This is a genomic window from Snodgrassella alvi, from assembly GCF_002777745.1.
GTDB classification, from domain to species: Bacteria; Pseudomonadota; Gammaproteobacteria; order Burkholderiales; family Neisseriaceae; genus Snodgrassella; species Snodgrassella alvi_D.
Genome location: NZ_MEIO01000026.1, coordinates 57,672 through 158,394, shown reverse-complemented (window position 1 = coordinate 158,394; position 100,723 = coordinate 57,672). Strand labels below are relative to the sequence as shown.

General features: G+C 42.2%; 101 protein-coding genes, 1 tRNA gene and 2 pseudogenes (1 of these 104 running past the window's edge). 38 read left to right on the top strand and 66 right to left on the bottom strand.

The genetic code is table 11. The annotated features are described in order from the left end of the window. The 18 genes from BHC51_RS02920 to BHC51_RS02830 form a co-directional block, all read right to left on the bottom strand. Positions 1-452, bottom strand: a 452-nt coding sequence (locus tag BHC51_RS02920) for a hypothetical protein (RefSeq protein WP_143558743.1), incomplete at its 3' end; no start/stop codon positions are given. 3 nt (positions 453-455) lie between these two features. Next, entirely contained in the window at positions 456-1,016 is a 561-nt protein-coding gene (locus BHC51_RS02915; protein ID WP_100153269.1) for a hypothetical protein, read from the bottom strand. Between the two features lie 9 nt (positions 1,017-1,025). After that, on the bottom strand, positions 1,026-2,516 hold the full coding sequence (locus BHC51_RS02910; protein ID WP_100153268.1) for a hypothetical protein: 1,491 nt from the start codon (positions 2,514-2,516) through the stop codon (positions 1,026-1,028). Between the two features lie 9 nt (positions 2,517-2,525). Then, positions 2,526-4,676: a hypothetical protein gene (locus tag BHC51_RS02905; protein ID WP_100153267.1), complete on the bottom strand. Its 2,151-nt coding sequence runs from the start codon at positions 4,674-4,676 to the stop codon at positions 2,526-2,528. Between the two features lie 12 nt (positions 4,677-4,688). Beyond that, complete coding sequence (locus BHC51_RS02900) at positions 4,689-5,267, bottom strand: hypothetical protein (protein WP_100153266.1); 579 nt, start codon at positions 5,265-5,267, stop codon at positions 4,689-4,691. 39 nt (positions 5,268-5,306) lie between these two features. Further along, complete coding sequence (locus BHC51_RS02895; protein ID WP_100153265.1) at positions 5,307-8,540, bottom strand: tape measure protein; 3,234 nt, start codon at positions 8,538-8,540, stop codon at positions 5,307-5,309. 583 nt (positions 8,541-9,123) lie between these two features. Then, a complete protein-coding gene (locus tag BHC51_RS02885) occupies positions 9,124-9,513 on the bottom strand; it encodes a hypothetical protein (protein WP_100100118.1) in 390 nt (129 codons plus the stop codon). 1 nt (position 9,514) lies between these two features. Next, positions 9,515-10,195: a phage tail tube protein gene (locus tag BHC51_RS02880; protein WP_100115319.1), complete on the bottom strand. Its 681-nt coding sequence runs from the start codon at positions 10,193-10,195 to the stop codon at positions 9,515-9,517. A gap of 55 nt (positions 10,196-10,250) precedes the next feature. Continuing rightward, entirely contained in the window at positions 10,251-10,610 is a 360-nt protein-coding gene (locus BHC51_RS02875) for a DUF3168 domain-containing protein (protein ID WP_100123185.1), read from the bottom strand. Beyond that, a complete protein-coding gene (locus tag BHC51_RS02870; protein ID WP_100153263.1) occupies positions 10,598-11,080 on the bottom strand; it encodes an HK97-gp10 family putative phage morphogenesis protein in 483 nt (160 codons plus the stop codon). The genes BHC51_RS02875 and BHC51_RS02870 overlap by 13 nt, the downstream gene beginning before the upstream one ends. A 2-nt stretch (positions 11,081-11,082) precedes the next feature. Then, positions 11,083-11,424 carry a phage head closure protein gene (locus tag BHC51_RS02865; protein ID WP_180296410.1) on the bottom strand — a complete coding sequence of 114 codons (342 nt, stop codon included), beginning with the start codon at positions 11,422-11,424 and terminating at the stop codon, positions 11,083-11,085. After that, entirely contained in the window at positions 11,421-11,735 is a 315-nt protein-coding gene (locus BHC51_RS02860; RefSeq protein ID WP_100153261.1) for a head-tail connector protein, read from the bottom strand. The genes BHC51_RS02865 and BHC51_RS02860 overlap by 4 nt, the downstream gene beginning before the upstream one ends. Positions 11,736-11,774: 39 nt before the next feature. Beyond that, complete coding sequence (locus BHC51_RS02855) at positions 11,775-13,043, bottom strand: phage major capsid protein (protein WP_218966365.1); 1,269 nt, start codon at positions 13,041-13,043, stop codon at positions 11,775-11,777. Then, positions 13,044-13,691: an HK97 family phage prohead protease gene (locus tag BHC51_RS02850; RefSeq protein WP_100153260.1), complete on the bottom strand. Its 648-nt coding sequence runs from the start codon at positions 13,689-13,691 to the stop codon at positions 13,044-13,046. Further along, the gene (locus tag BHC51_RS02845; protein ID WP_100153259.1) at positions 13,691-14,941 is read right to left on the bottom strand and encodes a phage portal protein; all 1,251 of its coding nucleotides are present in this window, start codon (positions 14,939-14,941) and stop codon (positions 13,691-13,693) included. Before BHC51_RS02845 ends, BHC51_RS02850 begins: the two co-directional genes overlap by 1 nt. A 4-nt stretch (positions 14,942-14,945) precedes the next feature. Further along, positions 14,946-16,667 (bottom strand): terminase large subunit, encoded by a 1,722-nt coding sequence (locus tag BHC51_RS02840; RefSeq protein ID WP_100153258.1) that lies wholly within the window; start codon positions 16,665-16,667, stop codon positions 14,946-14,948. After that, positions 16,668-17,153, bottom strand: a complete 486-nt coding sequence (locus BHC51_RS02835) for a terminase small subunit (protein WP_100153257.1) — start codon at positions 17,151-17,153, stop codon at positions 16,668-16,670. A gap of 165 nt (positions 17,154-17,318) precedes the next feature. Then, positions 17,319-17,633, bottom strand: a complete 315-nt coding sequence (locus tag BHC51_RS02830) for an HNH endonuclease (protein WP_100123885.1) — start codon at positions 17,631-17,633, stop codon at positions 17,319-17,321. A 326-nt stretch (positions 17,634-17,959) separates the two neighbouring features. Here BHC51_RS02830 and BHC51_RS02825 point away from each other — a divergent pair, with 326 nt between their 5' ends. The 3 genes from BHC51_RS02825 (at position 17,960) to BHC51_RS02815 (ending at position 19,161) form a co-directional block, all read left to right on the top strand. After that, entirely contained in the window at positions 17,960-18,133 is a 174-nt protein-coding gene (locus BHC51_RS02825; protein WP_100099473.1) for a type II toxin-antitoxin system HicA family toxin, read from the top strand. 75 nt (positions 18,134-18,208) lie between these two features. After that, the gene (locus BHC51_RS02820; RefSeq protein WP_100099472.1) at positions 18,209-18,622 is read left to right on the top strand and encodes a type II toxin-antitoxin system HicB family antitoxin; all 414 of its coding nucleotides are present in this window, start codon (positions 18,209-18,211) and stop codon (positions 18,620-18,622) included. A 182-nt stretch (positions 18,623-18,804) separates the two neighbouring features. Further along, positions 18,805-19,161, top strand: coding sequence for a helix-turn-helix domain-containing protein (locus BHC51_RS02815; protein WP_257384758.1), 357 nt, complete (start codon positions 18,805-18,807; stop codon positions 19,159-19,161). 214 nt (positions 19,162-19,375) lie between these two features. Here the strand turns inward: BHC51_RS02815 and BHC51_RS02810 are convergent, their stop codons facing one another. The 6 genes from BHC51_RS02810 to BHC51_RS02785 all read right to left on the bottom strand — a co-directional run bounded on the left by BHC51_RS02810 (position 19,376) and on the right by BHC51_RS02785 (position 23,661). Continuing rightward, complete coding sequence (locus BHC51_RS02810) at positions 19,376-19,801, bottom strand: hypothetical protein (RefSeq protein WP_143558740.1); 426 nt, start codon at positions 19,799-19,801, stop codon at positions 19,376-19,378. A 44-nt stretch (positions 19,802-19,845) separates the two neighbouring features. Beyond that, positions 19,846-21,687, bottom strand: coding sequence for a DnaB-like helicase C-terminal domain-containing protein (locus tag BHC51_RS02805; RefSeq protein ID WP_180296409.1), 1,842 nt, complete (start codon positions 21,685-21,687; stop codon positions 19,846-19,848). After that, the gene (locus BHC51_RS02800) at positions 21,677-22,834 is read right to left on the bottom strand and encodes a hypothetical protein (protein ID WP_100153253.1); all 1,158 of its coding nucleotides are present in this window, start codon (positions 22,832-22,834) and stop codon (positions 21,677-21,679) included. The genes BHC51_RS02805 and BHC51_RS02800 overlap by 11 nt, the downstream gene beginning before the upstream one ends. 101 nt (positions 22,835-22,935) lie before the next feature. Beyond that, positions 22,936-23,145 (bottom strand): hypothetical protein, encoded by a 210-nt coding sequence (locus BHC51_RS02795; RefSeq protein ID WP_100135738.1) that lies wholly within the window; start codon positions 23,143-23,145, stop codon positions 22,936-22,938. Continuing rightward, on the bottom strand, positions 23,135-23,473 hold the full coding sequence (locus tag BHC51_RS02790; protein WP_100153252.1) for a hypothetical protein: 339 nt from the start codon (positions 23,471-23,473) through the stop codon (positions 23,135-23,137). The genes BHC51_RS02795 and BHC51_RS02790 overlap by 11 nt, the downstream gene beginning before the upstream one ends. Further along, positions 23,473-23,661, bottom strand: a complete 189-nt coding sequence (locus tag BHC51_RS02785; RefSeq protein ID WP_100135736.1) for a Cro/CI family transcriptional regulator — start codon at positions 23,659-23,661, stop codon at positions 23,473-23,475. Before BHC51_RS02785 ends, BHC51_RS02790 begins: the two co-directional genes overlap by 1 nt. 117 nt (positions 23,662-23,778) lie before the next feature. Here BHC51_RS02785 and BHC51_RS02780 point away from each other — a divergent pair, with 117 nt between their 5' ends. Beyond that, positions 23,779-24,501 (top strand): LexA family transcriptional regulator, encoded by a 723-nt coding sequence (locus BHC51_RS02780; RefSeq protein WP_100135735.1) that lies wholly within the window; start codon positions 23,779-23,781, stop codon positions 24,499-24,501. Between the two features lie 140 nt (positions 24,502-24,641). Here BHC51_RS02780 and BHC51_RS02775 read toward each other — a convergent pair whose 3' ends face one another. Next, positions 24,642-25,391: a S24 family peptidase gene (locus BHC51_RS02775; RefSeq protein ID WP_180296408.1), complete on the bottom strand. Its 750-nt coding sequence runs from the start codon at positions 25,389-25,391 to the stop codon at positions 24,642-24,644. Between the two features lie 442 nt (positions 25,392-25,833). Here BHC51_RS02775 and BHC51_RS02770 point away from each other — a divergent pair, with 442 nt between their 5' ends. The 6 genes from BHC51_RS02770 to BHC51_RS02745 all read left to right on the top strand — a co-directional run bounded on the left by BHC51_RS02770 (position 25,834) and on the right by BHC51_RS02745 (position 29,905). After that, a complete protein-coding gene (locus BHC51_RS02770; protein WP_100153251.1) occupies positions 25,834-26,601 on the top strand; it encodes a hypothetical protein in 768 nt (255 codons plus the stop codon). A 61-nt stretch (positions 26,602-26,662) separates the two neighbouring features. Continuing rightward, complete coding sequence (locus BHC51_RS02765) at positions 26,663-26,947, top strand: hypothetical protein (RefSeq protein ID WP_100153250.1); 285 nt, start codon at positions 26,663-26,665, stop codon at positions 26,945-26,947. Between the two features lie 81 nt (positions 26,948-27,028). Further along, complete coding sequence (locus BHC51_RS02760; protein ID WP_100153249.1) at positions 27,029-27,412, top strand: hypothetical protein; 384 nt, start codon at positions 27,029-27,031, stop codon at positions 27,410-27,412. Between the two features lie 352 nt (positions 27,413-27,764). After that, the gene (locus BHC51_RS02755; protein WP_100123874.1) at positions 27,765-28,532 is read left to right on the top strand and encodes a BRO-N domain-containing protein; all 768 of its coding nucleotides are present in this window, start codon (positions 27,765-27,767) and stop codon (positions 28,530-28,532) included. Positions 28,533-28,541: 9 nt separating this feature from the next. Further along, positions 28,542-28,985 (top strand): excisionase family DNA-binding protein, encoded by a 444-nt coding sequence (locus tag BHC51_RS13255; protein ID WP_100153248.1) that lies wholly within the window; start codon positions 28,542-28,544, stop codon positions 28,983-28,985. Beyond that, positions 28,871-29,905 carry a tyrosine-type recombinase/integrase gene (locus tag BHC51_RS02745; protein ID WP_373885655.1) on the top strand — a complete coding sequence of 345 codons (1,035 nt, stop codon included), beginning with the start codon at positions 28,871-28,873 and terminating at the stop codon, positions 29,903-29,905. Before BHC51_RS13255 ends, BHC51_RS02745 begins: the two co-directional genes overlap by 115 nt. Before the next feature lie 7 nt (positions 29,906-29,912). Here the strand turns inward: BHC51_RS02745 and BHC51_RS02740 are convergent. The 14 genes from BHC51_RS02740 to gatC all read right to left on the bottom strand — a co-directional run bounded on the left by BHC51_RS02740 (position 29,913) and on the right by gatC (position 42,607). After that, a tRNA-Lys gene (locus tag BHC51_RS02740) sits at positions 29,913-29,988 on the bottom strand. 131 nt (positions 29,989-30,119) lie between these two features. Then, complete coding sequence (gene serS / locus BHC51_RS02735) at positions 30,120-31,409, bottom strand: serine--tRNA ligase (RefSeq protein ID WP_100153247.1); 1,290 nt, start codon at positions 31,407-31,409, stop codon at positions 30,120-30,122. A 127-nt stretch (positions 31,410-31,536) separates the two neighbouring features. After that, the gene (gene trpD, locus BHC51_RS02730; RefSeq protein WP_100123870.1) at positions 31,537-32,571 is read right to left on the bottom strand and encodes an anthranilate phosphoribosyltransferase; all 1,035 of its coding nucleotides are present in this window, start codon (positions 32,569-32,571) and stop codon (positions 31,537-31,539) included. Between the two features lie 51 nt (positions 32,572-32,622). Continuing rightward, the gene (locus tag BHC51_RS02725) at positions 32,623-33,195 is read right to left on the bottom strand and encodes an aminodeoxychorismate/anthranilate synthase component II (RefSeq protein ID WP_100153246.1); all 573 of its coding nucleotides are present in this window, start codon (positions 33,193-33,195) and stop codon (positions 32,623-32,625) included. A 56-nt stretch (positions 33,196-33,251) separates the two neighbouring features. After that, complete coding sequence (locus tag BHC51_RS02720; RefSeq protein ID WP_100153245.1) at positions 33,252-34,880, bottom strand: phospholipase D family protein; 1,629 nt, start codon at positions 34,878-34,880, stop codon at positions 33,252-33,254. Positions 34,881-34,942: 62 nt separating this feature from the next. Continuing rightward, entirely contained in the window at positions 34,943-36,421 is a 1,479-nt protein-coding gene (gene ubiD / locus BHC51_RS02715) for a 4-hydroxy-3-polyprenylbenzoate decarboxylase (RefSeq protein ID WP_100099448.1), read from the bottom strand. Between the two features lie 17 nt (positions 36,422-36,438). Further along, a complete protein-coding gene (pth, locus tag BHC51_RS02710) occupies positions 36,439-37,014 on the bottom strand; it encodes an aminoacyl-tRNA hydrolase (RefSeq protein ID WP_100153244.1) in 576 nt (191 codons plus the stop codon). Between the two features lie 50 nt (positions 37,015-37,064). Next, the gene (locus BHC51_RS02705) at positions 37,065-37,352 is read right to left on the bottom strand and encodes an RnfH family protein (protein WP_100153243.1); all 288 of its coding nucleotides are present in this window, start codon (positions 37,350-37,352) and stop codon (positions 37,065-37,067) included. After that, positions 37,345-37,779 carry a type II toxin-antitoxin system RatA family toxin gene (locus BHC51_RS02700; protein ID WP_100099445.1) on the bottom strand — a complete coding sequence of 145 codons (435 nt, stop codon included), beginning with the start codon at positions 37,777-37,779 and terminating at the stop codon, positions 37,345-37,347. The genes BHC51_RS02705 and BHC51_RS02700 overlap by 8 nt, the downstream gene beginning before the upstream one ends. Positions 37,780-37,825: 46 nt before the next feature. Then, positions 37,826-38,809 (bottom strand): DNA polymerase III subunit delta, encoded by a 984-nt coding sequence (gene holA, locus BHC51_RS02695; RefSeq protein ID WP_100153242.1) that lies wholly within the window; start codon positions 38,807-38,809, stop codon positions 37,826-37,828. Continuing rightward, positions 38,806-39,291: an LPS-assembly lipoprotein LptE gene (locus BHC51_RS02690; RefSeq protein ID WP_100153241.1), complete on the bottom strand. Its 486-nt coding sequence runs from the start codon at positions 39,289-39,291 to the stop codon at positions 38,806-38,808. The genes holA and BHC51_RS02690 overlap by 4 nt, the downstream gene beginning before the upstream one ends. 18 nt (positions 39,292-39,309) lie before the next feature. Next, positions 39,310-40,752, bottom strand: coding sequence for an Asp-tRNA(Asn)/Glu-tRNA(Gln) amidotransferase subunit GatB (gene gatB, locus BHC51_RS02685; protein WP_257384757.1), 1,443 nt, complete (start codon positions 40,750-40,752; stop codon positions 39,310-39,312). Between the two features lie 15 nt (positions 40,753-40,767). Beyond that, a complete protein-coding gene (gatA, locus tag BHC51_RS02680) occupies positions 40,768-42,225 on the bottom strand; it encodes an Asp-tRNA(Asn)/Glu-tRNA(Gln) amidotransferase subunit GatA (protein WP_100153274.1) in 1,458 nt (485 codons plus the stop codon). Positions 42,226-42,319: 94 nt separating this feature from the next. Then, positions 42,320-42,607, bottom strand: a complete 288-nt coding sequence (gene gatC / locus BHC51_RS02675; RefSeq protein ID WP_100153240.1) for an Asp-tRNA(Asn)/Glu-tRNA(Gln) amidotransferase subunit GatC — start codon at positions 42,605-42,607, stop codon at positions 42,320-42,322. A gap of 190 nt (positions 42,608-42,797) precedes the next feature. On the opposite strand from gatC, the gene BHC51_RS02670 reads away from it, so the two are divergent. Genes BHC51_RS02670 through rodA form a run of 5 tightly spaced genes read left to right on the top strand, consistent with a single transcriptional unit; the run spans position 42,798 to position 48,398 of the window. Then, on the top strand, positions 42,798-43,835 hold the full coding sequence (locus BHC51_RS02670) for a rod shape-determining protein (protein ID WP_037405504.1): 1,038 nt from the start codon (positions 42,798-42,800) through the stop codon (positions 43,833-43,835). A gap of 31 nt (positions 43,836-43,866) precedes the next feature. After that, complete coding sequence (mreC, locus tag BHC51_RS02665) at positions 43,867-44,757, top strand: rod shape-determining protein MreC (protein ID WP_100135334.1); 891 nt, start codon at positions 43,867-43,869, stop codon at positions 44,755-44,757. Continuing rightward, positions 44,750-45,247, top strand: a complete 498-nt coding sequence (gene mreD / locus BHC51_RS02660; protein WP_100153239.1) for a rod shape-determining protein MreD — start codon at positions 44,750-44,752, stop codon at positions 45,245-45,247. Before mreC ends, mreD begins: the two co-directional genes overlap by 8 nt. Further along, the gene (gene mrdA / locus BHC51_RS02655) at positions 45,244-47,292 is read left to right on the top strand and encodes a penicillin-binding protein 2 (RefSeq protein ID WP_100099438.1); all 2,049 of its coding nucleotides are present in this window, start codon (positions 45,244-45,246) and stop codon (positions 47,290-47,292) included. The genes mreD and mrdA overlap by 4 nt, the downstream gene beginning before the upstream one ends. Beyond that, positions 47,292-48,398: a rod shape-determining protein RodA gene (gene rodA / locus BHC51_RS02650; RefSeq protein ID WP_100099437.1), complete on the top strand. Its 1,107-nt coding sequence runs from the start codon at positions 47,292-47,294 to the stop codon at positions 48,396-48,398. Before mrdA ends, rodA begins: the two co-directional genes overlap by 1 nt. 114 nt (positions 48,399-48,512) lie before the next feature. Here rodA and clpP read toward each other — a convergent pair whose 3' ends face one another. From clpP to BHC51_RS02630, 4 genes are all read right to left on the bottom strand, one after another. Continuing rightward, positions 48,513-49,124 (bottom strand): ATP-dependent Clp endopeptidase proteolytic subunit ClpP, encoded by a 612-nt coding sequence (gene clpP / locus BHC51_RS02645; protein WP_100089530.1) that lies wholly within the window; start codon positions 49,122-49,124, stop codon positions 48,513-48,515. Between the two features lie 84 nt (positions 49,125-49,208). After that, complete coding sequence (gene tig, locus BHC51_RS02640; protein WP_100099436.1) at positions 49,209-50,528, bottom strand: trigger factor; 1,320 nt, start codon at positions 50,526-50,528, stop codon at positions 49,209-49,211. 173 nt (positions 50,529-50,701) lie between these two features. Then, positions 50,702-51,565: a DUF1853 family protein gene (locus BHC51_RS02635; protein WP_100123859.1), complete on the bottom strand. Its 864-nt coding sequence runs from the start codon at positions 51,563-51,565 to the stop codon at positions 50,702-50,704. 42 nt (positions 51,566-51,607) lie between these two features. Next, positions 51,608-52,417, bottom strand: coding sequence for an RNA methyltransferase (locus BHC51_RS02630; RefSeq protein WP_100153238.1), 810 nt, complete (start codon positions 52,415-52,417; stop codon positions 51,608-51,610). 247 nt (positions 52,418-52,664) lie between these two features. Between BHC51_RS02630 and BHC51_RS02625 the strand changes: the two genes are divergently transcribed. The 7 genes from BHC51_RS02625 to BHC51_RS02595 all read left to right on the top strand — a co-directional run bounded on the left by BHC51_RS02625 (position 52,665) and on the right by BHC51_RS02595 (position 60,711). Next, positions 52,665-53,456 (top strand): inositol monophosphatase family protein, encoded by a 792-nt coding sequence (locus BHC51_RS02625; protein WP_100099433.1) that lies wholly within the window; start codon positions 52,665-52,667, stop codon positions 53,454-53,456. An 82-nt stretch (positions 53,457-53,538) separates the two neighbouring features. Further along, the gene (locus tag BHC51_RS02620) at positions 53,539-54,012 is read left to right on the top strand and encodes a copper chaperone PCu(A)C (protein ID WP_100153237.1); all 474 of its coding nucleotides are present in this window, start codon (positions 53,539-53,541) and stop codon (positions 54,010-54,012) included. 278 nt (positions 54,013-54,290) lie between these two features. Further along, positions 54,291-56,411, top strand: a complete 2,121-nt coding sequence (locus BHC51_RS02615) for an AsmA family protein (protein ID WP_180296407.1) — start codon at positions 54,291-54,293, stop codon at positions 56,409-56,411. Then, positions 56,408-57,967 (top strand): FAD-dependent 5-carboxymethylaminomethyl-2-thiouridine(34) oxidoreductase MnmC, encoded by a 1,560-nt coding sequence (gene mnmC, locus BHC51_RS02610; RefSeq protein ID WP_100153236.1) that lies wholly within the window; start codon positions 56,408-56,410, stop codon positions 57,965-57,967. Before BHC51_RS02615 ends, mnmC begins: the two co-directional genes overlap by 4 nt. A gap of 206 nt (positions 57,968-58,173) precedes the next feature. Next, a complete protein-coding gene (locus BHC51_RS02605) occupies positions 58,174-58,902 on the top strand; it encodes a metal ABC transporter ATP-binding protein (protein WP_100153273.1) in 729 nt (242 codons plus the stop codon). Between the two features lie 4 nt (positions 58,903-58,906). Continuing rightward, entirely contained in the window at positions 58,907-59,782 is an 876-nt protein-coding gene (locus BHC51_RS02600; RefSeq protein WP_100099475.1) for a metal ABC transporter permease, read from the top strand. Positions 59,783-59,823: 41 nt separating this feature from the next. Then, positions 59,824-60,711 carry a metal ABC transporter substrate-binding protein gene (locus BHC51_RS02595; protein ID WP_100153235.1) on the top strand — a complete coding sequence of 296 codons (888 nt, stop codon included), beginning with the start codon at positions 59,824-59,826 and terminating at the stop codon, positions 60,709-60,711. Between the two features lie 46 nt (positions 60,712-60,757). On the opposite strand, the gene BHC51_RS02590 is transcribed toward BHC51_RS02595, so the two are convergent. Then, complete coding sequence (locus BHC51_RS02590; protein ID WP_373885678.1) at positions 60,758-61,609, bottom strand: ferritin-like domain-containing protein; 852 nt, start codon at positions 61,607-61,609, stop codon at positions 60,758-60,760. Positions 61,610-61,931: 322 nt separating this feature from the next. On the opposite strand from BHC51_RS02590, the gene BHC51_RS02585 reads away from it, so the two are divergent. The 5 genes and pseudogenes from BHC51_RS02585 (at position 61,932) to lolA (ending at position 64,429) form a co-directional block, all read left to right on the top strand. After that, positions 61,932-62,084, top strand: a complete 153-nt coding sequence (locus BHC51_RS02585) for a transposase (RefSeq protein WP_100099427.1) — start codon at positions 61,932-61,934, stop codon at positions 62,082-62,084. Between the two features lie 359 nt (positions 62,085-62,443). Next, positions 62,444-62,638 (top strand): annotated as a pseudogene (locus BHC51_RS13250) (hypothetical protein); the annotation flags it as partial. A gap of 40 nt (positions 62,639-62,678) precedes the next feature. Continuing rightward, positions 62,679-62,774: pseudogene (locus BHC51_RS13245) on the top strand (integrase core domain-containing protein); the annotation flags it as partial. 217 nt (positions 62,775-62,991) lie between these two features. Further along, positions 62,992-63,405: a DUF1090 domain-containing protein gene (locus BHC51_RS02570; RefSeq protein WP_100100077.1), complete on the top strand. Its 414-nt coding sequence runs from the start codon at positions 62,992-62,994 to the stop codon at positions 63,403-63,405. A gap of 445 nt (positions 63,406-63,850) precedes the next feature. Further along, a complete protein-coding gene (lolA, locus tag BHC51_RS02565) occupies positions 63,851-64,429 on the top strand; it encodes an outer membrane lipoprotein chaperone LolA (protein WP_257384760.1) in 579 nt (192 codons plus the stop codon). Positions 64,430-64,491: 62 nt separating this feature from the next. On the opposite strand, the gene BHC51_RS02560 is transcribed toward lolA, so the two are convergent. Both BHC51_RS02560 and BHC51_RS02555 read right to left on the bottom strand, forming a co-directional pair. Beyond that, positions 64,492-64,920, bottom strand: coding sequence for a hypothetical protein (locus BHC51_RS02560; protein ID WP_100100075.1), 429 nt, complete (start codon positions 64,918-64,920; stop codon positions 64,492-64,494). A 78-nt stretch (positions 64,921-64,998) separates the two neighbouring features. After that, positions 64,999-67,263, bottom strand: a complete 2,265-nt coding sequence (locus BHC51_RS02555) for a DNA internalization-related competence protein ComEC/Rec2 (RefSeq protein ID WP_100153233.1) — start codon at positions 67,261-67,263, stop codon at positions 64,999-65,001. Positions 67,264-67,892: 629 nt separating this feature from the next. Here BHC51_RS02555 and BHC51_RS02550 point away from each other — a divergent pair. Both BHC51_RS02550 and aspS read left to right on the top strand, forming a co-directional pair. After that, complete coding sequence (locus tag BHC51_RS02550; protein WP_100153232.1) at positions 67,893-68,609, top strand: DUF502 domain-containing protein; 717 nt, start codon at positions 67,893-67,895, stop codon at positions 68,607-68,609. 70 nt (positions 68,610-68,679) lie between these two features. After that, positions 68,680-70,488, top strand: a complete 1,809-nt coding sequence (aspS, locus tag BHC51_RS02545) for an aspartate--tRNA ligase (RefSeq protein WP_100100072.1) — start codon at positions 68,680-68,682, stop codon at positions 70,486-70,488. A 172-nt stretch (positions 70,489-70,660) separates the two neighbouring features. Here aspS and trmA read toward each other — a convergent pair whose 3' ends face one another. Both trmA and BHC51_RS02535 read right to left on the bottom strand, forming a co-directional pair. Further along, positions 70,661-71,752: a tRNA (uridine(54)-C5)-methyltransferase TrmA gene (gene trmA, locus BHC51_RS02540; RefSeq protein WP_100153231.1), complete on the bottom strand. Its 1,092-nt coding sequence runs from the start codon at positions 71,750-71,752 to the stop codon at positions 70,661-70,663. 48 nt (positions 71,753-71,800) lie between these two features. After that, positions 71,801-72,517 (bottom strand): SDR family NAD(P)-dependent oxidoreductase, encoded by a 717-nt coding sequence (locus tag BHC51_RS02535; RefSeq protein ID WP_100100070.1) that lies wholly within the window; start codon positions 72,515-72,517, stop codon positions 71,801-71,803. A 429-nt stretch (positions 72,518-72,946) separates the two neighbouring features. Between BHC51_RS02535 and bioB the strand changes: the two genes are divergently transcribed. After that, on the top strand, positions 72,947-73,996 hold the full coding sequence (gene bioB, locus BHC51_RS02530; protein ID WP_100123845.1) for a biotin synthase BioB: 1,050 nt from the start codon (positions 72,947-72,949) through the stop codon (positions 73,994-73,996). A 106-nt stretch (positions 73,997-74,102) separates the two neighbouring features. On the opposite strand, the gene clbS is transcribed toward bioB, so the two are convergent. Continuing rightward, the gene (gene clbS / locus BHC51_RS02525) at positions 74,103-74,615 is read right to left on the bottom strand and encodes a colibactin self-protection protein ClbS (protein WP_100153272.1); all 513 of its coding nucleotides are present in this window, start codon (positions 74,613-74,615) and stop codon (positions 74,103-74,105) included. 585 nt (positions 74,616-75,200) lie between these two features. On the opposite strand from clbS, the gene tadA reads away from it, so the two are divergent. Continuing rightward, positions 75,201-75,968, top strand: a complete 768-nt coding sequence (gene tadA / locus BHC51_RS02520; RefSeq protein WP_100123844.1) for a tRNA adenosine(34) deaminase TadA — start codon at positions 75,201-75,203, stop codon at positions 75,966-75,968. 44 nt (positions 75,969-76,012) lie between these two features. On the opposite strand, the gene BHC51_RS02515 is transcribed toward tadA, so the two are convergent. From BHC51_RS02515 to lpxK, 6 genes are all read right to left on the bottom strand, one after another. Continuing rightward, complete coding sequence (locus tag BHC51_RS02515) at positions 76,013-76,801, bottom strand: sulfite exporter TauE/SafE family protein (protein WP_257384756.1); 789 nt, start codon at positions 76,799-76,801, stop codon at positions 76,013-76,015. Positions 76,802-76,813: 12 nt separating this feature from the next. Further along, complete coding sequence (locus BHC51_RS02510; RefSeq protein WP_100153230.1) at positions 76,814-77,344, bottom strand: CNP1-like family protein; 531 nt, start codon at positions 77,342-77,344, stop codon at positions 76,814-76,816. 97 nt (positions 77,345-77,441) lie between these two features. Beyond that, a complete protein-coding gene (gene adk, locus BHC51_RS02505; protein WP_100123842.1) occupies positions 77,442-78,089 on the bottom strand; it encodes an adenylate kinase in 648 nt (215 codons plus the stop codon). A gap of 53 nt (positions 78,090-78,142) precedes the next feature. Further along, a complete protein-coding gene (gene kdsB / locus BHC51_RS02500) occupies positions 78,143-78,910 on the bottom strand; it encodes a 3-deoxy-manno-octulosonate cytidylyltransferase (protein ID WP_100123841.1) in 768 nt (255 codons plus the stop codon). After that, complete coding sequence (locus BHC51_RS02495) at positions 78,907-79,095, bottom strand: Trm112 family protein (RefSeq protein WP_100100064.1); 189 nt, start codon at positions 79,093-79,095, stop codon at positions 78,907-78,909. Before BHC51_RS02495 ends, kdsB begins: the two co-directional genes overlap by 4 nt. 287 nt (positions 79,096-79,382) lie before the next feature. Further along, complete coding sequence (lpxK, locus tag BHC51_RS02490; RefSeq protein ID WP_100153271.1) at positions 79,383-80,432, bottom strand: tetraacyldisaccharide 4'-kinase; 1,050 nt, start codon at positions 80,430-80,432, stop codon at positions 79,383-79,385. A gap of 123 nt (positions 80,433-80,555) precedes the next feature. Between lpxK and xseA the strand changes: the two genes are divergently transcribed. Further along, positions 80,556-81,908, top strand: a complete 1,353-nt coding sequence (gene xseA, locus BHC51_RS02485) for an exodeoxyribonuclease VII large subunit (protein ID WP_100153270.1) — start codon at positions 80,556-80,558, stop codon at positions 81,906-81,908. A gap of 612 nt (positions 81,909-82,520) precedes the next feature. Next, on the top strand, positions 82,521-82,880 hold the full coding sequence (locus BHC51_RS02480) for a hypothetical protein (protein WP_100100062.1): 360 nt from the start codon (positions 82,521-82,523) through the stop codon (positions 82,878-82,880). A gap of 52 nt (positions 82,881-82,932) precedes the next feature. Here BHC51_RS02480 and BHC51_RS02475 read toward each other — a convergent pair whose 3' ends face one another. From BHC51_RS02475 to lepA, 8 genes are all read right to left on the bottom strand, one after another. After that, complete coding sequence (locus tag BHC51_RS02475) at positions 82,933-83,796, bottom strand: ATP-binding protein (protein WP_100135352.1); 864 nt, start codon at positions 83,794-83,796, stop codon at positions 82,933-82,935. 31 nt (positions 83,797-83,827) lie between these two features. After that, on the bottom strand, positions 83,828-84,388 hold the full coding sequence (locus BHC51_RS02470) for a class I SAM-dependent methyltransferase (protein WP_100100060.1): 561 nt from the start codon (positions 84,386-84,388) through the stop codon (positions 83,828-83,830). An 85-nt stretch (positions 84,389-84,473) separates the two neighbouring features. Next, complete coding sequence (era, locus tag BHC51_RS02465; RefSeq protein WP_100100059.1) at positions 84,474-85,397, bottom strand: GTPase Era; 924 nt, start codon at positions 85,395-85,397, stop codon at positions 84,474-84,476. A gap of 309 nt (positions 85,398-85,706) precedes the next feature. Then, a complete protein-coding gene (locus BHC51_RS02460; RefSeq protein ID WP_100153229.1) occupies positions 85,707-86,228 on the bottom strand; it encodes a DUF2867 domain-containing protein in 522 nt (173 codons plus the stop codon). Positions 86,229-86,416: 188 nt separating this feature from the next. Beyond that, complete coding sequence (locus BHC51_RS02455) at positions 86,417-87,286, bottom strand: hypothetical protein (RefSeq protein ID WP_100100057.1); 870 nt, start codon at positions 87,284-87,286, stop codon at positions 86,417-86,419. 28 nt (positions 87,287-87,314) lie between these two features. Next, complete coding sequence (gene rnc, locus BHC51_RS02450; RefSeq protein WP_100100056.1) at positions 87,315-88,040, bottom strand: ribonuclease III; 726 nt, start codon at positions 88,038-88,040, stop codon at positions 87,315-87,317. 131 nt (positions 88,041-88,171) lie between these two features. Further along, entirely contained in the window at positions 88,172-89,161 is a 990-nt protein-coding gene (gene lepB, locus BHC51_RS02445) for a signal peptidase I (protein WP_100153228.1), read from the bottom strand. Between the two features lie 3 nt (positions 89,162-89,164). After that, a complete protein-coding gene (lepA, locus tag BHC51_RS02440; RefSeq protein ID WP_100100054.1) occupies positions 89,165-90,955 on the bottom strand; it encodes a translation elongation factor 4 in 1,791 nt (596 codons plus the stop codon). Between the two features lie 298 nt (positions 90,956-91,253). Between lepA and BHC51_RS02435 the strand changes: the two genes are divergently transcribed. From BHC51_RS02435 to icd, 5 genes are all read left to right on the top strand, one after another. After that, the gene (locus BHC51_RS02435) at positions 91,254-91,919 is read left to right on the top strand and encodes a SanA/YdcF family protein (RefSeq protein WP_100153227.1); all 666 of its coding nucleotides are present in this window, start codon (positions 91,254-91,256) and stop codon (positions 91,917-91,919) included. A gap of 149 nt (positions 91,920-92,068) precedes the next feature. Next, on the top strand, positions 92,069-93,199 hold the full coding sequence (locus BHC51_RS02430; protein ID WP_100100052.1) for a M14 family metallopeptidase: 1,131 nt from the start codon (positions 92,069-92,071) through the stop codon (positions 93,197-93,199). 155 nt (positions 93,200-93,354) lie between these two features. After that, entirely contained in the window at positions 93,355-94,419 is a 1,065-nt protein-coding gene (locus tag BHC51_RS02425) for a lysozyme inhibitor LprI family protein (protein ID WP_100153226.1), read from the top strand. A gap of 654 nt (positions 94,420-95,073) precedes the next feature. Then, entirely contained in the window at positions 95,074-96,144 is a 1,071-nt protein-coding gene (dinB, locus tag BHC51_RS02420) for a DNA polymerase IV (RefSeq protein WP_100123836.1), read from the top strand. 177 nt (positions 96,145-96,321) lie between these two features. Then, a complete protein-coding gene (gene icd, locus BHC51_RS02415; protein WP_100153225.1) occupies positions 96,322-97,560 on the top strand; it encodes an NADP-dependent isocitrate dehydrogenase in 1,239 nt (412 codons plus the stop codon). A gap of 506 nt (positions 97,561-98,066) precedes the next feature. Here the strand turns inward: icd and BHC51_RS02405 are convergent. The 3 genes from BHC51_RS02405 to BHC51_RS02395 form a co-directional block, all read right to left on the bottom strand. After that, on the bottom strand, positions 98,067-98,864 hold the full coding sequence (locus BHC51_RS02405; RefSeq protein ID WP_143558738.1) for a toxin-antitoxin system YwqK family antitoxin: 798 nt from the start codon (positions 98,862-98,864) through the stop codon (positions 98,067-98,069). A gap of 78 nt (positions 98,865-98,942) precedes the next feature. Continuing rightward, positions 98,943-100,292: an aldehyde dehydrogenase family protein gene (locus tag BHC51_RS02400; protein ID WP_100153222.1), complete on the bottom strand. Its 1,350-nt coding sequence runs from the start codon at positions 100,290-100,292 to the stop codon at positions 98,943-98,945. Between the two features lie 110 nt (positions 100,293-100,402). Beyond that, positions 100,403-100,723, bottom strand: the final stretch of a protein-coding gene (locus BHC51_RS02395) for a peptidylprolyl isomerase (protein WP_100153221.1). Its footprint extends 1,215 nt past the window's final position; 321 of the gene's 1,536 nt are visible here — the last part of the coding sequence; its start codon lies off the right edge, out of view; the stop codon is at positions 100,403-100,405.

The window sequence follows — 100,723 nt, the reverse complement described above, 5'->3', positions numbered from 1 at the left end:
CGCTTACGATAGTATGTGACAATCTGTAAATCCTGTACGGCCACAATCAGCAATTCATCGTTACCATTGTCTCCTTTCTCACCGTACAGCACGCATAAAATCAATGGGAAGCCGGCAAATTGCCCCGGCTTGATGCGGATAGTCAGCGCATTCCCATACAGAATTGATTCTTGAGAACTGGTTCGTGCGAGGCTGCCTGGCTTGTTTGTAGCTGTTTTATAGCTATTCACTAATAAGCCCTCATCGCTGCCATGTATTGGGTTAAATGTCTCTCTCATTTCTGTATTTGTTGGCATGACATAGCGGCCGGTAATTTTGTCTTGCCATGCTGTACTATTCTGGTACTGGGCACGCCCAAAAGGAAAAGATGCAACCGGATGGGGTGAGATGTTGCCCAGTGACCGGACATAACACCAGCCGTTATGCTTATAAACTTTTAATAACATACCCATCTTTCAGCCTTTCAATAGCGTTGCGTTTATAAAAGCGGGCAATTGGTCTGCGCTGTCAATGCCTCTTAATTCCAGTAACATTTCATCGCCATCATGCATATGTGTGAAAACGACGGGGTACCATTCCTTTGTTTCACCGTCCACATCATCTATTGGTAGTAATATCTGTGTCTTACCGTTACGTGCGTCTATAATCAGGGTATTCCTGTTAGCAATCTCGAATCTGTCGTTGATATAGGTTATTTGGCTGTTATGAAAGCTCTGCGCTGTAGGTGCGCATAAAATGCGCGTCCCTGCCGGCCATGAGGCTGGCGGCGTCTCTTCCATGCCAGCACGGCAGATTATCAGGTCTTCCCCATACCGGTTATAGACATCTATCAGTTCGTATTCAGCCGCATCGGCACTTTGCAGCGTCAGCCGCATGTAATGCTGGCCACGGCTCTTCGGTATGCTCTGTAAAAGTAATTCTGTGGATTTTTCATCAAGGATTAGTTTGGTATCTTTTTTATTTACTGCCAGTTCTTCAAGCAGACTGGTACTAAAGTTGTTTTTATAGTATCTCATTTTGCTACCTTATTTTTTATCAGGCAGGCCATAATCTCCGTGTTCAATTTTCCACGTTCTACCTGCTGCTGCGCTATGCAATAAAAAACCGCCGTCGGTTAAGGCGATGCTGTAGAGGTTTTCGTTTTCATCCTTCAGGCTTAATCCGCTTAAACCGTTTAGCTCATCTGGGATTAGGTCTGTGCTTAGGGGATGGGACGGTATAAAGGTGCTTGTTTTAGGGTCAAATCTCAGGTCAATAATGGCGCTGTCCGGAAAGATGTCGACGCTCCATAATCGGGTCACGCCTTTGTCGGATAACGTTACGAAAGGTATATTTTTATCTTCGCCTCTTTCGTTTCCATCTTCATCGTATTTGTTCCGATAATAAAAGGTTACATCCTGATTAAAGTACTGTTTAGCACCGGTTTCCTCATAGTCAAATGAGTGTATGAAGTGGTCACCATATTTCATATTGGCGACATTGCCTGTATCCAGTTCCTCATCGGCGGCCACACCTGCGTTTTGCAGTGCATAATCTTTAATCAGGCTGGCACCGCACACTAAATCATCGGCAAATTTCCAACGGGATTCGTACAATTTGAAGTTATCCGCAGGCAAGCCCCAGTAAGCCTTTTTTGCCTCTAATGACCAATTCTCAACGGAAGCGTATATAAACGGTTTTGTCGGTGTTTTCCATGTATAAACCATTTCTCCATCTTTGGGAATTTGTTTGCCGGCGTATTTTTCGGCAGCGTAAACCAGATTCTTCAGTTTAGTAAAATTCCTATCTTCAACTACCAGGCTGTTTGTTTGCTGATATGCAGCGTATAAAGCCAGCCATGTGTAACGATTGTATTTACTGCTTTCGTTGACATAGGTACATACGAAATCAAAAATCTGTTTAACTGCTTTTTTGTACTCATCACGGTCCGCTGTTAGCAGGTCTTCTTTTATCGGTATGGTTGTAAAAAATGCTTTGGCATTTAATGGTTTTGTTTTCAGTATTTTATAAACCACATCCTTAAGTGTATCGACGCCTATCCGTTTGGGGTTAATTTGCATAACATCCCCAGATGTATGCCGTATATCTAACACATCCAGCACCACCCACCATACTACTGGATCAAAATTTAGATCCCCTGGGAGCCCTGTACCCATCAAGACAGCTTCATGGTTGTTTTTAAGCTGTAGCTTGTACCATATGTAATCACTGAAACGTTTTACATCGCTATCCTCACAAATTACTGCACTGGGGTCGAGAAATACGCGCACCTGCCGGCCGGTTTCTACTTCGAATAAGCCCTCAATTGCGCGTGCACTGGAAATTGAGGGCTGGCCTTTGTCGTTAAAGTGCAATAGGGCGTACGTATCCAGACATACGTTATCTTTTGGCTTGTCGCCGCCGTAAGGTATTTTGGTCATGCCGGCGCTGCCAAGCAGGCGGGGACGGTTTGGGGTGCGCTCGTAGCCCGGGCGGCGTTTACCAAACAGTTTGCGGAAATCTTCTTCAAGACTCATGTTTAACACTCATTTTTTATGACAGGTTAACTGCGGAAATGGCTCATTGTGTGGTATGGCCAGATTAAACACCTGCGCTGCAACATCGACATCCAGTGTGTCTGTGCTCTCTTCTTCTATGTCTGGAGTTTCTACTCTGAATGCTATGCCGCGCTTCATTTTGGTGCCTTTAAAGGTGTAACCGGTTTCTTTTCTTACATAGCCATTACATTCATAGAGTTTGAATTTTGGCTTGCCAATAGTGATGGAATTACCTTTGTCCTTTTCTTCCTCTTCTTCTTTTTCGTCCTCATCTTTATCCGCATTGGGGTCTTGTTCAATTACTTCAACGCCATAAGGTACGACATAATCATTTAATATGAAATCCTGCTGAAATGTGTTGCAGTGTAATTGCGGCCGTTTGGTTGGCGGCTCTACTTTGCTGAATGCCTGCTCGCCGCTGACCGGATTCATGAAGAATTTACCGGTTAAGGTGGTTTTGCCGCGCTTGCTGGTGAAATCCCAGCTATGGCTGTATGCCGATATTTTGACGTTTGCATCAAAGCGTTCTGTTGCTACATGCACGGTATGAGTCAGGCAGGCAAACGGTAAAAACTTGCAATCCATCTCTATGCTGTTCTGCCGGTGGCTTTCCAGCATTCTGGTATAGCCTATCTGCATAGCAACCCGACAGCCGTTAATGAATTCTCCGGGGATAACGTTGTCGATATTGGTTGTATAGTCGCCATTTAACTGCTTTACCCCTTTTGGCCTTTTGTAATGCTTTTCACTCCCCCAGTTTCTGGCCACCTTATCGTCGTCACTTTCGTGTTTGATGCTGTAGGTAACCTTTTCCTTTTTCTCGCCGTGTATGGTGATTGATTCTGGGTTCTGTAAAACAATGGTGTATTTTTCGTCAATTGCCTGTTTCCAGCGGCGCATTGCTTTCCATGATGCCGCCAGTGCATATAAGTTGCTGTCGCTGCCAATCGGTATCTGTACTACATTGACGATGTCGTGACCGTTTTCATCCTTTTCACCGGTTGGCTCGTAATCATATTTGTACTCCGCAGCTTTCCACCTGATGCCGTTGTAAACGCCCGGCTGCGGTGTGCCTTTAACCCACCATTCTCCGGTTGTCCACCCGCCGCCATTGGCTGCGCCCTGTACTTCCGCCAGCTTTGGCGCGGGACCCTCTGCGGCAACTCTGACGATATAGTCGTAATCGCTCATAAAGTTAAGATAGCGGTAATTAAAGCTGATTTCGCGATGTATCAGGCGGTCGAACTGGTGATGCAATTCAATCTCAACACGATTGACAATGGAAACGGCGCTCCCCATCTCTAAGGACATGTTAGCCGCGTATACGTCACAGTTACCCAGTGTCCAGTCAGCGCGCTGTCTGGGGAGCCACGAGGTTATGTGCGCCTGCCCCTGTGCGTCAAAATCAAATGAAGCAGGTATGGTGCTTAAACGGTCGGTCAGTTGTGCGTTTTTGGTTTCGTAACCCTCCTCTTCGCCAAAAATTGAAGATGACCAGTAACCAATGCTGTGTATAGTGTCGATATTCAGTTCCTCAACCGATTTGCTGCGGTCTTTAGTGGCGTTGAGTACGCGCAGACGGTCTGAATAGTCTATTTTGGGCATATCAATGATGCCGGAAAATACTTGGTACAGGTATTTATCTGTCTGCGCGTAAATATCTATCTGCCGGTTATAGTACCGGTATAAGTCAATCGCGCCGCACGGCTCCCGCAGGTACAGGCTGGCCTTGGCGGATTCTCCCTCGGCAAAATGCACTTCACAGGTGCGCACTACATTGCACAGCTCAACACCAGCCACAAATATCCTGATAGCGTATTTCTCACCATCAAAGCCTTTTGCAAATCTGGCGCGCATAAAGCGGTTTGGTGCCGGATTAAATGCATGTTGACTAACCTGCAATAATTCTCTGTCACATACTGGATTGGCCACCTGCGCGATGTGCAGTAAATCTCCCCCGCTTTCTGTTCTCTGGTAAACATTACAGGTAATGGCGATTAAATCCCCACTTTGTTCTACTATGGCTCGTACAGTGCAACCAATGCGGATTAATTCGGTGCTGCGATTGGTTTCTGCCTGTACTGCCTCGCCGGTATCGGTGGCTAGCAGGGTTGTGTTGAGTGGTGACGTGCCAAGCATGGTACTTCCTGTTTAGGCGGTTGTTTCGGTGATGGTGGCATTCAGCATAATGCTGATGCACGGGTCGGAGCGGTCACTGCGCACGCTGTTGCTCGGATTGGTTACGCGGATAAAAATCGGGATGGCTCTGCCTCCCTGTAACTGCGTCCCTAGTTCTAGCGCGACCCCTGCGCCGGCTGTTTCTAGTCCGGCCTGTGTCAGGGATAGCTGGACGTTGGCCGGCTGGAATTTTTCCCCTAAATTTATAAATATTGTGCTGCCCGAACTGCATTTGCTGCCGCGCTCTCTTCCCCATGCAGGTTCGTTGTTTCCGGTCTGGGCGTTATCCAGACACTGATACATGTAGCCATTAGAGACAACCGGTTCTACGATATTGCCAAAACTATACACGCGGTTTGGCTCCCATTTTTTCAGGCGGCTGGCCGGCACCAGCATAATCTGCTGGTCGGTTTTTGGTTTCAGGGTTTCGTTTGGGTGTGGACTGCCAAAAAATAGTTGAAAGTCGTTTTTACCTGCGCCGTTAAAGTTCAGTTGATAGGGGCTTACCGCTTCCATGGTCATTTGTGCATCTGTGTACAAAATAAAAGGCATGTTTAAAACCTCATAAAAAAACCGGCCATCCGGCCGGTGTTATCTCAAATCGTTAGCAACGCTGTGCAATGCGTTTTTCCATATCTGCACGAATTCATTGGCACCGTTGGGTGCATCAAAAAGTGCTTTGAATGTCACGTTTTTATCACCATTGGTTATATCTACCTTGATTACTTCGGTTACCTTGACCATGTCATCGATACCCTTGCCGGTATCTTTGCCTGAACCAAATCCCGATGGCGGCATTGGTATGGAGGCTGTTCGTGGCAGTTCGGATGCGGCAGGCTTGGCTCCGGTGAAGTAGGAGGCACCACCTACCTGTGATTCTTCCTGCCGCTTCTGCTTCCAGTAGGCTTCTTCCCTGGCGCGATACTCTTTGCTGAAGATACTAAGCGGCTTTTGCTCATCTTTTATTTCACTACCGCCTTTTAACTCTGCGGCTGCATCAGCTAAATCCCTTGCTGCCGCTTTGGTATCTTTTTGCGCCTCATCGAATGATTTAATCTGCCTGAGCATCGCCTCGGCATAACGTAACTGCTCCGGTGTTGCTCCATCCTTGCGCATACTGTATAGCTGGCGCTGGATGGAATCCATGCCCAGCGTCTCAACCTGTTCTTTTAAGCTCTCTAATGTAGATAAAACAGATTTTTGTCGCTGTATTTGCTCAGTTAAGGCGTTGACCGCCTGCGCCTGCCGTATCTGTTCAGCAGTGGCGTTTCTTAACCCCATCTGGAATGCAATCAGTCCGTTTTTACCGCCGATTAATTCCGCCTTTGCTTCCTGTGCCTGCTGCACCATGTCTTTCAGGGTCTGCTGGTTCTGTAACTGCTCCCTGTACAGCTTGCTTTGTGCCATGTATTGCTTGGCTTGTTCAAGCTGCGCGCTGGTGGCGTTTTTGGTGGATAGCTGAAACAGGGCTAAACCCTCTTTACCACCTTGTAGCTCTGCTTTAGCTGCATCAGCACTTTCACCTAGGGACCGCAGGGTATCAGATACCGATTTAATGTTGTCGATCTGCTTTTGCAGGCTTTCGTTAGCTGATAAATACTGAGTATATTCTTTTAACTGCCCATCTTTACCCTTTAACGTACCGGTACTCGCTTTGGCTACCTCCGCGGCAACCTTTTCCGACATGCCGCCAGCCATTAACTCCCGTTGCTTTTTTAGCAGCTCATTGCTCTGTTCTTGCGAAGTTATTAAATCTTTAAAGGCTTGATTTACAGCCTCCACAGCCTTGGCCGCAGCGCGTTCTTTATCCGCCGCTGTTTCCTCAATGGGTATGTTAAGGCCGTAGGCATTCGCTTCTTTAGCCAAGTCAACAGCCTGCCTGCGAAACTGTTCAAACTTGTAGAGACGCTCTTCAATAGCCTTGGCGGATTTGGAATCGGGCTTTAAATGCAGAAGTGTAATTACAGCTTTGCCTGCCTGTTCTGCTGCTAATTTACCGCTTTTTAAAGCTTCCTCTATCTTCTTAATTTCAGGCGTTGCTGCAAGCAATTGCCAATCTGTTACATCTCCTTTACTAAACAGGCCGTTCTTAACGTCTACTGATTCCCTAACCAGCCCGTCGGCTAGTTTGTTTTTTTGCTCAATAGCCTCGTGATAGTTTTTTTCCACCTCATTTTTCAGATGCGTTTTTTCTGTTGCATCCGCGGCGGCGTATTTTTCTTTTAGCTCTTCTATGGTTCCTATTTGTGTCCGGAGGGAGCTGGTGGCCACATCGGTAGCTTTACTGATTTCGTAATATGTAAATACTGCCGTGGCCAAACTGGCAACCAAACCAACCCAGCCACCGGCAACATTGCCGATTGCGCGGGCTCCTGCTGCTCCAGCCATACCTGCCGCACTGGCTGTACCACTGGCTGCACTGCCCGCTTTGGCTGTCGCCAGCAATTTAGCGGCCGCCGCCTCTTTCAGCATGGCCGCGGTGGATTTTTCCGATGCGGCAATTTCAGCATATTTGCGGATAATCACCGCCGCAATAGATGCGGCATATTTACCGGTATAGACAGCCGCCACAGTACCAACGGCAGCAGCAACCAGCCCCAGATGATTACCTAACCATTCCAGTACTGCACCGGCTTTCCGGCTGGCTCCTGTGGTTTCATCCAGTGCTCCAACAAAAGACATCACTTTGTTTTTAAGGCTGGTGCTGGCTTGACCAATAGTCTTATTCATCTTGGCAAACCGCGCATCAACTTCAGGTGCCTGTTTCAGGATGGCATTGGCTATTACTTCAGATGTCAGTTTACCGGCAGCAGCCAGTGAACGTAATTGTCCTACTGTTACCCCCATGCCTTTAGCAATGACCATCGCCAGCCCGGGCGCCTGTTCCAGTACGGAATTTAATTCTTGCCCACGTAATGTGCCGGAAACGAACGCCTGTGACAACTGCACCAGTGCCGCCGCCTGTGATTCGGCCGAGCCCCCGCCGATTAACATGGATTTATTGATGGTATCGGTTAGTTTCAGCAGCTTGCTGCCACTGATTCCGGTCTGGTTCTGCGACATGGCCAGTTTGTTATACAGCTCTGCCACGGTGCCTAATGCCTGGCCGGTTTTGTTGGCACTGGCTATTAACTGGCTGCGCACCTGTGCCAGTTCGGCGGTAGAATCAATCACCAGCTTTAAGCGGTTGTTGACGGTTGTCCACTCATCGGACATTGCTGATATTTGCTTAACACTGCCAATACCCAGCATGGCCACGGTCAGGTTTCTTACCTTGACGGCAGCAGTATCAAGTTTGGTATTAAATTCAGTCAGGCTTCTTACATCAATAACCCCGCTTTTATCTGCAACCAAGGTTTCCTGCTTTGGCTTTACTGGTGCTGTCGGTTTGGTCGCCTCTGCTGCCGGCAGCACTCTTCTTTGAGCGGCAAGGGCTGCTTCTTCCGCTTTTAATTCCCGTGTCCTGATTGCCGCCAGCGATAAGAGTTCATTTTGTTTGCCGAATTTAATCAGATAGGCGTTCAGGCGTGCTGAGTCGTTTTCATATTCATTACCAACCTTTTTTAATTCTTCCTTGTATGCACGTACTGAAACCGCGGTCTGTTTGAAAGCATTCACCTGTTCCATGGTGACGCCCAGATTTAACAAAGTTTGGGCTCTGGTGGCAATTAGTGCATCCGACAGGCCATTAACGCTGCGTGCAGAGGACTGATAGGCACGTGTTAATGCCTGTGCGGCTTTTTTTGCCTGCTCTTCGGTGCTGCGCACGCCGGAAATAAACCCGCGCGCATCAAGTCCAAAACCTATGGTTAAATCTTCAGACATATCTATACCTTTATCATCACCATTTATCTAATGGGCACTGTAACCCCCAAATTTTCGCTTTGGGTTTGATAAAACAACCACACTTGGAACACCGGTCAAACATGTGTATCGGTGCTCCAGGCGGTGTTCCTGATACCCAGCGGTTAATTTCCGTGCAGGTGGCACAGATGGCCTTTTTGCGCTCATAGTTACTGCTGCTGTCGCGCTGCGCCTGTACTTCTTGATTACAATCACATCCCATACCAACGCCCTATAAAAAACAGCGGCACTTAGCCGCTGTGTTAGTCAAACGTATCCAGAAACGCGTCAATCTCATCTATATTGTCTTCGTGGTTGCCCGAATCTGCATCGGTTTGGTTCACCGTTTCACCATCCGCTATATCTGGCAATAACAGGTCTTGTAATTGAATCTCATCATTGCCTGCCGCCCGTGCTGTGACTAGGGTGTTATAGGCCAGATACTGCTCAATACGCCATTGCGGAAAACCAAAGCGGTTATAGTAATTCAGATAACGGTTAAGCTCGTTTACCGGCCAGTTATCTATTTCACTGGCCGGAATATGCAGCAGAAAAGACAGCTCAATTATGAACTTTTCGCGCCTTGTGATTGCTTTTTTAGTCCTTCGTCCCCGTTGATCAGGAAGAAATGATCCTGTACGGCCGCCAGTACTTTGCTGGGCAGTTCAGCCAGAAACTCCAAATCTTCACGGCTATCCGGGTAAAACATGGGCTTACCATTCTGGTCGACAATCATCAGCGCTTTTTCCCGTACGCTGTTTAAACCATCATCGTAGCTGCTTTCAAATTCACTGCAACGCTGAAAGAAATCAGTCATTTCACGCACACTGAACATCTTGACATGCAGATGGCCACCGTACGGGGCAATATCCGGTACGGCACTGATTACTGCCTTGCTCATATACTGGCGGGCAGCATTGACAAAGGCTTCTTTTGTGTTTGTTGTGTTAGTCATGTTATTTTGCTCCGGTTGTCATATCAAGTTTACGGCCACGGCCGTTAATCTTTAGTTCCATGGCAAACTGCCACTTGTCTTCGCTTTTACCGTCCCAGTCGTAACTGGTAATTTTTACCTGATAGCCACGCATACGCTTGCTGCCTTTCGGCTTCATAGTGAAAAATATGGTTTCCTTTTCTTCAGCCATATCCTCCAGAAAACTCTGCACAGCCTTATCTGGTTCCCACAAGCCGGACAGGCTGATGGTGCCCGGTTCTGTTTCCAGTTCTACCACGCTGTCTTCATCGCAGATGGTGGTTACGTTTATTTCCTTAGTCTTAAAGGCGGATATCTTTACGCTGGTAGCATCACAAAAGCTATAACGCTTAGGAGTGGTAAACTTCGCATCGGTAATCGTGCCTATATCTTCGCCATCCAGAATCATCAAAGCAAAGGTATCCTCGTTGCTCACGTCTACAAGGTAATAGCCATTAATCGCGCCGTTTTCTTCACTTTCCAACCAAACTACATCGCCGGTTTTCAGGCCGTGCCCTACTGAAGTAGCAATAGCCGGTTTAGTGTTGGTTAAGGCGCTAATTTCCTTAGTTGGTACGTCCGGCAAATCATAAAAATAGGTACTGCTCTTAAAGCTCATACCGCGCTTTGTACTGCGACGGTTCCGAACTGGGGCTTTTGCCATAACAAAACTCCATAAAAAAAGCCACGAATAACCGTGGCTGGTAAAAAAATGATTGTCAGATAATCATATAGTCAAATGTGGCTTGGTATTTCTGCCTGTCAATATCGTAAGAATAGACTGGCGCTGTTTTCAGCAGGCAGTCAATTTCTTCATTTTCTTGTTGTATAGTCTCCATCACCTGCTGCACATACTGTGCACGTTCCTGCGGCGTATGTGCATAAATGTCAATCTGCACGCGCGGGTTAAAACTTTGGTAGCAATTCGTTGATTCCACCCGTCCGGAAACAACTAAGTAACGTATAGCCGGCCACATGGCGGGGTCTGTTGCCTTGTTTTGCACCGGTATTATGTCGGGATAAACTCGCCCGCCGCATAAGTCCTTTATGAGGCTGTAAAAAATAGCTACCTCTTCCATGCTTTTTTCACCTCTTTCATCAATACCTTAGTAGCTTCCTTTTTGGCTTCTCCGCCCTTATTGTCGTAAGCTGGACGCATAAATGGGTGCGGTTGTGGCATGTTAATGCCGTACTCTACAAAGGTGGCAATCTGTCTTGCTCCTTTAGGTATTTCTTTTGAGTTGGAAACAGTGACGATATGCTTGGAAGCCAGCCCCCGCCGCTCTGATGCCGGGATACGTTTCATAATCACGCTGCGACCCACATGGCCGGGCTGTACTACTGTGCAGGTTTTACCTCCTTTACCGTCCTTGTTGTAAACCTTATAAGGTTTTGGCGCTTTGTAGGCATTATCCCTTGCCTCATCCCGAATGATGGCTGCACCTTTGCCGGTGGCTTTTTTGGCTATATCATCCCAAACGCTGTCACCAAGTCGCCTTAATTTCTTCTGCAAACGTTCCAGCCCTGTAATTTTGACACTGAATCCCATTGCTAGCCCTCATTTAAACCGGTTGTACAAGGCAGATTAATTACCTCGGTGTGAATTGAATCTGGTAGCACCGCCTGAATATTGAAAATACGACCTTTATGGATAATTCGATACTCAGAGGTGAGGTCGGCTGTAAGTTTGCTTGCACGTATCTGTATTGACACGGTACAGCTTGCTGAATCCAGCCCGTTTTTAACAAATTCATGTCCGGACAGATAGGATATGTTTGCCCATACTAATCCAACATCAACCCATTTTTTTTCAATACCTCCCAGACTATCCTTGCTGATTTCCGGACGCTGCAACAACACCCGTTTACTAAGCTTTCCTGCTGCTATACTCATGAATCCCCCCACATAATCTGATACGGCTGCAATAGATACGCCCAACCAAAGGGTAACCATGTTGAATTCAAAGCCGAAACCGCCTCACGGTTTTTATACCAGTGGGCAGTTAGCAACAACATTGCCATATCAACTGCGCGGTTGTACAACATGCCGGTTGGGTCTGTATCTGGCACTTCATTTTCGTACCAGTTGCGTCCGGTGAACTGTTTTACTGCGTCCTGCGCCGCTGCTAGATAAATTCTAAGCAAGTCATCTTCGCTATCGTCATCAATCCGGCAATTATTACGAATATCTTCAATGCTAATCATAATCGCCCTCAGCCGCCCCTTGAGGGGCGGAATAGCTGGTTATTTTGTTTTACTACCCTCTGCCTCCTGAGCTGCTTTTTGTGCTGCTTTTTGAGGCTCAGCACTCACACCCTGCAATGTACCTGTCACAAATGCCTCTTTCCGGTAAATAGCCAGTGCCAGCCGCTCCTCACACAATATGGTTACCATATTGCGAACAAAATCATCATCGTTATTAAAGGCGATATTAATACTCATATCCCACCGGTCGAAGATTTGTGCCCCCATTTTGAAAGCACCAGTCAGAAACTCACCTTGTTTCATAGATGGCGTGGCAACAACCGGCTGCCCCCATAATGTCGGGATTGCCTGCCCCTGCGGATTACCGATAACATAGCGGCCAATGTCATCCTTAGCCATTTCAATTTCTGCCCATTGCACTGGATTAAGTACATGGCCGGTAGCACTGTAGCCAGACAATACCACCTGCAACATGGCCAGACGTAACTGGTCAATAATGGTATAAGTCTTGATGTTACTTTCATTTTTAAACTTGGTAGCGTTAGGTATCAGGCCAGTTAGCTGCACGCCATTGCCGGTGCCATTTAAGAGCTGCTGCTCTTCCTTGAATTTCAGGCCGTATCGTAGGCGGCCGTCAATCATAGACTGCAAACCGGAAGCGTCACTTAATATCTGTCTGGTTGCTTTAAGCCAGTGGGCAATCGTTACAACCGCCACCGTTTCCTGCGTAAAGCCTAAATTTGATTCTGGCTTATACTGTCCCTCAGGCGTCACATCAGCGCTATTTACAAAAGTATTTTCTCTGGGTACGATTATCATGTTGCTATCGGTATTGCCCAGCGTAAGCAAATCACGCACCATTAATCTCTGCTCCGGCAAAGACACCAAACCAGTAACATGCGGTTGAACTAACGCACCCGCGCTGTAACTCATACTATCTGAACTGCCCAACTCTTTAACATTAATAGGAATGTGCAGCCTGTCGCCTTGTGATATGTTGGCGCAGCTTTTAAACTGGTCTGATTTAACCACCATACTCCCCAAAGTCTTTGCACCTTCAGGGGTGACAGGATTGCGCGCTTGCGCCTGTTCCATATCATGCACTTGCGACTTCAGGCCGTTAACTTCGGTCAGCAGTTTGTCAACATCGTTTTTAAGTTCTTCGGTAACTTTGTCACCTTTCGCAAGCTTGCCTTTAAGCTCCTCGCCAATTCCCTTGACTTCGTCAACTGCCTTATTAACCGCTTCCTGCTTTTCTTTCAGCATTTTAGCCAGTTCAACTGCTTTGGTTTCATTTACATCAGGCATTTAGTTAGCTCCTAAAATTCGTATAACTTCGTCTATTTCAGACACGTGGTTGATTGGTGTTGCCTTTTGTGACAACGAAAAAAAACCGCTGTCGTGAATGACAGCGGCCTGTTTTGCATTAAATCCGTTTTGCGTTAACAGCGCTTTGAACTGTTCGGATGAGGGTAAGCCATAATCATGCTTGACATAGTCCACCCTGGCTTCCGGATTAGCTGGAAAAATAACAACGGATATTTCATATAGTTTTACTTCTATCAATTTATTGATATCTGCTTCCCGGTCGTATTCCTGCCGTATGATGCTATAACCAATAGACAGGCCATCAATCGCCTTGGCCTGCAATAATGCATGCATTTCCCGCGCTTTTTCTATCTGGTCGATTAGCAATTTACCCTCGACATACAGCCCTCGTTCATCTTCAACCAGTTTGGTATAGCAGCCAATAGGCGTATTCCAGTCATGATTGAATAACACTGGCGGCATTCGGTCGCGGGCTTTCCATTCCGCCAGCGACTTTGCGAACGCCCCCGGCACTACTACATCGCCATAAGAATCTATATTGCCATTTATCGAGCCATAACCTGAAAAAAAACCGTCTTCTTTGACGGATTTAATTTCAAGCGGCATATCAAGACGTTTTGTCTGCATTATTCCTGCCTCTTTAATGTTTCATTTGCTGCATGATTCAACGTACCCATATTAAGCTGTACGGTTAATTCATCACCACCATCAACCGCCGGCAAATCTTCAAGATCGCGAACATAATTACGTGAATAAATCCCGTTTTGCACCATTGATGTATAAAAGCTAGCGCGATTAGCCGGAGAAGCGCGCAGCAGCCCCTCGGCGTTAAATTTAGGCTCATAAATTCTGCGCTCCGCTGGGCTGAGTAATTTACGTGTTATCGTTTGCTCAATGCGCTGCAATTTCGGCACTATTGTGAATGCCTGAAAACTGAGTACAGTATTTTCATAGCTGGACGCCCAACTGGATGATTTACTGGTATGTCCGATTAGTTGAGGCGGTACTGAAAAACAGCGGCAAATTTCTTCAATACCAAATTGGCGCGACTCAAGCAGTTGCGCATCAATTGGACTTAAGGATGGAGCCCTGTTCACAATATCAAAACCTCCTTCCAATATCGGAGTCTTCCCCGCTTCACTTGCAGCCGAAAACTCTTGCAGAAATTTGCGGGTTTTTTTACGCTGTTCTTCAGTCAATACCGGCGCCCCACCTTGTCCCGTACCCCTATATACGATCACATCACGTCCTTTAAAGCGGTTTTTGTAATCGTGTGCTGTAGTATCGTTAGCATGGATTTGCAGCCCCAGTGTTTCTACGCCATAAGTAAGCGGCGAAAGCCCTGTTATGCCGTCCAGCGTAAAATCTTTCAGGTGAAAAATATTTCTGTCCGGCAACTTGCGCGTTCCATCTCCCTCATCGTATTCATACACCACCTCACCCCCTTGCAGGCGGGTTATTTTCATTCTGGTGGCGTCAAGGACTTCCAGCGATATAATCCGCTCCCCTTTACGTTTAATTTCCGCAAACGCATTACCTTGCAGGTCTATTGAGGTCATCAACGCCTGCCAGAAATCACTGGGATTCATATTGGCATTGGGTGCATAGCGGAAAATGTCATATAAAGGGTGCTCAGTGGCAATCTTTTTATCTGCTGTTCTCAATGCAAAAGGCAAGGTAGATACCAGCCCAGAGCGCAAATTAATACATGCCCATACCGCCGAAAGCTTTAACGCTTTTTCGGGCGTCACCAGAACACCACTGACAGATGACGCGCTGTCATTCAGCGAAATACTCTCGCCTTTGCCTAGCCTTAACTGAGACCTGAAAGCATTTACAATACGGCGGAAAAAGCCTACATCCTGCAAATTAGCCATTTATCTAACCTATTATGAAATTATCCAAAAAAGAATCGATTCCGCCGCTGTATCGCGATGCCGGATTAGTCGCCATTACCGCCACCGCATCAAATAGCGCCATCAGGCTGTCAATCTTGGCAAAGCCAGCATACTGTTTAGTTACCTGAATACCGTTACCTGATTGAATAACACGTGCATTCCCGACATTCCAATTCATCAGAGGCTGATTGGCGTGCCACATCTCTTTACTGGCCAGAGCCCGCTCTGTGGCCTTGATAGTGCCAGTCATTTTGAAGCCCTGCGATATCGCTTTAAACAAGCCATCCGGAGGGAAAGCATAGCCATTGTCAATAAATTTATTATGAATGGTTTGTAATACCGGCTCCATGCCATAGCGGTCTACCGCTATAGAGTGCAGCAAACCAGTCTGACCAACCTTTAAACATATTTCGGCCACTTCTTTCAGATCATCACCCACGTTCTGGCAAAAGGTCATATCCCCGTCTTTAACAAAGCCTTCCAGTTGTGGCAGGATATCCTTGCGATTGTTCAGCACCGGCGGGTTAGCCCACGCATAGCACCAAGTTAACCACCGTTGAGTGCCTTTTTCCCTGCCAACCACGGCCAAACCAAATAAATCATCATTACCACCACCATCAAGCCCTATCACTACCACCTCGCTGCGGCTCAGCAATGTATCCAGCGTCAACGTATCGTCCGACTGTGCCAGCCAGTAATCCGCACCGCTCCAACGGTCTGAGCGTAAATTTAGCCCAACCTCCTTGTTTAAATGCTTAGCCTCAAACTCAATCAGCGTCTGCTCGCCTTTTAGCTCGGCCTGCCGGTACTCACTAATCAAAAAAGCCTCGTCTACCGAGTAGCCAAGGCTTGGATTGGTTATATAGAAGTTTTCAGGCTTTTTGTATGCTCCCGATTTAATGAGCGAAGCCGGAAACTCATACAAAACCGGTAAATAGGTTTTATCAACCAGTTCTTTGCCATCTGCCGTACTACCATCTCTTACTGATCGGGCGTATTCCAGTTCTGTTTTAAATACACCTGCGGGTGGTTCTTTGGATTGCGTTGATAAAATAATCAAAAAACCATCAGGCTTTGACATTAACCCGCCAGTAGCCTCTTTAATGACTGATTCCGCATTGGCCATCGCACCGAATAAATGCATTTCATCAATCAGAACAAAGGCAGCTTTCAACCCGCCTGCTGTTTTATCGTCCGCTGCCACGACTTTTAAAGTGGACTTAGTAGCTAAATGCGTTATTGTCCTTGTATGCTTGGATATGTTGTATTTATCCCTCATTTGAGGGTCAAACTCAATCATACCAGCAGCGGGTTTAAACGAATTATCAGCCACCTCTTTCGTTGGAGCCAGAATAATAGCCTCAGCTAAATTACGCTCATTCAGCTCAAGCGCAGTTATCATAATTCCTGCGGCAATAGTTGATTTAGCGTTCTTCTTGCTAATCAATAAAAAGAACTTTTTAATTAATCTCCGCTGCGCATACGGGTCAAGCGCGCCAAAAATAGAACCGACAAAATCAAGCACCCAAGGCGGCATAACCTCGCGCATTCTTGGCAACCCAGTCATATCAGGAACTATTAAATCTCCAAATACTTCAATAGCAATCTCTGCCACTTCGGGAAACAGCGGAGTACATGGAATTAGTGACCTCCGGTTAACAATCCGCTCTTCCCAGTCAGGGCAGGCTGTTACCCAATCAGCCATTTATTTCACCTTTTTCAAACCTCTTTGCTCTAAACGTGCCGATAATCCGCCCGCGCGTGATTTCTCAATCGCAAAATCCATTGCCGCTTCTTTCTTGCCGGTCTCACCAATACGCCCATGCTTATAAGGCATCAATGCTTTAGCGGCATCAACCCTTAACTTTGGCGGTAAATCTTCATCATTCATTACCTTTAACAAAAACTGCAAAGGATCATCACTGGGTGGTGATACAGACTTAACAGCATTAACAGAATTAACATCCGTATTAACATCATTGTTAACAATTTTGTTAATATTTTTGTTAAGTCCATTTTGCTGCTTTTTCAGCTCCTCAATGCGCGCTAAAACGGCCTGATTTTTCATTAACCGACATGCAGCAGCAGCTGCACCATTCCTGCTGTAGCCCGCATTAATACAGGCTTCCGTCTGATTCAGCCCCGCCGCGACACTAAGCGCGAACAATTCCTGTTTATCATTAAGCGACATAGCAATTTGCCTATTTTTTGAGCAGATTTTGTTAATTAACAGGTGTTTTCAGGCCATTTTTTTTATAAATGAGGGGACGCGCGGTGTCGGCGGCCGTAGTAACCCAACTTTACTACCACCCCCGGATATAGAACAAATAGCAAACGTTTGCAGCAGCGAATAACATCACCAAGCACGCTTGTAACGCTGCCGCAGTTCTTTAGTGGTTTTATGCTTATGACAATCCGCGCATAGCACTTGCAAATTACTATCATCATTACTGCCACCTAACTCCAGCGGAATAATGTGGTCAACCTGTAAGCTGCCACCAATGCAACCGCAGGATCGGCATCGAAAACTATCCCGTGCCAGCACCCGCTTCTTTATCCCCTGCCATTGATAGCCTCGTATGCGTTTTGTAGCCCCCGGTTTATCCCTGAGTACCGTGGCAGATGAACTGTTAAACTCAGGCAGGCTACTTTTAAGCGTTGGTATCTTCATAGCTTCATGTCAGTAGGTAGTGAATCTTATGGGCTGCGCTATAGCTTTGCAGTACTTCGGCAAGCGTTGCTTCAAGGCCATTGTAATACGCCTGTGCAAAATCTATAGGGTTACTCATATCCCAACTCCAATAAAAAAGCCCACGCGTATGCGTGAGGGAGATGAAAGGCGACTGTTACAACCTGCGGGAGTCAGTCTGCCAGCTTTAGCTGTTAACTTCATATTACTAGTTCACTTATCCAAATAAACAAAAATGTTTATAAAAGCACTTGCAATCATAAACATTTTTGTTTATGATTAATCCATGTTAAATTAATATTAAGGAAATGAAACAAAGCGAATTTTTACGCTGGTTGATAGCTCAAGGAGTGCAAGTTAAAGATGGGACCAAACATTTAAAACTTTATTACGCTAATAAGCAATCAACATTACCCAGACATCCTAGTAAAGAAATCCCTACGGGTCTGGTTAAAGCAATAAAAAAACAATTGGGATTGTAGTAACAGCCCTCTTTATGAGGGCTTATATCTCAAGCTTTGCTTCATTCTTTAATAATCGTTATGGTGAATATAATTATGCAATATCCTGTTTTAATAACGCGCGACGATAATAGCTATACTGTAACCTTTCGTGATATCCCCGAAGCGTTAACCTGCGGCGACACTCTTGAAGATGCTCGTGATATGGCCGCTGATGCGCTATTAACTGCCATGGAGTTCTATTTTGAAAACCATCGCCAAATCCCACTACCATCAAAAAAACAAAAAGGTGAGGAATTAATTTCCTTACCTCTAAGCGTTACTGCAAAGGCTCTTCTACTTAATGAAATGCTAAAACAAAATGTTTCTAATGCAGAATTAGCTAGACGTTTACTTACACGACCTCAAGACGTGCAGCGACTAACAAACCTTAATCACTCAACCAAAATCGATACAATTAACGCCGCGTTAAACCAATTAGGCAAACACCTTGAAATTAGTATCGCCTAATACCGATTACTAGAACATAAAAGCCAGCAGTTAAGCTGGCTTAATCTATATTAGAACCCCAATAAAAAGCCCATCGCATGCGTGAGCTTGTCTTAATCCAATATTGGATTGGTTATCGTCGCAACCATCAATCATATCTATCCCTTACTTGTATAATATTCCCGTGGAGGAGGTTAAAAAACGTGACGAACGCGCATATTAATACTAACTATCAAATCATCAACGATAAACAAGGTATGCCTCAGTTTGTTGTTATCCCCTATGAAGATTTTAGACAGCTAACCAATCAATCTGTTATTAACCTTAAAAATGCCATTCCTAGTGAAGTGGTAGATTTATTGTTCGACAAACAATACTCACCTGCTCGGGCATGGCGCGAGTACTTGCAACTTACACAAGAAGAATGTGCTAAAAAATTAGGCATAACTCAACCAGCTTATTCACAACTGGAATCATCAAAAAAACCACGTAAAGCCACAAGAATTAAATTGGCTACCGCATTGGGTATTCATGAGGGTCAACTAGACTTACTTGCATGATCAAAGCCCGTCAAAGCGATATTTGGTATCGAGGTTAATATTGATCATCCAGATACCCAATAAAAAAAACCCGCCAGGGAGATGGCGGGCGTAGTAGTAAAGTTTATCAACTAAAAGGAGAATACAATGTTAATATCTTTTTTTGGGTGCAGCAAAGCTGCCACCGGCATTAAAAAGAAAAAAACAGAGTAGTGATTAGAAATATACTAAATATTCACGTCATGTACAAGGGTGAATTAAAAAAATATTTATCAAAATTTTCACAATGTTGCATATACGCCCAAAACAGTACTAACGCCCTTTCTACTTGTTCAGCCCATGCGCTCCTGTTAACCATAGCACGATGGCGTGCAGTGATTGAACGGCGCTTAAAATAAGGGCTTTTACGTCCATACTCAATACTAAGCACATTAAACGCCTCACGATTGTTTTGTGCCAATAACGACAACGCACTTTTTACCAATGCAAACACCTCAGGTTTATAGTGCACACCATCAAAAGCATATTCCCTGATAACTTTCTCTTTCCCGTAGCGCCATTCAGCACTCAGACAATGCCCTTGCCTCTTCCGGTCAGCCATAGTTCGCTCATACGCAGCCAGCACATCTGCAGCAGTGTCTATTTCAATCTTACTAATCATCAAACATACCCTTAAATCTTCACTTTTTCCCAAATTTGACAGCATCATCGCCCATGCTGTGGCTTAAAATCCCGCCGAACTCTTTCACCTGTAATCATGCTAATAGCCTCCCTTCCACGCTCATGGTACTGGCAGCTTTCATGGTCAAAAAACAGATTAACCATCGGCTGATAACCCGAATCGCGTTGTTTTTGACAAATAAGCTTGGCATCCGGGTCTGTCCCGTAACCTGTAGCATCACTATTCCTCCATACAACCAAAACATTATCAGCAAGATCAGTAATCCCTGCCGACCCCCTGACATCATGCTTGTTAGGAGGCTTAGATTCATCGCCGTTATCAGGCTTGCGAGGGTGTGCAACAAGGTGAATATGTATATTGTTTTGAGATTTAAAATCCCGCAGCATTTCCGCTATCTTTTTCTGCCTGTCCACATCACTTTCAGCCACCCCCAGCATCATCAAACTATCAATAACAAAATGACGGCAGTTATATCGTTGCTTAGCATATTTAAATACATTGAGCATCCTTTCCAGACTGGCAGCACCATTAATGTCATATATCCATAGCCCGCCAGATTCATTGCCATTTTCTTCCGTGCAACGCTCACCACTGATATTCATGCCCCCAGATAGCAAATTTAATGCCTCTGTTAAATCCGCAGTATCAGGGCGCTGCTTTCCACATACCTGCCTAACCATTCGATTTAATACCTTGTAGGGCTTCATCTCCCCGGAAAACAAACAAATGCGTTCTTTCTGCCTCAGTATCATTTCACACATACAATACCCCAATAGCTGGCTTTTGCCGTGCCCACTGTAACCAGTCCATACCGTCAACTGATCCATGCCAAACTTAAAATCCTTCATCCCAGCAAATGGCGTAGTATTACCTGCGGCAGCTTCAAGTAATCCATTAAAATCCTGAAACAAAATGTCCGCGTACTCAATAGCGTTTTTTAAATCTTCCGGTTTGGTGTAATTGGCATTGACGATTGCATCCAGTACAGCAGCTTCACCAGCCCTACACAGGCACTCATTAGCATCCTTAAAATCGCCCCAATCAACCAACTTGCACCGGTGCTCACCAAGCCGTTTCAAAACCTCCCTCGTGGCCAACTGTCCCGGATCATCATTATCCAAGGCCAGATAAATCACCCTAAACTGCTGCAACCGCTCCCAGTCGTATTCAATCCACTCCAGATTTTTAGCACCGCTAGGCATAGACAGTGCCTTTACCCCAGACTGGAAAACACTCAAGGCATCAATTTCACCCTCAGTAATCACAACCTTGTCATCATCAGGCGAGATTACCTGCCACCCAAACAAACATGGCTCACAGTTTGATTCTTGTCGCCAGCGGTTTTTCTCCTCACCCTTTCGCCGTGGTGTCAGGTACTTGATGTTATAAATAACCCCCTCAACCATTAACGGAAAAGCAATCTCCCTATCATGATTGGCCACACAGTAAGCCTTAAGCGTACAGCCATTAATGCGCCGCCTGTCAAAATAACCATCCTCTTTTGGCTGAATCACCTCCCCCAAGCGTACAGATGGGCGCGTAAATGATTTTTTACCGGCAACTGAGAACTTGGGAGAAAACTCAACCCCCAGCCACTTACAGGCATCCTTAAGCGCATCAACAAAGCTCAATCCCCTACAGGCTGCCCACAAATCCAGCAAATCACCACCTTTGTCCTGATCACTGAAATCTTTCCAGACACCAGCCTTACTGCCAGATAAATGCACCTTTAGCGATTGACCCTCCTCGCCATTAATCGAGCCACAGCACCACTCATTGCCATTTTTCTTGCCATTGGGAAGCAGATATTCAGACACGCTTAACGCCTTATCTGCCAGCAATTGAGATACCTCCTTAGCGTCCATAATCAGCCTCATTCCACAGACGCAAAGTTTCCATAAACAACTCATCAGCACTTGAGCTATAGCCTACATCTTCCCATCTCGGCGCGTTCCATTCCCCAGCTTGCCCAAGAACAGAAACAAACACCTTGCGTCCGCCAACATCTACCCCATACACCCGCAGATTCGGCCTTACCTCCACATAGCGCGCATTAGTACAATCCCATTCATTCCGGCGTTTATTGGCACCCATCCTGCCAGAACCATACTCCAGCCACTTTAAAACCCAGTTGCGCCATGTAGCTTCCCAATTGCGTTTATTAGGGGCTTTAGCATCACCAGATAGCCAGTAATTCACAAACTTCTCAATCTCAATATCCAGCGCAGTCCCAACAAGCCCCTTAGCTGCCGCATAATCCAGATATTTATCCGGCATTACCCAGTTTTCACCCCAGCCACATTTCTTATGCAACCCTATCGGCGCATACACCACACCGTCATCATCAGCATTACCATCATTCGATTCTGACTGTTCACCATCTGGAGTTAACTCAAAATCCTCAGAATCACGAGCGCGCTCTATCTCTGAATAATTCTCTGAATAATTCTTTGTATAAATCTCTTCTTTATACGAACTGTCACATGTCGCAACTCCCGAGTGTTGACATGTCGTCACTCCCGAGTTGTCACATGTCAACACTCCCGAACTGCGACATGTCGTCATTCGGGAAATGTCATATTTTGCACCTCGGCTAATACGACCAAGCACACCAGTAAATACACGATATCTAGGCTTGTCTGCTTTATCAGCATCAAGACACTCAGCCGCCTTTTTAATCGCAGCCTCATCAATCAGATAATAAGTTTTATGCTCAAGCTTCTTAACCTTGCGACGGATATAGCCAAGGCTTTCCAGCATCTTGATGGATTTCCTTACCGCATATTCACTTAAATCCAGCTCATGAGCCAATTCCTTAACAGACTTATAAAAACCCTTTGCCATACTGGTACAGTACTGCCACCAATAGTGCAACTGGTTTAAAACCAGCCCAGCCTTAATATCGCCCTTACATATACGTTTCAGACGCGGATTGTAGGCGCATGTAATATCACCGATAATATCGCCTATTTTTAAAGAGTTATCATTGACAAGATTTACTACTGAAGTCATAATTACACCTGTAGTTTTCTGTAGTTATTTAAAGAATTGAACGACTGCCAAATCAGCCGTTCCCCGAAAGCCCAGTTTCATGGGCTTTTTTTTATTGTTCTTCATCTCAGCCCCATCTCCTCTTCCAACGCCTCAACAACCTCAGTCGGGCGGTTTCGGTATATTTCATTTAGCACATCCAATAACTGATGCGCCTCGTCTGTCCTGCCCGCGCGTATCAGCTCTTTAAGCTGGCACCATTCATCATTAAATTTAAAATCAACCTCAGATTGACCATCTTGCAGATAGATTTGAGTTGCTTTAGTTGTCATCGTGGGTATCCTCCAGTTCTGGCCAGTGTTTCGTCCTCAGTGCGGCAAAAAAGGGCTTAAGATGAAGAAAGGGGAAAAAAACGACTTTTCTCGGCTCACAGGCTTGCTGTGCGATAAATGCGGGCACGTCTTCACTAGAAACGATCTCGATAAAATCAAAAGCCAAATTAAAGAACTCGCTATCGCTGAATTGAAAGCCAGCATTAAGAAAATGCGCTTGTAATCTTTTCGCTTGATATCGAATAGCAGCAAGGTTAATCACAACCTCTGCTGCTTCTGTATCTTGATTATTCAAAATCTGGTTTGCTTGGGCTGTTTTAGTCATCATTAATTAGCCCCTCCATGAAATATGTATAGATAGATTTCTTCATGCAGTATTCTTAAATAGTTGAGTTGGGCTTTAGGAATCCCTCGTTGCCTCCATTGAGAAACGGCTCCCCGCGTTATCCCACAAATTTTTGCAACTTTTGTAACGCCTCCTAATGCATCAATGAATTCATTGTCTTTTGCGTGCATAGCTTACGCCTCAAGAATTAAACTTAAATTAGTATAGTTTTCTATACCTCAAGAAGTCAAGCATACTATACGTCTTTTTGTTTAGACTACTGAACAAAATAAAAGGGATTGTTTGACATGAGTACACTAAGAGAACGTTTACAGGAATTAATGTCAGAACATGGGCTTGTTACGCAACAAGAGTTAGCAGATTTTGCAAAGGTTTCTAAAGGGCTAGTTAATCAATGGTTCAAAGGTGATACTGGGCTAGGTAAAAAACCATTATTAGAATTTGATAAGAAAACAAATTTTTCTTCTCAATGGCTAGCAGAAGGTTCTGGAAGTAAATATAAAACAGTTAGAGATAATGACATAGTCACCACAACTACCTTGTCAAATATAACTGTATCTACACAAAGCAATACAACCATATTGAGACTATATGATATGCGCGCATCCTGCGGTTTCGGGTCTTGTAATCCAGATTTTCCCGAACTTTTAAGAACAATAGAAATTCCTAATAATGCTCTTGTTGAACTACTTGGAACACAAAATCTAAATGGTGTTGAGTTAATGCCACCAGATGGCGACAGTATGGAACCAACCATCCCAAGACGCTCAATTACTTTAATTAAAACTGATATAGATAAATTCCAAGATAGCGGTGTTTATTTAATTACCTTTGATGGTTATACATATATTAAACGCCTAGCAAGAGGTAAATCTGGAGTTATTAAAGTAATATCTGATAATGAGTTATATAAGGATACTGACTTTGAGATTACTCCAGATGAACTTGACCGTTTAATTGTTCATGGGAAATTTTGGAAAGCATTGCCACTTGATTTTATAGATATTTAATCCTATCTATCCTCCATCTTACATGTTTGCTTATAATTAGTTTTTCTATCTTTCTAATAACTTCTATGATCTGTTATGTTGAAATCATATAAAAGGGAGATAATATTTCAATGAAACAAACAAATTAATATGCGTTAACTTCAAATAAAAACAGACCACCAGAATATACGCCCTATAATACTTACATCTTCTATACCAACCTCTTCATTAGGGTATAATGCTGTATTATAACTTTGAATCAATATTTTACTACTAGGAAGTTTGCGTAAAATTCTAATGCACAAAAGCCCATCATAATTTATTGCGTATAACTTATCATTCCGAAGAATCTTATCTTCTGTATTTATACCAACTATTGCTCCGTCTGGTATCCCAGGTTCCATGCTACTTCCGTCCACAGTTATGCATACAGCATAATTAGGTTTAACATTATAACGACGCAACATATTGGTTGAAAATCTTAATTTTAAATTATTATAGTCTTGAATATCAGCCGAAAATCCATTGCCGGCTGATAGGCGTATATCAGTATAAAGTGGGATATCAACCCCCCAATCCAGAAAATCATTTGACTCATCGAAAGCCTCAACAAACCCTACTCTCAACAAGCCTGCTTCTCTGCCTAATACTTTGTTGTCTGTTTTATTGGGCTTTGAAAGACTGTTATCGCCGTCAATTGGCTCATCAAACCACCCTATTACTAGTCCTAATGTCCGCTCAATATATAAGGCTAAAGCATCTCCAAGATTCTTACCGCCTTTGACCTCTCCGCCTTTAACCAATGCATTAACTTGGGTAGTATTGCGCTTAATTGCTTTTGCAAATTCAGTTTGACTACCTCCAAAATATCGCTCAATTAAATAACGCAGCCTCAGTGTTCGGTTGTTCATATGTATGTTCCTAGTTAAAAATAATAAATTATACATGTTTACCAATGAAAAATATTACAGAGGTTGGAGCTTCTCTGGTATAGTTTTGTATACATTTTTATAATTAAAAATCAAATATATATAATAAATTTAAGGAAATAATGTATATTTTTTTAAATTTATTATTGACCTTGCTTGTTTAGTTTTCTATACTTATTGCGTCGAACAAACATAGACACCGATGACCTCAGTATGAAAAAGAACTGGGGGAACGCAGCAAAATGAAGTACAGGCTAGGTTGCCACGCTGCATAAGTTGATAGCGACAATGGATTGTTCATTGTTCTTTAAATAAGATGCCGAAAAATCTGAGAAAAGTAATAAACGAGTTTAAAAATCGCAGCGCATTTGCTTAGCAAGTGCGCTTTAGTTTTTGAGCTTGATAACAAATGGAGGTAATACGCATGGATAACAGGGAACAAACGGCGCAACACTTAAAATTTTCGATTGCCTATTCATTTTGGTATGAAAAATTTATGTATAAGTTTTTCGGTCGACTAGATAAGTTGGCTGCGCTTATTTTGATGCTCGTGGCTATTTGCACGGTAGCTGGATTGTGTAGCGCAATAATATCCGGCCTCATAATTACTATCGTTGTGTTTTTTCAATTAACCATCAAAGCCGGAGTCAAATCTCAATCAGCAAAAGCAATTTATCATAAGTATAAATCGCTATATTTGCATTTTGATGATTATGATATTGAGGAGATTAAGGATAAATTTTCAGAACTAGATTTAAAGGACACTGATGAAGTAGGTGCTTTAGCCTACCCAGCTCAGCTAGCTGCCTTAGCGATGTTAGGGATGACACCAGCAAACGGTTATGCAGAAGTATCAAGGAATCTAAGCGTAAAAGAACAGTTAATCCTATTGTTTATAGGAGAAAGAATAGAGTATGAATTTTCAGAAATGCTTAGAGGTCAAATAAGATCAGCGTCATTGGACATGGTTAAGGATAACAATGCAATGGATAATTTTCTCAACTGGAAAAGCGTTGAAAAAGATGGATTGCCAGATAGAAAAGACTTTTATCTTACCTGTGGAGAGGGTATACACGGGGTTGATTTAGCTTACTATCAACCCGGGATAAAAATATGGGAGGATTACGAGGGTGATCCGAATATTCATGTTACCCACTATATGCTTCTATCCGAAATTCCTAGACCTAAATAGCCAAGCCCGCCAACCAGCGGGCTTTAGTTTTTAAATTTAAATAAAACTAAAGGAGTTAATCATGAAACCTAAAATACATCTGCATGAACTAAAGAATCATCCTTATGGCAACCGTATTTGCTGGCAGCATAGACCAACAGGCGCACTGGTCGTTAGATATGGCATATTACTGTATGAGGTAATCATTCCCACCCAATCACTCTTAAGAAATACCGAGAAACATTACGGCGTGGGACATCTAAGAAATGCCCGAACCATTATCAGACGCCACTGGCTGGAATGTATATCAAAACGCAATACACCCCAGCAAAAAAACAAAGGATTTAATAGCAATAGTATCAAATGATTGCTTTATTTATTGGATTGCACAATCCAATTGATACCATAACCATCAAACCTAATCTATTGATAACAGGAGTAAATAGCAATGCAAGTAGAAAACAAATTTCGCGTCCGCTACCATGATGCAATAGCCAGTTTAATAGATAACGCCGAGTTGCTTGCCATCATACAGGATATTGATGAGAGTCCAGATGAAACACTAGAACGGATAAGCAGAAAAGATTTAGGATATCTTAGTGAATATTGTTTTCATGTGTTAGATACAACAACGTTTATTATGGAAACATTATCTAAATTAGTTGACAGCTATAGAGATAATAATATCACTAAGGCGCTAAGCCAGGAGGACTTTTTGAGATTTACCAGCACACTAACAGCACTATTAGGCGGGATTAATGGCTGTATTGGTTATATGCACCCGACGATAATGGAACTGATAGGAATTAACCGTGACAGCACCTCAAGCTAAGTTAAATTTGGCATTTTTTGAAAATCAAGCGGGGGAATAAACTTCCCCCTTTTTTAAATACAAATATCATCATGAAAAAATTGCACTGCTGGCCACTTATGTGGCTTTTTTATTAGGAGTTGAAAACGATGATTAAAGCGGTTATTATAACCTTAAGTGCTGAACACACTTATAAACTAGCGGTAACCGCACCCGATAGCTAAGCGGATTTTTTTGTCTCCGGTTTTATGTCGGGTGGCGTGTAACTATACAATACCGTAAGGGAAAGTTACAGGCTGTTCTAGTTTGCAGTGTTCAAGCACCCGACACCCCATGCTGAACACATGGATTTAAAACAAACTAGGAGACTAAAATGTCTAATCTAATTGCATATCAGTTCAAGAATTCCAACATACGCATCGAACTTAAAAACAATGAGCCGTTATTTTGCTTGGCTGATGTTGCTGATGCTTTGAATATTAAAAATCATAGAGATTTAGCCAGTAAACAACTAAACCCCAAGGGAGTAGAAAAAATCTACACCCTCACTAATGGTGGTAAACAGGAGCTGACTTTTATTGATGAAGCTAACTTATATAGGGTTATCTTTCGTAGCAATAAAAAAGAAGCTGTAGATTTTCAGAATTGGGTATTTGAACAAGTTCTACCATCCATCCGCAAAACTGGCAGCTACTCTCTTACTCTTACTACAGAACAGCAGTACCAAATTAAAGAAGCTGTTCATGCTAATGCAGCTAAAACACATAGAAGATTTTTCGCTGTATATAAAAGCCTTTATGCCAAGTTCAACGTACCGCGTTATCAGGACATTCTGGCTAAAGATTTTGATGATGCGATGCTTTTTCTGGAAGCTTCGGATAAACAACCAGCATTGCCAAATCTGAATCAGAATGGACGCTGGTTAGTAATAGTTAAAAACAACACTGTTACCCATGTTGAAAATATAAATGGTTACAACTGTATCAATGCGGATGTGTTTAAAAAACTACGGATGCAAACAAAGCAACAAGCTGAATATTTACTGGAATTAGCAAAACGTATGAGAGTAATAGACGGTGAGTGCAGCAATTCAAGATTAGATGCACCCATTGAAGAGTTACATTCTAAGTTTATTATTTGATTCTGTAACATGTTTAAGCCAGCATTAGCTGGCTTTTTTATTAACACCAATGTCACAACCCATGCCGGCAACCGGTTTTTATATGAGCAAAATCAGATGGAAGAAACATTCACATGCGAAACGGCCGCCAAATACTGCAAATGCGGAGTGCAAACCATCAGGGATGCTATCCAAAATGGAGAACTGGCAGCAGCCAAAATTGGCAAAGGCTATGTTATTAGAAGAGCACGCCTTGACGAATACATTAGCAATAAAGAAGAATTGACCGCGCAGGCGGTTCGGAATGATAGGAACCAAACATGTTGTTTAAGCACCCCAATGGCGTCTGGTACATTGATATCCAAACAGAAAGTGGAAAAAGAATTAGACGCTCGACTAAAACCAAAAATGAAAAACTTGCGGAGGAATACCACGATAAATTCAAGCACGAACTATGGCGACAAGAACGGCTAGGCGATAAGCCCAAGTATTTATGGGACGATGCTGCGCTTAGATGGCTAGATGAAAAGGAGGGAGTAAAGAAGAGTATTGACACTGATATAAGTCGGCTGAGGAATTTACAGCAACTACGCGGAGTATATTTACATGAAATAAACAGAAACATGATTATGTCGATAATCAATGAAAAAGATTGTTCTAAAAGCACTAAAAACAGGTATTTGTCGTTGATCAGAGCGATTTTAAATGCCTGTGTACGTGAATGGGACATGTTAGATGAACAAGTTTATTTTAAGCAATTCAAGGAAGCGAAGAAGCGTGTTCGCTGGCTAAGGCCGGAAGAAGCTACCAGATTATTGAATTGCTTGCCGCCTTACATGGCACTGATGGCAAGATTCAATTTAGCGACGGGGCTCAGGCAGCACAATATATTTAGTTTGAAATGGGATCAGATAGATTTTCTCAGACGAACGTGCCAATACTACCCGGACGAGATGAAGTCGGGGGAGCCGTTTGATTTAGCATTGAACGATACGGCGATGGGGGTATTAGTACATCAGTTAGGAAAGCATCCGAAATATGTTTTTTTAAACACCAAACACAAACCTGTATTAAGGCTGAATTACAAATTATGGTACAAAGCTTTAGACAAAGCGCAGATTACTGACTTCCGCTGGCATGATTTACGCCATACATGGGCTAGCTGGTTGGTACAGAATGGGGTATCGCTATATGAACTAAAAGAAATGGGAGGCTGGCAATCGTTAGAAATGGTGCAAAAGTACGCTCATCTGGACAATGAAAATTTGCACATGCAAGCAGCAAAGATTGACAACCTCATGACAGACACATGTCAAAAAAATGTCAAAACCGGCGAACCGATGGACTATTCATTAACATCAAAAGGGTTAGATAAGGTATTGAATATAATGTGATAATCAGTGGTGGGTCGTCAGGGGATCGAACCCTGGACAAATGGATTAAGAGTCCACTGCTCTGCCAACTGAGCTAACGACCCAACTTTAATAGCTGTGATTGTACGCGTCTTTACATTGAAGGGCAATATCTATTACTGTGATTTAGATAAATTGCCCTTCTCTGCCTTTTAAAGATTTATTAAAGTTCAATTTTTATGTTCTGGAGCACATTTTATGCTCGTAATATGCTTTGTCCACCCAGATAAGGCTGTAAAGCTGCAGGAATGTTGATGCTTCCATCCTCGTTCTGATGATTTTCCAATACTGCAACCAATGCTCTGCCAACTGCCAAACCAGAACCATTTAATGTATGTACCAGCTGGTTTTTACCATCGCTGTCTTTGAAGCGTGCCTGCATGCGGCGTGCCTGAAAATCTTCACAGTTTGAACAGCTTGAAATTTCGCGATAGGTATTTTGTGCTGGTATCCATACTTCCAGATCATAAGTTTTGGCCGCACTGAATCCCATATCACCTGTACATAATACGATTACGCGATAGGGTAATTCCAGCAATTGAAGAATTTTCTCTGCATGGCCAACCATTTCTTCCAGTGCCTCATATGAATGTTCTGGACGCTGAATCTGTACCATTTCTACTTTATCAAACTGGTGCTGCCGTATCAGTCCACGTGTATCTTTACCATATGAACCGGCTTCGGAGCGAAAGCATGGTGAATGTGCAGTTAATTTTTTTGGCAATTCATCTTTGCTGAGGATACGTTCACGTACGGTATTGGTGAGTGTGATTTCTGCGGTTGATATCAGATACTGTTCTTGTGTATTTTCTTCTCCGCAGTTCACTTTATACATATCTGCGGCAAATTTTGGTAATTGCCCTGTACCGACTAGGATTTCTGGATTAACAATATACGGGGTGTAATACTCTGTATAGCCATGTTGTTGTGTATGGGTATCAAGCATAAATTGAGCCAATGCCCGATGTAATCGTGCTATTGGGCCTCGCATTAATGCAAACCGAGCACCAGACAGTTCTGATGCAGTTTTGAAGTCTAATCCCAGTGGTTCACCCAAATCGACATGATCTTTGGCTTGAAAATCGAAATGCCGTGGTGTACCTACGCGACGGATTTCAACGTTGTCATTTTCATCTTTACCTATGGGAGCATCGCTATGTGGCAAATTGGGAATGGTGAGAACTAAGCTGTCAATCTGATTCTGTATGCTCTGGTAATTTTGGTCGGTATGTTCAAGCTCTGTTTTAATCCGGGCAACTTCAGCCATTACTTCGTTGGCTTCATCATGTTTGCCCTGCCCTTTTAACGCGCCAATCTGTTTGGACAGGTTATTACGTTTAGCTTGTAATTCTTCTGTGCGCATTTGCAATTGTTTGCGTTGTTGTTCCAACTGGGAAAAGGCGGTGATATCCAAGCTGTAACCACGGGTCTGTAATCTCTGAGCAATATTGGTGATATCTTGACGGAGTAATTGAATGTCTAGCATGATAATAATGTGTTTAGTGACAGGTTATAGCCATTATTGTAAACGATTAGTGGCTGTAATGGAGAGTTCCAATTAATCTGGCCTATCTAGATTAATTGTAAGTACCAATTCTTTGGCTTAAAATATTTTATTGCATAGCAAATTGTTGTGTTTTCTGGATAAATTCGGTCTGTTTGGCTTTAGCCTTGCCTGAATCAATGGCTTTTATGGCTAAATCTACACCCTCTTCCAATGAAGATGCAATGTCTGCAGCGTAAATTGCTGCCGCTGCATTAAGTATAACTATATTGCGGCAAGGACCCTTTTCACCTCCTAATACAGCATTCATAATATGTAGCGATTCTTCACTGTTGGCGACTTTTATGGGTTTCAAATCATCAATAACAGGCATATCAAATTGTGCTGGATGAATATCATATTCCATTATGGTACCATTTTTTAGTTCAGCAACACGGGTTGTACCAGTGAGCGTAATTTCATCCAGACCGTCACTGCCATGTACTACTAAAACATGTTTGCTTCCAAGCTGTTTTAATACCCGTGATAAAATTCCTACTAAATCGATATGAAATACACCTAATACCTGATTGGAAGCTACTGCCGGATTGGTGAGTGGTCCAAGTATATTAAATACAGTACGTACACCTAATGCTCTGCGTACTGGAGCTACGTAGCGCATGCTGTTGTGGTGATTTGGTGCGTACATGAATCCAACTCCTAATTCATCAATACACTTGCCTACTTGTTCTGGAGTTAGTTCAAGTGCTGCGCCCATCGCCTCAATTATGTCAGCGGAACCACTGGATGAAGATACTGAACGTCCGCCATGTTTTGCTACTTTGGCTCCCGCAGCGGCCACCACAAACATGCTGGTAGTGGAGATATTAAATGTATGTGCATTGTCACCACCGGTGCCAACAATATCAACCAGATGTTCACGCTTCAGCACCGGAACTTTTGTTGAAAACTCGCGCATTACTGTAGCTGCTGCTGCAATTTCCGATACACTTTCTACTTTGATACGCAAACCGATAAGAATGGCGGCAATTACTTCCGGCGCCACTTCTCCATTCATTATCTGGCGCATTAAATCAGTCATTTCATCATAGAATAATTCGTTGTTGTCCAGAAGACGGTTAAGTGCCTGCTGCGGCGTAATCATATTGATTCTTTCTAAAAGTAACTAGTATGTTAAACGGCTTTATTACTGCTCTCACTTTTGGTATTGTTGCAGAAAATTATGCAACATCTTGTAGCCGTTTTCGGTGAGTAATCCTTCAGGATGAAACTGAACTCCTTCAATGGGCAGAGCTTTGTGTCTGATTCCCATGATTTCATTATCATCAGTCCATGCGGTAATTTCGAGACACTCAGGTAATGTTTCTTTTTCGATAACCAGACTATGGTATCTGGTACAATTTACGGGATTAGGTAAGTTGGAGAACAGAGAGTTATTATGATGGTAAACAGGAGAAATTTTACCATGCATAACATTTTTAGCGCGTACTATATTGCCACTGAAAGCATACCCAATACTCTGATGCCCCAGACAAATTCCTAAAATAGGTATTTTGCCACCAAAATGGTTAATGGTGGCTACTGAGATACCTGCTTCTTTGGGGGTGCAAGGACCGGGACCGATTACAATGCTTTCTGGTGCCAGAACAGTTATATCTTCCAAGGTAATTTCATCATTGTTTTTAACGGTTATCTCTTCGCCTAACTGGCCAAGGTATTGTACTATGTTGTAGGTGAAACTATCGTAATTATCAATGAATAGCAGCATTAGCTGTACCTTTTAAGGTGGTATGATTTTGTGATAGAAGCAGTTCGCTTACTGTTTTAAAGTAAGCTTTCCAAAGGTAGCCACGAGAGCACTTTAACCCATATGCGCTGCCAGAGGTTGGTGTCTGGTTCATGATGATAAACCTTGGTTTGATTTTTGTCGTTAGTTTTCAACCATTCGAGTTTACCTTGTGCTGAAAGTTTTACCTGATAGGTAACATCTGGCAATGCTTCATTGATGGCCTGATTCATAAATTGTGCCATCTCGGGTGATTGGATAACTACACCCATTTCTGTATTTAGTCGGGCTGAACGCGGGTCAAAATTAAGGGAACCAATGTAAAGTTGCTGTCCGTCTATGGTAAAGGTTTTTGCATGCAGGCTTGACTCAGAATTACCGGTAAAAGCCCGATCGCGAGGCCCTTTTAAGAATCCTTGATTTTTAAGCTCATAAATTTCAACACCCTCTTTTAATAAGGGAGTGCGATAGTGCACATAACCAGAATGTACGGCAGGTACATCTGTTGCAGCCAGAGAATTGGTGAGGATACGTATTTTTACTCCTTCTTCTCTGAGTTTATATAAATATTCTAATCCTGTTTGTGTTGGTACAAAATATGGTGTGATAATTAGTAAATCTTTTTGTGGTTCTACAACAGAAGCAGCAAGTGCATTCAGGGTTAAACTCGCCTTTTCATATTTTATTACTGGTAATTGGGCTGTATCTGGTGCAACTAAAAGACTATCGGCTGGCTGGTTAGTATTTGATTTATTTTTAGGCAAAGCTTTGTTCGGATTGTCGCTTACGAGAATCAGATGTGCCCACTGGTAATTGAGAGAACCATCCAGTAAGTGGTTGATGAAGTTGTCACGATTATAGGCATTACCGTAGCTATCTGCTCGCAAATGGTTGAAACTGCGACGCTTAAATACTGGCATACTAGCCTGTAGTTTGTTTCGACGATGAACGATGCTACTGAAATTATAGGCTGAAGCGCTGTTCCAGTAGCGATCAAAATTATCGGACACCTGATTGACGATAGACCCTATGGTAAGAATATCCAGATCAACAAAAAGTGTGCCTTTGCCCATATCAAAATATTCATCACCGATATTACGTCCACCGAGTATCGTTACCTGATTATCTGCTGTAATTGATTTATTGTGCATGCGCCGGTTTAAACGGGCAAAATCTGTTATGTAACTTAGTGCTCTCCAGTGGCGGTGCATAAAGGGATTGAATAAACGTATTTCGATATTAGGTTCTTGGTTAAGGGCAGTTAATACTTTATCCAAACCAACGGTATTGTTATCGTCCAGTAGTAAACGTACGTGTACACCACGCTGAGCGGCTAAAACAAGCTCATGAAAAAGTAGCTGACCGGATGTGTCATTGCGCCAGATGTAATACTGTACGTCTAAGCTATGTTCTGCGGCGCGAATCAGAGCCATCCGTGCCGCAAATGCTTCATGGCCATCGTCTAACGGATAAAGGCCAGATAATCCCGGATGCTGTGCAACCAAAGAAGCGTTGGAGTAAGCTAAGGAAGAAGGAACATCGGCAGCTATGTGTATTTCGATACTGCGCTCTTGCAGTGAAGGTAGGCTTTGACATGCATTTAGCATGCAGAGTATGCATAGATTCAGGCATAAGGTATAGACATGATTAATATATTTGCTATTCATGTGTGTACCGTATGTGGGTTATTAATCTGAAAAACTGAAAGCTGCATATTGCCTAAATGAATTTATAAACCTAAATCTTGCCATAAGGCATCAACTTTGGCTATGGTTGCTGCATCTTTGTGGATTACTTTACCCCACTCGCGGCTTGTTTCTCCCAACCATTTGTTAGTTGCATCCAGTCCCATTTTGCCGCCAAGCCCGCTAATAGGGCTGGCAAAATCCAGATAATCAATTGGGGTATGGTCGATTAAGGTTGTATCTCGAACTGGATCCATACGGGTGGTAATAGCCCAGATAACTTCTTTCCAATCCCGTATATCGATATCATCATCTACAACAATGATGTATTTGGTATACATGAATTGACGCAGATAGCTCCAACAACCCATCATTATTCTTTTTGCATGGCCTGCATATTGTTTTTTCATACTCACAATAGCCATGCGATAGGAGCATCCTTCTGGTGGCAGATAAAAATCAACAATTTCAGGAAATTGTTTTTGCAGCAGTGGAATAAATACTTCGTTTAATGCTACTCCCAATATTGCTGGTTCATCTGGTGGCTTACCAGTATAGGTACTGTGGTAGATAGCGTTTTCACGCATGGTAATGCGTTCTACTGTGAATACAGGAAAATAATCCTGCTCATTATAATAACCGGTATGATCACCATACGGACCTTCAAGCGCAATTTCTTCAGGTTTGATAACTCCTTCCAGTACGATTTCTGCTCTGGCCGGAACATGCAAATCATTGCCAATACATTTAACCAGTTCGGTACGTGCGCCACGTAATAAGCCGGCAAACTGATATTCACTCAGACTATCTGGCACAGGGGTAACTGCCCCCAGTATAGTTGCTGGATCACACCCCAGTACTACCGATACTGGGTAAGGTTTGTTGGGGTATTTCTGTTTAAATGTCTGAAAATCCAGTGCGCCACCACGATGAGCCAGCCAGCGCATAATGAGTTTATTTTTACCCAGTAATTGCTGTCGGTAAATACCCAGATTTTGGCGTTTTTTCTCCGGTCCGCGTGTAACGGTCAATCCCCACGTAATTAGTGGCGCTGCATCTTCTGGCCAGCATTTCTGAATAGGTAACTGTGTTAAATCAACAGCATCACCTTCAATAATAATTTCATGACACGGCGCCTTTTTTACTATATGGGGCGCCATGCTCCATAAATCTTTGAGTAATGGCAGTTTGGAAAATGCATCTTTGATACCTTTGGGTGGCTCCGGTTCTTTCAGGTAAGCCAGTGTTTGGCCTATCTCCCGTAACTGGCTGGTACTATCTGCACCCATACCCATTGCTACACGTTCAGGGGTGCCAAACAGATTAGCTAAAACTGGAAAGCAATATGGTTTTCCAGTTTTACTGACAGGCTGCTCAAATAGTAATGCCGGTCCTTGCTTGTGTAATACCCGGTCAGCAATTTCGGTTATCTCCAAATGTGGAGATACCGGTACGTGAATTCGTTTTAATTGTTGTCGCTGCTCAAGAACGCTAATGAATTCACGTAAATCACGATATTTCATAACATGATCTTTCATATTTATTTGCTATGCAATTGCTGCTGTACACTGCTATATTCACCTTTTAGCAGCAAGGGCATGATAGCCACAGACTTTTGCATGGCTTCTGTTATTAATGCCTGTTCATGTGCTTGAGGCTTATGCAGTACATAATGGACAACTAGGTTTCGGTGTCCAGGATGGCCGATTCCTAATCGCAGCCGATAAAAATCTGGCGTACTTAACCAGGCCTGAATATCTTTCAAACCATTATGGCCACCATTACTTCCACCTTTTTTAAATCTTACCTGTCCACAGGGAATATCCAGCTCATCATGTATAATTAATATTTCTTCGGGTGATATTTTGTAAAATTTAGCCAGCGCCTGTACTGCAGTGCCTGATTTATTCATGTATGTTGTTGGCTTGAGCAACCAGATTTCACCTTCAGCCAGATTAACCCGCGCTACTTGTCCAAAAAATTTCTTTTCTGCTTTTAAGCTGGTTTTCCATAATTTGGCCAGTTCGTCGATAAAGTCGAAACCTACGTTATGTCGTGTATGTTCATATTCTGTGCCCGGATTACCCAGACCAACTATGAGCCGGATATGAGACATATATCATCCTCAGTGTATGTAATAAGCTGAATGAGTTTAAAAGAAAGAAACTAGTCTTTCTGTTGCGCCCTTCGCCGCCGGTTTTCTTTAGGATCAATAAGTAATGGTCGATAAACTTCGATGCGATCCCAATTGCACAGCACATATTCATCTTTAACTTTTTTGCCAAATATACCTATAGGTGCTGTATGAAAATCAGTTTGCGGAAAATGTTGAGGCAATTCTGATTGCAATAATGCTTGGCGTGCACAGGTTCCAGCAGGGATTTTTCCCTGCCAGAGATACTGTTTTTCAGCAGTCGCATAAACTGCCTCTACAATGATGTCTAGCTTAGTCATCATAGCGCCTGTCAGCTTCTTGAATGAAAGCATCTACTAGTGTAGTGGCAATGTGGTTGAACACTGGTCCAATCAATGTTGAAAGCACAGCATTTGAAAATTCATACTCCAGACGGAAATCAATTTTACAGCCAAGATTATCGATAGGAGTAAATCGCCAGAGACCTTCCAGTTTACGAAAAGGACCATTGAGTAAACTCATTTGGATTTGAGTGGGTCTTTGATTGATATTTCTGGTAGCAAAGGATTGGCGTATTTTCATATAATCCATATGCAAAACGGCTTCCAGAGATTGTTCATCCCGTTTTAAGATATCCGTGCGATTACACCAAGGTAAAAATTTTGGATAATCTTCTACTGTGTTGACCAAATCGAATATGTGTTCGGCACTATGTAGCACTAAAACGCTTTTTTCAACTGTTTTCATTTTCGTCACATTAATAGCTTATATGATGAAGTTGTCTGCTTGCAGTTCAAGCTGCCAGAGACAAAAATAAGTGCTTGATTTCTGTCCATGCATCGCCGTCTTCTACGCCTTTAATCTGCCGGTCTATGCGCGCGCATGTCTGTAAGGCACTTAGTAAACGTTTTACTCCGATGCGTCTTGCTGCCTGCGGTGCTTGTGTTTGCCTGTCACCCCATAAGCGCAGACTTTGGCGTAATTCATTGATGGATTTACCCTGTTTTAATGCAGCGAGTAAGCGTAACAGGGTACGGATGTCCTCGCTGATAACCCACAATAATAATACTGGTTCATTGCCTTCTGCTGCTAGACCATCAAGCAGACGCAATATACGCATGGAATTACCGCTCATCCATGCTGTAGACAGCTGAAAAACATCGAAACGTGCTACATTGGCTACTGCTGCTTGCGCTTCAGTTAAGGTAACTACATGACCAGCCGGATGGATTAGCGCCAGTTTATCAATTTCCTGCCGTGCTGCTAAAAGATTGCCTTCTACTTTTTCTGCAAATAATGCCAGTGCATCATTTTCGATAGCTAATTTCTGTTCAGCCAGTCGCTTCTTTATCCATTGTGGTAAAGCTGTCTGACTGACAGCTTTTGCGTCCAATACTTGAGCAACTTTGACCCAACTTGCAAACCATTTACTCTGAGTTTGCAGGCGTTCCAGTTTGGGTAATACCAGAAGCAGGCAGGTACTTTCAGGCAATTGTTCTGCTAGCTGATGTAGTACTGTAGCACCCTCTTTACTAGGTTTGCCAGAAGGTATATGTATTTCTAGTAATTTTTTATCAGCAAACAGACCTACGGACTGTACCGAAGCCAATAAGGATGTCCAGTCGAAGCCTGTTTCGATAACAATAACTTCTCGATCGTTATAGTGCTGTTCGCGCGCAGCTTCACGGATTTTGTCTATCGCTTCTAGCCGCAGCAAATCTTCTTCACCATAAATCAGATAAGCCGCGGCCAAAGGCTGGATGGATAAGTCACTCATTCGTCAGTTATTACAGGCAGAAAAGCCAAGCGGCGTACTATTTGTTCGGCAGCATCAGTACGCATATCACGCCAGATCATGCGCTGTTCATCTTCTTTGGCCAATACTTCATGATCAGAATAATCCATATAGCGATTTACAGTTACTTGTATAGGATTTCCTAGTGGTTGATCATGGCGATAGACCTGTACACTAACGTTTAGTGACAGCAAGTATTCGCTGGTTCCTCCGGATAAATCCATTGCTGATGTAGACGAATCCTGAGTAGCAGAAATGACTTTAACTATCACATCTGGTTTCTCGGTATCTACGACAACATCAGGTTGTCTCCGCAATACTGCTTCCAGTTCCCGTTGCATGCTGCCACCATCAACTTTCCAGCTATGATAAGGCATGGGCGTGTCAAATGCAGAAGTGCCCTTGAGATGGAAGCCACAGCTAGTTAATCCGAATAAGATAGCCAGTACCAGCCATTTTTTCATGTTTAATCCTTATAATACCTATGCAAGTTTGCTGCGCAGTAAAGACTGAACCTGTTGTGGATTGGCTTTACCACGTGAGGCTTTCATGACTTGTCCAACTAATGCATTAAATGCTTTTTCCTTACCCGATTTGAATTCTTCTACAGATTTCTGGTTATTGGCGAGTACTTCATTAATGATTTTCTCAATTTCCCCAGTGTCTGTCATCTGTTTCAGACCATCACGTTCAATAATAGCATCTGCAGTAAGATCACTATCCCACATGGTTTCAAATACCTGTTTAGCCAGTTTGTTACTTAAGGTGTTATCTGCAATCCGGCTTACTAAGTTGGCCAGACGTTCAACACTGATCGGACTAGCTGAGATATCTATACCTGCTTTATTTAGTGCGGCGGCAAGTTCTCCCAGCATCCAGTTGGCTACCAGCTTGCCGTGCCCACTTAGTTTCGCTGCCTGTTCAAACCAGTTGGCCTGTATATGATTACTAGTGAGTAAACGCGCATCATAGTCAGAAATACCATACTGTTCGATAAATCGGGAAGCCATTTCTTTTGGTAGTTCCGGCATTGCTGCTTTGGCTGCATCCAGCATAACATCCGTAATCATCACTGGCAGTAAATCAGGGTCAGGAAAGTACCGGTAATCATGTGCGTCTTCTTTGCTGCGCATGGCACGAGTTTCACCTTTATTTGGATCAAAGAGGCGTGTTTGCTGGATAACTTTGCCGCCATCCTCAATCAGTTCAACTTGACGCTCAACTTCATAATTAATCGCCTGTTCCAAAAATCGGAATGAATTCAGATTTTTAATTTCACAACGAGTACCGAATTCAGCCTGCCCTTTTGGTCGTACCGAAACATTGGCATCAATACGGAAAGACCCTTCAGCCATATTGCCGTCACAAATATCCAGCCATGTTACTAGGCTATGCATGGCTCTGGCGTATGCAACAGCCTCAGCTGCTGAACGCATTTCCGGTTCGGATACTACCTCCAGTAAGGGTGTACCAGCACGGTTTAAGTCGATACCAGTATAGTGTTCAAATTCATCATGGATAGATTTTCCGGCATCTTCTTCCATGTGTGCTCTGGTAACGTTAATGGTTTTTACTACATCACCTACTACAATCTCCAGCTGGCCGTGCTCTACAATAGGTAAATCCAGCTGGCTGATTTGATACCCTTTGGGCAAATCTGGATAAAAGTAGTTTTTACGGTCAAAAATATTTTTCCGGTTTATTGTGGCACCTAATGCCAGCCCAAGTTTTATGGCTTTATTAACCACCTCACGATTCATTACTGGTAAGGCACCGGGCAAGGCACAATCCACGACATTGGCCTGAGCATTAGGAGCTGCACCAAATGCAGTTGATGAACCACTAAAAATTTTTGAATGTGTATTTAACTGAACGTGGATTTCCAGACCGATTACAGTTTCCCAATTCATTCTATCTTCTTTCAATTCGTATACTGGCAGTTATTGTGCAAATGGTGTTCTGGTATGCCAGTCACTATGTTGCTGAATCTGATGCGCAATACCAAGCAGACGGCTTTCTGCGAAATAGTTACCAATGAGCTGAACGCCTACTGGCAGTCCATCAGTAGTAAAACCTGCTGGTAATGCTATGCCAGGCAGGCCAGCCAAATTAAGTGAAACCGTGTAGATATCAGATAGATACATTTGCACTGGATCACTATTATGGCTTGCTAATGCAGGTGCTGCAGTAGGTGCAACTGGTGCTAGGATAATATCGCACTGTTTTAGTGCAGCCTGAAAGTCATTTGCTACTATCCGACGTAATTTTTGTGCTTTCAGATAATAGGCATCATAGTAACCATGTGACAGAACGTAAGTACCTATCATGATTCGGCGTTTTACCTCATCGCCAAATCCTTCTGCACGACTGTTACTGTACATTTCTTCCAGATTGCTAAATTTTGCCGCACGGTGGCCATAGCGGACACCATCATAGCGTGATAGATTGGTACTTGCTTCAGCTGAAGCAAGGACATAATAGGCGGGAATGGATAATTCGGTATGTGGCAAAGTAACATCTATAATTTCAGCACCCTGTTTTTTTAGTACTTCTATAACATTATTGATAGATGTATGTACCTGATTATCTAGCCCTTCACCAAAAAATTCACGTGGCAATCCTACTTTCAGACCGTGTAACGGATGGTTTAAATCCCGGGTATAGTCTTCTTTATCGCGCTCAATACTCGTGGAATCACGTTCATCAAAACCAGCCATACTATTGAGTAATAGTGCGCAGTCTTCAGCTGTCTGTGCCATTGGCCCGGCCTGATCAAAGCTGGAGGCATAAGCTATCATACCAAAACGACTAACTACACCATAAGTTGGCTTCAGACCAGTGATACCGCAGTGTGAAGCTGGCTGACGGATGGAACCACCGGTATCGGAACCGAGTGCAGCCGGTGCAAGACGTGCAGCAATAACTGCAGCTGAACCACCAGAGGAACCGCCTGGCACGTGTTCATGCTGCCATGGATTACGGGTGATGCCATAGTGAGATGATTCAGTAGTCGAACCCATGGCAAATTCATCCATATTGGTTCGTCCAAGAGTAACCATACCTGCATCAAGTAAATTCTGCACTACAGTAGCCGTATAGGGGGCAATAAAATTATCGAGCATTTTGCTTGAACAGGCACTGCGCCAACCCTGCTGGCAGAAGATATCCTTATAAGCTATGGGCACTCCTGTTAATGCTGTAGCTGAACCTTGTTCCAAAAGTACATCAGCAGCTCTGGCTTCTGCAAGGGTGCGTTCTTTATCCAATGTTACATAGGCATTCAGGCCGGCATTGTCCTCTTCAATTACAGCCAGATATTCCTGCGCCAATTCGATGGCCGATGCCTGTTTTGATTGCAGTAAATCACTGCACTGTTTTAATGTATAATTTTTTGGCATAATGGTTTTATAGCTTTCAGGTAACACTTACTTGAGGTTGCCTGCAATAAATTCAAACGAAATAAAATTAAGATTGCTGTGGTGAAATATGTACCTATTCAATAACTTTGGGTACGAGATACATATCCTTGTCTACCAGAGGAGCGCAGGATTGTAATGCGTAGTGTTCATCTTTTTCAGTAACGCTGTCATCGCGTAAGCGTAGTGCCAGTTCATGCGGGTGTGCCATCGGCTCAATCCCGTCTGTGTTGACTTCCTGCATTTTTTCGACCAGATCGAATACATGATTAAGTTCTGCCAACATGTTATTTCGCTCTGTTTCTGAAAGCCTCAAGCGAGAGAGGCGTGCAAGCTTATCTACATCACTTAATGTTAAAGCCATCAAAAAATCCTTAAATTTGATTTAGCAAAACGGGCAAACTGCGGTATCATTGCGCGTTCTGATTCGGTTATTACATAGTGTCGATTATAACCGAAAACCCTATTCTTTGGCGCATTGATTTGCTTTAGTTAATGTGTCGCACAATAGCTTTTGCCATACTTATAATTTTAAAGTTCATTAGGACAGTCTCATGTTTCGCTTCTTTACCAAATATTTATCCAATGATCTTGCTATTGATCTTGGTACAGCTAATACTTTGATTTTTATTAAAAACAAAGGAATCGTGCTGAATGAGCCATCGGTTGTGGCTGTGCAAAACGATACCATAAATGCCAAAAACGGCATGTTGGCTGTAGGTACGGCAGCAAAAAAAATGCTAGGACGTACTCCGGGCAGTATTCAGGCAATCCGGCCGATGAAAGACGGTGTAATTGCTGACTTTAATGTCACTGAAAAAATGCTTAAGCAGTTTATCAAAAAAGTAAATAATAGTCGTTTTACTGCACCGCGTATTGTTATCTGTGTACCCTGCGGTTCTACTCAAGTTGAACGCAAGGCCATTCGTGACTCGGCACTGGCTGCTGGAGCGTCAATTGTTAACCTGATTGAAGAACCAATGGCCGCTGCCATTGGCGCAGGTTTACCTATTGAAGAACCAACGGGTTCGATGGTGGTTGATATTGGTGGAGGCACAACTGAAGTTGGCGTGATTTCCCTGTCTGGCGTGGTTTATTCTCACTCTATCCGTGTAGGTGGAGATGCATTTGATGATGCAATCATCAACTATGTACGTCGCAATTATGGTATGTTGATTGGTGAATCAACTGCTGAAGAAATCAAGAAGAATATTGGTTCTGCTTTCCCCGGCATGGAAGTTAAGGAAATTGAAGTTAAAGGCCGTAATCTGGCTGAGGGTATTCCCCGTGCTTTTACAATTAGTTCGAATGAGGTGCTGGAGGCGCTGACTGAACCATTAAATCAGATTGTGCAGGCTGTTAAAAATGCGCTGGAACAGACGCCTCCTGAACTGGGTGCTGATATCGCTGACCGTGGTCTGGTGCTAACTGGTGGTGGTGCATTGTTGAAAGGTTTGGATCGCCTGCTTTCAGAAGAAACCGGCCTGCCAGTTATGATTGCAGAGGATCCTCTGACATGTGTTGCTCGTGGTTCTGGTCATGCACTGGATATGATTGGTAAAATGAATTCTGTATTTGTATCTAATCCTTAAACGCTGTAATGTTTGTTTAACGTAATTAATAATGGCAGAGCCTTCACTTAATTTTGTTCACAATGGCCTGCGCAGTACCAGTAAACTTGTTGTTTTGTCACTGGTTGCGGTAGCATTGCTGTTGCTTGATAATCGTTATGATGTGGTTAAAATTAGCCGCAATTATATCGGTACGGCCTTATATCCTTTGCAATGGCTGGCACTGCAACCAGTTAATGCTGTTTCTAATGGCATGGTTTTTTTTGAGAGCCAGCAACATCTGAGTAATGAAAACAAAATGTTAAAGACTCAGAATGCGCAGCTAAAATTGCAGATCAGCCAGATGGAAGTACAGTTAAAATCTGTGGTTAGTTTAGATCATCTGACTCAGCTTCAGAAAGCAGCACTGCCGCAGGCACAGGTGGCACAGATTATTTCTAATGATTCCAATCCACTGGCTGACCGCTTTGTTATTGATAAAGGCAGCCATCATCAGATTCGCCAAGGCGACGCAGTGAGTGATGAACATGGCCTGGTTGGTCAAATTACATCTGTTCAGCCATTAAGTTCTGAAGTAACGTTGATAACCAGTAGCAATACCGTTATTCCGGCGATGGTAATGCGAACAGGAGTACGGACATTGGTTTATGGTCGTTCAGGCAGTCTGGATCTGCGCTATTTCCCGGCCAATGCAAGTCTGTTGCGTAACGATTTACTGGTTACTTCAGGAATGGATAGTATTTATCCAGCTGGAATACCTATTGCTATTGTAAAACAAGCACAAAGTGGGAATGGTTCGCCTTATTATCGTGCACAGGTTGAACCTATTGCGCAGTTGCACAATAGTAATTTTGTTCTGGTTATTCCACAAAAACATGGGCAGACTGCTCATTATTCTGCTGATGTAGCAGTTACTAACCGATCCTCTGCCAATCATGAATGAAGTTGACAGCCTGCACCGTCATACCCGAAAACGGCTTATTGTTTTGAGTCTGGTGACTGCTTTATTTCTCGACCTGATTCCTTTTCCTCAACCGCTGGATGGCTGGTTGCCAGCCTGCACTGCTATGATGACTCTGTACTGGAGTATGCACCGGCCGAAATACATTGGTATCGGTATGGCTTTTATACTTGGTCTGATCATGGATGTTGGCTTGGGGACTCCCTTTGGCCAACATGCGCTTGGTATAATGGCAGCAGTGTATCTGGTTGAGCAAAACCGGCATCAGATACTTGGTTATTCCTATGGACTTCAGGCTCTGACTATTTTTGGCTGCCTAATGCTGATGACATTGATTTTAGTGATTGTACACTTCTTCTCTACTCATCAGTTCACTGGTTGGAATCTGTTTGTTTCTCCATTTATCAGTGCTCTGCTCTGGCCTCTTTTATCTAAATTCATGCTTTATCTCGCCTACTCCAGACGTCTATGAAAGCACTGCAATTCCGAACCAAAAAAAAACGCCCATCCAAACCTGCACATTATGGTGATTTAGGATTGAGGATTGCGGTTGCTTTTATATTAATTATCGTCTGTTTCTGCATGCTAATTGCACGCTTTGTGTATCTGCAGGTAATTAAATATGACGACTATGTTATTGCTGCTACCAATAATCGCATTTCGCTGATACCTACTCCCCCTATACGCGGTGAAATAGTTGACGTTAATGGGGTGGTACTGGCACACAATTACCCAGCTTATTCGTTAGAAATTACACCAAATCAAGTACCTGGCAAGCTTGAAGACACAATTAATGCATTGCGCGAATATGTTGACATTACACCTGGTGATCTGAAACGTTTTAAAAAATTTCGTGCTGACTATCGTTCCTATGACAAAGTCCCCTTAAAGCTCAAGTTGACTATGGAGGAAGCCAGTCGGCTCGCCGCTGAACTGTATCATTTTCCGGGTGTGGAGATTAATGCACGAACATTTCGAGATTACCCGTATGGGGAATTATTGGCACACATAGTGGGATATATCGGTCGTATCAGTGACCGTGATATGACTGCTCTTGATAAGGCTAATCTAACTTCGCTATATCGTGGTAGCACGCATATCGGCAAAATGGGACTGGAAGAATATTATGAACGTCAACTGCATGGCGTTCCCGGCTATCGTGAAGTTGAAAAGGATGCTCAGGGGCATATTGTCCGTACAATTAAAACAGTTCCGGCAATTCCTGGGCAAACACTTCGCTTAGGGCTAGATATCCGTGTACAGAAAGAAGCAGATCGCCTGATGAGTAATAAACGGGGCGCTCTGGTAGCTATTAACCCGCAAACGGGTGCAATACTGGCCATGGTGTCTAAACCAAGTTATAACCCAAATCTGTTTATTGATGGGATTGATACGGATACCTGGAAAAGCCTGAATGAAGACTGGCGTCATCCCTTATTGAATCGTGCTACTCAGGGGATGTATCCGCCCGGTTCGACTTTTAAACCATTTTTGGCGATGGCTGCGCTCGAAAGCGGCAAGCTTGGTCAAAATACAGTTCTGCCCGCGCCAGGTGTCTGGAGTATTCCCGGCTCCACTCATCAGTTTCGCGATGCAGCTCGTAGCGGACATGGTTCGGCCAATCTAAGCAAGGCCATTCAAGTTTCATCGGATACATTTTTTTACCGTCTGGGTTATGAAATGGGTGTGGATCGTATGTCGCCTTATTTAGCTCAGTTTAATCTGGGTAAACAGACCGGTATCGATATTACTCATGAATATGCAGGAGTATTACCCACACGAGCATGGAAAGAAAAAAGATTTGCACGTAATAAGCCTCAGGCGCGGGTATGGCAGCCGGCGGACAGTGTCAGTATGGCTATTGGACAGGGCTATAATGCCTACACTCCTTTACAGATAGCTTTTGCTACAGCAATTTTGAGCAATGATGGCATAGTTTATCGTCCTCATCTGGTACAAGCTTTACTCGACCATAATTCTCAAAAAATGACCTTAATTGACCCGCAGCCAGTTCGAACAGTGCCATTTAAGCGTAGTAATTTTGAGTATGTTAAGGACGCAATGCAAAAAGTTTTAAAACCGGGCGGTACTGCCGCGGCTATCGGTTCAGGTCTGAGCTATACCATGGGTGGTAAAACCGGTACAGCACAGGTTGTGCAAATTAAACAGGGTGCCCGTTATAATGCTGCTGCGCTCAAAATGCAGTTAAGGGATCATGCTTGGTTTATCGCTTTCGCACCGGCTGATAAGCCACAAATTGCTATTGCTGTTATTCTCGAAAACAATGGCTGGGGCGCTACAGCTGCACCACTTGCTCGGCAATTGGCTGATTTTTATCTGTTGAAATTAAAAAATCTGCCTAGCGCTAGTCAAGCAACCAATGTATCAGATCTACCTGTAAATGATTTATCCAATAATGCCATGATGGATGCTCAGTTGCATGATGAACATAATCAAGCTGCTTTGCCTCCGTTATTGCGCGCCTATCGTTCCCAGTTTGGCTTGCGAGATAAATAATGATTAATGAAAAACAATGGTTCAAACGCCTGTGGTACAAACTGTGGGCGCCAATGGATGTATGGTTATTTTATGCCATGTTAATCATTTATGTAATGAGTCTATTTCTACTATATTCTGCCGATGGGCAGGATTTTGGCCAACTAGAAAATAAAACTCTGCATACTATTCTTAGTTTTATTTTGTTGTGGGTAATTGCCCGTACTCCACCGCAGATTTTAAGTAATTTTGCTTTACCGTCATATTGTTTAGGTATATTGCTACTGGTTGGTGTACATTTTGTCGGAATTACTGTAAATGGTTCAACCCGTTGGCTAAATATTGGTATAGCCCGTATTCAGCCTTCAGAAATTATGAAAATTGCAGTTCCAATGCTTTTGGCATGGTACTTCCAGAAACATGAAAGTAACATTCGCTGGTATCATTATACTATTGCTTTTGTGCTAATTTTTATTCCTGTATCGCTGATTTTAAAACAGCCGGATTTGGGTACAGCTACATTAATCATGGCTTCTGGCTTGTTTGTGATATTTTTTGCTGGCTTACCATGGAAAGTTATTATTTCAGCAATTATTGGTTTCTTGGCTATGCTGCCTTTAATCTGGAATTATGGAATGCATGATTATCAACGCATGCGGGTGTTAACTTTGCTTGATCCCACCAAAGACCGTCTCGGTGCCGGATATCATATTCTGCAATCAATGACTGCAATTGGTTCTGGGGGTATATGGGGTAAAGGCTGGCTAGAAGGTTCACAAACTCATTTAGATTATATCCCTGAATCAACAACAGACTTTATTTTTGCGGTGTTTGGTGAGGAATTTGGCCTGATTGGGAATATTTTGCTGGTAAGTGTGTATACATTTATTCTTGTGCGAGGATTATATATTACGTTTAAGTCACCGACTTTGTATTGCCGAACTTTAGCTGGTGCTTTAACCATGACTCTGTTTTGCTATGCATTTGTAAATATGGGCATGGTTAGTGGTATTTTACCAGTAGTTGGAGTGCCTTTACCGCTAGTGAGCTATGGTGGGACAGCTACTTTGTCAGTAATGGTTATTTTAGCAATGTTGATGGGTATCAGTAATCAGCGTAAACACTAGTGGGACAAGTTGCTACTTAATTTTTGTTCTTGCGATAATGGTTGCAAAAAAATCGAAACCTGAATAAGCGGTTTCGATTTTTTTAGATTAATTGAATCTAACTAGCTAAGCTTTTTACTTTGGCCTGTGAGTTAATACTTCATCAATTAGGCCATATTTTTTTGCTTCCTCAGCCGACATAAAATTATCGCGATCGGTGTCTTTTTCAATTTGAGCCAGTTTTTGTCCGGTGTGGCGAGCTAGGTGCTCGTTTAATTGTTTTTTTAGTTTGAGTAATTCACGTGCATGGATTTCTATGTCTGAAGCCTGACCACCCAATCCGCCACTGATTAGTGGTTGATGAATCATTACCCGACTGTTCGGCAGTGCAAATCTTTTACCTTTGGCTCCTGCCGACAAGAGGAAGGCTCCCATACTTGCAGCTTGTCCCAGACATAATGTCGCAACGTCAGGTTTGATGAAATTCATGGTATCAAAGATTGACATACCAGCAGTAACGGATCCGCCCGGAGAGTTAATGTAAAGAGAAATATCCTTATCGGGATTCTCACTTTCCAGAAATAATAACTGAGCTACAACCAGATTGGCGGTTTCATCGGTAACCGGACCAACCATAAATATAATACGTTCTTTGAGCAGGCGTGAGTAGATGTCGTACGCACGTTCACCGCGGCCACTCTGTTCTACAACCATAGGTACTAGACCCAGATTTTCAATATGTGACATGTTTTTTCCTCAATTGAAATAAAAGCACCTGAGCAGCTTCACAACTACTTCGGTGCTTTGCTTATTGCTTAATGCGTATTACATTCAGGCTTGAGCCTGTTGTCCCATAACTTCATCAAAAGACAGTACTTTATCAGAAACTTTTGCTTTACTTAAAACGAAATCAACTACATTCTGCTCTATAGCCAGTGAAGTAGGTGCCTGTAAGTTCTTTTTATCACTATAGTACCAGTCAATAACTTCTTGTGGGTCTTCATAGCTATCAGCAAATTCATTGATAACGTTACGTACTTGCTCTTCAGATGGTTCGAGTTTTTCTTCACGCAACAATTCGCCCATAATCAGGCTGATGGCCACGCGACGGCTGGCCTGTTCATTGAACATATCTAGAGGTAATTCTAGATCTTTCTGATCCATACCCTGTGCTGCAAAGTTTTCTTTCATTTGTGCAGCCATAGTTTTTGCTTCTTCGGTAATCAGTGAAGAAGGAACATCTATTGGAGTAGCAGCCAGTAAAGCGTTAATGGCGCTATCTTTAGTCATTTCGTTAACGCGACGGTTTACTTCACGGCTGACATTTTTCTTGATTTCAGCACGCATTTTCTGTACATCGCCATCTTCAATGCCCAATGATTTGGCAAATTCTTCATTTACTTCTGGCAGAACTGCTTCAGAAACGTTTTTCAGGGTAATGGTGAAAATGGCTATTTTGCCAGCAAGATCTTTACTCTGATAATCTTCTGGGAATGTAACGGAAACTTCTTTTACATCTCCCTCTTTCATGCCCGCAATACCTGCTTCAAAGTCTGGCAGCATTTGGCCTTTACCTAGCAGGAAAGGATAATTTTCTGCAGTTCCGCCTGCAAATGCTTCATTATCGATTTTTCCGGCAAAATCGATAATAACCCGGTCACCATTACGCGCCTCACGTTCTACGTGATTGAAACGGGTACGTTGCTGGCGTAGGATATCCACGGTTTTATCAATTTCTGTGTCGCCAATTTCAGTGCTGAATTTAGTTACTTCCTGAGCACTCAAATCACCAATTTTAATTTCAGGGAATTCCTCAAATACAACGGCAATTTTATATACTTTTTCATCATCTTGTTCAGCATCTTCCAGTGCTGTAAGGCTTTTCAGACCAGCAACTTTCAGTTTTTCAGCTACGATGATTTCTTCAAAGGCTTTATGGGTCATTTCGTTTAACACTTCATCACGAATGCCATAACCATACATGGAGTCGATCATTCTCAGCGGTGCTTTACCGGGGCGAAAGCCATCAATACGGGCACGTTTTTGTGCCACTTTCATGCGTGCGTTGACTTTTGCTCGGATGTCTTCCCAGTTCAGAGCCAAAATAATTTTACGCTCTAAATTATCTAATTTTTCTACTGTTACGCTCATCGTAAACCCTTAGATGTCAGTTGATCTGATTTGGTTCATTTGTCTTAAAAGTACTGCTTGGGCTGTACGCACACTGGCATTCACTCATGCAGACAAAAATTAAATGGCAAGTGTACCATAAGCCTTTATAAAAGCCTATGTAATGACAAACACTATCTGCTGATTATGGTTGATTAGCTGTGTTTAGTTGTTTTCATTATCCGTTCTACTTCATGCCAATAGCCATCAGCATGTTGTTGTACCAATGCTATCATCCCCTGCTGGATTTGCTTAATCTGATTGAAATTAACAATAGCATTACTGCTTACACGTACTGGCGATATTAAGGATAAATGATCAAGCACATGGAATCGATAATGTTCCTGAAATTCAAATTCTGACCAGTTTTCAATATACTGTCCCTGCCAACATAAGGGATTTAATGGTACCTGTAAATTTTGGCTGGCTGGTTGTTTGAATAGCATGCCACGGATAATACTGGCGTGTTGTAACTGATTGGGCTCAAGTGACAGGTTTTTCAAGGCACTTTTAGCGGCAGGCTTAGTACTTAATGCTAGTTGCTGCTCGATTTTATACATTTTATCTATTAACCTGTCGGCTTTATTCAGACCAATAAAGCTTTCTGTTTTTTCTGGAAGGCCGCCATAGTATTTGCAAGTTAATTCCAGATGAAAAATCTGATTATTAAGCTGTACGATAAAATCAAAGGCGCCTAATGTGCGTTGATTATCTTGGACAGGTAAGTTGTGTGCAATCAAACGGCTATGTGGAGCATGTAAAAACCAGTAGTAAAGTAAACGTTCTGCATATACTCCCAGATGAGTGTGGTATGCTCCATGCTGTTTCAGGAACAAGTACAGATTATTCGGTTCTTCATCTAGAGATAGCAGAAATCTGAATCCTTCATCTCCCAATAATGTTGAGACTGGTAGTTCTGTAGAGGATAACCATGGTGATGGCGCTGTTAATAAGCTGGCCAAATCACGTACAATCGTTTTTCTTAGGCGCCACCAGATTGGATCAGAAGCATAGTTCATAACATTTTTCTCTTCCTGTATAGACAAATATTTAGTTGGGTACTATTGTTTTTTCTGTATTTGTTGACTTATGGTATTGTAAAAACCACGTAAGACATCAATATCTTCAGTGCTTAACTGAGCACGGTCAAACATGGCAGCCATGCGCCGCATTAGCCTTTCTTCATTGCGGCGGTTAAAAAATCCGGCTCTATTCATTACCTCATGTAAATGCTCTACCATACTGCTTGTCTGCTGGTGTGTAGCTAAATTTATTTCCTGCTTCAAATGAGCCATGCTGATATCCACGTGACTGAACAGCTCATAACAGATTACCTGTACAGCCTGCGCCAGATTGAGAGAAAAATAATCTGGATTACCGTTAATAGTAATCAGACGATTACAGCTTTGTACTTCTTCAATACTCAACCCAAAAGTTTCATTACCGAATACCAGTGCTATTTTTAGCCCTGCACGCGCGGCCTCGATTAGTGATGGCATAATTTCGCGAGGTGTATGTAATGGTGCAGTCAGTTCACGACGTCGGCTAGTTAATGCACAGGACAGTGTTGTATCTGCCAGTGCCTCATTGAGCGAAGCAACAATTTGCGCATTTTCCAGTACATCATGTGCACCTGATGCAAGAGTAAAACTTTCTTCAGGCAACACAAACGCAGCAGGATTTGTGTAATCAAATACAGCAGGTTCTGGTGTCATGGGGGTCTGCATCAAATTCGGTGCAACCAGAGTCAATCTATTTAACCCCATAGTTTTCATGGCTCGTGCTGCTGAACCAATATTTGCTGGATGGCTGGTACGGGTAAGAACAACAGTAATGTTATCGAGAAAGTCAGGTAGTATGGGTTTATTCATATTTGCAATTAATATAGGGATGGTGCTCTCAGGCAGCTGAATACTGACAAATTCTATATATTATAGCAAAATCATTCTGTGCGAACCCCGAGTCAGACATGCCGGTTTGGGAAAATGCATTTTTTGCCGTATAATTACTTTCTATATATTTAATTGCCGCAATGTTTTGAAGTGCGGCATTTGTTCTTTAACATACGTCATTTTGTATCTGTTTTAAGCTGTTATCAGCCTTACCTTGAGAATTAGCATGAATCCTATTTTAACTACTGCCTGGAAAGCAGCACGCAAAGCTGGCCAAATGATGCATCGTGCCAGCAATAATTTAAATACTATTAAAATTGATAATAAAGCTGCAAATGACTTTGTTTCTGATGTTGATCGTGAAGCAGAACGTATTATTGTCAATACTATTCAGGAAGTGTACCCGAACCATGCTATTCTGAGTGAAGAGGCTGGTTATCTCGGTCACGAAAATGCTGAATATCAATGGATTATTGATCCACTGGATGGAACGACAAACTATTTACACGGCCATAAACAATATGCCATTTCTATGGCATTGCTGCATAAGGGAACTTTAGCGGAAGCGCTGGTTTATGCACCAGAACAGAATGATTTATATGTGGCCAGCCGTGGTCAGGGCGCTCTGCTGAATGATAAACGTATTCGGGTGAGTAACCGTATCGATTTATTGCGCAGCCTGATTGCAACTGGCTTTCCCGTTGTTGACCAGAGTATGATGGACTCATATCTGGCTATTTTGAAAGATGTGCTGGCGAAAACGGCCGGTGGCCGCCGCGAAGGTTCTGCAGCACTGGATTTATGTAATGTAGCCTGTGGCCGTGTAGATGGATATTTTGAGTTTAACCTGAAACCTTGGGATATTGCTGGTGGTGCTTTAATTGTGCAGGAAGCCGGCGGTATTGTTACCGATATGCAGGGGGAACAAACTTGGCTGGATTGTGGTGATATCGTAGCTGCCAATCCGAAAATTCTGGCACAATTATTGCAAATTATTGCACCTCATCTAGCAATATAATATATTTTGTAGTGGTTTATGCCAATTTTGGTTAAATCACTACTCCAAGATTTTATATCTGTCTTTGATAGGGGCGATAATAATGAGAAAAATTCTGTTTACTACTTTGTTGGCTTCATATGCTGGTTTGGCATTGGCACAGGATATTGTAGTTAATAATGCATGGGCTCGATTCAGCGTACCAGGTATGTCTGCTAGCGGTATATTTATGGATTTGGATAATCATTCTGATAAGGATGATGTATTGCTGAGTGCATCTACTCCGGTAGCAATGTCAAGTGAGATTCATGAAACTGTTGAGGTAAATGGTGTGATGAAAATGCGCTCAATAGCGCATGGACTGCCCTTGCCTGCTGGACAGGTGACCCAATTGCAGCCGGGCAAGATGCACATTATGATGATGGGTTTGAAAAAACCTCTGGCAAAAGGAACTACGATTCCTGTACGTCTAACTTTTCGCCATGCCAAACCGATAATGCTTAATGTGCCGGTCAGCGTAGCTCCTGTTACTAAGACAGACGCTGCTGTGATGGAAAATACACATATGCATCACTAATTTAGCCTGTTAGGTATTAGATAACTAAACTGGTCTACTTAAATTCTAAACCTGATTTTTTTCAGGTAATTCTGTGTAACTGTTTTTTTGAATAATCCGTGTGACAGCTTTTTTAATCATTGCTGTGTTTTCAGCGTGAGTTATATCTGCTGTCAACAACAGGTATTTCTCAAATCTATAGTTCTATAGCAAGTGGATTACTGCTTTTTTTGAAAATAATTTAATTTTAACTGTTTATGATTTCTTTATTGCATTCAGGCAAGTTCTGGCTGAAACTGATGGTATTTAGCTGCCTGGGCATCTTTTTGTTACTGGCCATCGATATGGCTGTGCTGCATTATTTATTCAATGCAGAAGAAATTAATAAACGTGCCAATGCGCTTGTGTCGGATAGCGGTCGTCAGGTTGTTTTTGATTCGGATATCAGCCGTTCAATGTTTCCACGTCCGACTGTAACTTTGCATCAGGTACGTATTCTAAATAAAGCTACTAAATCAGATGATATCAATATCGGCAGTATGAGAATCGGTCTTAGCTGGCAAAGTCTGTTCGGCCGTCTGACTATTGAAAAATTGCAGCTGGCTAATGCTCATATCAATCTGATTCGGAATAATCAGGATCAATGGAATTTGACTGATTTATGGCAGAAGTCGCGTAAAAGCGATCGGCTACAAGTTAATCGTCTGATTCTAGACAATGCTAGTTTTCGCATTCATGATGGGATTAATCTGCAACAGATTAATCAGTTAAATTTAAAGTGGCATAATCTTGGCAGCACCAGTCTACTTCAGCTAAACGGAACGTTAAGTGGTGAAGATATGCAACCACTTCAATATCAGTTGAGTGCTGTATACCATCCTGATGCTGTAATGCAATGGCAGGATGTGAAACTCGGTGTAAAAACTAATTTGTCAGCTTTGGGTGATAGTGATGGTCAGTGGCACTTTGATGCACGCTGGCTGCCGCAACAGCAATTATTGAAAACAGCAGCAGTGCAATGGCAGTGGCATAGTCAGCGTAATCAGTTGCATATTACTGGTAACGGACAAAACTGGCAGCTAGGATGGAACAAATTGTTATTACCGCAGTTAAATGGTGTCGCTACTGCACAGATTGGTGATAATTCAATTAATGCAACTTTATCTGCCAGCAATAGTAGTTGGTTGCAGAATCACTGGACACTGCCTCAGTTTCAGATTGATAGTGGTTGGCAAAACCATTTATACCAAACTGCTCTAACACTGAGCGGTCAATTATCATGGCTGGATATGCGTCACTGGAAAATTGATAATTTTTCAGTGAACAGCCATCAAGATGCAGTAAATGCTCTGCCTAATTCACGTTTTATTAGTGATTTATCAGGTACTATACAGGGTGACAATGCTGGTAATGGACATCTTAATTTACAAGGCCAATTTGATAATCAGCCTATAAATATTGCTATAGATTATCAAAATGATGAGCATCTGGGAAAAATAAGCGGCAATATTCACCTGGCCCAGCTGAATCTGCGCCCTTACATAGACCATACTCCAAGCTTACTACCAGCTGACTGGCAACAACTTTGGCGAAACTGGTTTAAAAACTGTCTGGTTAATACACAACTGTCTATCGACTCAGTGCTTACTCCAACCGTGCAGCTCAGTCAGATTAAAACTCAACTTGCCATAGACGCACATGCTTTCACCCTGCAACCAATCAGCCTGCAAATATACGGCGGTAGTAGTAATGGTATGTTACAGGTGAGCAATACTAATCCATTAACATGGAAAGTGCAGCAACGCGCAAGCCGTGTACAAATGAAATCCTTTCTACAGGATACATTTGGTTTGCATAATTTGGCTGGTGAAGGTGATGCAGATTTTGATTTTCATGGTGTTGGTTTTACCCGCCAGCAATGGTTGTCTAGCCTGACTGGACAAGCACACATTCTGATTCGTCAGGGTGTTTGGAATGGCATTGATATCAATAATATTCTACAGAACAGTGATAGTCAGACCACAGTGGCTTATAACGAAACCAACCATACGCCGTTTCGGTTTATCAGGTTGGCTATTCCATTAAATAATGGATACACAAAAAACAGCCGCATTGAATTGCATGCGGATAATTTTGATATTAAAGGTACAGGCAACATTAAGTGGTTACAACAGCAGATGGATTATAATGTGCTGATTGCTACGCGACGCGCAAAACAGCAAAATCTGCTGCCACTGCGTATCAATGGTACATTTACCAGACCATCCTTTACGATTGATTATCAACGACTGACTGCTGGCTTGCATACGTCCCAGCAAAAGCAGGACAGTTTGCGGCAAACATTACAGCAGCAATGGTTATGGCTCAATCAGGGAAGCAGTGCATCATCTGAGAATCATGAATATACGCACCAGCCATGAATATTTACGTTTTTCATAAATGGCCGGATCCGGATGAGTTAGCTAAGCAGTTAGGAAATGATCAGCAGGCAGAGATAGTGATTGTTGCCGAAAAATGGCCGTCATCTTTAACTGCGGTATCACCAGCCGGCCAGACTATTATGCAGCAGTGGCTTGAGGCAAAATTATTCTGGCAGCAGCAACCAGTGTTCTGTTATCCCTTCCGCAGGTCTGGTAAATTTACGTTTATCCAGCCTCAGGTATACGAGCAATGGGTTCAGCTCAATTCAGGCTTAGCTAACAGCACACATGTTTCTTCTGAATCTGTATCCAAGCCATGGCTAACCCTGCCACCTCCGATCCCGATTGACTCAGTAATAATTATTGGTGCCGGTATTGCCGGGGCGGCAACAGCTTATGCGCTGGCAAGACGTGGTATAGCGGTAACAGTAATTGAGCAGCATACAATTGCCAGTGCAGCCTCAGGCAATCATCTGGGTCTGTTATATGCAAAAATTTCGGCGCATGCCACTGTGCAAACGGAATTATTGCTGGCTGGCTATGGATACAGTCGTACACTTCTCAAGAACAGCTTATCTGCCGGACAGGGCTGGCTGGATTGTGGTGTAATTCATCTGGATTACAACTCCGCAGAACAAAAGCGTAATAACTTACTGGCGTTGCAAAATCCTCACAGCATGCTGTTTCAGTCAGTTACTGCGGCAGAAGCCAGCCAGATTGCAGGTATGGAAGTTCCATATGGTGGTCTATGGTGGCCCTATGGTGCCGCTATTAACCCGTATAGCTTGGTTCAGAGTTTACTCAACCACCCGCTGATACAAGTGTTAACAGCTACTAAGGTAAATGCAATTTCCCGCCAGAATGATTTATGGCAGATTGCCTGTCAGAATCAGCAAAAATCATTTTATCTTAATGCATCTCATATTGTGATTTGTGCTGGTGCCGAGAGTGATTCTCTGTACCCGGTTGCTGGCTGGCCTCTACACAAGATACGTGGGCAAACCACTACCGCCAGCATTCGATCCGAAGCACTTCAACCAAAGTGTGCCCTGAGCGGTACCAGTTATATCACGCCACAATGGCAAAATAAACTATGCTTTGGCGCCACATTTCTTCCTAATCAAACCAATGATAGTTTATCTGCCGAAGATGAAAATTTTAACTGGCAACAATTACGCCAATGGCTGCCACGTCTGGCTGCAGATTTATATCCGAATGCCAGCCCGCAAGGGCATGCTGCAATACGTTGTGATACTTTTGATCATTTACCATTAGTTGGTCCGGTTGGTGATACTTCTGCCATGCTAATAAAATATGCCCAGTTACGTCTGGATAAAAATTATCCTCTCACCCAACCCTGCCCGTGGCAGCCGGGCATATTTATCAATACAGCTCATGGCAGCCGTGGGCTGGTAACCGCACCGCTATGTTCAGAAGCCATAGCCGCAGCTATGCTGGGACTGCCCTCTCCTTTGTCTGCACGGCTGCAACATGCATTACACCCTAATCGCGTACCAATCAGGTCGCTGACACATCACCAGACATTCCGGTTATAGATTTGAGCATAATAACATTTTGCACTGTGATAATGTTATAGGGTATCATTGCTGTAATGTTATATAGTAACATTTACTAACAGGCTGAATCGGTAAAGGCATAATATGTTTTCTCTTTTGCTGTGTGGAGTGGGTAAACGCTTATCCTGGGTAAGTGTGATTCTGGGATTGCTGTGGTTGATGTATGCTTGGGCAGTGTGCGCATCATGAGTATTCAAGTTGAAAATGTTACTGTGAGCTATCGACACCGACCGGCTATCCACCATATCAGTATTGATTTTAACTCTAATGAAATGTGGGCAATATTCGGCCCGAATGGTGCGGGTAAATCGACTCTGCTGAAAGCTATCATGCATCTTGTTCATCTTGATAGCGGCCAGATTCGCTGGCCACAATTGCAAAGGTCTGATATTGCCTATCTGCCGCAACAATCCGATATTGATCGCAGCCAGCCAATGAGTGTGTTTGAGCTGGTAGCAATGGGTTTGTGGTATGAAATTGGTTTCTTTTCCAGTGTCTCAACAAACATGCATCACCGCATTCTTAGTGTGTTAAATCAGGTAGGTATGCTGCAATATAAGGAACGCAGTATTGCCCAATTATCTAATGGCCAGTTTCAGCGTGTATTACTGGCGCGTATGCTGATTCAGAATGCTAAAGTACTGTTACTGGATGAACCATTTAATGCTGTAGATGCCGCCACTACTTTTGCTTTGCTGGATATCCTTAAGGCTTACCAACAACAACAACAGTGTACTGTGATTACAGTTTTGCATGATTATGAACAAATACAGGCCTATTTTCCTAATACTTTACTAATTGCGCGTGAAAAAATTGCCGCTGGGAAAACAGATAAAGTGCTGACTGATCAATATTTGCAACAGGCTGCGAAAGCCATGCAGCAATATGAACAAAACCAGTGGTGCGACAGGTAAATCAATGAATATTACCCATTTCCTTCTAGACCCTTTTACCGATTACGATTTTATGCGTTTTGCCTTGTGCTCAATTGTATTTTTGGCACTAGGAACGGCACCTGTGGGTGTTTTTCTGATGATGCGGCGTATGAGTCTGGTGGGTGATGCGCTTGGTCATGCTATTTTACCGGGTGCAGCAGTAGGCTATATGCTGGCTGGTTTAAGCTTACCGGCAATGAGTATAGGAGGCTTTATAGCAGGCCTGCTCATGGCTTTGCTGGCCGGACTGGCCAGCCGCTTTGCCAATGTGCGCGAAGACGCTAGTTTTGCCGCTTTTTTTCTCACCTGTCTGGCGCTTGGGGTGGTATTGGTGAGCAGAGGTGGCAATAGTGTGGATTTACTTAATTTATTATTTGGATCTATTCTGTCTGTAGACCGTGCAGCATTAACGTTGGTTGCTATTGTCAGTAGTATAACCATGCTTGTATTGGCAATTATATATCGGCCTCTGATGCTCGAAAGTATTGACCCTTTGTTTTTACGCTCTGTAAATGGCAAAGGCACACTTTGGCATATTATATTCTTGGTACTTGTGGTATTGAATCTGGTATCAGGCTTTCAGGCACTAGGTACACTGATGTCAGTAGGTTTAATGATGCTACCCGCCATCAGTGCACGCTTATGGCATAAAACCATGGGGGGCATTATGGCAATAGCTGCTTTGATTGCAGTGGTTTGTGGCTATATTGGCTTGTTATTGTCTTACTATATCGATTTGCCTTCGGGTCCTGCCATTATTCTGTGCTGTGGCTTTATCTATATTTTGTCGTTATTTATCGGTAGCGAAAGCGGTATTTTGTGGCGTTTATATAAACGTCAACGCCATCATGTTGCTTGAAGTGAATCACTGTTTATAAACCCATTCTAGGATATGTGATAATGAAACGTGGCTTTTTTATCTGTCTTTTAGCTCTATATCTGACTGGCTTTTTCCGCTTACTTTGTGCTGCACCCATGCCAGTAATTACCAGCTTCAGTATTCTGGGAGATGTTACCCAACAAATTGGGGGGGAGCGTATTCAAGTACACAATCTGATTGATACCGATCAGGATGCGCACATGTACCAGTTAGTAAGCAAGGATTTACGTAAAATGCGTACAGCCAAACTTATTTTACTGAATGGTTTGGGGCTGGAACCTTTATCTTTACAACGTGCGGCTCAACAAAGCCACGTTCCTCTGGTTATCGTTACCAACGGTATCCATCCACTAATGATGGCTGATGATGGGCACGATCATCATCAGCATACCGACCCGCATGTTTGGAATGACCCGGTTCTGATGCAGACCTATGCGCGTAACATCGCCAATGCATTGATTAGTGTAGACCCGCAGGGTAAAGCCTACTATCAGCAGCGGCTGACTACCTATCAGCAACAACTTGCTGGACTAAATGCATGGGCTACTAAAACGTTTAATACCGTACCACCGGAAAAACGTAAAGTATTGACTGGACACGATGCTTTTGCCTATATGGCAAAACGCTACCAGATTCAATTTATCGCTCCACAAGGAGTGAGCACAGAGGCAGAGCCATCTGCACGTCAAGTAGCAGCAATCATCAGCCAGATTCGGCGCGACCATATTAAAGCTATTTTTATTGAAAATATTAAAAATCCAAAAATGGTACAACGGATTGCCAGTGAAACCCAAACCAAAATTAGCGGCCGCCTGTATTCTGATGCACTAAGTAAAGGTGCACCTGCTGCAACGTATATTGATATGTTCCGTTATAATGTCAACGCCATAAGTGCTGCAATGAGATAAGGCTGGTAGCCCAATAAACTTATATGTTCTATCAATAATTTTGCTTTTAATTTTGCAGAGCCTGCCGCCAGTTATGCACATTAGACTGGCGGTTTTGCTCAAAATTTTCCAGCATTTCCAATTCAAAACGTGAAAAACCAGCCTGCTCACGTGCATCAATATTCACATAGCCACGAAAAATAAATAAATCATAGCGGCTGAGTAAACGTCGAAATAAAGCCAATGGTTCCAAACCGCGCAGTTGGCAAAGATATTGATACCAATAATTCCCCACCTGCACATGCCCTACCTCATCGCGATAGATAATATCCAAAACGGCACAAGTGGCATGATCCCCCTTTTGTGCTATTTTAGTTCGCATTCCCGGGGTAACATCCAGCCCGCGCGCTTCCAGTACTCTAGGCACCAGAGCCATGCGTAACAGCGGATCAAATGCCGTCTTATAGGCCATGTCCCACAAATGATTATGTGCTGAAAAATCGCCATAATCATAGCCCAAAGCTTGCAAACGTTGCCGCATAAGCTGGAAATGATGCGCTTCTTCGGCGGCAATCCGCACCCAATCTCGAGTAAATTCTTCCGGTAGTAATCGGAAACGATATGCTGCATCAAGTGCCAGATTGATTGCATTAAATTCAATGTGACAAACTGCATGTAATAAGGCAGCATAACCCTCTACTGTCGTAAACTTGCGGCTTTTCACTTTGGCAGGTGGCACCAGCATTGGCTTCACCGGATGTCCGGCAAAACGAAAATCCTTAATTACAGCACTTTCATCTCGTTGCAAAGCATTGGCTGGTGTTTGTAAACATAATTGTTGTGCCATTATCGTAGTGGCACATTTTTCATCTGGTTGACAACTAAGTAAAGCAGATTCCAGCAAAGCAGCGATAGACATTTTCATGAGCAGATATAATGTAAATTACAGATTAGTATACATGCCCTATCCATACAAAATAAACCATCATTTAAACATACTCATTTTCTATATAATGTGTCTTGCCCCTTTTTATTAAAGTACACATTATGTGTTTTGGGTTTTGAGGAAGCGCACAATACACCAAAGCAAAAAACTAAGTTGATGGACAGTTTTAAAGCATGCCTAATGGCTGGATTAGATCGTGATCAGTATCACTGCCTTGTAACTATCCCCTAAAATCGTACAGCATAAAAGTATAAAATTCTCTTTATTAATCCATTGCGGATTTAAATATACAAAAATGACTGAACATCAGATCGTAGCTATTTTCAAAGAAGCTGAAGCTGGTATCCCCGTCAAAGAACTTTGCCCTAAATATGGTATGGGGAATTCAACGTTCAATAAATGGCGTGATAAATATGGTGATATGGAAACCTCAGATATCAACGCTTAAAGCAACTGGAAGCTGAAAATCGTAAGCTCAAGCAGATGTTTGCTGAGCTGAGTTTAAAATCTCAGCTTCAGAAGGAAATCATAAAAAAGCTATAGTACCAACTCAAGCACTAAAGCCTGTGCTGTGAATTGCAAGAAAATAATTCAGTTACTTACCATGAGCTACGCTATTGTTGGCTTAAACCACTGTGCTTACTATTATCAACCTAAGTTACCGGACGATTTGGTGATTATGTCGATACTAAGTGCTATCACGGATAAGCATTTACGCTGAGGCTTTCCTAAGTGTTTTAATCGCACCCAAAAGTTCGGCTATAAATGGAATCATAAACGTGTTTACCGGCTGGCAGGGTTACCCGTTATCTGAATAAACTGGCCGAATATCATGGCTATGCGCCTACAATACGAGTAGATAATGGATCGGAATTCACCGGAAAAACATTCATTGACTGGGCAAAGTCACATGGTATAACCATTGATTATATTCAAGCGGGTAGCCCATATCAAAACGGGATATTGAACGATTTAATCGCATCTATTGCACAGAAGTACTAGATTTATATCTGTTTAATAATCTGGAACAAGCAAGGTAACCGAAGAGTGGCTAACCATTTATAACACGGAAAGACCTCATGAAGCATTAAATAATATGACACCGAGTGAATATAAAACCCTAAAGCAAACAGCATAATTTTCTACCGGAGTCTTGTACTAACTTTGGGGTATTTACAACATCACGTTGAGACAGTTTATCTATAACTCTACAGATATCCCTATAAAGATTTTAGAAGTTACTACCTTCAATGAAATCCTCTGGCTTAATTAATAAATAGATATAACCTTTTATGTAGTACAAACAACTTATTAGTTTTACAATATCAAAAATTTAATATGAAAGATGAAAATATATGAATTATTCACGTATGACCAAAAGTACCGTCTGTGCTCTGGCTTTAGCAATTACACTACCTGTTTTGGCAGACAACAATTGGTACACCTGTAAGGAAAAGCAGCAACAAATTGAGAAGCAATTGCAATATGCTCGTGCCAACGAAAACCAGAATCAGATTAATCGACTAACTAGTCAGAAAACTGATCTTGCCCAAAACTGTACAAATGAAGTTTTGCGGCAGAAATACATCCAGAAGATTGATAAGTTAAATAATAAGGTTAACGAAACCCAGCACAAACTGGCCAAGGCTCAGTCTAAAGGCAACAATGCTAATGTTGAAAATTTGCAAAATAAATTGAATGAAAACAAGATAAAACTTCAACAGGCAAAACAGAACTTTGCTCGCTTTGAGCAGGCTGCCAAGCAGTAGACCAAATCAGTGGGTATTGCTGAAAGATCAGATGATACCGAGATTTTACCAGTAGCTTTTTCTTAGATGATTAAATTTATTTGGCCGTTAACCATGGCAATATTATTTTAATTGTTTAATATAATTTAACATTAAATTATTTACTTTAATCGATAAATAATACATAGAACGTTTTATAGTAAACATTATTAATTTGTAATTTATTACTATTTGCCAGTGGAACGCATGAGTCTATTCATAGCTATTAGTTAGTTTACTAGAATAGTTTTGCATGTTTGCTGCTCTATTGTGTGATTGTTTTCAGGCATACTTACTAAATTGAATTGAATAGTCAAACAATGAATTTCTGTTCCCACATTATCCAGTTACAGCTAAAATATTTATTAATAGTTAAGCAAAGGAATGATTAATGCGAATCTTAAGTAGGATTGTGCTTAGCGGCGTTATGGCCATCAGTAGTGTACTGGTTAGTGCAAGTGGTTTAGACACCCTGCAAAAATTTAACTCAGATACAGATGGTATTTCTGGTCAGTTTACTCAAACAGTTCATAGTAAAAAGCGTACTCAAACAACTTCCGGGACATTTTCTATCCAGCGTCCGGGACTGTTTCGCTGGGAATATACGCAACCTTATAAACAGACCATTGTCGGCGACGGGAAAGTTGTCTGGTTATATGATCAGGATTTGGCTCAGGTAACCAAAAGCACACAGAATCAAACGATTGGAGATTCTCCGGCCGCTATTCTTTCTAATAAATCAGCACTGAATGCTAATTACTCCCTGTCAGACGATGGCAACAGCGATGGTATTGATTATGTACGTGCCATACCAAAACGCAGTAATACCGGTTATCAGAATATTCGTATCGGTTTTCGTGGTGACACTTTGGCCAATATGCAGCTAAAAGACAGTTTTGGTAATCAGACCACCATCACTTTTAGCAATATCAACACCCACCCTCAATTCAACCGCGGCCAGTTTAAATTTACTCCACCCAAAGGTGTAGATGTACTGACGCAGTAACAGCAGGCATGATTAAACAAACAGGTAGGTTTTACATTTTACCTGCCTGTTTTATTTCACTATCAGCAACGATATACATATGAACGCCCATTATGGGAGCTGCGGCACCAGCGTGGCCTAAACATCATCCAGTTCATGTCATTATCCCATCTGCGCTGCATTGCCCAGTCTTGCGCCTGTTGTAATCTTACCTGATTCATATAATTGTCCCAGGCCAGTCTGTAACAACTCTGAAAAATTGGTAAATTAACCTTTTGGCGGTATTCTTCCGCAATTTTGGCATTAGCAGGATCTGAAAAAAAAGCCGGATTTTGCATCTGTGCCTGCATCAATTCAGCAGTACGAGTATCACACTGTGCCGCTAAATCCAGCTTCAGTTTCTGTTCTGCAGCTTTTTCTGCCGCTGCCCGGGCAGCTTTTTGTTCCGGTGTGGCACAAGCTGCCAGTAATAAACCCGCCATGCCTAAAAAGCAAATTTTACACCAACGCATATTAATTCCTTCTATCCAGCCAGTTAACAGACACAGAATATTATTTATTATACGCCAGTATATTATGGCATCCAGTTGCTATTGAAAGCTTGTTTCTGAAACAGGCTTACGCTGCCAATAAGGTTGGAAACTCTGCAATGGCTGCCAGTGCAAAGGACGTGCGGATAAGGTTGTCTGCATTCCTCCCATATGGTCTGTACGCAACAGCGTAATATCTTGCTGTGTCAGTAATTTCATTACCTCAACATGCGGATGACCATATGGATTGGCGAAACCGGCACTGGCAACGGCGTATTGTGGAACCACTGTACGAATAAAATTTATATCACTTGAATTACGGCTTCCATGATGGCCTAAAACTAAAATTTGACTAAATAAATTATCACCATAAGCAGTCAGTAAAGCTCTTTCCCCTTTTTTACCCAGATCGCCGGTAATCAGTACGGCTTTATCAGCACTTACAACGCGCAACACGCAGCTATATTCATTTTTTCCATTTTTGACCGCCACCGGCTGATTGAGAAATTCAAACCATACGCCATCCCATTGCCAGTTTGAACCACCTCTACATAATTGTACTGGAAATGTATATGCTTTCGGCTGTCCGGCAATAATACTTCGTGGTTGCAGATACTGCTTAATCAGCGTTGCACCACCATCATGATCACTATCATTATGAGACAGAACCAGCATATCCAGTTGTTTGATATCAGCCGCACGTAAATTAGGTAACAATGCAGATTGTGCTGCATAAGCGGTACCTGTATCAAACAATAATTCATGTTTTGCCGTACTGATACTTACTGCCAAACCCTGCCCAACATCCCATATCCTGAGAATAGCTTCGCCTTGTGCAGGACGTGGTGGCCGATAACTAAGTAGTAACAGTAAAATTAACAAACATAATGGACGTAAATACCAACCACGTGGTAGCAGTAACAGCAAAACAGCAATAGCTGCCAGCAGCCATAATGCTAAAGGTGCATGAGCCGGATAGTATTCGGGTGCATAGTCAGCTATCCAATGTAACAGCTGCATGGTTTGTTCGGCCAGATACGCGGCAAAAGTACGCAGTGTATTCACTGGCACAATTAATGATAGTAAGGCCAGTGGTACCAGAATTAATGTAAACCATGGAATAGCCAGCGCATTCACCAGCGGCGATATGATCGGTACGGAACCAAAACAAAAAGCCACCAGTACCACCGAAGCTAATCCTGCTGCCCATTGTGCCTGTACTATTTGGCGCCATTTAGCGCTACCACCATAACCCTCACCTGCCCACATTAGCACAGCAACCAGCAAAAAAGACAACCAGAAACCAATACTTAATACGGCCAAAGGGTCATACAGCAGCACAATCGCTATTGTTAACCACCATACCTGAAAAGCGTGTAAATATCCGCGCCGCCAGGTTAAGGCAACAATAATAATCATCAGCATACTGCGCTGAGTAGGTACGGCAAAACCAGCCAGTGCACTGTACACAATAGCTGTCAGTACGGCTACACAGCGTGTGTATATCCACGGCTGGTGAATGCGTATGGGTAAATACTGTAAAAACTTACCACATAACCATGCTGCCAACATGGCTAACATACCTACATGCAGGCCGGAAATACTAACCAGATGGTTTAATCCGAGCGGACGAAATATTTGCCACGCTGTAGCTGGTAATGCAGATTGTTCACCAACAGCAAGTGCTTTTAGTAAGGCCACACCCTGCGGGTAAGCCTGAATCTGTGCCTGCCAGCGTGCACTACACCATAGGCGCCAGCGTGCTAGTATTTCTTGCCAGCCAGATGAAGCTGGTAACGCTTTACGCTGACCTTTGACAACCGTACCCATAGCACCAATATGATTAGCCAGTGCCCAGGCTTCCCGATTAAAACCAACCTTATTGGTCTCGCCGATAATAGCGCGTACCTTAACCTTTATCTCCCATCTGCTGCCGGGCAACCATTGTTGTTTCGTATAATCAGTCAGTAGCCATTGCTGCTGTTGGCCGTTGGGTAAATCTACCGTGGCAACAAAGCGGCTGCGCTGCTTATCCTGCTGGGGAATATCTGTTACTTTAATAACAACATGTTGTAACTTAGTTTTATCGATTAGCGGCCATTGCTGTTGTAATACCATATCGGTTCGCCATAACGCAAATAGCACACCTGCACAAATTGCACAAACACAGCGACACCATTGCCAACCAGACCACAGAGCTAATATGGCCAGAGTAAACAAAGCACCTATCCACGGCAAAAAGCCAGCTTGGGGCAATAAATAAGAACCACAAACACCCACAACCCACCATGGTAACCAGACACAGACAAAACGGATTTTGGCCATATAGACAGCTGCAATGCTCCAAAAATCTATAATTAAGTTTATATTTGACTATGTACTTTATACCAAATAAATTAACATAAAAATGTATTTGTAAATTTAGATGATTAAATAAATATAATTTCCAAATTAAACTTTTGATAAATATAAATATTTTTTAGGATATTTCATCGACTGAATAAAGATTAAATCAGTTTAGTTTTAAAACCACTCAGGCATTGATTACTGGATACCGCGTTATCTTAAAACAAATAACAAATTTGCAATAAAATAACATATCTATTTAATTATAATAGATTAAAAAAATAACTATGTAGTATTAGCTTCCTAAATTTATACCCGAAAACATATCATGACTTGTACAAAAGAACCTATATACACATCCAGTTCTAAGCGTCAATAGCGAATATTTTTTAAAACTGATTTTCTTGTCGTAATCAGCAACGCTTTTTTAAAAAGTTAACCACAAACAAATATGGACAGATAAAGACAGCCTGTAGTTCCCAAACCACCAGCCTAAAATTAAATTTAATTAACATCAGTAATAGCCGATGTGAAAACAACGAAATATAGGTATAATATAAAGTTTGATAATTGTAAGCTGACCAGACTAAGAAGGGCTTAATTATACTATGGCGCAACAGCCTGCCGAAGGCGGAAAACTGAAAAAATCCCTAAAAAAATATATGCTTACTGGCTTGCTGGTATGGTTGCCCATTATTGTGACAATTTGGGTAATTAGTTACATCGTTGGCATAGCTGATCAGCTTGTCAATATTTTACCTGCACACTGGCAACCACAAGCAATTTTCGGATTTAAAATCCACGGTTTAGGCTTACTTGCAGCCATCATCATAGTATTTTTCACCGGTTTACTGGCAGCAAATATGCTCGGACGCAGAATACTTGCTGCATGGGATACTTTGTGGGGACGCATTCCTGTTGTGAAAAGCATCTATTCAGGTGTAAAGAAAGTATCTGAATCACTATTGTCAGATTCACGTCAATCATTCAAAACACCGGTACTGATACCGTTTCCACAGCCAGATATCTGGACAGTCGGATTTGTATCAGGCCATATACCTGATAATATTGCTTCTGCCCTGCCTCATCAGGCAGGTAATACACCGGCAGATGAGTATATTTCTGTATACGTACCTACTACGCCCAATCCTACCGGTGGCTACTATATTATGGTCAACAGTAAAGATATACGCGAAATCGATATGAGCGTAGACGATGCGCTGAAATATGTTATTTCACTGGGTATGGTACAGCCAGACACACCCCCACATAAACAGTCACTACAGGCTATTTTCCCATTACAGAAACCAACCAAACCGCATTAGCGCTGGATTTGGCTGGGATAATATTCCTGATGACACAATTAACCGTAATCACAGCAACAAAGGCATAAAAATGCGAACCAACTATTGTGGCTTAATTAACGAGCAATATCTCGACCAGACCGTCACTGTAAAAGGCTGGGTACATCGCCGCCGCGACCATGGTGGTGTAATATTTATAGATTTGCGTGACCGTGAAGGTATCGTGCAGGTAGTTATAGACCCTGATACCCCAGAAGCATTTACTCTGGCCGATTCTGCCCGTAATGAATATGTACTGAGCATTACTGGCCGTGTTCGTGCACGCCCGGAAGGCACCAAAAATGACAAAATGATTTCTGGCGGAATTGAACTCTTAGCTAAAGAAATCCATATACTCAATACTGCTGCCACACCACCTTTCCAGATTGATGATGAAAGCATTAGTGAAAATGTTCGTCTGACCAACCGAGTAATTGATTTGCGCCGTCCTGTAATGCAGAATAATCTGCGGCTGCGTTATCGTGTGGCCATGGCTGTACGTCGCTATCTGGATAGTCAGGGATTTATCGATATTGAAACACCGATGCTCACCCGCTCTACCCCTGAAGGTGCTCGCGACTATCTGGTACCCAGCCGTGTATTCCCGGGTGAATTTTTTGCATTGCCTCAATCACCACAATTATTCAAACAGTTACTAATGGTAGCTGGGTTTGATCGTTACTACCAGATTGTTAAATGTTTTCGTGATGAAGACTTACGTGCCGACCGCCAGCCTGAATTTACCCAGATTGACTTAGAGACTTCGTTCCTGAGTGAGAACGAAATCATGGACATCACTGAAAACATGGTAAAAATGGTATTTCAGGAAGCATTGTCTGTTGACTTACCAACTTTCCCACGCATGAGCTGGCATGATGCCATGTTCCTGTATGGTTCAGACAAGCCGGATTTACGCGTAAACCTGCAATTTACTGAACTCACAGATGTCATGAAAACGGAAGAATTTAAAGTATTCCGTGCGGCAGCCGACATGAAAAACGGCCGTGTTGTAGCATTGCGTGTACCTAATGGTGCAGGATTAAGCCGTAAGGAAATAGATACCTATACTGAGTTTGTGGGCATCTATGGTGCAAAAGGTCTGGCCTACATCAAAGTAAATGATATCAGCAAGGTAAACAATAGCGAAGACAGCGGCTTGCAGTCTCCGATAGTGAAATTCCTGTCTGATAGCGCATTGCAATCAATTATTGAAAAAACCGGTGCCCAGAATGGCGATATTATCTTCTTTGGTGCAGACAAGGCCAAAGTTGTGAATGAAGCCATTGGTGCTCTGCGTACTAAAATTGGCCATGAACATGGTGCTGCTAATGGCTACTTTACCGATGAATGGCGCCCATTATGGGTAGTAGATTTCCCGGTGTTTGAATATGATGAGGAAGAACAACGCTGGTCTGCCATGCACCACCCGTTCACTGCCCCCAAAGAAGGCCATGAAGACTTATTGGCAACTGCACCAGAAGAATGTATTGCCCGTGCTTATGATATGGTGCTAAACGGCTGGGAAATCGGTGGTGGTTCCATTCGTATCCATCGCGCTGATATTCAGGAAAAAGTATTCGCTGCACTCAAAATTACGCCAGAAGAACAACAGAATAAATTCGGTTTTCTGTTGAACAACCTGAAATTTGGTGCACCGCCACATGGCGGCCTTGCTTTCGGTTTGGATCGTCTGGTTACCTTAATGGCTGGTGCTGATTCCATTCGCGATGTTATCGCCTTTCCGAAAACTCAGCGTTCACAGGACTTACTTGTAGATGCACCAAATAATGTAGATGAAAAACAGCTACGTGAGTTGGGTTTGCGCTTACGCCAGAAAGTCCAAACTGAAGAACAGAATTAATTCTTTATTCAATTGTCAAAACTGCCTGATATTCATCAGGCAGTTTTTTTATTGAAATAAAACCATGTTTTGGAATTTAAAACAGATTTTAATAATGAGAATAATCCAAACCAGAAGCAGAGTGAAAAATTTCAGTACAAAGAATTATAGTTAGGATTGTGTCAATAATGGATCAACGCTTTTGGAGCCAGACACCTGATTCAATATGTGGTGTGAAGGGAAATTGATCAAACATCGCTGCCCGCTTAACTTCATGCGTGGTTAAGAGTATTTGCAGATTTTCATGCAAAGTAACAGGATTGCAGGAAACATAAATGATATTGTCAAATTTTTGCAATAATTCAAGCGTCGCCTGATCAATACCGGCTCGTGGCGGATCCACAAAAACTGTGCTGAATTGGTAATCACTCAAACAAATCTGCTCATTCACCAGACGCTGAAAATTTCTGACACCGGTATAAGCTTCAGTAAACTCTTCAGCCGACAGCCGAGCCAAAGCAATATTATTTATCTGGTTAGTTTTAATATTCCAGCGCGCAGCCTGAACAGAGGTTTTAGATACCTCAGTGGCCAGTACACGGCGAAAATGGCGGGATAAAGGTAAAGTAAAATTACCATTACCACAATATAATTCCAGCAAATCTCCGGTATTAATTGCCTGAGCAACACTTGTTGCCCAACTCAACATATACTGACAAACTATTGCATTAGGCTGCGTAAAACCACCCTCCAGCTGCTTGTACTGAAGCACTTTATTATCAACTGTTAACCGCTCAATGACATAATCACGTTCCAGAACTACTTTCTGACCACGGCTGCGTCCTAAAATTTGAACACCCAGCACTTCCGCCAGCATTCTCGCAGCCTGAACCCAATTATCATCCAGCTTTTTGTGATAAATCAGCGTAACCAGCGTATCACCTGCCAATGTGGTTAAAAACTCAACCTGAAAAAGCCGCGCTTTTAACAATTCATTAGTCTGTATGCAATCCAGCAACTTTGGCATCAAGGAATTTATATTTTCATGAGCGATAGAAAAATGACGCAGTTTGTGTACATTACTGGCACTGGCTTTTTCACCCGGCGTGAACATAGCATAACTGCACTCATCACCATCATGCCAGATACGGAATTCGGCACGCATCCGGTAATGCGATGCAGGAGAATTAAAAACCTGCACTGGCGGGAAAGCACAGTCTGCAAATAATTTATCAAGATAAAGTTGTTTATCAGACAGTTGTTGTTCGTAAGCGGCAGTTGTCATGGCGTAATCAGGCAAAACAAAAAGGGAGCTATTATAACAAAGCCCTGTTTATTCCCGCACATCACGCTGAGTTTGCTGACCATAATTTTCTTTGGCAATCATAGCTGCAATTTTTTGTGCCGTGTCTTCAGCACTCTGTAACTGATTTTTCTCTTTTAAATTAATAAAATGTTTCACCTGCGGAAACCGAGTCGCATCAGCAGAACGAATATTCTGCTGCATATTCGTATCCACTACGCCAGGTGCAATGCTGGCAATACGTACTCGTGGATGATTTTCGGCAGCTATCACCGCTGCATGTTGATCCAATGCAGCTTTAGTTGCGCCATAAACGCTCCAACCTGCCACAGCATGGCGACCAGCACCACTACTGATATGCGCAATACGAATATCGGCTTTAGTGGCGGCAGCAATTACCGCATTAGTTAACAATAACGGCGCAGTAATATTTACTGTGATAGCTTTGATAATTGCATCACAGTCCTGCTGGCCAGTGAGTGCATTCGGTTCTACTATGCCAGCATTATTAATCAGAATCACCTTATCTTTGTTTTCCAGATCGCTTTGCCAGCTAGCCGATTTTACTAATGTAGCCACAGCCTCCGCATCAGCAAAATCAATTGCGTATTGCAGCAATCGTTCCGGCGGATTGTCCCAGCCATGCCGTGACAAACCAACAACCCTAATTTCCTGAGTTAAGTAGTATTCAGCCAGAGCACGCCCTAAACCACGGCTATGGCCAGTGATAATCACACAATTTTGCATATCAAATTCCCTTTTCAAAATTAACCAGGTTTGTAAGATGATGAGCGCCAAGTAATACTATTACCTGTAAACACGCCATTAACCACACCATTTTTACTCTCCTGAATCATGATCATTCTAAAACAGCTTGATACACTTTGCGTAGGAGATTTACAGCCACGTGCCATCATTCCTGCATATTTACAAATTAATAAAAATCAGCATATTCAATATTGATTAGCGTATTATGGCAAATTGTGGCGCTGGCATTGATCCCGATGCACTTTATCTCAGAAAAGAAAGTAGTCTGGCGCATACAAATAAAACATCATCTTTTCGGAAGCCAATTCCTGTCTAATGTAAATCTTATATTTTAAAATGGTTGACAATAAGGAGTTAAGCATTACGCCCTATTGTGAATCGTAAACTTGCTATCTAAAGGAAATTATTATGTCCTTGAGTGCTATTCGTCATAACTGGGCTCTGCCTGAAGTTATGGAATTATTCCAACTACCTTTTAATGATCTTATTTTCAAAGCACAAACCATACACAGACAGTATTTCAATACAAACGAGGTGCAAATTTCAACATTATTATCAATAAAAACAGGCTCTTGCCCAGAAGATTGCAAATACTGCCCTCAGTCTGTTCACTACAATACAGGATTAGATAAAGAAAAATTACTTGAGGTACAAAAAGTCATAGCGAAAGCCAAAGCAGCTAAAGCAATTGGTTCAACCCGTTTTTGTATGGGTGCGGCGTGGAAACATCCTACTGCTAAAGATATGCCTTATGTCTTAGAAATGATAAAAGGTGTGAAAGCATTAGGGATGGAAACTTGTGTGACTTTAGGGAGATTATCTCAAGATCAAGCTCATGCTTTGGCCGATGCTGGATTGGATTACTACAATCACAACTTGGATACCTCACCAGAATTCTATAGCCATATAATCACCACTCATACTTACGGCGAACGTCTACAAACATTAGCTTATGTGAGAGAAGCAGGTTTGAAGATTTGCTCGGGTGGTATTCTGGGAATGGGGGAATCAGTAATAGATCGTGCTAAGCTATTAATCCAGTTGGAAAATTTATCAGAACACCCAGAAAGTGTTCCTATCAATAATCTAGTCAAGGTTAAAGGCACACCTTTGGAAAATGAACCAGATATAGAACCGTTTGATTTCATCAGAATGCTTGCTGTAGCTCGTATTATGATGCCAAAATCTTATGTACGTTTATCGGCAGGAAGGCAGCAAATGAATGAGCAAACACAGGCACTAGCTTTTTTAGCAGGAGCTAACTCTATATTTTGTGGAGATAAACTATTAACAACAGCTAATCCACAGATAGAAAAAGATCAGGCATTACTTATTAAATTGGGGATCAGGCCAAAGCAACGACAAGATTATAGTGATGAAGTGCATCAAGCTGCTATAGAGCAAGCTATTATCGAACAACATCAAACTAGTATGCTTAACGATACTACCAAGGCTTAACCATGAGTTTTATTTAGCAGCTAATTACTACTTTATAAATTCTGGGAATTGCAGAATCCATAAACTGGCAACTCACCCTAACTCACTTGCTAACGCGAGAATGACATTAAGTGCCGATGGTCTTGAGTAATGTTGCTAAGCGACCAGTAGCATTTTTATATGGAGATAAGGTATTTAGTTGGATCATTCGTCCGCGTGTATATTTTTCGCACCAATCTGTTCCATATAAGTCGTGGTCGTTAAGACCTTCAATAAGTTTGATGATTTCATTTTTATTATTTTCTAACCGTTGCAATAACACCTTATAATCATTGATATCTTGATAGTCACAATAAAATTTCTGCGCCAGTTTTCCCAATTCATTCCATTTAAAGCCTACTTCTGGAAAAACAATCTCATTCCCATGTGCTTCTTTTTTATGCCAAGATAAAACTAATTCCCCCCAGCCTATTAAGTAAGAAACTAGTTGTGCAACACTCATAGTTGTGCCTTTGGCATGCCCCTCCATTATGGGTTGAAAGACCTTCTGTGCGGGTACTGCTGCTAGCTTTTTGGCTAACAGAGCGTAGTTTTTATTAATCGCTTCAATTAACTCATTTTTAGATGCAGGTATTGCCATAATATCCTCCCAGCGCATTAATGGTATTATATAAACAAACGAAGTATTATTCCGTCCTTGTTACTTCGGTTATGGTTTGATTGACGATATTAACGACCTCTTTGTACTTTTTATCAACAAAAAAGTGATCTGCAGTGAGTAAAGACTGCACAACAAAGTGCTCACTACGTATAGTTAATCTTTTTATCAATCAGAAAACTTTGGATAGCCGCTGCATAAACATATTTTCTACAAGCTATATAGCTAATCCAGCAGCTTTCGGAATACTTTCAGAGTAAACAATATGCAAATTTACCAGATAGGATTAATTGTGCTTCTTAACAGGAAAAGACGTTATTAAGTGGCACAATATTCTTATATTATATTTCTACCTTTCTGAGATTATTAATCTGAATCACCTCATTTATCGTGTTTTACTGACGGTTCCAGCTATTGTCACTAAAGACAGACAACTTTGATTGCCTAAGCATGTTTGTAACCACGAAGATGCCCACTGATAATCACACCATTTCGTATATCAGATTCCCTTTTCAAGTTTAATCGGATTTATAGTAGGATAACCGCTACCATTCATTTCTTTTACTTATGAATACACCATTCACCACACCACCACTGGCACCGAAAACCATAGCTATTCTGAAACAGCTTGATATACACTGCGTACAAGATTTACAGCAGCGTGGCGCGATAACTACTTTCTTGCAATTTAAAAATATCAACACAAGCAGTACTGAAAGCATACTATGGCAATTTATTGCTTTAATACAAAATCGCTCTGTGCAAACTTTTAGCTGTGAAGAAAAAATGTTTTGGCGTAAACAGTTGAAACAACATCCACCTGTCGCTCAGTTTCCGCCTGAAAAAATCATGCAGCACTGGATGCAGCAAGCACTGCGTGCAGCACAGCAGGCGCAATTATTGAATGAAGTACCAGTGGGTGCAGTTGTGGTGTACGAAAATAATCTTATTGGTTATGGCTATAATCGCTGTATTACCGACCATAATGTCAGCCACCATGCTGAAATTCAGGCTCTGGCAGCGGCCAGTAGTACGCTGGGCAATTATCGCTTACAAAATTGTGATGTATATATTACTCTGGAACCTTGTGCCATGTGTGCCAGTGCCTTAATACAGGCCAGAGTGAAAAGAGTAATTTATGGTACTGCTGAAACCAGAACCGGTGCTGCCGGCAGTGTGATTAATTTATTTGCCAATCGCCAGCTAAATACGCATACCGCAATTCTGGGCGGCGTGCTGGCAGCTGAATCCAAAGGATTATTGCAGCAATTTTTCCGGCATAAACGCCAATCGGTTCAAATAACAGATATATCTGCTGGAAGTACAGAGATATAAACAAGCAACTACGACATACTTCAAGCATGAGATACAAAAATATATTATTTTAAATAAGACATAAGTAAATCACGGCCAAAGCTGCAAATCATAATACATAACACGATAATAAATCCTTTACGTATTAATTCACTGCCACCAATCATAGCCATTCTGCTTCCGATTAATCCGCCTGTTAAATTGGCAGCAGCCAGTGGAATTGCCCAGTGCCACACCACGTACTGGTTTGGAATAAAGAAAGCCAGCGCGGCCAGATTGGTTGTCAGGTTGATGACTTTGGATGATGCAGTTGCCGTAATGAAATCAAAGGCAAAAAAGCGCACAAATACAAAAGCCAGCAAACTGCCGGTACCCGGGCCTAAAATACCATCATACAGGCCGATTAATGCCCCCATAAAAAGACCAAAAACATATTCGCGCCGACTAAGATGGCTCCGGCGCTGAACCTGTCCGAGATCTTTTTTGAGAAAAGTATAAACCGCCATTACAACTAAAATAACCAGAATGGATGGCTTCATCCATGCTGTGGGCAGATACACCACAATGTGCGAACCCAGATAGGAAAAAACAAACGCAAGCACAGCTGCGGGCAACAGCATTGCCCATGGTACAGGTATACGTCGAGTGTATTGTACGGCTGCTACGAACGTACCACTGGCTGATGCAAATTTATTGACACCCATGACAATAGGCACAATGGTATTTTTTGGTAAAGCATTAAAAAGCCCGGGTATCTGCAACAGCCCGCCACCTCCTACAGCAGCATCCATCAAACCGGCACTAAAACCGATGATTAGCAGCCTCCAGATATGAGCATCACTGAACCATTCCACGATTAATCCTGTCTAGCGCATAGCGCGAGTAGTAATACGTTGCATTAGTTCCTGCTGATTACGTGGCAATCCGTCTTCACAGAAAGTCTGATACAGCACTGAGCGCACTTTATCCAGCTCATTCAAAGTAGTACCGATTACTTTCCATTGGCTGTTGCGCGGTTGTATCCAGCGTTTATTGACATCATCACCAAAGCCAAACACTTTCATGCGTCGCGTGGGGCAATGAATGGCCTCAGCAGAAAGATTATTAATGCCCTGACTGGATTGCTGGTTCAGAATATAATGTATTGTACGATCAGTATTAATATGAATACTATTCAACATTAACTTTGGCTGGCCTGTATAAGTCTGGCTAACATAAATGTTTACCCATTGCTCATTGCCTGTCGGATAGGCTGGCATTGGTACAGCCTGTTCTTCCCATATCTGATCTTCATCCGGGCCAATATAATGTTCGTTATACAAGGTTTCCTTACGTGCGAGAGCCAGAGTACAAAAACCAATCAACATGGTCGCCAGCACGGTTTTGGCAATATTCATACTAAAGTCTCCGAGGCTGAATATTTTTTATTTAGCTTTATTTGTCAGGCTGCCTGCGCTTGAAATTAAATGTGCAACAGGCAGCCTGAATAAAATGTTAAAGTTTTAACGCTGCCAATACTTGAGTTTTAACTGCTTCTACCGGCTGGGTGCCATCGACACGGATATAGTCAGGGGCAGTGTCACCATCTTGTTTGCCATAAAAATCAATCAGCACCTCTGTTTGTTCGTGGTACACCTGCAAGCGTTTTTTAATGGTTTCTTCCTGATCATCATCACGCTGAATCAGAGGTTCGCCTGTTTCATCATCAACACCGCTTACTTTTGGGGGATTATAAATCAGATGATAAGTACGACCCGAAGCCTGATGTACGCGTCGACCAGACAAGCGTTCAATAATCACATCATCAGGTACAGCAATTTCCACTACAGCATCCAGATGCACACCGGCATTTTCCATGGCTTCGGCCTGAGCTAATGTACGTGGAAATCCATCAAACAAAAAGCCATTAGCACAATCAGGTTGAGCAATACGTTCTTTAACCAAACCAATAATAATATCATCACGCACCAAGCCGCCAGCGTCCATAATCTTTTTGGCTTCGATGCCCAGTGGTGTGCCTGCTTTTACCGCTGCACGCAACATATCCCCGGTTGAAATCTGCGGGATATTAAACGCTGCGGTAATAAACTGTGCCTGAGTGCCTTTTCCTGCACCGGGTGCACCCAATAATAAAACTTTCATTTCAACTCCTGAATATGTCTGTAATTTTATATAAATACTGTAAATAATAATATTTATTTGAGTATATCTGGCCAACTGGCACGAACACGTTCCAGATCAGCAGCAGTATCTACACCTGAAGCAGGCGCGAGTGGAGTGATTTGGACGGCGATGTTGAAACCATGCCATAACACCCGTAACTGCTCAAGCGATTCAGCCTGCTCTAATGGGGATGGTGTCAAATCCGCATACTGATGCAGAAATTGTACCCGATAACCATAAATACCAATATGGCGATATACCGGTATATCTTTCGGCATAATTTCGGCACCGCTGCGCATCAGCTCACGCGGCCAGGGAATGGCTGCGCGGCTGAAATACAATGCATTATGCTGGCTGTTCAGCACTACCTTAACACAATTAGCGTCAATAAAATCTGCGTAATCAGTTAACAAGTGTGCGGCTGTAGCCATTGGGGCACAGCTTTGCTGTAGCTGTGCGGCCACTGCATTAATCAGTTCCGGTTCAATCAGTGGCTCATCACCCTGCACATTGACTACATAGTCATTTTCAGCCAAATTTAAGATGCTGGCCGCTTCGGCCAGACGTGTGGTGCCACTTTCATGATCTGTAGCTGTCAATACGACTTCAATACCGTGAGCCTGACATGCAGCCTGAATGTCTGCATGATCTGTGGCTACAACTACCCTACTCGCTTTACTTAAGCGGGCACGCTCAGCCACCCGTACTACCATCGGTTTGCCATGAATATCGGCTAAAGCCTTGTTTGGCAGACGGCTTGAAGACAGACGTGCCGGAATCAATACGACAAAATCACTCATGAGCTAGCTGTACATTCTTCATCTGATAATTCACGTGCTTCATTTACCAGCATGTAAGGAATACCGTCTTTAACCGGATAAGCCAGCCGCGAAGCCTTACACCACAACTCCTGTTGCTGTGCATGCCATTGCAGCTTTCCCTTACATTGAGGGCATACCAGAATATCCAGATATTTTTGATCCATTTTTAGTCCTTAGTCCCACAAAAGTGGTGAGCAATATCTATCTTTTGTCATTCAGGCTAGTGTCCGAATGAGGTACTGCCAGTTAATAATTTACAAATATCATCGATGAATGACTTTACCATATATTGAAATAGCGATACAGAGCATGCGGAAATATTCAGCCTGAACAGAAATTTCCTTACATACACTACCAGCCAAACAAGTCTGTGTAATCTATAAATGCTGTGCTGGACAATTTACAGAAATTCTACCAGCAGCCAGTGTTCATAGCATCTTTTTCGTCACAGTCATGCTTTTATTGTGTCACTATTGCGCAGTTGTAATCGAGACTGAATAAACTCTGCCACATCGGGACAGATCTGAGCCGAAAGAGGTAAAACCCAGATATTATGCGGCAAAGGCGCTACCAGTTTGGCTGCGTCCTTTTCGGTAATAAATATCACATCTGCCACAGGCCAGTCTGCCGGTTTAATCACAGCGTGATCTTTCAGCGCGACGGCTTGTTTCAGATCAATGCCTAAGCTTTGTAATGCCTGAAAAAAACCTTGGGGGCGGCCAATGGCAGCGATAGCAGCACAATGCTTGCCCGCAAACTCTATAGCTTGTGCAGTCTGCTGGGGTTGGTTTAGACAGTAAAAATCAGCATAATTTAATGCACTGTAACCACTCCACTGTGTTTTTACCATGCCTAACTGTTGTGCCCGCTGCACAGCTATTGTATCGCCCTGACTAAATAATACGCCATCAACAGATTGCAAACGGCCAAGAGATTCACGTAATGGACCATTAGGTAATAAATCCATTTTTTTTCCAATATCCGCTGCCGGAAACACCACGATTTCAATATCCCGCTTAAGCGCATAATGTTGCAGACCATCATCACTTAATAGAAGCTGCAAATCCGGATGCGCCTGTAATAATGCTTTACCCGCAGCCTCGCGTGTAGTAGCAACGGCAATCGGTGCCTGAGTTTGCTGAAACAGCATCAGCGGCTCATCGCCGGCTTCTGAAGCATTAGTACGAGCATTAATAATTACCGTATCAGTACTGGAACGCCCATAACCACGGCTGATGATACCAACCTTAATCTGCCGCTGCTGCAATGCCTTTACCAAAGCAGCCACTAAAGGAGTTTTACCAACACCGCCAACATGAATATTGCCGATTACTACTACCGGACAGGACAGCCGTTTGCTGGACAATATCCCAACTCGATAGAACCAGCAACGCAACATTGCAATCATCTGGAAAACCCGTGCCAGTGGCCATAACAAAATTGTCAGCACTGTATAAGGATGCTGCCAGTGGCGTTGTATCAAACTGGCTAACCAGCCCATAATTCTGCTCATAAACGACAAAATATCACTATACCACGGTGCATATGCATAACTGAACCGCAATTGAAAAAAGCCGTATAATATTTGCAGAACAAAATTGTATTAAATATGGCGGTGTCTTTTATGTCTGAACTCTTTGCTCCGGCTGCATTAAGTGTCTCTGAACTGAATGCATGTGCACGGCAATTACTTGAACAGAATCTGGTTGGTTTGTGGATAGCTGGTGAAGTTTCCAATCTAACCCGCGCCGCCAGCGGGCATTATTATTTTTCTTTAAAAGATGCCCGTGCGCAGGTCAGATGCGTGCTATTCAAAGGTGTAGCACAGCAATTAAGCCAGCCTTTACAGGAAGGCGATGATCTTGAAGTATCAGGAAAAATCAGTATTTATGAAGCCCGTGGTGAGTTTCAGATTACCATCAATGCTGTCCGACACAAAGGTTTAGGACAATTATATGAGGCATATGAACGCCTAAAGCAGCAGCTGACAGCGGAAGGTTTGTTTTCAGCTGAGCGTAAGCGCCAGTTACCTACCCATCCGAAAGTCGTGGGAGTGGTTACCAGTCTGGCGGCAGCAGCTCTGCGTGACGTAGTCACAACCTTACGTCGACGTCATAGCGGCATCAGAGTGATTATCTATCCGACTGCTGTACAGGGTGCTGGCAGTGAAAAACAGATTGCATCTGCCATTGCCAGCGCTAACGAGCATGCACAGGCAGAAATACTGATTATCTGCCGTGGAGGTGGCAGTATTGAAGATTTATGGTCTTACAATGAAGAAGTTGTGGTAAGGGCTGTCGCTAATAGCGCCATTCCCACAGTTAGCGGCGTTGGCCACGAAACCGACTTTACACTGACCGATTTTGCTGCAGATATACGCGCACCTACACCTACTGCTGCCGCAGAACTGGTTAGCCCGGATATGGCACAACTCCGGCATAATGTAGCTCAATGGCAAACACGCATTCACCATTTACTGCAACAACGCTATTATGATGCTTCTCAGAGACTGGACTGGCTGGCACGCCAGTTAAAACACCCACAGCAAAAGTGGCAGCTACAGCAGCAGCAACTGACAGACTTGCAACGCCAGCTACAGTTAAATATGCAACGTCAGCTCAGACAGCAACAACAAAATTTGTTACAGCAACAGCGTAGCTTAAACAATTTGCGGCCACAAACTACTCATGCGCAGCAGGCGCTCACGTATCGAAAACAACAGTTGCAGCAATATGGGCACAATATTCTGCTGCACGCTCAACAACGGCTACAACAGCAAGCTTCAATACTGGAAGCTGTGTCACCCTTACAAATTTTGGCCAGAGGTTATAGCGTGGTAACCAATCAGCGTGGGCAGATTATAAGTGATAGCAGCAAATTGAAAACCGGCCAGTATCTTAATATCCGCTTCGCCACAGGCGAACGCAGTGTACAGGTGGCTCCGCCCCAAGTTCAGTCTGATTTATTTGATAATTAAGCTTTCTCTGATTTAAGAAGCTGCTGAAAAAAAAAGCTAATCATCAAAAGGTAAAAATCTATGAAACCTAGTTTTATACGCTATTTATTCCTTTTCTCTTTTTTATATTTCAATCAGGAGGCGTACTTGCTGTAAATATTTAAGGACTTTGAACCAATAAAATTTATTTAGATAATAGCGAAATACCATATAGTATTTTTTCAATACAGTTAACAATAAATACAGATGATGCCGTAGAGGGAGAGTTGTGCTCAACTGCTCATTTTGGTAATAAAATTACTGGCGAATCATCAAATTAAGGTTCATTCTGATAGTACTTTTGGTGGCAAAAACGGTATAGCTATCATTACTTTACAGAAGCATAATTTAAAAATGGGATTTAATTACTGCGCCTAATAGAGAATATTATTTTGACAAAAAAGCCATATTGCATCCTGTAAAGGTTAAGAATTAAAAAAATTTATATTGGCAGAATTAACCATGACAAAAATTTGTCTAAAATACAACGTATAGATAGTCATCCAAGTAATCAATTAAAACCGACTATTTAAATTCATTCATCAAAATTAAAATATACCAGCTATAACCGTATAATACTGAAAGGTACAAAATATGAAAGTATTGATTATACTAATGATTTTATTGTCTTTCACTTGCTCCGCAGAAGAACTTACTCGTGATTGTTTATATACCAATAATTATAAATCAGCGAGGTATACCATTAAAATAGTTTCTTGTTGTAAAGAAGGAGAATTAGATTGTGATAATGTTTATTATGAAGGAACAAGAAAGATAGATAAATCTTTCATACAGTTAAAAGGAAAAACAATAAATGATTATTTATCTCATCGTTTGTTAGGCTATCAATTTCAAAACAATGATTATTTATATATTGTTCAAGATAATTCATTAACAATATATAAAAAAAATAAATTATTACAAAAAGATTTATTAAATCTCCTCCATAATTAATTATATTATTTTTTAAGTTGCAGAACCAAAAAGATTTTCACGCAGAAAAAAATCAAATTTTTCTTTCTTGCGGTGCCCGCCCGACCCAGTCACAGACAAATTGCCAGGCCACCCTGCCCGAGCGACTGCCACGACTCTGGCTCCAGTTAAGTGCAGCACGTGTAGCTGTTTCATCCAAGGACAAGCCTGCTTCTTTCAGCCAGTTTTCCACCGCCTGCAAATAAGCATTCTGATCGAATGGATAAAAGCTCAGCCACAAACCAAAACGGTCAGACAATGATACCTTTTCTTCCACCGCTTCCTGTGGATGGACTTCACCACCGTTACCAGTCTGTACAATATTCTCAGCCATATATTCCGGCATCAGATGACGGCGATTAGAAGTAGCATAAACCAGTACGTTGTCACAACGTTGCGATAAGCCACCATCCAGCGTGGTTTTCAGCGCTTTATAAGCATCGTCACCGTCTTCAAACGATAAATCATCACAGAAAAGAATAAATTTTTCTGGTCGCTGAGCCAGCATAGTAAGCAGCGCCGGTAAAGTTAGCAAATCACTTTTATCCACTTCCACCAGACGTAAACCTTGGGCAGCATATTGATGCAATAAAGCTTTAACCAGTGATGATTTGCCCGTACCACGCGCACCTGTCATTAGTACATTGTTTGCCGGTCGGCCAGCAAGAAATTGTTCGGTATTGCGCACCAGCTGACGCCGTTGCTCATCTACAGCTGCCAGACAGTTCAGAGCAAAAGTGTGCGGATGAGGCAGACTTTCCAGAACACCTTTATTACCCAGCTTATGCCAGCGGTAAGCAACTGCTGTCCAGTCTGGTTCCTGAGTTAATGGCGGCAGAATGGCATCCAGCCGCTGTAATACTGTTGTAGCTAGCTGTATCAATTCTTTATGTTTCACCTATTTTCCTTTTAATTAAAATTGCAGTAATTTATATGCGCTTTTGTAATAACAAAGCATATGGGGCATCATGCACACGATTAATGAAAGCATATTTCAATACCGCTACCTGCTGCTGAGGCAGGCCAACCGCCCATGCCTGCACAGCCTCAGCCTCAATTCTGCCCTGCTCATGTCCCGGATATAAAACCGCAGCCAGCACACCATTAATCGCCAGATGAGCTAATCCGGCCTGCATGGCTTCTAGTGTTGTACTGGCTGTAGTCGTGCACCTTTTGTCAGCTCCCGGTAAATAGCCCAGATTAAACATGATGGCACTAACTTCACCCTCAATATAATCATCCAGATGTTCATGTCCGGCCTTAATCAGCTCAACCCGTTCACGCATACCTGCATTGACCAATCTTTTACTGGTTGCCTGTAACGCAGCTTCCTGGATATCAAAGGCCATGACTTTACCCAACGCTCCAACACATGTGGCCAGAAAAAGAGTATCGTGCCCATTACCTGCTGTGGCATCGACAACCGTATCCCCAGCCCGCACTACTTGCTGGATACTAGTATGAACAAAGTCCAAAATATTTAAAAGCATAAACTCACTATTATCCGTTGCCTAATGCAAGTAATGTCTGATTTCATATACGAACACACAAACAAAATGAATATCTGGTCGAACTTTACATACCCAATTCACGTAAAAAGCGAATATCATCAGCCCAGCCGGACTTCACTTTTACCCAAACCTTTAAAAATACTTTTGTATCAAACAGCTTTTCCATATCCAGACGTGCTTCAGTAGAAATCTTTTTCAATTTTTCGCCACCTTTGCCAATGAGAATGCCTTTCTGGCTATCTTTATCTACCAGAACCGCAATATAAATCCGGTATAGTCCATCTTCTTCGGCAAACTGTTCTACTTCAACATTCATTGCATAAGGTAATTCCTCACCCAGATAACGAAACAGTTTTTCGCGGACAATTTCCATGGCCAGAAACCGTGCTGATTTATCAGTTACCATATCTTCAGGATAAAGCGGAATTCCATGAGGCAGCATAGGTTTAAGCGTATGCACCAGTTGAGCAATGCCTAAACCATGCTTGGCACTTACCAGTGCTACCTTAGCAAAAGTAAAAGCCTGCTGTACTTCTTCAATAAAAGCCAGCAGAACACTTTGATCTTTTGCTTTAGCCTTATCTACTTTATTAATTACCAATACCACCGGAATACGCTGCGGTAATTGCTGTAATACTTCGCGATCCGCATCAGAAAACCGTAATGCCTCAATCACAAAAACAATCACATCTACACCGGCTACTGCTTCAGTAACATTCTGGTTTAGACGGTCATTCAGTGCATTGCGGTGATACGTCTGAAAGCCCGGTGTATCTACGAATATTAATTGTGCTTCATTATCAGTATAGATACCATTAACTTTATGTCGGGTAGTCTGAGCCTTTTTACTGGTAATACTGATTTTCTGGCCAATAAGATGATTCATTAATGTAGATTTACCTACATTCGGACGACCAACAATAGCAACAAATCCACAGCGAAAATTTTCTGACTGTGACGGATAATTGTGACTGGGCACTTCAGACATACATTCTTTCTAAAAAGTACAAAATAACCACAGCGTGGCTAAAATAAACTGGAGCATTCCAAAATATGGAATTTAACAAGGCAGAAAAGTCACCAATTCAACATTTCAAAAACAGATTATAGGCGATGAATCTGTATAGTTAAAAATAGAAACTATTGAGTTCATAAATAATACATTGCTTGTTCTGCAAATTTTTCTTTACTCATTTTATACCGCATGGTTGATTCATCAGCACATCAGCATTGTCGCCCTACTACACATAAGGCTTAGAGCAGATTACATTTTACAAATTAGATTGTCACAACTTGACTAATCAATATTTTCAAACAGTTTATGCACAATAAACGGATGAAGTACTGAAACTGGCAACATATATAACCGCCCCCAGAAATTATGATTTTTTACCGATGCAACCAGATACAGTAAATTTTTATCGGGATTGGAAATATTCTCAGTAATCCGCAAACATAAGCAAACATCTAAATGTGAATCTTTCACAATCAAAGTAAGCTTATCCGCTATGTCCTCAGTTATGGTAAAAAAATGGGCTGTGTTTATCTGGCCGGATTGATACTTGTTTTCTTCTAGATTGGTAAACCCTTTTATAGCCCGCACGCCTGCCGGTTTGACAACTATATCCCTGAGATTAAATAACATCCTTAACCATTCAGGCTGATGGGATGTCATCATTTTATAAGCCTCATATGCCGTAATATTTTTACAGATTTCTTTCTTTTGGCAATCCAGATAATCTAATTCATCGGCAATCATAGTGACATTATCTGGTAATTCACGCTGTACTTTGGAAATTGCCTTTTGCCTGCTAATCATTTTTTCTCCCTATTGGTATCATTCACGCTATAGCAGATAGTCTGAGCATTTCTTACGGGAAATGCTGATTTTCTGATCATTAAATGATGCATTAAGACTGACTTGCACACGAAAAGCTATCTTTATGAATCAAATATAAAATATATGTAAACCTAAATAATACAGCAAATTGAAAATAAATTAACAGCTCAATTTTTATTAGAAATATATCTTTTCTCTGGCTTATTCCAATGGTAAATCTTCGATACCTTTTTTGCGTTCCCTTTTTCCGACCACAGAATATCTTTCATTCCATAATGTGAAGTAGGCAGAATCCTAATAACATAAACATTTTCATGAATTTCATGGTCACGTGTACCATCGTCATGCCAGTTTCCTGCATAATTAGCAAAGTGATACGTCGGTGCATTGAACACTGGCAGTAATTCACCGTTAATCACAGCAAATAACGTTACCGATTCATCAAGAGCTCCTCCGCCTGCATAGCTTGTAGCTGTATTATGCCGTACACCAAAAGCTAATACATCTGGGCTTAATCGATATGGAGCAAAATCATAACGTCGCGGATTTCCAATAACCTGTACACCTGAATCATTATTCAGAAGAAAGCCACTGTTTTCCAGATCAGTGCCGCTTTCAATCCATGGCTTAGCCATCAATGAAAAGCCTTTTATCTGATCAAAATGCAACACAGCAATGACTGTTTTACCTTGTTCCCGATAATGACAGTAATCGTTATCATCTTTCTGAATACTAGAACAGGCTATAAAAATATAGGCATCAGGCTGACTTGGCCATGCCTTAATGCCCGCGAAATGCCAGTTTTCCTCATCTGCCTTCTTCGTATCAGCTAAAGCCAGAATTTTTTTAAATTCATCTGATTTTGAAAAAAAATCACGACCAAAATAATCAACTGGCTTTACCCCTCCCAGCTCTTCTGCAACAAACTCCCGACCAGCGGAATAATTAATGTTGGGATAGACTTCTTCAAGAGAATGCACTGTTTTTGCCCATATACTATTGCTTAGTAACAGGACAAGAAACCATAAAGATTTCATTTTTTATACCAAATCAGTAGCTGGTAAATTATTTTTTTCGCGGTTTTGATATCGGAAAATTCTCTTCCAGCCAGACCAGAGCAGTCTTCGCCGTTTGCTGTTCCGCTTCACGCCGGCTATGTCCAGCTGCTTCAGTTTGAAAACCAGTTTCTCCTAAATCACATTGCACCACAAATTGCAGATCATGCCCATCACCAATCTGCTCTACAATTCTGTATTTAGGCAATGGCATACGCCTTGCCTGTAAGGCTTCCTGTAAGCGTGTTTTTGCATCCTTACCACTATTCTGCGGATTAATATGCCGGATTCTTTCGGCATATAAACGGCGCACTACAGTTTCTGCTGTATTAAAATCAGCATCAAAACTCACTGCTGCAAATAATGCCTCCATTGCATCTGCCAGCGTTGATGGCCGTCTGAAGCCACCGCTTTTCAATTCTCCGGTCCCCAGCAGCAGGGCATCACCCACTTTTAATTCTGCTGCAATCTGTGCGAGTGTGTCCTGATTCACCAGATTAGCACGCATTCGTGATAGTTCACCCTCTGTCAGACGCGGAAAGGCATCAAACAACATTTTGGCTACAGCATAATTCAAAATTGAATCACCAATAAACTCAAACCGCTCATTGTGTAACGCGCTGTAACTGCGATGGGTCAATGCCTGTTGTAGAAATTTCGATTGTTTAAAGTGATAGCCAAGCATTTTTTGAACATAACCCAAAGCATTCTCATGGCGTACATCAATTTTTTTCATTTAATATTCTTTAATAATTGAATTAATTGTCTTTCAGGAAAGATTGTTTAATCAACCTGTACTATCAGAATCAATACAGCTTTGCTGCATAGACAAAGCGCAAGATAGAATCTTGCGCTTGAAATCAGACATTACTGAATTTTTGTGCCGATTCGCTTCATATCACTAATATTCAGCCATATCAGAAACGCTTTGCCTACAACCAGCTTATCGTCTACAAAGCCCCAGTAGCGACTATCATCACTATTATCGCGATTGTCACCCATCATAAAGTATTTTCCGGCCGGAACTGTACAGCTGAATCCGCTGCCATCTGGATAATAGGTACACAATTCACGATCGGGAAAATCAGGCCGCACACCTTGGAGGATAACAGCAGGCTGCTGCGGAATCTGTAACACCTGAACAGATTTGTTACCAAGCTGTTCATTCAATTGCCGGGCGTGAATTGTCATTGTGCCTAAGTTAAGTACCTGTTCCGCATAGTTGTATAGCTTCTGCTCATCAATATCGTTGACCACTTTATCATTAATTGACAGAGTTTTATCCTTGTATGTGACAACATCACCCGGTAAACCAATCACTCGTTTAATATAGTTTTTTCGAGTGTCTTCAGGATAATTGAATACCATCACATCACCGCGCTCTACATTGCTTACCGGAATAAGCACATTATTCAGAACTGGCAGGCGAATTCCATATACAAATTTATTCACCAGAATAAAATCACCGGGAATCAAACCCGGGCGCATTGAGCTGGATGGAATCTGAAAGGGTTCTGCCACAAAAGTACGTAGGATAAATACCACCAGAATAATGGGGAAGAAACCACTCATATAATCGGTGAAATGATTATCATCCAGCAGGCCGGAATTCATTTTCTTCTTGCGCCGGTGTATACACCAAGCTATACCGGTAAACAGCACAAATAACAGCAATACTGCAGTAAAACTCATGAATGCTGATAGCAGACCAAAAGCACCTACCAGCATCAGCAGATAGCCCCATTGTAATGTACCGCTCCACTCGCCATTTTCCTCACGCACTTTTGTGCTCTTGAAAAACAGCAGAATACCCAGCACTAATAATACCGCAGCGCCTATAATCATTGTCTTCGACATGTATTAATCTCCAACCTGCAAAATTGCCAGAAAGGCAGTCTGCGGAATTTCCACATTGCCAACCTGCTTCATACGCTTTTTACCGGCTTTCTGTTTTTCCAATAGTTTTTTCTTGCGGGTAATATCACCGCCATAACATTTAGCCAGCACATTCTTGCGTAGCGCCTTGACGTTTTCACGGGCAATAATCTTACCACCGATTGCCGCCTGCACAGCAATATCAAACATCTGACGAGGGATCAGTTCCCGCATTTTAGCTACTAGTTCTCGGCCACGATGAACTGAATTACTGCGATGCACAATCAGACTTAATGCATCCACCTTTTCACTATTTACCAGAATATCCAGTTTCACCAGATCCGCAGCTCTGAACTCTAGAAATTCATAATCCAGTGAAGCATAACCACGTGATGTAGATTTCAGTTTGTCAAAGAAATCCATTACCACTTCATTCATCGGCATTTCATAAGTCAGCATAACCTGCCGTCCCATGTACTGCATATTTTTCTGAACACCGCGTTTCTGATTACATAGTGTCATTACAGCACCAACATATTCCTGTGGCAGCAAAATAGTAGCAGTGATAATGGGCTCATAAATTGCTTCAAGCGTCCCGATGTCCGGCAATTTGGATGGATTTTCAATTTCAATGCGTTCGCCACTTTTCAGCAACACTTCATATACCACTGTTGGTGCAGTGGTAATTAAATCCATATCAAATTCGCGTTCCAGTCTTTCCTGAACAATTTCCAGATGTAGCAGACCGAGAAAGCCGCAGCGAAAACCAAAGCCCAGCGCCTGAGAAACCTCCGGCTCAAATTTCAGCGACGCATCATTTAGCTGCAATTTTTCCAGCGCTTCACGTAACGCATCATAGTCATGGCTTTCTACCGGATAGAGACCAGCAAACACTTGAGGTTGCACCTCTTTGAAGCCCGGCAAGGGATCAGTGGCTGGTTCACGTGCCAAAGTAATTGTATCACCCACCTTAGCGGAACCCAGTTCTTTCACACCGGTAATCAAAAAGCCTACATCTCCTGCTTTTAACTCAGGTTTCTGAACAGATTTAGGGGTAAATACGCCCAACTGTTCAACCTGTGTTTCAGCACCCGTGGCCATAAACCGCACTTTATCTTTCAGACGCACGACACCATCCACCATGCGGATCAGCATCACTACACCAACATAATTATCAAACCATGAGTCAATAATCAATGCTTTTAACGGGGCATCAGCCTTTCCTGTAGGTGCAGGAACTTTCTTGACAATTTCTTCCAGCACATCTTCAATACCGATACCACTTTTAGCCGAACAGCGTACGGCATCGATAGCCTCAATACCGATAATGTCTTCTATCTCTTCGATTACCCGCTCTGGTTCTGCGGCCGGCAAATCAATTTTATTTAATACCGGCAGTACTTCCACGCCCAAATCAATTGCGGTATAGCAATTAGCTACAGTTTGCGCTTCTACACCTTGTGAAGCATCAACCACAAGCAATGCACCCTCACAGGCCGATAGCGAGCGCGATACTTCATAGGAGAAGTCCACGTGTCCCGGAGTATCAATCAGATTGAGCTGATATATCTCCCCGTCTCGTGCCTTATACTGCAAGGCTGCTGTTTGTGCCTTGATGGTAATGCCACGTTCTTTTTCAATATCCATGGAATCGAGTACCTGAGCACTCATTTCCCGATTTTCAAGACCACCACAATACTGAATGAAACGATCAGCCAGTGTAGACTTCCCATGGTCAATATGGGCGATAATAGAGAAATTACGTATATTGTTCATGCAAGCCAATAATTAGTTAATTCAGTCAATAGTTTTTCAGCATCTCTAATACCAGATACTAGAAAACCAAAATAACTGTCCATTTTAACGGAATGTGCCAAAGTGCGCCGAAGAATTTATACAAAGCAAAAATTTTTTTAAAAAACAAGTAAACCCGAGTTAACCAGTATCGATATCATAAAACTGCGGCACAAACAATAAATATGCTATATTAATTTAATGTTAATTGCCATTAATGTTTATTCCGCAAAAATTTATTTGTAAACATCCTAATTAGTTAGTGTGGAGCTTTATTCGTATGACTATAACTTCATTAAAAAGAATAATTAAATATACGGTTTTTAGCACAATAGCTTTTACTATTATTTTAATATCCATCTATCAATGGATAAGCAGACAAGCCACACCTTATATATTCACAGACAGCAATCAGCTTACTCCTCGGTCTGTAGGTCTTGTATTAGGTACGGCAAAATATCTGCGCAATGGCAAACTAAATCCTTTTTACCAATATCGTATTGAGGGCGCTGTCAAACTTTACCAACAGGGAAAAATTAAACATTTGCTTTTGAGCGGAGACCACTCCCGCAAAAATTACAATGAACCAGAAACTATGCAGCAAGACTTGATTCGAGCAGGTATACCTGCTTCATCCATGACTCTGGATTATGGCGGGTTAAGGACTTTAGACTCTATCCTTCGAGCCAAAAAAATTTTTCAGGTTAACAGTTTTACCATTATTACGCAAAGTTTTCATTGCGACCGCGCCATACTTATTTCCCGTAAGCACCAACTGGATACACAATGCTATGCAGTACCCGCTCCAACCGGGAAGAATTATGCAAAAGTAATTTTGCGTGAAATCTTAGCCCGGGTCAAAGCTGTTAGTGATCTGTATATCAGACACAAACAACCGAAATTTTTAGGAAAACCAGAGCCAATAACTTTCTCTGCGGAAGAGTAACCGGTTACACTGAAAACACAGATATTACAAGTTTGTAGAAAATAACAATACTTTCTAACAGCGAGATAGATACTCAATATCGAAAATCACCTACAAAAAGAATACAATATACCTAAATCTAAATTAATGATTCATAAGAAAGTGGTTTCATGCTTAAAATTAGTACTCAGTTTGATGGTGGCAACATAGAAATTGTAGATGCTCAAAACCCTAGCAATATTCAATTGAAATTACCAAAAGACAACGCAGCCAATTTCCGTCAATGGTTTTATTTCCGCGTACAGGGAGCTGCCTACCAGAATCTTCAGTTACACTTTATCAATGCTGCTGAATCTGCCTATCCTGCTGGATGGGAAGATTATGAGGCAATGTGCTCATATGATCGCATCAACTGGTTTCGTGTTCCTACCACTTACGAAAACGGAATACTCTGTATCAACCACACGCCATTGGCAAATAGTGTTTATTACGCCTATTTTGAACCCTATTCTTATGAACAGCATCTTAATTTACTAGGAGATTCACAAAGTAGCGGTTTATGCCAGATAGAAGATTTAGGCAGCACATTGCAAGGACGTGACATCAACTTATTAACCATCGGCAATCAGGCAGCCAGTGACCTTAAAATATGGGTTATTGCACGTCAGCACCCGGGTGAAACGATGGCTGAATGGTTTGTTGAAGGGCTACTCAATCGTTTACTTGATCATCAGGATCCAACCTCTCGCGCACTACTCGATCGAGCCACTTTTTATATTGTCCCTAACATGAATCCAGATGGTTCTGTGTTAGGAAATCTGCGTACTAATGCAGCCGGTACTAATTTAAATCGTGAATGGTTACAACCCAGCATGGAACACAGCCCAGAAGTTTTTGTGGTTCGTCAAAAAATGCATGAAACCGGCGTTGACTTATTTCTGGATATTCACGGTGATGAATCCATACCTTATGTGTTTGTTGCCGGTAATGAGGGTATACCATCCTTTGATGAGCGCCTATACACATTGCAGGAACAGTTTAAACAGGCCTTTCTGCTGGCTAGCCCAGATTTTCAAGATAAATATGGTTATGAAAAAGATGCTTCAGGTAAAGCAAATCTAAGCATGGCCACATCTTATATCGGTGAAACCTTCAAATGTTTAGCCTATACACTAGAAATGCCGTTTAAGGATAATCATCAGTGGCCAGATGACGATTTCGGTTGGAATGGACAACGCTCACTACGTCTGGGGGAAGCAATTCTAAGCCCGATTTACGCCATACTTGATAACTTGCGTTAATTACAACATGTTGTATCTCAAGCATGAATACATTTCATACATTTTTGTATTTTTTAGTAAAATCAAATGATTAAAAATTACATACGCAGCATAATAAAGGTGGGTTAGTTGTAATTATGTTGTCTATATCTATCATTAATGCTTAGGAAACAATCATGAAAAAAAGCATATTTGTGTACAGCATCATCAGCGTTCTTTCTCTGGCCGCCTGTTCTCGCGATGATACAGCGTCCTCATCACCCCAATTAAGCTGTAATAGTGAACAGTTGCGTAATCAGATTCAGCAAACCCTGCAAACTGGTATCGATAATAATGCGCGCCAGTTTGCCCAAAATGACAGCCGGCAGTTTGTAGATGCGGAAAAAGTAATTGGTGCTAGCCATGAATTGAATATTGCTTTGTCAGATGGCAAGTTAGATAAAGACAGCAATGGTAATCCAATTTGCAGCAGTGAATTAAAGATTACTGTTCCAGCCAACATCTGGCAGCAAATTCAAACCAATGCACCGCTGTTATTTGGCAAATCCGATTTTATCGGTCGCCTAAATCAGCAGCTACAGGGCAATAGCGTTACACTGCATGATGGTGTGTTCACTAAGCCTGTTAAATATGCTCCTGTAGCCAGCAATACTAATGCTGCTTCGGCTACCAATGCTGCCAGCAATTTCGATCAGGCGGGTATTCAAACATTAGGTACAGTTTTAGGTAATACTCTGCTGCCGTATGGTATCAAAGATACAGTAGTTATTGCCGGACACACCTATAATCGCGCCGATGCCATTACTCTGATAACCGATCCAAATGCAAAAGTTTTACCTTTAGATCAGCCAAGTCCTACTGCACAAATGGCCAGTGCCATTTTGAACGGCCATCTACCTGCAATGAATAGCGATCATCAAGTTGATGGCAATCACATACAGAAAAATCCGGAAGATAGTAATAAGCAAGCTGACGTTACGGCTAACCAGTTGCAGATGACAAGAGATAATAACCGAAATGCCAATAGTGTTATCAATACACAGTGGCGTAATCTTGATGATACAGTACGTAAAACGTTACAGCATGAACAACAGAAATGGATAGCCCGCAAAACGAGTCAGTGTCAGGAGAAAGCAGCTAAAGCAGACTCACCGGCTCATGCAGAATTCCTGCGACTTGAATGTGATACTCAGATGACTAATGAACGTATCAAATATCTTAGCGGTTATGCATTACACTAATTTATAAGCTTAATCTGGGCACCAGTACTCCTGTTTATTACTGGTGCCTGAATTTAATCAGTCATTGACGATTTATTGTAAAAACAAAATTCTATAATAAATACACATTGAATAATGTAGCAAGCTGAAAGTTTAAACTTACATTCTTCTTTAAATATGAACCAAATGATTTTATAACATAAGCAATTACTCTACTGATGTCTTTGAATTATTACCTAACTTTTAATATATGCGTCATCAGGATGAAGTATTAGTGATATATCCTGATTAATGGCACTACTGTGTCTAAGAGCATTTAGAATCCAAAAAATATTAAGTAAACGAATAAGAATATATTAAAGTAGATAATGTCTCAGTGGCTAACTGCAATATCAATATAATCTGTTAAAAAATGTTACTACATTACCAGCTATTGAAACAGGCAAAAAAACTGATAATGTTAAGATGAACATGAATGCTGGAAATAAAGTAGCTTATATTTACATATTGGTTTATATGCGAGCAAAAATAGTACAATATAAATGTTATTGGATCATGTTTTATTTAATGAAATGAAAGCCATTAAAAATAGTACGGAAGCGATGGGTTTATTAATTTCATCAAAAACAGAACAGGATAATTTAAAAACAATCATTGTATATCACGTAGAATAATATGCCCGAACGAAAAATAATCCATATTGATATGGATGCTTTTTACGCTTCAGTAGAATTGCGCGACCGGCCTGAATTGCAAAATAAACCTGTTGTGGTTGCCTGGGATGGTCCCAGATCGGTTATTTGTGCCGCTTCGTATGTGGCACGCCAATATGGTTTGCATTCAGCCATGGCCGTAAGCACGGCTAAACGCTTGTGTCCCCAGGCAATCTACATTTCACCAGACTTCGGTAAATATCGCGCAGTATCACAACAAATACATAGTATTTTCAGCCGCTATACTCTTCAGATTGAACCTGTTTCTCTGGACGAAGCTTATTTGGATGTAACCAATTATCGGGGAGCATTACCCTATGCACGCGATATAGCGCGCGAAATACGTGTTGCCATACTGAATGAAACTGGCTTGACAGCTTCAGCAGGAATTGCTCCCAATAAATTTCTGGCTAAAATTGCTTCCGACTGGCGCAAACCTAATGGCCAGTTTGTTATTGCACCATCACAAGTTATGGCCTTTTTGCACAAATTGCCATTAGGTAGAATTCCTGGTGTCGGTAAAGTTACCGAACAAAAAATGCATGCCTTGGGCTGGGCTACAGTTGGTGATTTGAGACAGGTAAGCCTATCTGTTTTAGTACACCATTTCGGCCGCTGGGGGTACCGCCTATTTGATTTGGCACAAGGTCGTGATAATCGTGAGGTTACAACAGAACGTAATCGTCAGCAGATTTCTACTGAAATTACATTAAATGATAACGAAAGCCTGAGTGAAATAGCCCATCATCTGCCTGAACTGGCACAGACGCTGGTAGAGAACATGCAGCATAAGCAGCTTCAAGGCAATTGTGTCACTTTAAAATTAAAAAATACTCATTTCCAGATTTATACACGCTCCCAAACCTATTCTTCGCCCATACCAGATGCTCAGGCACTGGTTGCAGCCGGCAAGAATTTGCTCAAACGCATGCCCGACGATAGTGCCCAGTTTCGACTGATTGGGTTGGGTATAAGCCACTTTCATCAGCACGAATATCAATCCGATTTATGGGCATCAGAAAGCACTTACTGATAAGTTCTGGCCAAATGCTGGCTGTATCTGCACTGTTCTGCCGTACAATAGGTTACCGACTACATCGCACTACATTTCTCTAGCCTAAGTTAACAAAATAAAGGATAATCAACTTGACAGACTGCAAGTGGACGTATGTAGTCATCTATCAGAAAAAGTAACATCACAGGAGTTACCATGAGTCACATTAAAGTGCCGACAGAAGGTCATAAAATCGTTTCCGGTCAAGCCATTCCGAATGATCCTATTATTCCATTTATTGAGGGTGATGGTATCGGCGTTGATATTACACCAGTGATGAAAGACGTTATTGATGCTGCCGTAGCTAAAGCATATAACGGTGCTAAGAAAATCGTCTGGATGGAAGTCTATGCTGGCGAAAAAGCCACTAAAATTTATGGCGAAAATGTGTGGTTACCGGAAGAAACGCTGGAAGCCATCAAAGAATATAAAGTAGCCATCAAAGGTCCAATGACTACACCTGTTGGGGGTGGTATCCGTTCACTGAACGTTGCCATTCGTCAGCAGCTGGATTTATATCAGTGTGTTCGTCCTGTACAGTATTTTACCGGTGTACCTTCTCCATTAAAAGACCCAAGCAAGGTTAACATGGTGATTTTCCGTGAAAATACCGAAGATATTTATGCCGGTATTGAATGGTTGTCTGAAACAGAAGATGCAAAAAAAATTATTAACTTCCTGCAAAGCGAAATGGGTGTTACCAAAATCCGCTTCCCGCAAACTTCCAGTATTGGTATCAAACCCGTATCCAAAGAAGGCACACAACGCCTGACTCGTGCAGCCATTCGTTATGCTATTGATAACGATCGTGATAGTGTTACTATTGTTCATAAAGGTAACATCATGAAATTCACCGAAGGTGGCTTCCGTGACTGGTCTTATGAAGTGGCTAAAAATGAATTCGGTGCTACATTAATTGGTGAAGGCCCATGGTGTGAATTCAAGAATCCGAAAACTGGCAAAAATATCGTTATCAAAGATTGTATTGCCGATGCTTTCTTGCAGCAGATTTTATTGCGTCCGGCCGAATATGATGTGATCGCTACCTTGAATCTGAATGGTGATTACATTTCAGACGCTTTGGCTGCGCAAGTAGGTGGTATTGGTATTGCTCCAGGTGCCAATATTTCTGATGAATATGCCGTATTTGAAGCCACTCATGGTACAGCGCCTAAATATGCTGGTCAGGATAAAGTTAATCCAGGTTCCATCATTCTTTCTGCTGAAATGATGTTGCGCCATTTGGGCTGGAAAGAAGCTGCAGAACTAGTAAATGCTGCTATTGAAAAAGCTATTGCGGATAAAATCGTTACTTATGATTTTGCCCGCATGATGGAAGGTGCAAAAGAAGTTTCCTGCTCTGCTTTTGGCAAAGCTTTAATTGAGCGCATGTAATCTCAATTCGTTTATTTAGCTATAAAAAACCGAATCTACAAAATAGATTCGGTTTTTTATAATACTTAGTCTTAAAGATATGAGTATCTTCGTATAATAATTATGTAGATTTAGTTGATATCGGACAGTAATAAGAACTAATAATTTAACCTATAATACATTTCAATTAAACACGATTAAAGAGTGAAAACGTGATTTTAGGAATTGAAACTGACTCATGCGGCCGCTGTGTACATTATCATGATGAAAAAGATATCGCTGCACTCCAATGTGACCAATGTAAGCAATATTATGCCTGTTTTAAATGCCATAACCATATATGCGACCATCTGTTCACGCCCATGACAACTGAAAACAGTAAGCCGGTTATGTGCGGAAAGTGCAAAAATCTTTTGACTTATAAACAATATCAGCAATATACCTGCCCATTCTGTCGGGCATCATTCAATCCGCGCTGTGCAAAACACAAAAATATTTATTTTAATTAATTGGTTAACGAATATTCTTTAATTATCATTCAAATCAACAACCAGACCGTCTTCATCCCATTCTGTTTTACGTACCAGTTCATTCTTTTCAAATACCGATTCACTTTTTTTGGCACCAGATTCGTACCAGCTCAGTACGACACCACTTATCTTATTGTTATGTATGGCCACATCAGCAAGCAAACGTCCTTTATCATCCCATGTTGTCATGGTTTGGACTTCCCCATGATGTACGTTCATATCCTGTTTTATCTGGCCATTGGAATACCAGCGCTGCCAGCGGCCTTCTACTTTTCCATTGATAAAATACAGCTCCCCACGTTTCTGCCCGTTTTCATACCAGCTTAAAGTACGACCACTCGGCATACCTTTTTGCCAGTTCATTTCAATAGCCATCTGACCATTGGGGTACCAAGTATGCCATTTTCCAACAGGCTTGCTGTTTTTATATTCACCTTGTAATTTTTTTTTGCCATCTGGATACGATAGCTGTAATTCGCCCTCTTTCATTGCCGGAATAAACTGTTGCAGTTTATCTATGGGTAAGGCATAGCTGTCATTGTATTTGATTTTAGACGGATGATATGAATCCGGTACACCAATATGATTTTGCTCGGCATGAAACTGTTGCACATGCTGTACTTCAGACTGTTTTTGAACAATCTGAACATTTGCATCAAAATACGCAGTCTTATGCTGGTGTAACTTAACCTGCCACACAATCGCTATCAGAATGAGTATTATTGCGAGTACGAACCAGTAAAAACGTCTGGCTACATACATGACTTTTATCCCTTTTTTACTAAGCAGAGTCATTATTTTATGCAATAAAAATTATTTCTATCGTTATTACATTTTTTTTCAAAAATGGCAATCACTGCCAGTTTTAACTGCCTACTTTTGCCAGTAAGATTTAACATTAACAAATTCATAAATGCCAAATTCAGAAAGCTCACGCCCAAATCCGGAATCTTTAACGCCTCCAAATGGTAAACGTAAATCACTACTGGTATGACGATTAACAAACACACTACCCACATTTAATTGTTCTGCAAACTGCCACGCTAAATTAACATCTTTAGTATAAATACTGGCACCCAAACCAAAAGGATTGTCATTAGCCAGATTCAAAGCATGAATATTGTCTTGAGCATGCAGAATAATAGCCACTGGCCCGAACACCTCTTCATGATACACGCGACAATCCGTATTCACTTTATCCAGAATTGTTGCAGGATAAAACCAGCCCGGCATATCACTTGGAATTTCACCACCCAGCAGACATTGAGCACCATGAGCCAGCGCATCTTGAACTTGGGCGTGAACTGCTGTACGCAAGTCCTGCCGGTGCAATGGTGCTAAAGTGGTCGATGGCAGCCATGGTTCACCCATCTGCAATTTTTGACAATAGTGTTGCAAAGCTGCAAGAAATTCTTCTGCAATATCCGTATGAACAATAAGCCGCTTAGCTGCATTACATGATTGTCCGGCATCACGAAAACGTGAATAACACGCCTCAGAAGCTGCCTGTTCCACATCTGCATCATTTAATACAATAAATGCATTGCTGCCACCTAACTCCATAACACATTTACGCAAATGCCGGCCGGCCAGTGCGGCAAGATAACGCCCAGTCTGAGTAGAACCGGTAAAAGCCAGTGCCTGCGTTTGTGCAATTGCATATTCGATGTCATCATTATCCAGCCAAGCTAGTTGTAAAGGTAAATCATTACCCACCAGTTCAAACAACATCTGGCTGATGAGGCCAACTGAAGGAGCAGGCTTTACCAGACAGGCATTGCCCGCACATAAGGCCGGAATAGCAAAACGTAGAATCTGCCATACTGGATAATTCCAAGGCATAACAGCCAGTATAGTACCCAGTGGTTCAAAACGCACCTGACTCAGGCTCGCCTGAGTGGCAATAGTTTTATGTGCCAGCAGTTCAGGTGCAAGATGTGCATAATAACGAATTAATGCAATTGATTTACTGATTTCTGCTTCACACTCGCGCAAACAGCGTCCTACTTCAATACAAATCTGATAGGCCAGTTCAGCTTTAGCCTGTTCCAGACGTTGTGCTAAGGCAAGTAAATAGTGGGTACGTGTCTGTACATTTTCATTGGCAAAAGACTGCTGCTGCCGAGCCAGTTGTTGATACTGTAGTCCAAATTCAGCTTTAGTCAGACTTTTACGGCTGAACAGAACTTCACCTGTAATGGCATGATAACTGTTATATAACACGACAATCCTTCAACTGCGAAATGTTGTAAATCGGACAGTATGCAATACTGTACAGTACAAGCCATCAAATAATATTGACCTTATAAAACTTATAAGGTCAATGATAAAAATTATTGCTCGTCTCCAGTTTCCAGCTTCTGGGCACCGTGCTTGATTTTATAGCGACTCTTCAACCATTGCATATTACTGGTAGCCAGATTTTGTGCCAGATTCTCGCTGATCACCTGTTTAGCTTGTGGCAGAACATTATCCATATTCTGTGGTGGTGTGATTGCAGCAATTTTTACTAGCACAGGATCTTGCTGATCATTGAGTAGAATATATGCAGGTTTACTATTTGCTGGTTTGGCTTTAATCCAGGATTGAAAATCGTCCTTGGACATAATGGCTGCTGCCTGCTGTGGCGTTATATCAGTACTGGGTGACCATGA

What these genes read in the sequence shown, in the direction of transcription:
- BHC51_RS02915 (WP_100153269.1), bottom strand. Translation starts at nt 1,016, where the DNA reads ATGAGATACTATAAAAACAACTTTAGTACCAGTCTGCTTGAAGAACTG.
- BHC51_RS02910 (WP_100153268.1), bottom strand. Translation starts at nt 2,516, where the DNA reads ATGAGTCTTGAAGAAGATTTCCGCAAACTGTTTGGTAAACGCCGCCCG.
- BHC51_RS02905 (WP_100153267.1), bottom strand. Translation starts at nt 4,676, where the DNA reads ATGCTTGGCACGTCACCACTCAACACAACCCTGCTAGCCACCGATACC.
- BHC51_RS02900 (WP_100153266.1), bottom strand. Translation starts at nt 5,267, where the DNA reads ATGCCTTTTATTTTGTACACAGATGCACAAATGACCATGGAAGCGGTA.
- BHC51_RS02895 (WP_100153265.1), bottom strand. Translation starts at nt 8,540, where the DNA reads ATGTCTGAAGATTTAACCATAGGTTTTGGACTTGATGCGCGCGGGTTT.
- BHC51_RS02885 (WP_100100118.1), bottom strand. Translation starts at nt 9,513, where the DNA reads ATGACTAACACAACAAACACAAAAGAAGCCTTTGTCAATGCTGCCCGC.
- BHC51_RS02880 (WP_100115319.1), bottom strand. Translation starts at nt 10,195, where the DNA reads ATGGCAAAAGCCCCAGTTCGGAACCGTCGCAGTACAAAGCGCGGTATG.
- BHC51_RS02875 (WP_100123185.1), bottom strand. Translation starts at nt 10,610, where the DNA reads ATGGAAGAGGTAGCTATTTTTTACAGCCTCATAAAGGACTTATGCGGC.
- BHC51_RS02870 (WP_100153263.1), bottom strand. Translation starts at nt 11,080, where the DNA reads ATGGGATTCAGTGTCAAAATTACAGGGCTGGAACGTTTGCAGAAGAAA.
- BHC51_RS02865 (WP_180296410.1), bottom strand. Translation starts at nt 11,424, where the DNA reads ATGAGTATAGCAGCAGGAAAGCTTAGTAAACGGGTGTTGTTGCAGCGT.
- BHC51_RS02860 (WP_100153261.1), bottom strand. Translation starts at nt 11,735, where the DNA reads ATGATTAGCATTGAAGATATTCGTAATAATTGCCGGATTGATGACGAT.
- BHC51_RS02855 (WP_218966365.1), bottom strand. Translation starts at nt 13,043, where the DNA reads ATGCCTGATGTAAATGAAACCAAAGCAGTTGAACTGGCTAAAATGCTG.
- BHC51_RS02850 (WP_100153260.1), bottom strand. Translation starts at nt 13,691, where the DNA reads ATGCAGACAAAACGTCTTGATATGCCGCTTGAAATTAAATCCGTCAAA.
- BHC51_RS02845 (WP_100153259.1), bottom strand. Translation starts at nt 14,941, where the DNA reads ATGGCTAATTTGCAGGATGTAGGCTTTTTCCGCCGTATTGTAAATGCT.
- BHC51_RS02840 (WP_100153258.1), bottom strand. Translation starts at nt 16,667, where the DNA reads ATGGCTGATTGGGTAACAGCCTGCCCTGACTGGGAAGAGCGGATTGTT.
- BHC51_RS02835 (WP_100153257.1), bottom strand. Translation starts at nt 17,153, where the DNA reads ATGTCGCTTAATGATAAACAGGAATTGTTCGCGCTTAGTGTCGCGGCG.
- BHC51_RS02830 (WP_100123885.1), bottom strand. Translation starts at nt 17,633, where the DNA reads ATGAAGATACCAACGCTTAAAAGTAGCCTGCCTGAGTTTAACAGTTCA.
- BHC51_RS02825 (WP_100099473.1), top strand. Translation starts at nt 17,960, where the DNA reads ATGAAACAAAGCGAATTTTTACGCTGGTTGATAGCTCAAGGAGTGCAA.
- BHC51_RS02820 (WP_100099472.1), top strand. Translation starts at nt 18,209, where the DNA reads ATGCAATATCCTGTTTTAATAACGCGCGACGATAATAGCTATACTGTA.
- BHC51_RS02810 (WP_143558740.1), bottom strand. Translation starts at nt 19,801, where the DNA reads ATGATTAGTAAGATTGAAATAGACACTGCTGCAGATGTGCTGGCTGCG.
- BHC51_RS02805 (WP_180296409.1), bottom strand. Translation starts at nt 21,687, where the DNA reads ATGGACGCTAAGGAGGTATCTCAATTGCTGGCAGATAAGGCGTTAAGC.
- BHC51_RS02800 (WP_100153253.1), bottom strand. Translation starts at nt 22,834, where the DNA reads ATGACTTCAGTAGTAAATCTTGTCAATGATAACTCTTTAAAAATAGGC.
- BHC51_RS02795 (WP_100135738.1), bottom strand. Translation starts at nt 23,145, where the DNA reads ATGACAACTAAAGCAACTCAAATCTATCTGCAAGATGGTCAATCTGAG.
- BHC51_RS02790 (WP_100153252.1), bottom strand. Translation starts at nt 23,473, where the DNA reads ATGATGACTAAAACAGCCCAAGCAAACCAGATTTTGAATAATCAAGAT.
- BHC51_RS02785 (WP_100135736.1), bottom strand. Translation starts at nt 23,661, where the DNA reads ATGCACGCAAAAGACAATGAATTCATTGATGCATTAGGAGGCGTTACA.
- BHC51_RS02780 (WP_100135735.1), top strand. Translation starts at nt 23,779, where the DNA reads ATGAGTACACTAAGAGAACGTTTACAGGAATTAATGTCAGAACATGGG.
- BHC51_RS02775 (WP_180296408.1), bottom strand. Translation starts at nt 25,391, where the DNA reads ATGAACAACCGAACACTGAGGCTGCGTTATTTAATTGAGCGATATTTT.
- BHC51_RS02770 (WP_100153251.1), top strand. Translation starts at nt 25,834, where the DNA reads ATGGATAACAGGGAACAAACGGCGCAACACTTAAAATTTTCGATTGCC.
- BHC51_RS02765 (WP_100153250.1), top strand. Translation starts at nt 26,663, where the DNA reads ATGAAACCTAAAATACATCTGCATGAACTAAAGAATCATCCTTATGGC.
- BHC51_RS02760 (WP_100153249.1), top strand. Translation starts at nt 27,029, where the DNA reads ATGCAAGTAGAAAACAAATTTCGCGTCCGCTACCATGATGCAATAGCC.
- BHC51_RS02755 (WP_100123874.1), top strand. Translation starts at nt 27,765, where the DNA reads ATGTCTAATCTAATTGCATATCAGTTCAAGAATTCCAACATACGCATC.
- BHC51_RS13255 (WP_100153248.1), top strand. Translation starts at nt 28,542, where the DNA reads ATGTTTAAGCCAGCATTAGCTGGCTTTTTTATTAACACCAATGTCACA.
- serS (WP_100153247.1), bottom strand. Translation starts at nt 31,409, where the DNA reads ATGCTAGACATTCAATTACTCCGTCAAGATATCACCAATATTGCTCAG.
- trpD (WP_100123870.1), bottom strand. Translation starts at nt 32,571, where the DNA reads ATGATTACGCCGCAGCAGGCACTTAACCGTCTTCTGGACAACAACGAA.
- BHC51_RS02725 (WP_100153246.1), bottom strand. Translation starts at nt 33,195, where the DNA reads ATGCTGCTATTCATTGATAATTACGATAGTTTCACCTACAACATAGTA.
- BHC51_RS02720 (WP_100153245.1), bottom strand. Translation starts at nt 34,880, where the DNA reads ATGAATAGCAAATATATTAATCATGTCTATACCTTATGCCTGAATCTA.
- ubiD (WP_100099448.1), bottom strand. Translation starts at nt 36,421, where the DNA reads ATGAAATATCGTGATTTACGTGAATTCATTAGCGTTCTTGAGCAGCGA.
- pth (WP_100153244.1), bottom strand. Translation starts at nt 37,014, where the DNA reads ATGTCTCATATCCGGCTCATAGTTGGTCTGGGTAATCCGGGCACAGAA.
- BHC51_RS02705 (WP_100153243.1), bottom strand. Translation starts at nt 37,352, where the DNA reads ATGACTAAGCTAGACATCATTGTAGAGGCAGTTTATGCGACTGCTGAA.
- BHC51_RS02700 (WP_100099445.1), bottom strand. Translation starts at nt 37,779, where the DNA reads ATGAAAACAGTTGAAAAAAGCGTTTTAGTGCTACATAGTGCCGAACAC.
- holA (WP_100153242.1), bottom strand. Translation starts at nt 38,809, where the DNA reads ATGAGTGACTTATCCATCCAGCCTTTGGCCGCGGCTTATCTGATTTAT.
- BHC51_RS02690 (WP_100153241.1), bottom strand. Translation starts at nt 39,291, where the DNA reads ATGAAAAAATGGCTGGTACTGGCTATCTTATTCGGATTAACTAGCTGT.
- gatA (WP_100153274.1), bottom strand. Translation starts at nt 42,225, where the DNA reads ATGCCAAAAAATTATACATTAAAACAGTGCAGTGATTTACTGCAATCA.
- gatC (WP_100153240.1), bottom strand. Translation starts at nt 42,607, where the DNA reads ATGGCTTTAACATTAAGTGATGTAGATAAGCTTGCACGCCTCTCTCGC.
- BHC51_RS02670 (WP_037405504.1), top strand. Translation starts at nt 42,798, where the DNA reads ATGTTTCGCTTCTTTACCAAATATTTATCCAATGATCTTGCTATTGAT.
- mreC (WP_100135334.1), top strand. Translation starts at nt 43,867, where the DNA reads ATGGCAGAGCCTTCACTTAATTTTGTTCACAATGGCCTGCGCAGTACC.
- mreD (WP_100153239.1), top strand. Translation starts at nt 44,750, where the DNA reads ATGAATGAAGTTGACAGCCTGCACCGTCATACCCGAAAACGGCTTATT.
- mrdA (WP_100099438.1), top strand. Translation starts at nt 45,244, where the DNA reads ATGAAAGCACTGCAATTCCGAACCAAAAAAAAACGCCCATCCAAACCT.
- rodA (WP_100099437.1), top strand. Translation starts at nt 47,292, where the DNA reads ATGATTAATGAAAAACAATGGTTCAAACGCCTGTGGTACAAACTGTGG.
- clpP (WP_100089530.1), bottom strand. Translation starts at nt 49,124, where the DNA reads ATGTCACATATTGAAAATCTGGGTCTAGTACCTATGGTTGTAGAACAG.
- tig (WP_100099436.1), bottom strand. Translation starts at nt 50,528, where the DNA reads ATGAGCGTAACAGTAGAAAAATTAGATAATTTAGAGCGTAAAATTATT.
- BHC51_RS02635 (WP_100123859.1), bottom strand. Translation starts at nt 51,565, where the DNA reads ATGAACTATGCTTCTGATCCAATCTGGTGGCGCCTAAGAAAAACGATT.
- BHC51_RS02630 (WP_100153238.1), bottom strand. Translation starts at nt 52,417, where the DNA reads ATGAATAAACCCATACTACCTGACTTTCTCGATAACATTACTGTTGTT.
- BHC51_RS02625 (WP_100099433.1), top strand. Translation starts at nt 52,665, where the DNA reads ATGAATCCTATTTTAACTACTGCCTGGAAAGCAGCACGCAAAGCTGGC.
- BHC51_RS02620 (WP_100153237.1), top strand. Translation starts at nt 53,539, where the DNA reads ATGAGAAAAATTCTGTTTACTACTTTGTTGGCTTCATATGCTGGTTTG.
- BHC51_RS02615 (WP_180296407.1), top strand. Translation starts at nt 54,291, where the DNA reads ATGGTATTTAGCTGCCTGGGCATCTTTTTGTTACTGGCCATCGATATG.
- mnmC (WP_100153236.1), top strand. Translation starts at nt 56,408, where the DNA reads ATGAATATTTACGTTTTTCATAAATGGCCGGATCCGGATGAGTTAGCT.
- BHC51_RS02605 (WP_100153273.1), top strand. Translation starts at nt 58,174, where the DNA reads ATGAGTATTCAAGTTGAAAATGTTACTGTGAGCTATCGACACCGACCG.
- BHC51_RS02600 (WP_100099475.1), top strand. Translation starts at nt 58,907, where the DNA reads ATGAATATTACCCATTTCCTTCTAGACCCTTTTACCGATTACGATTTT.
- BHC51_RS02595 (WP_100153235.1), top strand. Translation starts at nt 59,824, where the DNA reads ATGAAACGTGGCTTTTTTATCTGTCTTTTAGCTCTATATCTGACTGGC.
- BHC51_RS02590 (WP_373885678.1), bottom strand. Translation starts at nt 61,609, where the DNA reads ATGTCTATCGCTGCTTTGCTGGAATCTGCTTTACTTAGTTGTCAACCA.
- BHC51_RS02585 (WP_100099427.1), top strand. Translation starts at nt 61,932, where the DNA reads ATGACTGAACATCAGATCGTAGCTATTTTCAAAGAAGCTGAAGCTGGT.
- BHC51_RS02570 (WP_100100077.1), top strand. Translation starts at nt 62,992, where the DNA reads ATGAATTATTCACGTATGACCAAAAGTACCGTCTGTGCTCTGGCTTTA.
- lolA (WP_257384760.1), top strand. Translation starts at nt 63,851, where the DNA reads ATGGCCATCAGTAGTGTACTGGTTAGTGCAAGTGGTTTAGACACCCTG.
- BHC51_RS02560 (WP_100100075.1), bottom strand. Translation starts at nt 64,920, where the DNA reads ATGCGTTGGTGTAAAATTTGCTTTTTAGGCATGGCGGGTTTATTACTG.
- BHC51_RS02555 (WP_100153233.1), bottom strand. Translation starts at nt 67,263, where the DNA reads ATGGCCAAAATCCGTTTTGTCTGTGTCTGGTTACCATGGTGGGTTGTG.
- BHC51_RS02550 (WP_100153232.1), top strand. Translation starts at nt 67,893, where the DNA reads ATGGCGCAACAGCCTGCCGAAGGCGGAAAACTGAAAAAATCCCTAAAA.
- aspS (WP_100100072.1), top strand. Translation starts at nt 68,680, where the DNA reads ATGCGAACCAACTATTGTGGCTTAATTAACGAGCAATATCTCGACCAG.
- trmA (WP_100153231.1), bottom strand. Translation starts at nt 71,752, where the DNA reads ATGACAACTGCCGCTTACGAACAACAACTGTCTGATAAACAACTTTAT.
- BHC51_RS02535 (WP_100100070.1), bottom strand. Translation starts at nt 72,517, where the DNA reads ATGCAAAATTGTGTGATTATCACTGGCCATAGCCGTGGTTTAGGGCGT.
- bioB (WP_100123845.1), top strand. Translation starts at nt 72,947, where the DNA reads ATGTCCTTGAGTGCTATTCGTCATAACTGGGCTCTGCCTGAAGTTATG.
- clbS (WP_100153272.1), bottom strand. Translation starts at nt 74,615, where the DNA reads ATGGCAATACCTGCATCTAAAAATGAGTTAATTGAAGCGATTAATAAA.
- tadA (WP_100123844.1), top strand. Translation starts at nt 75,201, where the DNA reads ATGAATACACCATTCACCACACCACCACTGGCACCGAAAACCATAGCT.
- BHC51_RS02510 (WP_100153230.1), bottom strand. Translation starts at nt 77,344, where the DNA reads ATGAATATTGCCAAAACCGTGCTGGCGACCATGTTGATTGGTTTTTGT.
- adk (WP_100123842.1), bottom strand. Translation starts at nt 78,089, where the DNA reads ATGAAAGTTTTATTATTGGGTGCACCCGGTGCAGGAAAAGGCACTCAG.
- kdsB (WP_100123841.1), bottom strand. Translation starts at nt 78,910, where the DNA reads ATGAGTGATTTTGTCGTATTGATTCCGGCACGTCTGTCTTCAAGCCGT.
- BHC51_RS02495 (WP_100100064.1), bottom strand. Translation starts at nt 79,095, where the DNA reads ATGGATCAAAAATATCTGGATATTCTGGTATGCCCTCAATGTAAGGGA.
- lpxK (WP_100153271.1), bottom strand. Translation starts at nt 80,432, where the DNA reads ATGGGCTGGTTAGCCAGTTTGATACAACGCCACTGGCAGCATCCTTAT.
- xseA (WP_100153270.1), top strand. Translation starts at nt 80,556, where the DNA reads ATGTCTGAACTCTTTGCTCCGGCTGCATTAAGTGTCTCTGAACTGAAT.
- BHC51_RS02480 (WP_100100062.1), top strand. Translation starts at nt 82,521, where the DNA reads ATGAAAGTATTGATTATACTAATGATTTTATTGTCTTTCACTTGCTCC.
- BHC51_RS02470 (WP_100100060.1), bottom strand. Translation starts at nt 84,388, where the DNA reads ATGCTTTTAAATATTTTGGACTTTGTTCATACTAGTATCCAGCAAGTA.
- era (WP_100100059.1), bottom strand. Translation starts at nt 85,397, where the DNA reads ATGTCTGAAGTGCCCAGTCACAATTATCCGTCACAGTCAGAAAATTTT.
- BHC51_RS02460 (WP_100153229.1), bottom strand. Translation starts at nt 86,228, where the DNA reads ATGATTAGCAGGCAAAAGGCAATTTCCAAAGTACAGCGTGAATTACCA.
- BHC51_RS02455 (WP_100100057.1), bottom strand. Translation starts at nt 87,286, where the DNA reads ATGAAATCTTTATGGTTTCTTGTCCTGTTACTAAGCAATAGTATATGG.
- rnc (WP_100100056.1), bottom strand. Translation starts at nt 88,040, where the DNA reads ATGAAAAAAATTGATGTACGCCATGAGAATGCTTTGGGTTATGTTCAA.
- lepB (WP_100153228.1), bottom strand. Translation starts at nt 89,161, where the DNA reads ATGTCGAAGACAATGATTATAGGCGCTGCGGTATTATTAGTGCTGGGT.
- lepA (WP_100100054.1), bottom strand. Translation starts at nt 90,955, where the DNA reads ATGAACAATATACGTAATTTCTCTATTATCGCCCATATTGACCATGGG.
- BHC51_RS02435 (WP_100153227.1), top strand. Translation starts at nt 91,254, where the DNA reads ATGACTATAACTTCATTAAAAAGAATAATTAAATATACGGTTTTTAGC.
- BHC51_RS02430 (WP_100100052.1), top strand. Translation starts at nt 92,069, where the DNA reads ATGCTTAAAATTAGTACTCAGTTTGATGGTGGCAACATAGAAATTGTA.
- BHC51_RS02425 (WP_100153226.1), top strand. Translation starts at nt 93,355, where the DNA reads ATGAAAAAAAGCATATTTGTGTACAGCATCATCAGCGTTCTTTCTCTG.
- dinB (WP_100123836.1), top strand. Translation starts at nt 95,074, where the DNA reads ATGCCCGAACGAAAAATAATCCATATTGATATGGATGCTTTTTACGCT.
- icd (WP_100153225.1), top strand. Translation starts at nt 96,322, where the DNA reads ATGAGTCACATTAAAGTGCCGACAGAAGGTCATAAAATCGTTTCCGGT.
- BHC51_RS02405 (WP_143558738.1), bottom strand. Translation starts at nt 98,864, where the DNA reads ATGACTCTGCTTAGTAAAAAAGGGATAAAAGTCATGTATGTAGCCAGA.